General features: G+C 62.9%; 87 protein-coding genes and 6 pseudogenes (1 of these 93 cut by a window edge). 40 read left to right on the top strand and 53 right to left on the bottom strand.

Annotated elements, in window-relative coordinates; genetic code table 11:
- Positions 1 to 108: 108 nt before the first annotated feature.
- Both V1289_RS38885 and V1289_RS38880 read left to right on the top strand, forming a co-directional pair.
- Entirely contained in the window at positions 109 to 750 is a 642-nt protein-coding gene (locus tag V1289_RS38885) for a hypothetical protein (protein ID WP_334404272.1), read from the top strand.
- Between the two features lie 116 nt (positions 751 to 866).
- A complete protein-coding gene (locus tag V1289_RS38880) occupies positions 867 to 1,646 on the top strand; it encodes an enoyl-CoA hydratase (protein ID WP_309183784.1) in 780 nt (259 codons plus the stop codon).
- A 106-nt stretch (positions 1,647 to 1,752) separates the two neighbouring features.
- Here V1289_RS38880 and V1289_RS38875 read toward each other — a convergent pair whose 3' ends face one another.
- Positions 1,753 to 3,615 (bottom strand): acetyl-CoA hydrolase/transferase C-terminal domain-containing protein, encoded by a 1,863-nt coding sequence (locus tag V1289_RS38875; RefSeq protein ID WP_334404270.1) that lies wholly within the window; start codon positions 3,613 to 3,615, stop codon positions 1,753 to 1,755.
- A gap of 238 nt (positions 3,616 to 3,853) precedes the next feature.
- Here V1289_RS38875 and V1289_RS38870 point away from each other — a divergent pair, with 238 nt between their 5' ends.
- Positions 3,854 to 5,296: a TolC family outer membrane protein gene (locus V1289_RS38870; RefSeq protein WP_334404268.1), complete on the top strand. Its 1,443-nt coding sequence runs from the start codon at positions 3,854 to 3,856 to the stop codon at positions 5,294 to 5,296.
- 272 nt (positions 5,297 to 5,568) lie between these two features.
- Here V1289_RS38870 and V1289_RS38865 read toward each other — a convergent pair whose 3' ends face one another.
- Both V1289_RS38865 and V1289_RS38860 read right to left on the bottom strand, forming a co-directional pair.
- Positions 5,569 to 6,240 (bottom strand): DUF7303 family protein, encoded by a 672-nt coding sequence (locus V1289_RS38865; protein ID WP_334404266.1) that lies wholly within the window; start codon positions 6,238 to 6,240, stop codon positions 5,569 to 5,571.
- A 26-nt stretch (positions 6,241 to 6,266) separates the two neighbouring features.
- Positions 6,267 to 7,253 (bottom strand): FAD-binding oxidoreductase, encoded by a 987-nt coding sequence (locus V1289_RS38860; protein ID WP_334404264.1) that lies wholly within the window; start codon positions 7,251 to 7,253, stop codon positions 6,267 to 6,269.
- 119 nt (positions 7,254 to 7,372) lie between these two features.
- Between V1289_RS38860 and V1289_RS38855 the strand changes: the two are divergent.
- Positions 7,373 to 8,285: pseudogene (locus V1289_RS38855) on the top strand (amidohydrolase family protein).
- A 22-nt stretch (positions 8,286 to 8,307) separates the two neighbouring features.
- Here V1289_RS38855 and V1289_RS38850 read toward each other — a convergent pair.
- The 3 genes and pseudogenes from V1289_RS38850 to V1289_RS38840 form a co-directional block, all read right to left on the bottom strand.
- Complete coding sequence (locus tag V1289_RS38850; RefSeq protein WP_334404262.1) at positions 8,308 to 11,430, bottom strand: efflux RND transporter permease subunit; 3,123 nt, start codon at positions 11,428 to 11,430, stop codon at positions 8,308 to 8,310.
- A gap of 30 nt (positions 11,431 to 11,460) precedes the next feature.
- Positions 11,461 to 12,706: pseudogene (locus V1289_RS38845) on the bottom strand (efflux RND transporter periplasmic adaptor subunit).
- A gap of 147 nt (positions 12,707 to 12,853) precedes the next feature.
- Positions 12,854 to 14,287: a CoA transferase gene (locus V1289_RS38840; RefSeq protein WP_334404260.1), complete on the bottom strand. Its 1,434-nt coding sequence runs from the start codon at positions 14,285 to 14,287 to the stop codon at positions 12,854 to 12,856.
- Between the two features lie 57 nt (positions 14,288 to 14,344).
- Between V1289_RS38840 and V1289_RS38835 the strand changes: the two genes are divergently transcribed.
- Positions 14,345 to 14,632, top strand: a complete 288-nt coding sequence (locus tag V1289_RS38835) for a hypothetical protein (RefSeq protein ID WP_334404258.1) — start codon at positions 14,345 to 14,347, stop codon at positions 14,630 to 14,632.
- A gap of 1,018 nt (positions 14,633 to 15,650) precedes the next feature.
- A complete protein-coding gene (locus V1289_RS38830; RefSeq protein ID WP_334404257.1) occupies positions 15,651 to 16,694 on the top strand; it encodes an LLM class flavin-dependent oxidoreductase in 1,044 nt (347 codons plus the stop codon).
- Positions 16,695 to 16,722: 28 nt separating this feature from the next.
- Here V1289_RS38830 and V1289_RS38825 read toward each other — a convergent pair whose 3' ends face one another.
- Entirely contained in the window at positions 16,723 to 17,646 is a 924-nt protein-coding gene (locus tag V1289_RS38825; protein ID WP_334404255.1) for an NADP-dependent oxidoreductase, read from the bottom strand.
- A gap of 258 nt (positions 17,647 to 17,904) precedes the next feature.
- Between V1289_RS38825 and V1289_RS38820 the strand changes: the two genes are divergently transcribed.
- Both V1289_RS38820 and V1289_RS38815 read left to right on the top strand, forming a co-directional pair.
- Entirely contained in the window at positions 17,905 to 18,513 is a 609-nt protein-coding gene (locus V1289_RS38820) for a tetratricopeptide repeat protein (protein WP_334404253.1), read from the top strand.
- A 228-nt stretch (positions 18,514 to 18,741) separates the two neighbouring features.
- Positions 18,742 to 19,599, top strand: coding sequence for a dienelactone hydrolase family protein (locus tag V1289_RS38815; RefSeq protein ID WP_334404251.1), 858 nt, complete (start codon positions 18,742 to 18,744; stop codon positions 19,597 to 19,599).
- A gap of 87 nt (positions 19,600 to 19,686) precedes the next feature.
- On the opposite strand, the gene V1289_RS38810 is transcribed toward V1289_RS38815, so the two are convergent.
- Positions 19,687 to 19,983, bottom strand: a complete 297-nt coding sequence (locus V1289_RS38810) for a hypothetical protein (protein ID WP_334404249.1) — start codon at positions 19,981 to 19,983, stop codon at positions 19,687 to 19,689.
- An 88-nt stretch (positions 19,984 to 20,071) separates the two neighbouring features.
- Positions 20,072 to 20,572 carry a peptidoglycan-binding domain-containing protein gene (locus V1289_RS38805; RefSeq protein ID WP_334404247.1) on the bottom strand — a complete coding sequence of 167 codons (501 nt, stop codon included), beginning with the start codon at positions 20,570 to 20,572 and terminating at the stop codon, positions 20,072 to 20,074.
- 305 nt (positions 20,573 to 20,877) lie between these two features.
- On the opposite strand from V1289_RS38805, the gene V1289_RS38800 reads away from it, so the two are divergent.
- From V1289_RS38800 to V1289_RS38790, 3 genes are all read left to right on the top strand, one after another.
- Positions 20,878 to 21,648 carry an SDR family NAD(P)-dependent oxidoreductase gene (locus V1289_RS38800; protein WP_334404245.1) on the top strand — a complete coding sequence of 257 codons (771 nt, stop codon included), beginning with the start codon at positions 20,878 to 20,880 and terminating at the stop codon, positions 21,646 to 21,648.
- 116 nt (positions 21,649 to 21,764) lie between these two features.
- Entirely contained in the window at positions 21,765 to 22,742 is a 978-nt protein-coding gene (locus tag V1289_RS38795; protein WP_334404243.1) for an ABC transporter substrate-binding protein, read from the top strand.
- 267 nt (positions 22,743 to 23,009) lie between these two features.
- Positions 23,010 to 23,846 (top strand): metal-dependent phosphohydrolase, encoded by an 837-nt coding sequence (locus V1289_RS38790; protein WP_334404241.1) that lies wholly within the window; start codon positions 23,010 to 23,012, stop codon positions 23,844 to 23,846.
- Between the two features lie 162 nt (positions 23,847 to 24,008).
- Here V1289_RS38790 and V1289_RS38785 read toward each other — a convergent pair whose 3' ends face one another.
- The 4 genes from V1289_RS38785 to V1289_RS38770 form a co-directional block, all read right to left on the bottom strand.
- The gene (locus V1289_RS38785) at positions 24,009 to 24,221 is read right to left on the bottom strand and encodes a hypothetical protein (RefSeq protein WP_334404239.1); all 213 of its coding nucleotides are present in this window, start codon (positions 24,219 to 24,221) and stop codon (positions 24,009 to 24,011) included.
- Between the two features lie 92 nt (positions 24,222 to 24,313).
- Entirely contained in the window at positions 24,314 to 27,859 is a 3,546-nt protein-coding gene (locus V1289_RS38780; RefSeq protein ID WP_334404237.1) for an error-prone DNA polymerase, read from the bottom strand.
- Positions 27,856 to 29,448: a Y-family DNA polymerase gene (locus V1289_RS38775; RefSeq protein ID WP_334404235.1), complete on the bottom strand. Its 1,593-nt coding sequence runs from the start codon at positions 29,446 to 29,448 to the stop codon at positions 27,856 to 27,858. Before V1289_RS38775 ends, V1289_RS38780 begins: the two co-directional genes overlap by 4 nt.
- A complete protein-coding gene (locus tag V1289_RS38770; protein ID WP_334404233.1) occupies positions 29,339 to 30,133 on the bottom strand; it encodes an ImuA family protein in 795 nt (264 codons plus the stop codon). The genes V1289_RS38775 and V1289_RS38770 overlap by 110 nt, the downstream gene beginning before the upstream one ends.
- 348 nt (positions 30,134 to 30,481) lie before the next feature.
- On the opposite strand from V1289_RS38770, the pseudogene V1289_RS38765 reads away from it, so the two are divergent.
- Positions 30,482 to 31,117: pseudogene (locus V1289_RS38765) on the top strand (TIGR03915 family putative DNA repair protein); the annotation flags it as partial.
- A 511-nt stretch (positions 31,118 to 31,628) separates the two neighbouring features.
- Positions 31,629 to 33,251, top strand: coding sequence for an inorganic phosphate transporter (locus tag V1289_RS38760; protein ID WP_334404231.1), 1,623 nt, complete (start codon positions 31,629 to 31,631; stop codon positions 33,249 to 33,251).
- A 228-nt stretch (positions 33,252 to 33,479) separates the two neighbouring features.
- Here the strand turns inward: V1289_RS38760 and V1289_RS38755 are convergent, their stop codons facing one another.
- The gene (locus tag V1289_RS38755; RefSeq protein ID WP_334404229.1) at positions 33,480 to 34,652 is read right to left on the bottom strand and encodes a M20 aminoacylase family protein; all 1,173 of its coding nucleotides are present in this window, start codon (positions 34,650 to 34,652) and stop codon (positions 33,480 to 33,482) included.
- Between the two features lie 258 nt (positions 34,653 to 34,910).
- Here V1289_RS38755 and V1289_RS38750 point away from each other — a divergent pair, with 258 nt between their 5' ends.
- The 6 genes from V1289_RS38750 to V1289_RS38725 all read left to right on the top strand — a co-directional run bounded on the left by V1289_RS38750 (position 34,911) and on the right by V1289_RS38725 (position 39,862).
- A complete protein-coding gene (locus tag V1289_RS38750; protein WP_334404227.1) occupies positions 34,911 to 36,530 on the top strand; it encodes a GMC family oxidoreductase in 1,620 nt (539 codons plus the stop codon).
- A 9-nt stretch (positions 36,531 to 36,539) separates the two neighbouring features.
- Positions 36,540 to 36,839, top strand: a complete 300-nt coding sequence (locus tag V1289_RS38745; RefSeq protein ID WP_334404225.1) for a hypothetical protein — start codon at positions 36,540 to 36,542, stop codon at positions 36,837 to 36,839.
- A gap of 213 nt (positions 36,840 to 37,052) precedes the next feature.
- Complete coding sequence (locus V1289_RS38740; protein WP_334404223.1) at positions 37,053 to 38,000, top strand: metallophosphoesterase family protein; 948 nt, start codon at positions 37,053 to 37,055, stop codon at positions 37,998 to 38,000.
- Between the two features lie 26 nt (positions 38,001 to 38,026).
- On the top strand, positions 38,027 to 38,440 hold the full coding sequence (locus tag V1289_RS38735; protein WP_334404221.1) for a cupredoxin domain-containing protein: 414 nt from the start codon (positions 38,027 to 38,029) through the stop codon (positions 38,438 to 38,440).
- Positions 38,441 to 38,531: 91 nt separating this feature from the next.
- On the top strand, positions 38,532 to 39,092 hold the full coding sequence (locus V1289_RS38730; RefSeq protein WP_309183746.1) for a sigma-70 family RNA polymerase sigma factor: 561 nt from the start codon (positions 38,532 to 38,534) through the stop codon (positions 39,090 to 39,092).
- Entirely contained in the window at positions 39,089 to 39,862 is a 774-nt protein-coding gene (locus tag V1289_RS38725; protein ID WP_334404220.1) for an anti-sigma factor family protein, read from the top strand. Before V1289_RS38730 ends, V1289_RS38725 begins: the two co-directional genes overlap by 4 nt.
- 33 nt (positions 39,863 to 39,895) lie before the next feature.
- On the opposite strand, the gene hpnO is transcribed toward V1289_RS38725, so the two are convergent.
- Positions 39,896 to 41,287, bottom strand: a complete 1,392-nt coding sequence (gene hpnO, locus V1289_RS38720) for an aminobacteriohopanetriol synthase HpnO (protein ID WP_334404219.1) — start codon at positions 41,285 to 41,287, stop codon at positions 39,896 to 39,898.
- Positions 41,288 to 41,387: 100 nt separating this feature from the next.
- On the opposite strand from hpnO, the gene V1289_RS38715 reads away from it, so the two are divergent.
- Positions 41,388 to 42,035 (top strand): DUF2147 domain-containing protein, encoded by a 648-nt coding sequence (locus V1289_RS38715; protein ID WP_334404218.1) that lies wholly within the window; start codon positions 41,388 to 41,390, stop codon positions 42,033 to 42,035.
- Here V1289_RS38715 and V1289_RS38710 read toward each other — a convergent pair.
- The gene (locus tag V1289_RS38710; protein WP_334404216.1) at positions 41,976 to 44,591 is read right to left on the bottom strand and encodes an MMPL family transporter; all 2,616 of its coding nucleotides are present in this window, start codon (positions 44,589 to 44,591) and stop codon (positions 41,976 to 41,978) included. The genes V1289_RS38715 and V1289_RS38710 overlap by 60 nt on opposite strands.
- A gap of 452 nt (positions 44,592 to 45,043) precedes the next feature.
- Here V1289_RS38710 and ispH point away from each other — a divergent pair, with 452 nt between their 5' ends.
- Positions 45,044 to 45,970: a 4-hydroxy-3-methylbut-2-enyl diphosphate reductase gene (ispH, locus tag V1289_RS38705; RefSeq protein ID WP_309183740.1), complete on the top strand. Its 927-nt coding sequence runs from the start codon at positions 45,044 to 45,046 to the stop codon at positions 45,968 to 45,970.
- Positions 45,971 to 46,010: 40 nt separating this feature from the next.
- Complete coding sequence (gene hpnH / locus V1289_RS38700; RefSeq protein WP_334404213.1) at positions 46,011 to 47,171, top strand: adenosyl-hopene transferase HpnH; 1,161 nt, start codon at positions 46,011 to 46,013, stop codon at positions 47,169 to 47,171.
- Between the two features lie 133 nt (positions 47,172 to 47,304).
- Here hpnH and V1289_RS38695 read toward each other — a convergent pair whose 3' ends face one another.
- The 6 genes from V1289_RS38695 to V1289_RS38670 form a co-directional block, all read right to left on the bottom strand.
- Positions 47,305 to 48,015: a phosphorylase gene (locus V1289_RS38695; RefSeq protein WP_334404211.1), complete on the bottom strand. Its 711-nt coding sequence runs from the start codon at positions 48,013 to 48,015 to the stop codon at positions 47,305 to 47,307.
- A 17-nt stretch (positions 48,016 to 48,032) separates the two neighbouring features.
- A complete protein-coding gene (gene shc, locus V1289_RS38690) occupies positions 48,033 to 50,003 on the bottom strand; it encodes a squalene--hopene cyclase (protein WP_334404209.1) in 1,971 nt (656 codons plus the stop codon).
- Between the two features lie 42 nt (positions 50,004 to 50,045).
- The gene (hpnE, locus tag V1289_RS38685) at positions 50,046 to 51,311 is read right to left on the bottom strand and encodes a hydroxysqualene dehydroxylase HpnE (protein WP_334404207.1); all 1,266 of its coding nucleotides are present in this window, start codon (positions 51,309 to 51,311) and stop codon (positions 50,046 to 50,048) included.
- Positions 51,311 to 52,147: a presqualene diphosphate synthase HpnD gene (gene hpnD, locus V1289_RS38680; protein ID WP_334404206.1), complete on the bottom strand. Its 837-nt coding sequence runs from the start codon at positions 52,145 to 52,147 to the stop codon at positions 51,311 to 51,313. The genes hpnE and hpnD overlap by 1 nt, the downstream gene beginning before the upstream one ends.
- Positions 52,144 to 53,022 (bottom strand): squalene synthase HpnC, encoded by an 879-nt coding sequence (gene hpnC / locus V1289_RS38675; protein ID WP_334404204.1) that lies wholly within the window; start codon positions 53,020 to 53,022, stop codon positions 52,144 to 52,146. The genes hpnD and hpnC overlap by 4 nt, the downstream gene beginning before the upstream one ends.
- Before the next feature lie 189 nt (positions 53,023 to 53,211).
- Positions 53,212 to 53,448 (bottom strand): hypothetical protein, encoded by a 237-nt coding sequence (locus V1289_RS38670; RefSeq protein WP_309183733.1) that lies wholly within the window; start codon positions 53,446 to 53,448, stop codon positions 53,212 to 53,214.
- Between the two features lie 429 nt (positions 53,449 to 53,877).
- Between V1289_RS38670 and V1289_RS38665 the strand changes: the two genes are divergently transcribed.
- The gene (locus V1289_RS38665; RefSeq protein WP_334404201.1) at positions 53,878 to 54,381 is read left to right on the top strand and encodes a hypothetical protein; all 504 of its coding nucleotides are present in this window, start codon (positions 53,878 to 53,880) and stop codon (positions 54,379 to 54,381) included.
- Positions 54,382 to 54,420: 39 nt separating this feature from the next.
- On the opposite strand, the gene V1289_RS38660 is transcribed toward V1289_RS38665, so the two are convergent.
- The 4 genes from V1289_RS38660 to V1289_RS38645 form a co-directional block, all read right to left on the bottom strand.
- Positions 54,421 to 56,799 carry an efflux RND transporter permease subunit gene (locus tag V1289_RS38660; protein WP_334404199.1) on the bottom strand — a complete coding sequence of 793 codons (2,379 nt, stop codon included), beginning with the start codon at positions 56,797 to 56,799 and terminating at the stop codon, positions 54,421 to 54,423.
- 331 nt (positions 56,800 to 57,130) lie between these two features.
- Positions 57,131 to 57,910 carry an ethanolamine ammonia-lyase subunit EutC gene (gene eutC, locus V1289_RS38655; protein ID WP_334404197.1) on the bottom strand — a complete coding sequence of 260 codons (780 nt, stop codon included), beginning with the start codon at positions 57,908 to 57,910 and terminating at the stop codon, positions 57,131 to 57,133.
- A 7-nt stretch (positions 57,911 to 57,917) separates the two neighbouring features.
- A complete protein-coding gene (locus V1289_RS38650) occupies positions 57,918 to 59,507 on the bottom strand; it encodes a B12-binding domain-containing radical SAM protein (protein WP_334404195.1) in 1,590 nt (529 codons plus the stop codon).
- A gap of 135 nt (positions 59,508 to 59,642) precedes the next feature.
- Positions 59,643 to 61,025, bottom strand: a complete 1,383-nt coding sequence (locus tag V1289_RS38645) for an ethanolamine ammonia-lyase subunit EutB (RefSeq protein ID WP_334404193.1) — start codon at positions 61,023 to 61,025, stop codon at positions 59,643 to 59,645.
- Positions 61,026 to 61,338: 313 nt separating this feature from the next.
- Between V1289_RS38645 and V1289_RS38640 the strand changes: the two genes are divergently transcribed.
- On the top strand, positions 61,339 to 63,090 hold the full coding sequence (locus V1289_RS38640) for a methyl-accepting chemotaxis protein (RefSeq protein ID WP_334404192.1): 1,752 nt from the start codon (positions 61,339 to 61,341) through the stop codon (positions 63,088 to 63,090).
- A gap of 157 nt (positions 63,091 to 63,247) precedes the next feature.
- Here the strand turns inward: V1289_RS38640 and V1289_RS38635 are convergent, their stop codons facing one another.
- From V1289_RS38635 to hpaR, 11 genes are all read right to left on the bottom strand, one after another.
- Positions 63,248 to 64,126, bottom strand: a complete 879-nt coding sequence (locus tag V1289_RS38635; protein WP_334404191.1) for a transglutaminase family protein — start codon at positions 64,124 to 64,126, stop codon at positions 63,248 to 63,250.
- Positions 64,123 to 66,645, bottom strand: coding sequence for a circularly permuted type 2 ATP-grasp protein (locus V1289_RS38630; RefSeq protein WP_334404190.1), 2,523 nt, complete (start codon positions 66,643 to 66,645; stop codon positions 64,123 to 64,125). Before V1289_RS38630 ends, V1289_RS38635 begins: the two co-directional genes overlap by 4 nt.
- Positions 66,646 to 66,665: 20 nt before the next feature.
- On the bottom strand, positions 66,666 to 69,941 hold the full coding sequence (locus tag V1289_RS38625) for a transglutaminase family protein (protein ID WP_334404189.1): 3,276 nt from the start codon (positions 69,939 to 69,941) through the stop codon (positions 66,666 to 66,668).
- A gap of 243 nt (positions 69,942 to 70,184) precedes the next feature.
- On the bottom strand, positions 70,185 to 71,708 hold the full coding sequence (locus V1289_RS38620; protein ID WP_334404187.1) for a UxaA family hydrolase: 1,524 nt from the start codon (positions 71,706 to 71,708) through the stop codon (positions 70,185 to 70,187).
- Positions 71,709 to 71,821: 113 nt separating this feature from the next.
- On the bottom strand, positions 71,822 to 72,598 hold the full coding sequence (locus V1289_RS38615; protein WP_334404185.1) for an HpcH/HpaI aldolase family protein: 777 nt from the start codon (positions 72,596 to 72,598) through the stop codon (positions 71,822 to 71,824).
- Positions 72,599 to 72,675: 77 nt separating this feature from the next.
- On the bottom strand, positions 72,676 to 73,761 hold the full coding sequence (locus V1289_RS38610; protein WP_309183717.1) for a malate/lactate/ureidoglycolate dehydrogenase: 1,086 nt from the start codon (positions 73,759 to 73,761) through the stop codon (positions 72,676 to 72,678).
- A gap of 74 nt (positions 73,762 to 73,835) precedes the next feature.
- A complete protein-coding gene (locus V1289_RS38605) occupies positions 73,836 to 74,564 on the bottom strand; it encodes an ABC transporter ATP-binding protein (protein ID WP_334404183.1) in 729 nt (242 codons plus the stop codon).
- A complete protein-coding gene (locus tag V1289_RS38600) occupies positions 74,564 to 76,345 on the bottom strand; it encodes a branched-chain amino acid ABC transporter ATP-binding protein/permease (RefSeq protein WP_334404181.1) in 1,782 nt (593 codons plus the stop codon). Before V1289_RS38600 ends, V1289_RS38605 begins: the two co-directional genes overlap by 1 nt.
- Entirely contained in the window at positions 76,342 to 77,217 is an 876-nt protein-coding gene (locus V1289_RS38595) for a branched-chain amino acid ABC transporter permease (RefSeq protein ID WP_334404180.1), read from the bottom strand. The genes V1289_RS38600 and V1289_RS38595 overlap by 4 nt, the downstream gene beginning before the upstream one ends.
- Before the next feature lie 112 nt (positions 77,218 to 77,329).
- Positions 77,330 to 78,475, bottom strand: coding sequence for an ABC transporter substrate-binding protein (locus tag V1289_RS38590; protein WP_334404179.1), 1,146 nt, complete (start codon positions 78,473 to 78,475; stop codon positions 77,330 to 77,332).
- Between the two features lie 298 nt (positions 78,476 to 78,773).
- A complete protein-coding gene (hpaR, locus tag V1289_RS38585; RefSeq protein ID WP_334404178.1) occupies positions 78,774 to 79,310 on the bottom strand; it encodes a homoprotocatechuate degradation operon regulator HpaR in 537 nt (178 codons plus the stop codon).
- A 134-nt stretch (positions 79,311 to 79,444) separates the two neighbouring features.
- Between hpaR and hpaH the strand changes: the two genes are divergently transcribed.
- The 7 genes and pseudogenes from hpaH (at position 79,445) to V1289_RS38550 (ending at position 86,061) form a co-directional block, all read left to right on the top strand.
- The gene (hpaH, locus tag V1289_RS38580) at positions 79,445 to 80,251 is read left to right on the top strand and encodes a 2-oxo-hept-4-ene-1,7-dioate hydratase (RefSeq protein ID WP_334404176.1); all 807 of its coding nucleotides are present in this window, start codon (positions 79,445 to 79,447) and stop codon (positions 80,249 to 80,251) included.
- Positions 80,252 to 80,284: 33 nt separating this feature from the next.
- Positions 80,285 to 80,683 (top strand): 5-carboxymethyl-2-hydroxymuconate Delta-isomerase, encoded by a 399-nt coding sequence (locus V1289_RS38575; RefSeq protein ID WP_334404174.1) that lies wholly within the window; start codon positions 80,285 to 80,287, stop codon positions 80,681 to 80,683.
- Positions 80,684 to 80,912: 229 nt separating this feature from the next.
- A pseudogene (locus V1289_RS38570) lies at positions 80,913 to 81,638 on the top strand (aldehyde dehydrogenase family protein); the annotation flags it as partial.
- A gap of 120 nt (positions 81,639 to 81,758) precedes the next feature.
- Positions 81,759 to 82,742 (top strand): 3,4-dihydroxyphenylacetate 2,3-dioxygenase, encoded by a 984-nt coding sequence (hpaD, locus tag V1289_RS38565; RefSeq protein WP_334404170.1) that lies wholly within the window; start codon positions 81,759 to 81,761, stop codon positions 82,740 to 82,742.
- 32 nt (positions 82,743 to 82,774) lie between these two features.
- Positions 82,775 to 83,524 carry a molybdate ABC transporter substrate-binding protein gene (locus V1289_RS38560; protein WP_334404169.1) on the top strand — a complete coding sequence of 250 codons (750 nt, stop codon included), beginning with the start codon at positions 82,775 to 82,777 and terminating at the stop codon, positions 83,522 to 83,524.
- An 11-nt stretch (positions 83,525 to 83,535) separates the two neighbouring features.
- The gene (locus V1289_RS38555; protein WP_334404168.1) at positions 83,536 to 84,405 is read left to right on the top strand and encodes a fumarylacetoacetate hydrolase family protein; all 870 of its coding nucleotides are present in this window, start codon (positions 83,536 to 83,538) and stop codon (positions 84,403 to 84,405) included.
- A gap of 28 nt (positions 84,406 to 84,433) precedes the next feature.
- Positions 84,434 to 86,061, top strand: a pseudogene (locus V1289_RS38550) (thiamine pyrophosphate-dependent enzyme).
- Between the two features lie 304 nt (positions 86,062 to 86,365).
- Here V1289_RS38550 and alkB read toward each other — a convergent pair.
- Both alkB and V1289_RS38540 read right to left on the bottom strand, forming a co-directional pair.
- Positions 86,366 to 87,018: pseudogene (gene alkB, locus V1289_RS38545) on the bottom strand (DNA oxidative demethylase AlkB).
- Between the two features lie 12 nt (positions 87,019 to 87,030).
- The gene (locus tag V1289_RS38540) at positions 87,031 to 87,762 is read right to left on the bottom strand and encodes a 2OG-Fe(II) oxygenase (protein ID WP_334404166.1); all 732 of its coding nucleotides are present in this window, start codon (positions 87,760 to 87,762) and stop codon (positions 87,031 to 87,033) included.
- A gap of 310 nt (positions 87,763 to 88,072) precedes the next feature.
- Between V1289_RS38540 and V1289_RS38535 the strand changes: the two genes are divergently transcribed.
- Positions 88,073 to 88,699: a hypothetical protein gene (locus V1289_RS38535; protein WP_334404164.1), complete on the top strand. Its 627-nt coding sequence runs from the start codon at positions 88,073 to 88,075 to the stop codon at positions 88,697 to 88,699.
- A gap of 101 nt (positions 88,700 to 88,800) precedes the next feature.
- Here the strand turns inward: V1289_RS38535 and V1289_RS38530 are convergent, their stop codons facing one another.
- Positions 88,801 to 89,157, bottom strand: a complete 357-nt coding sequence (locus V1289_RS38530) for a hypothetical protein (protein ID WP_442896119.1) — start codon at positions 89,155 to 89,157, stop codon at positions 88,801 to 88,803.
- 473 nt (positions 89,158 to 89,630) lie between these two features.
- Between V1289_RS38530 and V1289_RS38525 the strand changes: the two genes are divergently transcribed.
- Both V1289_RS38525 and V1289_RS38520 read left to right on the top strand, forming a co-directional pair.
- Positions 89,631 to 92,957 carry an adenylate/guanylate cyclase domain-containing protein gene (locus V1289_RS38525; RefSeq protein ID WP_334404162.1) on the top strand — a complete coding sequence of 1,109 codons (3,327 nt, stop codon included), beginning with the start codon at positions 89,631 to 89,633 and terminating at the stop codon, positions 92,955 to 92,957.
- Positions 92,958 to 93,345: 388 nt separating this feature from the next.
- Positions 93,346 to 93,513, top strand: coding sequence for a hypothetical protein (locus tag V1289_RS38520; RefSeq protein ID WP_334404160.1), 168 nt, complete (start codon positions 93,346 to 93,348; stop codon positions 93,511 to 93,513).
- A gap of 350 nt (positions 93,514 to 93,863) precedes the next feature.
- Here V1289_RS38520 and V1289_RS38515 read toward each other — a convergent pair whose 3' ends face one another.
- The 10 genes from V1289_RS38515 to V1289_RS38470 all read right to left on the bottom strand — a co-directional run bounded on the left by V1289_RS38515 (position 93,864) and on the right by V1289_RS38470 (position 103,258).
- Entirely contained in the window at positions 93,864 to 94,520 is a 657-nt protein-coding gene (locus tag V1289_RS38515) for a hypothetical protein (protein WP_334404158.1), read from the bottom strand.
- Positions 94,521 to 94,978: 458 nt separating this feature from the next.
- Positions 94,979 to 95,665, bottom strand: coding sequence for a DUF2848 domain-containing protein (locus V1289_RS38510; RefSeq protein ID WP_334404156.1), 687 nt, complete (start codon positions 95,663 to 95,665; stop codon positions 94,979 to 94,981).
- Positions 95,658 to 97,010 (bottom strand): amidase, encoded by a 1,353-nt coding sequence (locus V1289_RS38505; RefSeq protein WP_334404154.1) that lies wholly within the window; start codon positions 97,008 to 97,010, stop codon positions 95,658 to 95,660. Before V1289_RS38505 ends, V1289_RS38510 begins: the two co-directional genes overlap by 8 nt.
- A 25-nt stretch (positions 97,011 to 97,035) precedes the next feature.
- On the bottom strand, positions 97,036 to 97,356 hold the full coding sequence (locus tag V1289_RS38500; protein WP_334404153.1) for an AtuA-related protein: 321 nt from the start codon (positions 97,354 to 97,356) through the stop codon (positions 97,036 to 97,038).
- 1 nt (position 97,357) lies between these two features.
- On the bottom strand, positions 97,358 to 98,698 hold the full coding sequence (locus V1289_RS38495) for an acyclic terpene utilization AtuA family protein (protein ID WP_334407834.1): 1,341 nt from the start codon (positions 98,696 to 98,698) through the stop codon (positions 97,358 to 97,360).
- Entirely contained in the window at positions 98,698 to 99,417 is a 720-nt protein-coding gene (locus V1289_RS38490) for an ABC transporter ATP-binding protein (RefSeq protein ID WP_334404151.1), read from the bottom strand. The genes V1289_RS38495 and V1289_RS38490 overlap by 1 nt, the downstream gene beginning before the upstream one ends.
- Entirely contained in the window at positions 99,407 to 100,138 is a 732-nt protein-coding gene (locus V1289_RS38485) for an ABC transporter ATP-binding protein (RefSeq protein ID WP_334404149.1), read from the bottom strand. The genes V1289_RS38490 and V1289_RS38485 overlap by 11 nt, the downstream gene beginning before the upstream one ends.
- Positions 100,128 to 101,048 carry a branched-chain amino acid ABC transporter permease gene (locus V1289_RS38480; protein ID WP_309183688.1) on the bottom strand — a complete coding sequence of 307 codons (921 nt, stop codon included), beginning with the start codon at positions 101,046 to 101,048 and terminating at the stop codon, positions 100,128 to 100,130. Before V1289_RS38480 ends, V1289_RS38485 begins: the two co-directional genes overlap by 11 nt.
- Complete coding sequence (locus V1289_RS38475; RefSeq protein ID WP_334404146.1) at positions 101,041 to 101,967, bottom strand: branched-chain amino acid ABC transporter permease; 927 nt, start codon at positions 101,965 to 101,967, stop codon at positions 101,041 to 101,043. Before V1289_RS38475 ends, V1289_RS38480 begins: the two co-directional genes overlap by 8 nt.
- A 43-nt stretch (positions 101,968 to 102,010) precedes the next feature.
- Positions 102,011 to 103,258 carry an ABC transporter substrate-binding protein gene (locus tag V1289_RS38470; protein ID WP_334404144.1) on the bottom strand — a complete coding sequence of 416 codons (1,248 nt, stop codon included), beginning with the start codon at positions 103,256 to 103,258 and terminating at the stop codon, positions 102,011 to 102,013.
- Between the two features lie 206 nt (positions 103,259 to 103,464).
- On the opposite strand from V1289_RS38470, the gene V1289_RS38465 reads away from it, so the two are divergent.
- From V1289_RS38465 to V1289_RS38450, 4 genes are all read left to right on the top strand, one after another.
- Positions 103,465 to 103,878, top strand: coding sequence for a Zn-ribbon domain-containing OB-fold protein (locus tag V1289_RS38465; protein WP_309183685.1), 414 nt, complete (start codon positions 103,465 to 103,467; stop codon positions 103,876 to 103,878).
- 5 nt (positions 103,879 to 103,883) lie between these two features.
- A complete protein-coding gene (locus tag V1289_RS38460) occupies positions 103,884 to 105,023 on the top strand; it encodes a thiolase C-terminal domain-containing protein (protein WP_334404142.1) in 1,140 nt (379 codons plus the stop codon).
- A gap of 144 nt (positions 105,024 to 105,167) precedes the next feature.
- On the top strand, positions 105,168 to 106,082 hold the full coding sequence (locus tag V1289_RS38455) for an SDR family oxidoreductase (protein WP_074280730.1): 915 nt from the start codon (positions 105,168 to 105,170) through the stop codon (positions 106,080 to 106,082).
- A 217-nt stretch (positions 106,083 to 106,299) separates the two neighbouring features.
- A complete protein-coding gene (locus tag V1289_RS38450; RefSeq protein WP_334407832.1) occupies positions 106,300 to 107,451 on the top strand; it encodes an SMP-30/gluconolactonase/LRE family protein in 1,152 nt (383 codons plus the stop codon).
- Positions 107,452 to 107,531: 80 nt separating this feature from the next.
- Here the strand turns inward: V1289_RS38450 and ppc are convergent, their stop codons facing one another.
- From ppc to V1289_RS38435, 3 genes are all read right to left on the bottom strand, one after another.
- Positions 107,532 to 110,330, bottom strand: coding sequence for a phosphoenolpyruvate carboxylase (gene ppc, locus V1289_RS38445; RefSeq protein ID WP_334404139.1), 2,799 nt, complete (start codon positions 110,328 to 110,330; stop codon positions 107,532 to 107,534).
- 245 nt (positions 110,331 to 110,575) lie between these two features.
- The gene (locus V1289_RS38440) at positions 110,576 to 112,117 is read right to left on the bottom strand and encodes an acyl-CoA synthetase (RefSeq protein ID WP_334404137.1); all 1,542 of its coding nucleotides are present in this window, start codon (positions 112,115 to 112,117) and stop codon (positions 110,576 to 110,578) included.
- 89 nt (positions 112,118 to 112,206) lie between these two features.
- On the bottom strand, positions 112,207 to 113,022 hold the full coding sequence (locus V1289_RS38435) for a crotonase/enoyl-CoA hydratase family protein (RefSeq protein WP_334404135.1): 816 nt from the start codon (positions 113,020 to 113,022) through the stop codon (positions 112,207 to 112,209).
- 105 nt (positions 113,023 to 113,127) lie between these two features.
- On the opposite strand from V1289_RS38435, the gene V1289_RS38430 reads away from it, so the two are divergent.
- On the top strand, positions 113,128 to 114,000 hold the full coding sequence (locus tag V1289_RS38430; protein WP_309183680.1) for an SDR family oxidoreductase: 873 nt from the start codon (positions 113,128 to 113,130) through the stop codon (positions 113,998 to 114,000).
- A gap of 189 nt (positions 114,001 to 114,189) precedes the next feature.
- Positions 114,190 to 115,343, top strand: partial view of a fatty acid--CoA ligase gene (locus V1289_RS38425; RefSeq protein ID WP_334404133.1) — the 5' portion only. The gene runs 427 nt beyond the window's last position; the window shows 1,154 of its 1,581 coding nt (coding positions 1–1,154); the start codon lies at positions 114,190 to 114,192; its stop codon lies beyond the right edge, outside the window.

The following is a 115,343-nucleotide window of genomic DNA, read 5'->3' as shown; positions in this document are numbered from 1 at the left end:
CCTGCTTTCGCCCGGTCCAGCCCGAAGATTCCCTTTTTTTGCCCCGCTGTGGACACGCAGCGGGGTCTCATTTCGCCTTCGGGGGCGGGCAAATGGGGAGATTGCCACATGATGATCAAAGCCAGCGGGTGCTCGGCGTTGATACTGGCGACAGGACTGTTCGTGTGTTTGGCAGGGCCGTCGCCGACAATGGCAGCCAGCGCAGACAGCACGGCCACGATTTTGAAATCGGACGGCGCAACGGCCGGCAATGCCGTCAAACCGAGCACGCGGCACTGGAAACGGTCCGCGCATCGCAAGGCCCCCTCGAAATCCGAGGAGACCAGGAAGGCCGATGTCGCCGACGCCGCCGGCAATACGCCCGCCGCGATCCCGGCCTCGGTCGCCAACGCCAACGCCCAATTGACGTCCGCTGACGCCCCCGCCGACAGCGCCTGGGCGATGTCGGCGAAGGCCAGCACGATGCTGGTAGCCGCAACCGACAAGCCGGCCGACGTTCAGGCCGCACCCGACGCTGAGCTGGTCTCCTCCGATCAGCTCAACGATGTCGATCGGGCGCTGCAACAGAGCCCGCCGCCGTCAACGCAGACGGTTGCGATGTCCACTGCGAAGGCTGCGCCCGCGGCACCGGCTTTGGCCTCCGGCAGCGACAGCTCGACCTGGGATCAGACCTCGCTGATCGGGAAGATCTTCATCGCCTTCGGGGCCTTGCTGACGATGGCCTCCGCCGCACGCATGTTCATGGCGTGATGCCTGATCCATTCTTGGAGATCGCGCCCGATCGGGCGCGTCTCCGGATCCATCCCACTTGAAGCCCATCCCGGCAGCGGGCACATTGCCCGCGAAATCAGGCACCGGGGTGGAACATGGCTACATTCGAATACATCATCGTCGAGAGCAAAGGCGCGGTCGGCGTTATCACGCTGAACCGCCCGAAAATGCTCAACGCGCTGTCGTTCGGCGTGTTTCGCGAGATCGCCGCCGCCGTCGATGACCTCGAGGCCGACGACAAGATCGGTTGCATCCTGCTCACCGGCAACGAAAAGGCCTTTGCCGCCGGCGCCGACATCAAGGAGATGCAGCCGAAGACCTTCATCGACATGTTTTCCAGCGATTTCGCCGCCATCGGCGGCGACCGCGTCGCGCGATGCCGCAAGCCGACGATTGCGGCCGTCAGCGGCTACGCGCTCGGCGGCGGCTGCGAACTTGCCATGATGTGCGACATCATCATCGCATCCGACACCGCGAAATTCGGCCAGCCGGAAATCACCCTCGGCACCATCCCCGGCATCGGCGGCACCCAGCGGCTGACGCGCGCGATCGGCAAATCCAAGGCGATGGATCTGTGCCTCACCGGACGGATGATGGATGCCGCGGAAGCCGAACGCTCCGGCCTCGTCAGCCGCGTCGTGCCGGCGGACAAGTTGATGGAGGAGGCGCTGTCGGCGGCGGAAAAGATCGCCTCGATGTCGCAGCCGGCCGCCGCGATGGCCAAGCAGGCCATCAACCGCGCGTTCGAGACGCCGCTGTCGGAGGGCATGAACGTCGAGCGCAATTTGTTTCATTCGACATTCGCGCTGGAAGATCGCTCCGAAGGCATGGCGGCGTTCATCGAAAAGCGCAAGCCGGTGAACAAGAACAGGTAGGATTGTTCCTTTTCGTCATTGCGAGCGAAGCGAAGCAATCCATAGCGCCGCAAAGAAAGTGTGGATTGCTTCGTCGCTGCGCTCCTCGCAATGACGGTATTCCCCGTCAGTCCTTGCGGCTCCGCACCAGCGCCGCACTCACCAGCGCGCGATAGGCGCGCTCGACCAACGTCACAGGCTTGTCGAGTCCGAGCCGCGTCAGGCATTCGCTATCTGCCGCATCCGGCTGCCGGAAAAGCCCCTGCCACAGCAATCCCGGCAGCCGCAGCGGCGTGCGTTGCGCGTCCTGCAGCACCTGCAAGGCCGGGATCAGCCGCTGCTCGGGTTCGGTGAAATCGCTGCCGAACGGGAACGACGGCAGCAGGCCGGCTTCGCGCGCGGGCTTGAGGGCGTCGGCGATCCGCTCGGGAAAATTCTCGCGATGCGCGGCCGGAATTTCAAAATTCTTCGGCAGCTTGCCGGCATCCTTGGCCACCCGCGCAAGTTCGGCCTGGAAGCGGGAATCCGTCACCTGCAGCATCGCCGCGATCACGTCGGCGTCGGATTTTCCTTTTGTATCGGCAACACCGTATTCGGTGACGAAGACGTCGCGCAGATGCCGCGGGATGGTCTCGTGGCCGTAGTTCCAGCGGATATTCGATTGCGTCCTGGCGCCCGCCGGCCTCGTCGCCTCCAGCGCCAGCAGCGAACGCGCGCCGGCAAGCGCGAATGCTTGCGCCACGAAATTATACTGGCCGCCGACGCCGCTCACCACCTGACCGTCGTCAAGGCCGTCGGAAATCGCAGCCCCCATCAAGGTCGCCATCATCGCATTGTTGACGAAGCGGGCGTCGACGCGCGCGCGACGCTTGGCGGCCTCGTCACCGTAGAGCTCGTTGGTGAACGACACCGGCATCATCTGGATTCGTGCGAGCTGGTCGGGCGGCATCTCGCGCAACGCGCGATAGAACGATTTCGGCCCAAGGAAGAACGCGCCGTGCAGCATCACGCCGTCAACGTCGCGCTTGATAATGCCGGCGTCGATCAGGCCCAGAAACGCCTCGAACAGCATTTCGCTGACGCCATAGAGGCCCTTCTCGAACGGTCCGGTCTCCAGCGCCGAGAGCTGTTCGTTTCCCCGCGCAAGCCGCTTCATGATGGCGTGGAATTGCGTGTTGTCGCGATGGCGGACCACCAGCCCCTGCGCCAGCGCGTCGCCGACCTGCCCGATGCCGATCTGCAGCGTGCCGCCATCGCGCACGAGGCCCGCGGCATGAAGCCCGATGGCGTATTTGGTGTCGCTGATCGGCTCGGCGGGCGGCGCGAACAGCGGAAAGTCGGTCTCGGGGCTGTCGAGTACCGCGGAAAACTCTTGCCCCGGCAGGTCGCCCAGGCCCGGCATGAACGGCAGTTCGGAATTGACCTGGCCGATCAGTTTGAACGACGCCCGGCCTTCGGCACGGGCGCGCAATATATCCAGGGTGGTATCGGTGTTGCAGCTCAGGCTATAGCGCGCCGCGCCATCGACGACGCGCCTGGCCACCAGCTGGGTGACGACATTGAGCCCGCGCGCCAGCAAATAGGACGAGGCGTGGGTATAGTTCGCGGAGATGTAATGCTGCTGCGCGAACGGCACATGCAGCCACCGGCCCGCCAGGAAGAAAAACTCGATGATCTTGACGTTGGGCGGCAATGCGCCGGCATGCAGCGCGTCGGCGTAGGCGAGATCCGGATAGCTTCCGAACAGCCGGTCGATCACGGGCCCGATAAAACGCCGTTCCAGCAGGTTGTTCGGTTTCGGCTTTTCCAGCGTCAGCGCGGAAAAGAACGTCAGATTGATGGAGCGGTCGGCGGCGGCCCGGGCGTAGAGCGCATTGATGATGTGATTGGCTTTGCCGAGACCGAGCGGCAAGCCGACCACGAGGTTGGTTCCGACATCGCGGATGATGTCTTCCGCGATCGCTTCGGGGTCGGAAAACAGCTTTGGCATCAAATGCGGACCCGGGGCACGACTGCATGGCCATCCGCCCTGGAATCGGACGCAGCCGCTTGGGAGCTATAGCGCATTTATGACGGCTGTTCGTCTGTGACGAACCGGCAACAGCCAAGCACTGAATTGATGTGCGGATGTGGCGTGACCGTTTGCCTGTGGCGGCACCGCCCCCTAAACAGGTAAATGTGTCGAGGTTGTCGGCGGGGGCGGACGGCCAGGGTTGTTACGGGATCACATGGTTGGGCGTGCCGCTAGAATTGGCCACGTTGGAAGGCGCGTGCTTCGATCGGGCATTTGCCTTGGCGTACTGATTTGCGCCGCGTTTGCCGCGCCTGCGCCTTTAAGCTTTGCCCCTACCGCGGCTTGGGCCGAGAACCTCCCGGAAGCGCTGGCCAAGGCCTATCAGACCAACCCACAGCTCAATGCCGAACGGGCGCGCCAGCGCGGCACCGACGAAAACGTGCCGCAGGCGCTGGCGGGTTATCGACCCCAGATCGTCGCCAGCCTGAGCGCCGGCTTGCAGGCGGTGCGCAACCTTCTGCCCGACAATACGTTCCAATCGGCGACCCTGAAACCCTGGACGATCGGGGTGACCGTGACGCAGACGCTGTTCAACGGCTTCAAGACCGCCAACAGCGTGCGGGTGGCGGAATTGCAGGTGCAGTCCGGCCGCGAGGCGCTGCGCAATGTCGGTCAGGGCGTGCTGCTCGACGCCGTCACCGCCTATACCAATGTGCTGGCCAACCAGTCGCTGGTCGAGGCGCAGCGCGCCAATGTGGCGTTCCTGCAGGAAACCCTCGGCATTACCCAAAAACGCCTCAACGCCGGCGACGTGACCCCGACCGATACCGCCCAGGCCGAGGCGCGCCTCAACCGGGGCCTCGCCGATCTCAACGCCGCCGAGGTCAGCCTCGCCATCAGCCAGGCGACCTATACCCAGGTGATCGGCAACCCGCCCGCCCAGCTGCGCCCCGCCGAAACCGTGGACCGTTCTCTGCCGCGCAGCCGCGACGATGCCACCGGCCTTGCCTTCAAGGAGCATCCGGCGGTGATGGCGGCGGGTTTTGACGTCGATGTCGCCTCGACGAGCATTCATGTTGCCGAAAGCAGCCTGATGCCGACCATCACCCTGCAGGGCAGCGCCAGCCACAGCAGTGATTCCGACCCGACACTGAGCACGTTCAGAACGGACCAGGCCTCCGTGGTCGGTACGCTCACGCAGCCGATCTACGATGGCGGCACCGCGGCCTCGCAGACCCGGCAGGCCAAGGAAGTCGCCGCCCAAAGCCGGCAGGTGCTCGAGCAGGTCCGCAACCAGGCCCGCACTGCGGCGGTCGGCGCCTGGGTCGCAAATGAAGGCGCCAAGATCGCGGTAGCGGCGTCCGAATCCGAAGTTCGCGCCGCAGGCGTCGCGCTGGCGGGAGTGCAGAAGGAAGCCGCCGGCGGCCAGCGCACCACCGTCGACGTGCTGAACTCGCAGCAGGACCTGATCTCGGCCAAGGCGCGGCTGATCGGCGCGCTGCGCGACCGCGTCATCGCCTCCTATACGCTGCTCAGCGCCATCGGCCGGCTCGACGTCAAGACGCTCGCGCTCAATACGCCCGACTACCTGCCGGAGGTGCACTACCATCAGGTGCGCGACGCCTGGCACGGCCTGCGCACGCCGTCGGGGCAGTAGGTCGGGTATTTTCCGCCATCATTAACGCGCACTGATCATGTCGGGTGTTGGTATCGCTGAGGCGGCCGGGTCGTAGCCATAGCTCACCACCGGCACCAGCGAGGGCGGCGTCTTCGTCTTCGCCAACTACGGTTCGTGCCTTTTTCTGTCAATCGGGCTGTCCTCAAAGACACCCTGTCACAGAAATTGCCCTGTCTCACTCATGGGGTGCACAGCAAAAAGGCCGAGCCTAGCATCAGGTCCGATCTTGCACTGGTATTCACGATTTGAGGCTATTCGATCCGCCACACCCCGATGCCCAGTTTGCCGTCGTTCTTGACCAACTGGGTCGCAAATTTTCGGTCTCGTCGTCTGCCCCAACCGGCGGCGGCCGAGGACATTTTGTTCTGCGCCGCCGTATGGTCTTCCGCTTCGGCGATGGGTACAAACATCATATCCCCGACCTCTAGGTCCTCGAAATTGTACTTCTTCTTCGGGCCCTTGGGCATCGGGAGCCCCTTGAATACCTCGAAGCCCATCGCGGCCTCTTGTCTTGATGGCTCTTCCGTCGCCTTCTTCATCCGCCGGTTGCCTTCCTCGTCGGTGCTCTGGTTGATGTACAGCACCAGCGAAAACGCCGGCTCCGGCGAATAGGTCAGGAAGTTTCCTTCCTGATGCACGATGCGCACCGACGCATTCAGCAAATTGGTCTTGTTATCGGTCAGCACCTTGCGCATGCCGTCGACGAACGAGACGAACTGGCTGCGCGGGATGAAATATTCGTGCAGGATATCGGTGTCGTTGGGCAGCGAGTTGCGCAAATACGGCACGGAATCGTGCATCGGGTCGTTGCGGCTGACGAGGCAGGCTTCCGCCGAGCCGATCGCCTGCGCGCGGGTGACGGTGCAGGTTTCCATCCGGTGCTCGATGTGTTTTTCGGACAGCCATTTCATTTCCTGAAACAACGGACCCTGCTTGGACAGGTTGATCGTCAGGCGCCGCAGCTTGGTACCGCTGACTTCGCCAAGCGGCTCGCGTTTGAAATCGGTGCGTCGACGTTGGTATAGGTGTAGAGCAGCAGTTCCCTCAGGAAGGAGCTCGGCGCAGTCGAGAGGTGGCCGTACATCAGGCCGATATTGGGGTCTTTCTCGATTTCGTTGGCGAACAACGCCGGAAATTCCGTGTAATCCATCATGCGCCGCCCGGTCTGATAGACGAGGTTATCGGCGATATCGAGTTCGGCCTCGACGATGACGCCGAACAGGCCGTAGCCGCCGACCACCAGATCGAACAAATCCTTGTTCTCGGTCTGCGAAACGTTGCGCAGCGAACCGTCCGCCAGCATCACGTCCATCGATTTGATCGACCTGGCGAGCGCGCCGGCCTGGTGGTCCATGCCGTGGGCATTGACCGAGATCGAACCGCCGACGCTGAAGATGTCGGTCGATTGCATGGCGCGCACCGCAAAGCGCGGATGCAGCACGTTCTGGATCTCGTGCCAGGTCGCGCCCGGCTGGACCGTGACCGAGCGCGTATTCTCGTTGAGCACGATCTTGTTGAAGCCGCGCATATCCAGCACGATGCCGCCCTTGCGAAAAGCCTGCCCGCCCATGCTGTGGCGCACGCCGGCAGTCGTGATCGACAGTTTGTTGTCGCGCGCAAAGGCCAGTGTTTTGGCGATGTCGTCGACGCTGTGCACCTCGACGACGCCGTAGATTTCAGTCTTGTTGAGGCAGCTCGCATCGTTTAGGCTGCCGCCGATCTGCGACCACTTTACGCCGGCAAGCGGCGCGATCGCCTTGATCCGCTCCAGATCGACCTTGCCCTGGTCGGCGCCGACAGGTAGCCCACAATCCTTTTCACCGGCGGGATCGGCGGCCAAGGCTTGCAGCTTGCGATAGCCGTAAACGCCGAACAGCACGACAACCACGGCGGCGACGGACACGCCGGTTTTGAATTTTTGAGAGAATTTTCGCATGATTGATTCCAAGTGATGCCGGAGTGTCCGGGGGCGGCAAGGATTAGTCAAATCCGGAAGGCGGCTGGTTCGATTAGCTGGTGCATGTTACCGAAGCAAAAGATCAGGGCCGGAGCCGAATGACCATGAACGACAGATCCGCGCTTTCGAAAGCCGCGCAGCCCTCAACGCCGGTGAATTTCGACATTCCCGCCGGCGCCTGCGACTGCCATACCCATATCCACGGCGATGAGATTCCCGTTCTTCGCGGGCCGCGTCTATACGCCGGAGCTGGCGTCGCCCGAAGAGATGTCGGCGCTGCACAAGGCGCTGAATATCGAGCGCGTGGCGATCGTGACGCCCAGCGTCTACGGCCCGGATAATTCCTCCACGCTGTACGGCATGAAGGCGCGCGGGGCGACCGCGCGCGGGGTTGCCGTGATCGACGACAACACGCCGGAAAGCGATCTCGACGCCATGAACAAGCAGGGTTTTCGCGGCATCCGGCTCAATCTCGCCACCGGCGGCGTCAACGATCCGACCGTCGGCCGGCCGCGCTTCTCGGCCGCGGTCGAACGGGTGAAAGCGCGCGGCTGGCATGTGCAGCTGTTCACGAGTCTTGCGATGATTTCCGCGATCAAGGATTTGGTCGCCACCTCGCCGGTGCCGGTCGTGTTCGATCATTTCGGCGGTGCAGAGGCCGCCCGCGGCATCGACCAGCCGGGGTTTGCCGACCTGCTGGAGCTGGTGAAGTCGGGCAAGGCCTATGTAAAGATTTCCGGCGCCTACCGGGCCTCGAAACTCGGCCCCGATTATGCCGACGCGGCGCCGCTGGCCAAGGCGCTGATCGCGGCCAATGTCGACCGCATCGTCTGGGGCACCGACTGGCCGCATCCGGATTCCGTCCCCGGCCGGAAAGTCACGGATGTCACGCCGCTGCTCCAGATCGACGATGGCCGCCTGCTCAACCAACTCCCGGTCTGGGCGCCGGATGCCGCGATCCGCAAGAAGATCCTGGTCGACAACCCGGCGCGGCTTTACGGGTTCGGATGACCGGTACCAGAACCGAGAGGGATCATCGCGCCCGGCGCGAGAACACCGAGATCAGGACCGGCAGCGTCACCAGGATGACGAGCGGCGCCAGCATCATGCCGGTGACGACCACCACCGCGAGAGGCTTTTGCACCTGCGATCCGATCCCCGTCGACAGCGCGGCCGGCAACAGCCCGACGCCCGCCACCACGCAGGTCATCAACACCGGCCGCAATTGCAATTCACCGGTGCGGATCACCGCGCGCACCCGGTCAAAACCCTCGTCGATCAGCTGATTGTACTGCGACAGGATGATGATGCCGTCCATCACGGCGATGCCGAACAGCGCGATGAAGCCGATCGCGGCCGACACGCTGAAGGGAATGCCCGTTATCAACAGTCCCAACACGCCGCCGAAGATCGCCATCGGGATCACGCTCATGGCCAGCATGGTGTCGACCATCGAGCCGAAATTGAGAAACAGCAGCACCGCGATCAGCGCGAGGCTGATCGGCACCACGATCGACAGGCGCTTGATGGCGTCCTGCAGATTGCCGAACTCGCCGACCCACTCGACATGCGATCCCGGCGGCAGCTGGACCTGTTCCGCAACCTTTGCCTGCGCTTCCTGGATCGCGCTGCCGAGGTCGCGCTCGCGCACCGAAAACTTGATCGGCAGATAGCGCTCCTGCTGTTCGCGATAGATATAGGCCGCGCCCGAGACCAGGTTGATCGAAGCGACTTCGCTCAGGGGTATCTGCGTGATTCCGCCGTTCGGACCCGCCACGCCGATCCTTAAGTTCTGGATCGCTTCGGCGCTTTTGCGGTATTCCGGCGCCAGGCGGATGATGATCGGAAAATGCCGGTCGCTGCCGGGCTCATAGAGGTCGCCGGCGCTGTCGCCGCCGACCGCGACCTTGATGGTGGCGTTGATATCGCCCGGCGCCAGGCCGTAGCGGGCGGCGCGCGCACGATCGATATCGATCTGGATGGTGGGCTGGCCGAGCGAGGTAAACACCGCCAGGTCGGTGATGCCTTGTACCGTCGAGAGGACGGATTTGATCTTGTTGGCGGTGTCGCTCACCGCCTGCAGATCGTTGCCATACAGCTTGATCGAGTTCTCGCCCTTGACGCCCGAGACCGCCTCCGAGACGTTGTCCTGCAGATATTGCGAGAAGTTGAATTCGACGCCGGGAAACTTGTCCTGCAACTGGGCCAGCAACTGGCCGGTCAATTCTTCCTTGTCATGGGTACCCGGCCATTCGCTTACCGGCTTCAGCGGTGCGAAGAATTCGGCGTTGAACAGACCGGCGGCGTCGGTGCCGTCATCCGGGCGTCCGTGCTGCGAGACCACGGATTCCACCTCGGGCCGGGCACGGATCGTCTTCCGCATCTCGTTGACGTAAGCGTTGCCTTCCTGCAGCGAAATCGTCGGCGGCAGCGTGGCGCGAATCCATAGATTACCCTCTTCCAGCTTGGGCAGGAATTCGAGGCCGAGCAGCCGCGAGAACACGATGGTCATGACCACGAGACCCGCGGCGCCGGCCATGATGATCGTTCGGTTCGCGATTGCCCAATTCAGGACCGGTACGTAAAGCTGATCCAGCTTCCTCACGATCCAGGTTTCGGTTTCAGCCAAATGCGACGGCAGGATGATCGCGCTCAGCGCGGGCGTGACGGTAAACGTCGCCAGCATCCCGCCCGCCAGCGCGTACGCATAGGTCCGCGCCATCGGCCCGAAGATGTTGCCTTCGACGCCGCTCAGCGTGAACAGCGGCAGGAAGGCGGCGATGATGATGGCGGCGGCAAAGAAGATCGAGCGCGACACGTCGGCGGCCGCCGAGAGGATCGCGTGGCTCTTCATCCCCATCGAGGTCTCGCGAGAGATGTGGCTCTCCTCGGCCTCCGACAGCGCGGTCGTTTGCGACAACCGGCGGAAAATCGCTTCCACCATGATGACGGTGGCGTCGACGATCAGTCCGAAATCGATGGCGCCGACCGACAGCAGGTTGGCGGATTCGCCGCGCAGCACCAGGATGATCACGGCAAAAAACAGCGCGAACGGGATCGTCGCGCCGACGATCAGCGCGCTGCGCAGATCGCCCAGGAAAATCCATTGCAGAAGCACGATCAGGAGGATCCCGACCACCATGTTGTGCAGCACGGTTGCGGTGGTGAGATCGATCAGGTCCTTGCGGTCGTAAATGCGCTCGATCTGTACGCCCGGCGGCAGGATGGTGGAATTGTTGATGGAGGCGACGACCTGTTCGACTCGTGTGATGGTCGGCGAACTCTGCTCGCCGCGCCGCATCAGCACGATGCCCTGCACGATGTCGTCGTCGTCGTCGATTCCGGCGATGCCAAGCCGCGGTTTCTCACCGACAGTCACAGTTGCGATGTCCTTGACCAGCACCGGATTGCCACCGCTTTGCGACACCATGGTACTGTTGAGATCGTCGATCGAGCGGATCAGGCCGACGCCGCGGACCACGGCGGATTGCGCGCCGATATTGACGGTATTGCCGCCGACATTGATGTTGGCATTGCTGACGGCCTGCAGCACCTGCGGCAGCGTCAGTCCGTTGGCGACCAGCTTGTTGAAATCGACCTGGAGCTCATAGGTCTTGGTCTTGCCGCCCCAGCCGGTGACGTCGATCACGCCGGGCACGGCGCGGAAACGGCGCTGCAAGACCCAGTCCTGCAGCGTCTTCAGGTCGAGCACGCTGTAGTTTGGCGGCCCCTTCAACCGGTAGCGGTAGATTTCGCCGATCGCGCTGAGCGGCGAAATTCCCGGCTGCACGTTGCCCGGCAGCGGCGCAAGCTGCGACAGCCGGTTCAACACCTGCTGCAGCGCTTCGTCATACGTATAGTCGAACGAGAACTGCAGTTTGACGTCGGACAAGCCGTACAGCGAGATGGTGCGGATGGTGCGAAGGTTCTTGATGCCCGCGACCTGGGTCTCGATCGGGATCGTAATGTAGCGCTCGATCTCCTCCGACGACAGCCCCGGACTTTGCGTAACGATGTCGACCATCGGCGGGGTCGGGTCGGGATAGGCCTCGATGTTGAGCTGCTTGAACGCGATCAGGCCGCCGACGAACACCGCGACGAACATGCCGACCATCAAATAGCGGCGGCTGACTGCAAGGGCGACAAGGCGATCCATTCAGACCGGAGCTTTCAAAGGCTTAAGGGGTTACGTACCGGATGCAGCGCGGTCGATGAACAGGCTGCCCCTTGTAACGATCTGTTCGCCGGGCTTCAAATTGTCCATCACCTCGACAAGATCGCCGTTGGTGAGGCCGGGGTTTGATGTTGCGCAGTTCGATCGACTTGTCGTCGTGCGCGACCCAGACCCGGACCTTGTCGCCCTCATAGATCAACGCCTGCTTTGGCACGCCAACGGCCGGATGATCACTGGCGGAGTAGAGCGTGACATTGGCGAACATTTCCGGCTTCAACTGACCGTCCTTGTTATCGATCGTGGCGCGGACCAGGAGCCGGCGCGTCGCAGGATCGATCGCCGTGGCAACATAGTTGATGCGTGCCGACAAAGGTCGCCCCGGCAGCGCCATGACATTGAAATTGAGGTCCTGCCCGACCGAGACCTTCGCAGCGTCGGTCTCTCGGACGAAGGCGACCAGCCAGACCGTGGAGAGATCGCCAATGACATAGACCGGGTCGCTGGCGCCGGTAGAGACATATTGTCCGGGGCCGACCTTGCGCTGAACCACGGTGCCCGCGATCGGCGCAAAAACCGTGGTCTCCGGATTGATGCGGCCCTTTTGCCGAAAGGTGGCGATGTCCTCGTCGCTGAAGCCGAGAATGTGCAGTTTGTTGGTTGAGGCTTCCAGCGCCGTTTGCGAAGAGCGCAAATCGTTCTGCGCCTGAATCAGCGTCGCCTGGCTCTGCTGGTAGTCCTTCAGCGGAACGGCCTTGCCTTCGAACAGGTCCTTGGCGCGCGTGTCCTGGATCTTCGCGAGATCGACCGCGGACTGCGCCTTGTTGAGGCTGGTCATGGCCGCGATGTAATCGTTTTGCGCCTGCACCGTGTCGGCGGCTTCGATCACGAACAGCGGCTGGCCCTTTACGACGCTGTCGCCCGGCCGCACCAGCAATTTGGTGACCCGGCCGGTATAGGGCGAGAACACCGGCGTCGAGCGATCCTCATCGATCGCGATCTTGCCCTCGGTGACGTATTCGGCGCGGAAGGCCCGCTCGGCGACCGGCTGAAAGCTCAGGCTGGCCCATTCGGCCGGCGTCGGCGTATAGCGCTGCAATCCCTTGCGGGACTGGCTCGACACCTCCGAATGCGCCTGCTTGGCGCCGTTGAGATGCACGAACCCGTAAATGGCCGCGGCGGCAAACGCCAGCAACGCCAGGGCCGCCGCCTGTCGTTTCCCGCTAAGCGCCTGCAATTGCTTGTTAAATTCGTTTAGCATGCGGTCCGGATCAGATCGGCGATGTTTCCGGCAAGGACTGCCCCTGCGGTGCGCTAATAGTGCCCAATTGATGTTTCAAACAACCTAAAAAACGCGATTAGCCTTAGCGTTTGTCGTTAAAGTTTCGAGAGACAAGCCCCGAGGACTTCAACCGCGCGCCGGCCATTGCGGCGGATGACTGCCGAGCGGCATCGCCGGCCGGGCCCAGAAGGCGGGCGTTTTCGACAAAACCGCCGAATGCCTGACCGACCGCAGCGGTCCGAAGCCCGACGCGACTTCCTCGATAAAGGGCATCACCATTTCTCCCTTCAAATCCTCGGTCATAAAACCGTCGGCGACGCGGCCGAGATTCCACAGCCACCGCCCGGTTTGCGCCAGCGACACCCGGACATGCCAGCTGCCGCCTTCGCGAGCCTGACGCGCTTTGGCCATCATGCCGCCGAACGCCATGAAGTAGCCGGTGGCGTGGTCGAGCATCTGCGCCGGCAATTCCTTCGGCCCGTCGACGCCCGCGGCCTGGCCTTCGGCATGGTTGAAACCGGTCGCGGTCTGCACCAGCGAGTCAAAGCCGCGGCGCTCCGCCCAGGGACCGGCGTGGCCATAGGCCGACAGCGTCACATAGACGATACCGGGATTGATGCTGGCCGCCTCGTCCGGCGAGAAGCCGAGCCTGGCGATCGCGTGCGGCCGATAACCCTGAGAGAAGATATCTGCCTCTGCCAACAGATCGCGCAATGCGTCGCGGCCCTGCTCGCTCCTCAATTCGACAAAGCTCGTGAGCTTGCCGCGGCCGGTGTCGATGGTGAGCCAGGGAATCGCCGGCAAATCCGGACCGGAGATCAACAGCACATCGGCGCCATGGGCCGCGAGGGTACGGCCCGCGACCGGCCCCGCGATCACGCGCGACAGATCGAGCACGCGAATGCCGGCCAGCGGCCGATCGCCGGTGGGCCAGGGTTTTGGCGCCGCGTCGCCGATCTTCTCAATGCTGATCAGCGGCAATTCCGCCAGCGTTTTTGCGTGCGGCGTTGCCGACCACTCCTCATGCGAGCGCATCAACGCAACCACGCAACCGCCGGCATAGGCCGCTGTCTCGAACGCCTCGCCGTCCCACTGCATCAGCGCCGCCTGCACCTCGTCGCGCTCAGGCTTGCAGTTCAACACCTTGCAGACGGCGTCGCGGTGATGCCTGAAATTGGTATGCAGACGGACGAAGCGCTGATCCACAGTGTTGTAGATTCCAGCGATCGCATCCCATGCCGGCGGCGGCGGCTTGCCATCGACCCGCAGATAGCGCTCGCTTCGGCATTCGACCACGGCATGGCGCATATCGACCGCGACATCCTGGCCTTGCCCGCTGCGCAGCTTCCAGATCTGCGCCGCCGCCAATCCGGTCGCGGCCACGCTGGTCTGCGCCGCGGCAGCGACGCGAAATGACGACGGCAATTGCGCTTCGTCACCGGTCAGCTTGACTGCGTCGAGCGCGGCCGGATCGCCGCCGGCCGATGTCCAGATATCGGAGAGGATTTCCTTGGGGCTTTCCTTGCGGCTTTCCTTGGGGCTTTCCTTGGGGCTTTGCATCACCGTCCCTCTTCTCTAGCTTTCGACAAGCTCTGCCTCACCCTGGAAGGAACTGCAATGGCCGCCATCGATCCCCTCACTGCCGGTGCCGTCATGCTTGCAACCGCCGCAACGGACGCAGTCTATGTCATGTTCACCTCGGCCGTGGTGGCGCGCAAGCGGGTGCCGGCCGCGACCTGGAGCAGCGTCTGGTATCTGCTCTCGTCCTATGCCGTCATCAGCTACACCGAAAACTGGGTCTATGTCGGGTTTGCGGCGGTCGGTTCGTGGATCGGAGCCTTTGCGTCGATCACATTTTTGCACCGGCCGCCGGGTGGGCCGCCAGTAGGTGCGGCGCCGGAGTAGCGCAGCATTGGCTGTCATTCCCCGCGCATGCGGGGAATCCAGTACGCTGCGTCCTCTCGGTTCAATCATTGGCGTCTCTGGAATACTGGATCGCCCGCTTTCGCGGGCGACGACGAATGGGATGGCACCGACTTGTCCGTCATTGCGAGCGCAGCGAAGCAATCCATTCTTTCTTTGCGCGGCGAAATGGATTGCTTCGCGGAGCCTGTCATCGGGCGCGCATTCGCGCGACCCGTTGGCTCGCAATGACGGTGCCAAATACGAATCCGCATTCTCGCGACGCCACGCGCCCGAGCTTTGATCTCAACTCCCGCCCTCTCCAATCAGAGGGCGCAGGGAAAGCCGGGTGCGCGCTGCACCCGCGGTCTCGTGTGCAAGCTGCACAAGAAAATGCGCACACGAGCATACAGGTTCAGCGGAGAGCATCCGGCCTTCCCTGCGCAATGGTTTTACGGCTTATAGCGCGCTCTCCCCGGTGACCGGCTTTCTTGCCACCGTCGCGCCGCGAATAAATCCGCGACACTTGACGCCAGCATCGGGGCGTCAGGACCACGCGACTTCGCCGTCCGCATCAGCCACGCTCGTCAGTCGCAGCTTTCGCGTCCATCGCATCCCACCGCGCGTTTCGTGACGATCGCGAGCCGCCCCTCTTGTCGGGTGAGACGGGCGGAGTCAAATCACTGATTTGCCCGACGCGACAAGAGGAATATTTTCTTGGAATGGGCTTGACAGAAAATCACTGATTTGCCCGTCGGGCAATTTGCGGGGCAAATCACTGGATTGAACCGCTCCAAATCATGCGGTCTTATTGCGTCGCCTGCGGAAACCCTGTGTTTCCCAGCGCAGTCTTGCCAGACAACGAGCGACTATTAGCTCGTAACCAAATAAGAACGCGGCGTCCTTCGTCCGGGTCGAGGATTTGGCGTCGCAGCCCGCTCCTCCCGTTCACGCATATTGAAAACTCACGGCCCGATGCGCTAACGCATGCCAAAAGGCATGCCACAACCGGATACGACAGATGACCACCCCGCTCGAATTTGGGCTCGATACCTTTGGCGACGTCACCAATGATGCGCTCGGCTCGCCGCTGCCGCCTGCGCAGGTGATCCGCAACGTCATCGAGGAGGCGGTGCTGGCCGACCAGCTCGGGATCGACTTTATCGGCCTTGGCGAGCACCACCGGGCCGACTTCGCGATCTCTTCGCCCGAAACGGTGCTGGCGGCGATCGCCGCGCGGACCCGTCGCATCCGGCTCGGCTCGGCCGTGACGGTGCTGAGTTCGGACGATCCGATCCGCGTGTTCCAGCGGTTTGCGACCGTCGATGCGGTGTCAGGCGGACGCGCCGAGGTGATCCTCGGCCGCGGCTCGTTCACCGAATCCTTTCCGCTGTTCGGCTTCGACCTGGGCCAGTATGAAGCGCTGTTCGAGGAGAAGCTCGATCTGTTCACCGAGCTCTTGAAGCAGGAGGCGGTGAACTGGCAGGGCAAGCTGCGCCCACCGCTCAATAACCAGCATGTGTTTCCGCCGATCGAACACGGCACGCTCAAGACCTGGATCGGCGTCGGCGGCAGCCCGGAGTCGGTGGTGCGCGCGGCGCATTATGACCTGCCGCTGATGCTGGCCATCATCGGCGGCGATCCGAAGCGGTTCGCACCCTATGTTGACCTCTACCACCGCGCCTTCAGGCAGTTCGGCCGCCCCGTCAAGCCGATCGGCGTGCATTCGCCGGGTTATGTCGCCGATAGCGACACGCAGGCGCGCGAGGAGCTCTGGCCCGATTACAAGATGATGCGCGATCGCATCGGCAAGGAGCGCGGCTGGCCGCCGATGGGCCGGGACGAGTTCGTGCAGGAGGCAGATCACGGCTCGCTCTATGTCGGTTCGCCGGAGACGGTGGCGCGAAAGATCGCGGCCACCGTGAAGGCGCTCGGCATCGCGCGCTTTCAGTTGAAGTATTCGGCCGGCCCGCTGCCGCATGAGAAGCTGATGCGCAGCATCGAACTGTACGGCCGCAAGGTCGTGCCGCTGGTCCGGGACATGCTCGCGCAGGAAGCTGCTTGATCGATCCAGCCGGGCGAGCGAGGCCGTTTCAGCGGACCAGAAAAACCAGCTTGCCGCGAAAGTGGCGGGATTCGCTTACCCTGTGCGCGGCCACGGCGTCGCTGAGCTGATAGCGTGTCACTTCCGGAGGACGGACGGCCCCTGCCGCCACCAGCGCCACGATGCGCTCGAGATGCGGCCGATCGCGTCCGACGCTGGGCCGCAAGGCAACGACGTCGCTGCGGTCCGGCTTTGGCGCCTGTGCGCCCGAGGCAATAAAGGCCGCCCGGCCGCCCGGTTTCAGCACGCTGAACGACCGCTGCGCGACATCGCCGCCGACGGTATCGAATACGGCGTCGCAGCCGCTCACGGTTTTGGTAAAATCCACCGCATTGTAGTCGATGATCTCGTCGGCGCCGATTTGGCGGAGATAATCTTGGTTCGCAGCGCTTGCGGTCGTGATCACGCGCGCCCCCAGATGTTTTGCCAGCTGGATGGCAAAGCTCGCAACCCCGCCCGCGCCGCCCTGAATCAGGATCGTCTCGCCCGCCTTCAGTTTCAATGTGTCTTCGACGGTGCAAATCGCCGTCAACCCGGCAAGCGCCAGTGCTGCGGCATCGACATGCGACAGGCGATCGGTTTTCTTGGCGACGATGGCCGCCTTGATCGCAATCTTCTCGGCATAGGCGCCTTCCTGGCCAACGTCGCAGACGCCGAAGACTTCGTCGCCGACACGCAGGTCGCTGACACCCTCCCCAACCGCTGAAACGACCCCGGAGAAATCCCGTCCAAGAATGTAAGGGAATCGAGAAAGCTGGTTCGACACACCCTCACGCACCTTCCAGTCCGCGCCATTGACGCTGGCGGCGACAATATCAACCACGACCTCGCCGGATGCGGCCACGGGATCGGGCATCTCGCCGAATTGCAGAACTTCCGGTTCGCCGTGCCGTTCGATGAAGGCCGCTTTCATTGGTGCTCCTCGCTTTGGTGGAACCAACGTCGCATGTTTGATTGACGCAATCAAATTCGATGACCGGTCTCACCCTGCCGGCTCAACCGATCGACGCGTGCGATGACCCAGCGGCCTCAAGCATGAGACAGAATCACTGTCACATACCAAGCTCAAATTTGCCTAAGCAAAAATCTTTCCGAGTGGAATGTTTCAACCGAAGCGGAGTTAACAGGTGCAGCTGGAGGTATGGCCCGAACAAGAAAACGGGAGGCACGAATGATCAAATCAGTAATCAGGTTGACGACGTTGGCAACGTTTCTGATGGCGCTAAGTACTCCAGCCTCGTTCACGCCAGCTTTTGGGGCTGGAGGAGGAGGTGGTGGTGGAGACGGTACTGACGCGAAGGACCAAGGCTCCACTTATTATCCCCGTTCGTCTTACCCGCAGCCGTCGCGCACCAAAGCCACCCATAGGGTTAAGAAGACCACCAAGCAATCTGCCTTCGAAGACCCCGTTTTTGCCAAGGGTTACCGCGAAGCCTATGCGACGATCTATGACCGCAACGACTATTCCGCGGCCATCGAGCAGCTAAAGGCGCTCGGCCACGACGATCATCCGAATGTGGCCAATCTGATCGGCTATTCCTACCGCAAGCTCGGCGACTACAAGCTCGCGCAAGTCTGGTACGAGCGCGCACTGAAATCGGATCCGAACCATGTGCTGACCTGGCAGTATTACGGCCTGTGGCAGATCGAACAGGGTAACCGCGATCAGGCGCAGTACCATCTAAGCCGTATCGCCGCGATTTGCGGCACCGATTGCGCGGAGTATCGGTCGTTGGCGGATGCGCTCGAAAAACCGCCCGGCACCGGTCTCGTTTATTGAGTATTGAGCTCTGCGACGCAATTCAGCGGGCGGATCAGTCGCGCCTTGGAAGCGGCTCGTGGTGCGCGAACGGAACGCTTTCAGGCGTCGCCGCGTGGGCTGAGGCACGGGCATGTTGTATTGGAAGGGAGACTTGAGCAACATCATTGCTGAAGCGCCGCGGACGTGGAGACTGGAAGGCTTCGCACCCGCACGACGACTTCGGGCGAAGGTTCGAGGGAGACGTCATTGCCTAGAACAGTCACTTTCCAAGCCGCGGTAGTGCTGATGCTTTGGTGCGTCGTACGTGCGCTGATGGCTGATGCATGGGCCACACCTCTGGAGCGCGTAGAGTTTGAAAGCGCCTCTCAACGGCGCATGGGCGCGCTCATTCCGGGCGACCGCATTCAGGGCGATCTGGCCAAGCCCGATGGCGCAGGCCCTTATCCCGCCGTCATCGGACTGCACGGCTGTGCCGGGATGCATGACACGACAAAGCAAAGGTTGGCCGATGCACTCGTCGCCTGGGGCTATGTCGTCCTGCTCGTCGACAGCTATGCAACGCGTGGTATAGATCACGCGTGCACATCAAGCGCGCTTGTCACCTTCTTCAAGCGCAGGCCGGATGCCTACGGGGCTCTCGTCTTCCTTGGCCAAACCTTCGTCGATCCACACCGTGTGGCTGCGGTCGGCTTCTCGGCAGGCGGTTGGGTTACCCTCTCTGCGGCGGAACCCAATTCGTTCGAACACTTCGCCCCTCCAAGCAACTTGCGGTTCCGGGCGGCGGCTGCGTTCAATCCTCCATGTAAGCAGGCCATGGCGCGTCCGGAGATACCCACGCTCATCTTCATTGGGGCCCTCGACGATTGGACGCCGGCGGCGGACTGCTCCAATAAAATCGCCAGCTGGGGCAACGACGGGCCGCCAGTCGAGCTCGTTGTCTATCCCGGCGCGCACCACGGATTCTATTACCCGCACCTCCAGCCCGGCATGACCTTGTTTGATCACTGGGTGGAATACAACGGCGAGGCAGCGGACAATGCAAGTCACCGCCTGCACCAGTTTCTCGATCGCCACCTCAAGGCCGATAGCGGCAACAGAAATTGACTTCTTTTGCTGGTCAAAACCGGATCTCGGCGTGTGCAACCGCGATGTCCGCTTTACCGCGATGTGCCGAAATTGTCGGCCGGTACTTCAGAGCTGGCAGGTAATCAGCTTCATCTCTTTGTCGCCTGCCTGGTAATCGGGACGGGGAGCAAGAGACTTTTGATCTGTGACGACGGCATCATTGGCTTCGTCAACCCGCAAAAGCTTCCATCCGATTGGTTCTTTGTCGTCGGCGCCGCCTCGAATTTGCCAGGCTCGCATGATGGGGTTGTCTTCCCGGGTGAAACCGACGGCATGAACTTCGACCAATCGAGAATAGCCATCGTATTGGAGTTCAAGAACGTGCCCTGAGCGAAGGGCTTCACACGCCGTTTGCACCAACATTCCAGTCTCCTGTATGGACCAGTCCTTGAGCGCAGAACACAGTCTGCTCTTCCCTGACCCGACGGCCTTGATCCAGCTCAAATGCGGGTCACCTGCGTCCGAACAGTCCACCCACCACGCCGCCAATCAGTCCGCCTGGACCGCCACTGCGGTGGTGGCGAGCACCGCCCCCGCCGTGACGACGGGCCGGAAGAAGGTCGTCATCGGATGTGTCGCTGCCGCTGACGCTGGCGTGTGCCGCCGAGACGGACTCGGTCAGCAGCGCCTGATGCTGCAGCGTGTTGAGGAAGCCCGTCCTGGGATAGCCGCGTGCCGCCTGCCAGCGTGTGATGACCGTGCGGGCCTGCTCGTCGAACCGTCCGTTGACCCTGGTGTCGAAACCGATACCGGTCAACCGGCGCTGCACGTCGCGACGCTTTGCCTTGTTCAGGCCAATCTGATCTTCGGTTTCCTGAGTTGCCTCGTCGGCGGAGGTCACCGAATCAACGGATGCCACCAACTCGCGGTCGGTCGTGCTCGGACCGGCTTTGGCAGCATTTGCGCTGACGAGAATTCCCAGGATCGACAATGCGAGGATGAAGACACGCAATGGCTTGTTCTTCCCTGATCTTGAAGTCTCTCGATGATTCGCTTTGAAAACCTATGTCGGTTCAAATACACCGCCGTAAAACCAAAACTTCCGGCAGCGCTAAATCAAAGGTCAACTCCGGCTTCGCAGCTGGCAACTGTTATCCGGATGACTTGTTCCTTGGGGCGCGTCGATTGTTACACTGCATCGCACTGAGGCTGCCCGACAAAAGAAACGGCACGGTAAGGACCGTCTGTGTGTGACGGCCGCTTTGCCCGCCCCGCGGTTCTGGTACAGTCGCGCGGGTCAACAAAAGGAAGAACAAAATGGATTTGGGCTTGAAGGGACGAAACGCGGTCGTGCTCGGGGGCACGCGCGGCATTGGACGCGCGATTGCGGGCACGCTGGCTGCCGAAGGCGCCGGCGTCGCGGTCTGCGCCCGCAACGCGGATCAGGTCGGAAGCACGGTTGCCGAGTTGAAAGCCCAGGGCGTGCGGGCGACCGGCGCGCCGGTCGATATCACCGACGCCGCCGGGCTCAAATCATGGATATCGGGCGTGGCGCAGGAGTTCGGCAGCATCGACATGCTGTTTTCCAATGCCGGCGCGATGGCGCAAGGCGGCGACGCCGCGTCGTGGGAGCAGAATTTCCGGCTCGATGTGCTGGGCGCCGTCCATGCGTTCGAGGCCGCGCGTCCGTTCCTCGAGGCCAGCGGCGAGCAGCGCGGCGACGCGGCGTTTCTCATCATTTCATCGGTTTCGGCGGCGCAGGCGGAAAACGCCAGTTCGTACGGTCCAATCAAGGCGGCGCTGGTGCACATGGCGAAGGGATTGGCGCGGCAATACGCGCCTAAGAAAATCCGCGTCAATGTGGTGTCGCCGGGCACGGTGTATTTCAAGGGCGGCGTCTGGAACATGGTCGAGCAGAACGCGCCCAAGCGCTATCACGATACGCTGGCGCGTAATCCAACCGGCCGCATGGCCACCCCGCAGGAGATAGCCAACGCGGCCGTGTTCCTGGCGAGCCCGGCTTCCTCCTACACCACGGGTTCAAATCTGATCGTCGACGGTGCGATCTCGAACCGCGTGAATTTCTGAGCGGCGAAAAGGCGAAGGGCGGCCTCCCGACATGAAGCCGGGGAGTTTGGGAGTCCGCCCTTATCACGAAATGTGATATGTTTCTCCGAGATGATCTTGATGCTCGGGGAACCGACATGAAGCGCCGCGATTTCATCAAGGTGCTGAGCGGCGTTTTGATTTGGCCGCTCGCTGCTTCTGCACAACAAGGCAAGATATGGCGTATCGGCGTGCTGGAAACGTCCGCCCTCGCCTTGAACACTGCCAATATGGAAGCCTTTCTGGAGGGCCTGCGGGCATTGGGTTATGTCGAGGGACGCAATCTCATGATCGACTACCGGTCGGCGGATGGAGTTGCGGAGAGGTTTCACGATCTGGCCACCGAGCTCGTCAAGGAGAACTGTGACCTCATCCTGACGAGAGGCACACCGGCCGTGCTTGCTGCCAAAAATGCGACGGCAGCGATTCCGATCGTCATGGCGGCCAGTGGCGCCCCGGTCGGCGTCGGCGTGGTCGCCAGCCTCGCGCAGCCGGGAAAAAATGTCACTGGCCTGAGCGCCTTCACAACGGAGCTGGAAGCGAAGCGGGTCGAAATCCTGCGTGAGATCCTGCCGGAACTGAAGCGATTGGCCGCGCTGTACAATATGTCCAATCCGATTTCGCAAGCCCGATGGGAATCCCTGGAGGTATCTGCCCGGAGCCTTCGGATAGAGCCGCAACTTCTTGACGTGCGAAAAATGGAAGATCTGGAATCCGCGTTTGCTCGGGCGATCGAGCGGCACGCCGATGCCCTCATCGTCGAAAACGACGGGCTGATTCATGCGAACCGTCGATTGATCACCGGTCTGGCGAGCAGGCACAAGCTCCCGGCCATGTACGCAACGCGTGAGCTTGTCGATGAAGGCGGCCTGCTCTCGTACAGCGTCGACTATGCCTACCTCTATTTCAGAGCAGCGACCTTTGTGGACAAGATATTGAAGGGAGCGAAGCCCTCCGATCTGCCGGTCGAACAGCCCACAAAATTCGAGCTGGTGGCAAATCTGAATGCCGCCAGGAGTATCGGTCTCACGCTGTCCGAATCTTTTCTGCTCCGGGCCGATAAGGTCATTGAATAGGCGAAAGCTGCATCGTCCCGTAGTCGGCTGCGCGCCGTCGGACATTTTCCAGTACGTCGGCGCGGACACAGGGCGGAAGCCGTATTCGCGCCGACTGCCGTCCTGTTCGATCAAGCTGACCCAGCCGCACCGCAATATAAATCCGCTTACCCCGGGGTTCGACATCAGGTGCCAGCGGGTCGAAGATGCGCTATGCTTGATGTCTTCGGCAATGCGATGGGACGTCACGAATTGACTTGAGAGGGCTACTGAAGCGGGGCAGCACCAATGATGACATTACCGGAGCTGGCGGCGAATGCCCTGGAGGAATTTCTCCGTTCCTTCATGCGGCGTGCCTTCGGGTCTTCAGAGGTGCAGTTCGCGGAGATCGTGCCGAACGCCGCCCGCGTCGCGCTGGAATGCATCGGAAACAGCGACGCGCTGTACCACAATGTCGAGCACACGCTGCTCGTCACGCTGGCGGGACACGAGATCTTCTGCGGCCGAGTGTTGCATACCCAGCTGACGGCGAACGATTACGCCCATATCATCATCGCCTGCCTTGCGCACGATATCGGTTATGTGCGCGGCCTTTTCAAGGACGACGACGCAGACGGCTTCGTGATCGATTCGACAGGCCGGAAGGTGATGCTGCCGCGCGGTTCGTCGGACGCCAGCCTGATGCCTTACCATGTCGACCGGTCGAAGCTCTATGTGATGGAGAGGCTCCAACCCATCGCTCCGCTCGACACGCAGCGAATTGCCATGGCGATCGAAGGAACCCGATTTCCTCCCGTCGAAGGCCAGCAACATGGCGAGGAGGCCTCGATCGTTCGCGCAGCGGATTTCATCGGCCAACTCGGCGATCCGAATTACATCAGGAAGGCCAACGCGCTCTACCATGAATTCGAGGAAGTCGGCATGAATCGCCAGCTTGGCTATGATTCTCCCGCCGACATCGTCAATCGCTATCCGCAATTCTACTGGAACAGCGTGGCGCCGTATATCCAGACTGAAATAGGCTACCTCAACAAGACGACGCGCGGACGGCAGTGGATCGCCAATCTCTATGGCAACGTGTTCCGCGCCGAACGCGACATCGCGCTGTCGGGGCCACAGCGGTAGCGCGGGGATCGCGACCGTGTCGCCCGCGGCCTCATGGTTCGAGACGCGCGGCGTTGCCGCGCTCATGGCAAGGTCAGCTTTCACCGTCATTGCGTTGAACGCCGCATCCGGTTGGCGCCGTCTGGATACAAGCGCTTCTCGAGGCGACGAATGCAGGCCCGATCAGGCGGGCGAGCAATTTGAGGTGGAGCCGCCACCGGTCTTGCCGATCGTCCCGTCGGGATAGGCGATCGTGGTCGGCGGGGCCTGCGTGCTGCCGCCGCAGAAAAGAACACCATAGAAAGCGTTCAGTGCGGCTTTAACGCCGGGAAGGTCAGCGTTCTTCATCCCGCCGCTTACGAGGGAAAGTTCGTCGTCATTGAGAGAACTAACCATGAGATATCTCCATCGCTGAATGTTGGCTCGCGCGGATACCTTATTCCCGCGGCATGGGTTCCTCCGTGCTTCAGATCACGCTGCCATGGGGTCTAATGAAAATCCCGCGACGGCGGCAGGATGCGGACGTTGCGCGGGTGGCGGATTTTTTGCGCCGGCGTGTCGGGATGGTCGCGGCGGTCGTCGTTGAGCGGCTCGATCAGCGCGGGCCCCGCCGGCACCGGAGGCTTGCGGCTGAGCGCGTCGTTGGCAAGCCCGATCAGATCGTGCGAGCGATCGAACATCCGCTGCGCGACGAGATGGGTCACCTGCTCCGGACTGCTCTGGATATAGCCCTCGACCAGGATCAGGCGCGCGCCCATCACTTCCTTGCGGTATTGCTCCATCACCTTCGGCCACACCACGATATTGGCGATGCCGGTTTCATCCTCCAGCGTCATGAACACGACGCCCTTGGCGCTCCCCGGACGCTGCCGCACCAGCACCACGCCGGCGCAGCGGACGCGGCGTTTGTCGTTGCGATGACTGATTTCGTTGCAGGGAACAACGCGCTCCCTGGTGAACATCTCCCGCAAAAACTCCATCGGATGGCCTTTTAGCGACAGCCGCACGGTCTGATAGTCGGCGACCACCTGCTCCGGCAGCGGCATCTCGGGCAACGGCTTTGCATTCTCGTCCGGCTGCTCGCGCGCGGTGGCGACTTCGAACAGCGGCAGCGGCAAATCGTCGGGCAGCCGCCGCACCGCCCAGAGTGCCGCGCGGCGATCCAGCCCGATGGAGCGGAACGCATCGGCATCCGCGAGCAGGATCAGCGCGCGCTTGGGCAAACCGGTGTCGCGGGCAAATTCCTCCAGCGAGGTGAAGGGGCGGCGTTGTCGCGCGTCGACGATGCGGTCGGCCCAGTCGATCTTCACCTCTCCCGCTTGCGGGGGAGGTCGGATCGCATCGCAAGATGCGATCCGGGTGGGGGAAACTCTCTCCACACGACCAGTGTGACTCGCGGAGAGACCCCCACCCCAACCCTCCCCCGCAAGCGGGAGAGGGAGCGCAGTCCCTTTGCGGTGGAAGTGCGACCTAATTTCTGGACCCCCGAATGACGACTGGATATTTTTCAACCCTTCCTCATCCGGATCGACCCAGTGAAACCCGTCGATCTGGCGAAAGCCGAGCCGCACCGCGCAATACTTGCCCTCGCCCTGCTCCAGCGTGTTCTGCGCGTGACTGAAAGACACATCGATCTCGCGCACCTCGACGCCGTTCTTGCGGGCATCGCCGACAATCTGCGCCGGGGCATAAAAGCCCATCGGCTGCGAATTCAATAGCCCGCAGCAGAACGCATCGGGGTGGTAATGCTTGAGCCATGACGAGATGTAGACGAGCTGCGCAAAGCTCGCGGCGTGGCTTTCCGGAAAGCCGTAAGAGCCAAACCCCTTGATCTGCTCGAAACAGTTCTTGGCGAATGCGGGATCGTAGCCGCGGGCGATCATGTTGCCGATCATCTTGTCTTCGAATTTGCCGATGGTGCCGACATTGCGGAAGGTCGCCATCGAACGGCGCAGCCCGTTGGCTTCCTCGGAGGTGAATTTGGCCGCCTCGATCGCGATCCGCATCGCCTGCTCCTGGAACAGAGGCACGCCGAGGGTCTTGTGCAGCACCCGGCGCAATTCGTCCTTGTCGCCATGCTGAGGCGACGGCGACGGGTAGCTCACCTTGTCGATGCCATTCCGCCGGCGCAGATAGGGATGCACCATGTCGCCCTGGATCGGGCCGGGCCGCACGATCGCGACCTCGATGACGAGATCGTAAAATACCCGCGGTTTCAGCCGCGGCAGCATGTTCATCTGCGCGCGGCTTTCGACCTGGAACACGCCGAGCGATTCACCGCGGCACAGCATGTCGTAGACCGGCTTGTCGTCCTGCGGGACCGTCGCCAGCTCCCAGCGCCGGCCCTTGTGATCGGCGATCAGATCAAAACATTTGCGGATGCAGGTCAGCATGCCCAGCGCCAGCACGTCGACCTTCATCATGTTCAGCGCGTCGACGTCGTCCTTGTCCCATTCGATGAAGGTGCGGTCGTCCATCGCGGCATTGCCGATCGGCACATAGCTGTCGAGCCTATCTTGCGTCAGCACGTAGCCGCCGACATGCTGCGACAGATGCCGGGGGAATTCGATCAGCTCGGTGGCCAATTCGACCGCGAGTTCGATCATCGAATTTTTGGGATCCAGCCCGGCCTGCCTGACCTGCATCTCGTTGAGGCCCTTGCCCCAGCTTCCCCACACCGTATCGGCCAGTGCTGCGGTAACGTCTTCCGTCAGCCCCAGCGCCTTGCCGACATCGCGGATCGCGCTGCGCGGACGATAGTGGATGACGGTGGCGATGATCGCGGCGCGGTGGCGGCCATAGCGGCGGTAGACATATTGCATCACCTCCTCGCGCCGCGAATGTTCGAAATCGACGTCGATGTCGGGCGGCTCCAGCCGTTCCTTGGAAATGAAACGCTCGAACAGCAAATCGACCTTGGTCGGATCGACCGAGGTGATGCCGAGCACGTAGCAGACGGCGGAATTGGCCGCCGATCCCCGGCCCTGGCAGAGGATGTTCTGGCTGCGCGCATAATGCACGATGTCGTGCACGGTAAGAAAATAATGCGCGTATTTGAGCTCGGCGATGAGGTCGAGTTCCTTGCGCAGGGTGGCGCGGAGCTTTTCGTCGATCTGGCCGGAAAAATACCGCTTCACGCCCTGCCATGTCAGGTCTTCCAGATGCTGCTGCGCGGTCTTGCCCGGCGGCACCGGCTCGTCCGGATACTGGTATTTGAGCTGATCGAGCGAAAAATTGATGCGGCCGGCGAAGCGCGTGGTTTCCGCGATCGCGTCCGGGAGATCGCGAAACAGCCGCGCCATTTCGTGGCCCGGCTTGAGATAACGCTCGGCATTGGCTTCAAGCCGCTTGCCGATCGCCTCGATCGTCGTCTTCTCGCGGATGCAGGTGAGTACATCCTGCAGCGGGCGGCGCGCGGGGTGGTGATACAGCACCTCGTTGGTCGCGAGCAGCGGCACTTTTGCTTTTATCGCGATGTGATGCAGCCGCGCCAAACGGCGCTTGTCGTCGCCGCGATAGAGCAGGCTCGCGGCCAGCCACACGCCGTCGGCGCGGCCAGCCTTCAAACGGTCCAGAACCTTCAGGACTTCAGCCGCGTCGAAACGATGCGGCAGGGTCAAAACCAGAAGCTGGCCTGCGGCGAATTCCAGGAGGTCATCGAGTCTCAGATGGCATTCGCCCTTCTCGATTCGCTGGATGTCGTCGCCGCGCTTGCCGCGGGTGAGCAGCTGGCACAGCAGGCCGTAAGCTGTGCGGTCGCGCGGATAGACCAGGATGTCAGGGGTGCCGTCGATAAAGACGAGGCGCGAACCGATCAGCAGTTTTGGCTTGTATTCGACCGCGGGGTTGTCGAGCTCCTTCCAGGCGCGCACCACGCCGGCCAGCGTGTTGTGATCGGCGATGCCGATCGCGGCAATGCGCAGCTTGCCTGCCTGATGCACATAGGCGCGCGGATCCGAGCCGCCGCGCAGGAACGAGAAATTCGTGGTGATCCCGATTTCGGCATAGCCAGGCGCTGGTTCAACGCCGGTCATGCGAACAGCCCGTGCACGAACCAGTTGACCGGAACCGGCTTTTCCTCCGCACCGCGAGTTTCGCTTTCATAGAGCCCGTCGCGAAAGATCCAGAAGCGCAGGCCCGCTTCGTCCTCGACGCGAAAATAATCCCGCGTCAGCGCCTTGCCGTCCTGTTTCCACCATTCCATGGCGATGCGCTCGGGCCCCTCCACCCGCACCACCGCATGCGTGACCCGCCGCCAGGTGAAATGGTGCGGCGGCCCATCCGGCACCGTCGCGAACGGCACCTTGATCGGCTCCGGCTTTTCGAACAGCCGCAATGGCCGCAGCGGCGGCTCGCTTTCGGTGCGCTCAGGCCATGCGGCCTGCGCCGCGGCGGCCAGATGATGCTGCGCCGGCACCGCCATCACCGCGCGCTCCGGAATATGGGTGTCCTGCGGCAAATGCACGACCACGCGTTTTCCACCGATGCGCGCGGCGATGCGGTCGATCAGCGCGGCCAGTTCGTCATTGTCATGGACATTGGCATCGAGATCGCGCTGCTGCTGCACCACGATTTCGGTGCGGCTGGCGGACAGCCTGACGAGATCGAAGCCGAAACCGGGATCGAGGGGATCGTTGAGCGCATCGAGCCGTTCGCGAAACAGGCGGTCGATCATTTCGGCCTTCGTCACCGGACGCCCGGTATCGACCATGATCGTGCGCACCGCGCCGTCGGTGCGGAAGAAACTCGCTTCCAGCCGCCGCGCGCCCTTGCCCTGCCTGTCCATCGCCGTGACCAGCATCGCGGCCAGCCGGGACAGCGTCGCCGATATCACGCCTTCGGTGGCGACCGGTTCGGGGAAGCGTTTTTCCACGATGTAATCCGGCAGCGGTTTGCGCGGACTGATCGGCGCATCGCCCTGCCCCAGCGCCTGCTCCAGAAGGGTCGTGAAGCCTGCGCCGAACCGGGCCGATAGCTCGTGGCGCGCGCGCGCGGCGACATCGCCGATGGTCTTCAGGCCGGCGCGGCGCAGGCCGCTTGTGATGGCCGCATCGGCGCCGAGCGCAAACACCGGCAATGGACTGACCGCATCGGCCTCCTCGCCGTCGGCGATGATTTTTCCCGACACATGGCGCGTCATCGTGCGCGCGCAGACCGATGTTCCGGCGATGCCCGCGCTGACGGCAAAGCCGCGCCGCGTCAGCGCGCCGGATACGATCTGCAGCAGCGCGCGTTCGCCGCCGAACAGATGGGCGCAGCCGGTGATGTCCAGAAACAGGCCATAGGGCGGATCGAGCGCCACCAGCGGCGTAAAACGATCGCACCAGTCGGCGATGTCACCCAGCGTTTTGGCATCCGCCACCGCATCGGCATCGAACACCGTCAGCTCCGGACAGATGGCGCGGGCATTGGCGAGCGGCAGCCCGACCTCGAGGCCGCAACGCACTGCTGCGTCATCGAGCGCATGGATCTGCAGCGCGTTGTTCTGCTTGGCGACGACGACGCTGGGCGTTTTATCCAGCTCGGCGTTGTTCTGGCCGAATTGACGCTTGATGCGGTCGATGGGCAGGCGCGGCAGCCACAGGCTGAGGATACGCCGACGGTTCAGAGAAAAGGCACTCATCACATTTCCATTCCATGATCCACCGCCCAACCGGGCCATGACGGTTACGAACGAGTTGCGCGTCAAACACCGGCGCGCCCCATGCGTGCCAGGGATTGCCCGGCGGCGAATGCGCCGCGCGCACGATCCATCGCGTCTCCGCGGTTGAAGGCTGAGGGGTTGCCGCCAGGCGCAGCAGCAGCGCGGTGACGCCGGAGGCCTGCGCCGCCAGGGTCAGCTTGCGGCTGGCGACGAGATCGAGCTGCCGCGCCTCGCCCCAGACTTCCAGCACGACGAGGCCCAGCGCATCGCAGGCCAGCGCATCGGCCGCCGTCCGCAACGCGCTGTCGGCGTCGGCCGCGCGCACGGTCACGAGCAGGCGCGGATCGAGACCGAGTTCGGAAAACCCGCTCATCGACGGCGCGCCGGATTCGATGTCGGAAAAATCCTGCCGCACCCAGACCAGCGGCCGGCGCGCGGTGATGCGCCCCGCAAGGCCTGCGATGAACCCGGTTGCCGCAGCGCTCTGATGTCCCTCGGCAAACACTTCATGCACCGCGGCCATGGCGAGGCCGCCGCGCAGCGTCGCATCGGCGCCGGCATGGCCGAGCGGCACCTTGTTGGGGGCGTATGCATCGCCATGCGCTTCGATGCGCTCGATGCGTCCTCGCAAAGTCGCAAGCGTGTTTATGCGTGCGCCGCTCATGCGCCGCTCCCTTAAGATTTTGAGCCGTTGCGGGTTGGTTGAATGAACCCGCTGCTGGCTCATTTGTTCATGATATGTTCTAATATAAAGCTAACTGGACCGGCGGAGTCAATCGGGATTAGCGGACAGAAGATTCGTGAATAGAATCAGGTAATTAGGGCTTTGGTTTTAAACAAGCCGTCATGGCCGGGCATAGCCGTCCAAAGGACGGCGTCGCTTCCACTCGCCTATGCCCGGCCATCCACGTCCTTTCGCCCGCAAAAAAAGAGGACGTGGATGCCCGGGACATCTAGCGCGAAGACGCGCTTCGCGCTTTTGCCCGGGCATGACGAGAAGCGAGCGAGTGTCATGCACCACATCACCCTCGGCAGCGAAACCGATTTCGACGGCTGGCGGAAAGCGGCACGGACGCTGGCGCGGCATGAAGTGCAGCCGTCGGCGGTGACATGGCGCGTTGGCAGGCCCGAACTGGTCGAACCGTCCGCCGCGCCACTCGAAACACCGAACAATGCCATCAGCGTACCCGCAAAGTTCGTCGTGCTGGCGCAATCGGCGATCCTGCACCGCGATCCCCTGCGCTTTGCCATTCTGTATCGGCTGCTGTGGCGGCTGCGCGGCCATCGCGATCTGCTCGGCGTCGCTGATGATCCCGATGTCTCGCGCGTTCTTGCAATGGTGAAAGCCGTGCATCGCGACCAGCACAGGATGCGTGCCTCGGTCCGTTTCCGCGAAATCGGCCGCGAGCAAAAATTGCATTACGTCGCCTGGTTCGAGCCGGAGCATCACATCGTCGAAGCGACCGCGCCATTTTTCGCCAGCCGTTTCGCCGACATGCCGTGGTCGATCCTGACCCCGGATCTCTGCGCGCATTGGGATGGCCACGCCGTCGCGATCACGCCGGGGATCGAGGCGCCGGGCGAAGACCGGCTGGAACAAACCTGGCGGCGCATTTACGCCAACATCTTCAACCCGGCGCGGCTGAAAACGGCACTGCCGCGATAATCGCCGCGCGCGGCATAAGCATCCCAAATGGCTCGGGGAACCACAAATTGTCGTGACAAGCGGTGATAAAATGACAAATAAATGTACAACCTTTAATTGATAGATGATATTATCGCATTGTCGGCAGGAAATTGGGGCGTCCTGTTCACGCCATGACGTTCCCATGAGGTCGGCGCGCTGCACGGTACGAACAGCCCCAGTGCTGTGCAGCGCGCGACCTACCCACCTTCCAAAATCTTTGGCGTTTGCATCGCTACCAGCGAAGGCCTGCGCAGCGTCGCGCCCATGGCGGCTGTCAGCGCCGCATTCATTTTCCGAGCATCGCGGTTCGACATTGTGGTCCGCAGCAGCTGGCCGCCAACTGCATCGCACCAGGAACTGGCGTTCCCGCCCGCATTTCCGTCCGCGGCAACGATGGGAACAGCCGATCCGCATTTCAATCAACTGTCACAAGCATCGGCCAAAATCAGAGGCATTGGGACAGGAGATTGCAATGAGCGATATGACATTACCCGGTTCGATCGAACCCGCATTGCGGAAGGGTCCGGATCTCGACAAAGGCTTTCATCCACTGACCGGCATTATCTACATGGGGGTGGTCGCTGCCGCCCTGCTGTTCGTTGCCTACAGCATCTATTCCGACATCGATGCGACCGGCACGCGCGTCACCTCCTACATGCCCTATATCCTGCTCTTCGTCGCCTTGCTGATCGCGCTCGGCTTCGAATTCGTCAACGGCTTTCACGACACCGCCAATGCGGTCGCCACCGTCATCTATACCCGCTCGCTGCCGGCGCACATTGCCGTGGTCTGGTCGGGCATGTTCAATCTGTTCGGCGTGCTGCTTTCCAGCGGCGCCGTCGCCTTCGGCATCGTGTCGTTGCTCCCGGTCGAACTGATCCTGCAGGTCGGCAGCAGCGCGGGTTTCGCCATGGTGTCCGCGCTGCTGATCTCCGCCATCATCTGGAACGTGGGCACCTGGTATCTCGGGCTGCCGGCATCGAGTTCGCACACCCTGATCGGATCGATCATGGGTGTCGGCATCACCAACGCGCTGTTGCGCGGCCGCGACGGCACTTCCGGCGTCGACTGGTCGCAGGCCGGCAATATCGCCAAGGCGCTGCTGCTGTCGCCGCTGTTCGGCTTCGCGCTGGCCGCGATCCTGCTCTATGTCCTCAAGCTCATCTTGCAGCGCGCGACGCCTGCGCTGTTCGGCGAGCCGAAGGGCGACCAGCCGCCGCCGTGGTGGATCCGGGGCGTCCTGATCCTCACCTGTACGCTGGTCAGCTTCTTCCACGGCTCCAATGACGGCCAGAAGGGCATGGGTCTCATCATGCTCATCCTGATCGGTACGGTGCCGACCGCCTATGCGCTCAACCGCGCGCTGCCTGCCAGCCAGATCGAACAGTTCACGGCGAATTCGATGACCGCAAGCAGGGTGATCGAGGGCAAGGCCGCCGGTTACAACGTCATCGGCAACCCGCGGCCGGCCGTGACCAACTATGTCGCGCAGCACCAGATCAACGAAGGCACCTATCCGTCGCTGGCGGTGCTGGTGCGCGACATCGGCACCCAGGTCACCCAGTATGGATCGCTGGCGAAATTCCCGGCGGAGACCGTCGGCAACACCCGCAACGACATGTACCTGGTCTCCGAGGCCATCCGCTTCCTGATGAAGGACAAGGAAGCCGAACTCTCCAGCGCCGATGTTGCCACGCTCAACAGCTACAAAGGCTCGCTCGACGCTGCTACGAAGTTCATTCCGGGCTGGGTGAAGTTCGTCGTCGCCATCGCGCTCGGCCTCGGCACCATGGTCGGCTGGAAGCGCATCGTCGTCACCGTCGGCGAGAAGATCGGCAAGACCCACCTGACCTACGCGCAGGGCGCCTGCGCCGAAATCACGGCGGCCGCGACCATCGCAGCGGCCGACGGCTACGGACTGCCGGTTTCAACCACGCATGTGCTGTCGTCCGGCATCGCCGGCACGATGGCGGCCAACGGATCCGGGCTGCAATGGTCGACGATCCGCAACATCGCCATGGCGTGGGTACTGACCCTGCCGGCCGCGATGATCATCTCGGGCGCGCTGTACTTCGTGTTCTACCATCTGTTCTGAGAAAAGCGCCTGCGGCGCGCCCTGTTGCGCAATACGAAAAAGGCCCGCGCCATCAGCGCGGGCCTTTTTCTTCTCGAAAGCGACTCCGGATCACCTCCTCGTCATTGCGAGCGAAGCGAAGCAATCCATCTCGCAGCGGAAAGAAAGAATGGATTGCTTCGTCGCGGAGCCTGTCATCGGGCGCGCGTTCGCGCGACCCGTTGGCTCCTCGCAATGACGCCTGCCAAATCACGCCGCCAGCGTGTTCTCGACCAGCTTGATCCAGTACGAGGTGCCGTACACGATCGCATCGTCGTTGAAATTATAGGCGGGGTGATGCAATCCGGCGGTGTCGCCATTGCCGCAGAAGATGAACGCACCCGGCCGCGCCTGCAGCATATAGGAGAAATCTTCCGCGCCCATCATCGGCGGCGCTTCCATGACATTGGCGTCGCCGGCGATTTCCTTCGCCACCTGGATCGCGATATCGGTCTGCGAGGCGTGATTTTTCGTCACGGGATAGCCGCGCTCATAAACCAGATCGATCTTGGCGCCGGTCATCTGCGCGACACCGGCCACGACTTCGCGAACGCGCTTCTCGACCAATTCCCGGACTTCCTGGGTCAGGGTGCGCACGGTGCCCCGCAACTCGGCGGTCTGCGGGATCACGTTGCGGGCATTGCCGGCGTGAAACTCGCAGATCGAGATCACCGCCGAATCCAGGGGATCGACGGTGCGCGCGACGATCGATTGCAGTGCGGTGATCAGCTGCGAGCCGACCAGCACGGAGTCGATGCATTTGTGCGGCCGGGCGGCGTGACCGCCAAGGCCTTCGATCCTGATGTCGATCGAATCGGTTGCGGCCATGATCGGACCTGGCCGGATCGCGAACGAGCCGACCGGAATTCCCGGACCATTATGCATGCCGTAAACCTGCTCGATGCCAAAACGGTCCATCAACCCATCCTTGATCATCGCGTCCGCGCCGGCGCCGCCTTCTTCCGCCGGCTGGAAGATCACGACCGCGTCGCCGGCAAAGTTCCGGGTCTCGGCGAGGTAGCGGGCGGCGCCGAGCAGCATCGCGGTGTGGCCGTCATGGCCGCAGGCATGCATCAAACCCGGCGTCTTCGAGGCGTAAGGAAGGTTGGTTTCTTCTTCGATCGGCAGCGCATCCATGTCGGCCCGCAGCCCGATCACCCTGATGTCGCCGTTGCCGGCGGGCTTCTTGCCCTTGATGACGCCGACCACGCCGGTGCGGCCGAGACCGGTGGCGACCTCATCGCAGCCGAATTCGCGCAGGCGATCCGCCACGAATGCCGCAGTGCGGTGCACCTCGTACAGCAATTCGGGGTTTTCATGGATATCGCGGCGCCAGGCCTGGATATCGGATTGCAGATCGGCGACGCGGTTGACGATGGGCATGAGGGGTTCTCGACTTCGGGTTGGAGTATTTGGCCCTCTGTAGCACGCGAGGGGCGGTCCACCCAACACTATGGCGCAGAGCCCCATCTACCGGGGCACCTACCAAAGTCGTCATGGCCGGGCATAGTCGTCCGAAGGACGGCGTCGCTTCCGCTTGCCTTTGCCCGGCCATCCACGTCTGACTATTAGCACCAAAAGGACGTGGATGCCTGGGACAAGCCCGGGCATGACGGCCGCGAGGGGGCGGAAGCAAGGGAAATGCCGCGCAGGCTTGAAGGTGATTTCGACTATATCGTCGTCGGCGCGGGCACGGCCGGCTGCATCATGGCCAACCGGCTGTCGGCCGACGCCAACAACCGCGTGCTGATCCTGGAGGCCGGCGGCAACGACAACTGGATCTGGTTTCACATCCCGGTCGGCTATCTCTTTGCGATCGGCAACCCCCGTTCGGACTGGATGTTCAAGACCGAGCCCGAACCCGGCCTCAATGGCCGCGCGCTGGCCTATCCCCGCGGCAAGGTGATCGGCGGCTCCTCGGCCATCAACGCCATGATCTCGATGCGCGGACAGGCCGCCGATTACGATCACTGGCGTCAGCTCGGCCTCACCGGCTGGGGCTATGACGACGTGCTGCCGCACTTCCGGCGGCTGGAAGATCACTTTCTCGGCGAGAGCGAACATCATGGCACCGGCGGCGGCTGGCGCATCGAGGCGCCGCGGCTGTCCTGGGACATTCTAGATGCGGTCGGCGATGCCGCGGTGGAAATGGGCGTCCCGCGGATTGCCGATTTCAACACCGGCGACAATGAGGGCGTCAGCTATTTCCATGTCAACCAGAAGCGCGGACGGCGCTGGTCCTCGGCACGCGGTTTTCTCAAGCCGGTGCTGAACCGCGCCAATCTGCGGCTGGAGAAGAACGTGCTGGTCGATCGCCTGATCGTCGAGCACGGCCGCGCCGTCGGCGTGCGGTTCATGCAAGGCGGCGAGGTCGTCGAGGCCCGCACCAAAGGCGAGGTGATCCTCTGCGCCGGTTCGATCGGATCGACGCAGGTGCTGCACCGCTCCGGCATCGGCCCTGCGGACTGGCTCAGCCCGCTCGGCATCGACGTCGTGCTCGACAAGCCCGGCGTCGGGCGCAATCTGCAGGACCATCTGCAGCAGCGCGCGATCTACAAGGTGCAAGGCGTCCGCACGCTGAACGAGACCTACTACAATTTGTTCCGCCGCGGCCTGATGGGCCTCGACTATGCCTTCCGCCGCCGTGGGCCGTTGACCATGGCGCCGTCGCAGCTCGGCATTTTCACCCGCTCCGACGCTACCCGCGAGCGCGCCAACATCCAGTTCCACGTGCAGCCGCTGTCGCTCGACAAGTTCGGCGATCCCCTGCACCGTTTTCCCGCGATCACGGTCAGCGCCTGCAACCTGCAGCCGACCTCGCGCGGCACCGTGCGCATCCGCTCGGCGCAGCCCGACGAAAAGCCCGCGATCGCGCCAAATTATCTCTCGACCGACGACGACCGCCAGGTTGCCGCCGACGCCATCCGCACCACGCGGCGGCTGATGAAGCAGAAGACGCTTTCGAAATATCACCCGCAGGAATTTTTGCCGGGCCCTGCCGTCGGCGACGACGATGCCTCGCTGGCGAAAGCCGCCGGCGACATCGGCACCACGATCTTCCATCCCGTCGGCACCGCGAAGATGGGCGCGGCGTCCGACCCGGCGGCCGTCGTCGATGAACGGCTGCGTTTTTACGGCATCGCGGGCCTTCGCATAGCCGATGCTTCGGTGATGCCGACGATCACCTCGGGCAATACCAACACGCCGACGGCGATGATTGCGGAAAAGGGTGCGGCGATGATCCTTGGGGATTCGCGATAGCGCAAAAAAATGCCGTCCCTTGTGACAGGGACGGCCACACGCGACGCTACGCGGTACCAGACCGAATTAGTGCTGGCCGTGGTGCTCGGCGTGGTGACGGCTGGCCTCGGCATGATGTTCCTCGGCATGGCTGGCATGGCCATGGGCGCTGTAGGCGTGGTGCGCGACCTTCTCGTGATCGCCGGCCTCGTGGTGCTTGGCGGCTTCGCGGTGATGCCTGGCGGCGTGTTCGTGGTGCTCGGCAGCCTTGTGATGGTGCTCGATGCCTGCGTGGTCGCTCATGTCTGGCTCTCCCGGTCTGGCGATTGAGGTCCGGCTGGTTTACGCAGGTCACCTGACACGGTGCTGACGGCGGCAAGACAGCATTGTTGCAGCCGGGCCGGCCGGACGCCCTCCCCGTTCACGGAAACGTTACCACCGTCCCGCTGGTTCCGGCGGGAGGGCCGGGAAGCCCGGGAATAAACCCCGCCCCGGCCCGATCCCGTCCCCGGAAGCCCAATCAAGGGCTCTGGGAGATTTGTCATGAGCCACCACGACCATCACGACGACGAAAACCCGGGCGTCAGCCGCCGCCGCGTCCTGGAATGCATGACCTGGGCGGGCACCGGCGTGCTCTGGACGGTTACGGGCGGCGTGCCCCGATCGCTCGGACTTGTCGACTCCGCGGAGGCCGCCGAACCGGCCGGAATGACCTTCCTGCAGATCAGCGACAGCCATGTCGGCTTCGATAAGCCGGCCAATCCGAACGCGCTCGGCACGCTGGAAGAAGCCATCAACAAGGTCAAGGCGATCCCGACCAAGCCATCGTTCATGATCCACACCGGCGACATCACGCATCTGTCGAAGGCCGCCGAATTCGACAACGCCGAACGCATCATCTCGCAGGCCAAGCTCGACGTGCATTACGTGCCCGGCGAGCACGATTTCATCGACGAAGAGGTCAAGCTCTACAAGGAGCGTTACGGCAAGGGCACCAAGGGCGCTGGCTGGTATTCGTTCGACGCCGGCGGCGTGCATTTCGTCGGCCTCGTCAACGTGGTCGACCTCAAGGCCGGTGGCCTCGGCAATCTCGGCAACGAACAGCTCGAATGGCTTGAGGACGACCTCAAGGGGAAATCGAAATCGACCCCGGTCGTGCTGTTTGCCCATATCCCGCTCTGGACCGTGTATCCGCAGTGGGGCTGGGGCACCGAGGACGGCGCCCGCGCGCTGGAATACGTCAAGGGTTTCGGCTCGGTGACGGTGCTCAACGGCCATATCCACCAGGTGATGCAGAAGGTCGAAGGCAACGTCACCTTCCACACCGCGCGCTCGACCGCCTTCCCGCAGCCGGTGCCGGGCACCGCCCCGTCACCCGGACCGATGAAGGTCGAAGACGCCAAGCTTCGCGGCCTGCTCGGCGTCGCCACCATCAACTTCAAGCAGAACAACCAGCCCCTCGCGATCATCGACACCCCGCTGCAGGGCTGAGAACCAGAGACCAGAGGAACTTGAAAATGATATCGGCAACTCTCTGCAGCCTTGGTCGTCAAAGGCTTGGCATTCGAAGCCTTGGCATTCGAAGCCTTGGCCTCGCCATCGCTGCGGCCATGCTCCTGCATGTCAATTTCGCCAGTGCTGAAGACGCCAAGGTCGAAACTACCAAGGTCGAAACCGCCAAGGTCGAAGACACCAAGGTGATGATCGACAATTTCACCTTCGAGCCGGCACAGCTCACGGTGAAGGTCGGCACGACCGTGACCTGGACCAACCGCGACGACATTCCGCATACGATTGTCTCCGCGGGCAAGTTCAGATCGAAGACCATGGATACCGACGGCACCTTCTCGTTCACGTTCACGACGGCCGGCGAATACAAGTATTTTTGTTCGCTGCATCCGCATATGACAGGGACAGTCAAGGTTGAATAGCCTGCAAAACCAAGGCAACACTGCGGTGTCCGGCGGCTGGATCGAACCCGGCCGGGCACCGTTGTTGTCTGTAGCAGCCGGACGAGAGGCGATGCCCGTCAAAGCATCCGACGACAATCCAGAAAAGGCGCGGCGGTTTCGCGAAGCCGCACTGCCGTATCTGGATGACGCCTATACGCTGGCGCGCTATCTGCTTCGCAACGCCGCCGACGCCGAGGACGCGGTGCAGGAATGTTACCTGCGCGCGTTCAAGCATTTCGACAGCTATCGCGGGCCGGCGATGAAGCCGTGGCTGTTCGCGATCCTGCGCAATGTCTGCCGCGCCGAATATGCACGCCGGGCAACCACGCCGACCAGCGCGATCGAGGACGTGCCCGAGAGCGCCGAACAGGCGCCGCTGTGGCACGAAACCCAGGAAACGCCGGAGGCGCAGGTGTTGCGCCGCTGGGATTCGGACACCATCCGCCGGCTGGTGGCTGCGCTCGCCGAACCGTTCCGGGAGACTTTTGTGCTGCGGGAAATCCAGAATCTTTCATACCGCGAGATCGCCGATGTCGCCGAGGTGCCGGTCGGCACCGTGATGTCCCGGCTCGCGCGCGCCCGCGCCATGCTGCGATCGGCATGGATGGCGGAACAGGAGCAAGTGAAATGACCTGCGACGAAGCCGAAGTTCTTCTTCACGCGCTGATCGACGGCGAACTCGACGCCGGACATGCGCGCGACGTCGAAACCCATATTGCAGGCTGCCAGCACTGTGCGGCGGCGCTGAGCGACTTTCGCGAAATGAGCAAGGCGGTGGCGGACGCCGATCTGCGCTACAAGGCCCCGCCTGAATTGCGCCGGCGCATCGAGGCCGCGCTGCCGCAACCCCAGGCGCAGGTGGTGCCGATGCCGAGCCGGCGCGCGGTGCTGCGCGGCTTTGCGATGGGATCGGCGGTGTCAGCGCTGGCCGCGACCGGTCTCGTCGCCATCGTGCTGCGCAACGACGACATGGAGCGGATCCAGTCCGAGGTGGTGTCGGCGCATCTGCGCTCGCTGCAGGCAGGACATCTCATCGACGTGATCTCCACCGACCAGCACACGGTAAAGCCGTGGTTCAATGGCAAGCTCGACGTGTCGCCGCCGGTGATCGACCTGACCGCGCAGGGCTTTACGCTGATCGGCGGCCGGCTCGATTACGTCGACGCCCGCGCCATCGGCGCGGTGGTCTATCGAAGGCGCCAGCACGTGATCAATCTGTTCGTGGCGCAGACCGCCAGCACCGAACGCCGCTCGGCGAAAATCGAAACGGTGCAGGGTTTCAACATCCGGCACTGGAGCAATCGGGGATTGAACTACTGGGCGGTCAGCGATCTCGCCAAGGACGAACTCGCCGAATTCGGCGACAAGTTCGAGGCCGCGATGGGAAGCAATACCGGCTAACAGCAGGACGGCATTGACGGCTGGAATTGTTGCCTACGCCGACTTCCGCACCGCGTTGTCGACCAGCGTCTTGCCGAGCGACCAGATCGCGCCGGGGACCTTGTGGCTGGAGGCGATCACGGTGTCGAACGCCTTTTCGATCCAGCTGCAATCCTCGTCGGTGATGACGAGCGGCGGCAGCAGCTTGATGGTGTGGCTGCCATGGCCGGAGACCTGCGTCAGGATCTTGTGATCCTTGAACAGCGGCACGGTGATGAGCTGGCAGAACAGGCCCTTGTTGGCGGTTTCCAGCACATTCCAGGATGCCTTGAGCCGCAGCGATTTCGGCGGACCGAACTCGACCCCGATCATCAAGCCTTTGCCGCGCACTTCCTTCAGCAATTCGTAGCCCGGGACCATTCGGGTCAGCGCCAGCCGGAGTTCGGCGCCGCGCTTGGCCGCCTGTTCGACCAGTTTTTCGGCCTTCATCACTTCGAGCGTGGCGATACCGGCCGCCATCGCCAAGTCATTTTTCGCAAAGGTCGAGCCGTGCACGACGGCGCGGTCCATTTGATTGAAGATCTTGTCGAAGATGCTCTTGCGGGTCAGAAGCGCGCCGACCGGGACGTGTCCGCCGGACAGCGCCTTCGCCAGCAGCACCATGTCGGGTTCGACATTCCAGTGCTCGACCGCGAGGAATTTTCCGGTGCGGCCGATGCCGGTCTGGATCTCATCGGCGATGAACAACGATCCGTATTTGCGGCAGAGTGCGGCCGCCCCCGGCAGGAATTCATCGGAGGGCATGTTGACGCCCTTGCCCTGGATCGGCTCGACGATGAAGGCGGCGACCTGTCGCGACGACAGGGCCTGCTCGAGCGCTGCGAGATCGTTAAAAGGGATGGCGGTGCACCCCGGCAGCAGCGGCTCGAAGCCGCCGCGAAAATTCGGATCGTCGGTCAGCGACAGCGCGCCGTAGGACAGCCCGTGGAAAGAATGGGCGCAGTAGACGATGCCGGGCCGGCCGGTCGCGCCGCGCGCGAACTTGATCGCGGCTTCGACGGTTTCCGCGCCGGAATTGGCAAAGAACACCTTGTCCAGATATGGGACATGTTCGAGCAAGCGCTCGGCGAGCACGCCCGCCAGCGTTGAAACGTCAAGCTGCACCAGATTGGGCAAATCGCTGTCGAGCACGCTCTTGAGCGCGTGGCGCAGCGCCGGATGATTGCGGCCAATCGCAAAAACGCCAAAACCGCTCAGTAGATCGAGATACTTGGCCCCTTCGCGATCGAAGAGATATTGACCTTGCCCCTTCTGAAAGCCGACATCATAGCCGATCGTCTTGAGCACGCGAACGAGTTGCTCGTTCAAATAGCGCGCATGCATGGAACTGCGCTGCGCCTGCCGCTCCACAAACATCTCGGAAACGTCTAGATTTGAACTTAGCATCCGCTACATACTTCGCTTGATGGCCATTTCGTCAACTGAAAACGCTCATTGCGGCGCGTTTGCCCCCCACTGGATCATTAATTAAGCATAGGTTCAAACCATGTTGCACTGCCCAAGAACGATCGCGCGCACAATAGCCTATTCCGGACTTTTTTTGGCCACCGGTCTTGGCTCGGCGCTGGCGGCCGACCCGACCGGCGACTGGAAGGTGGCCGATGGTGTCGCCAACATCCGAGTCGCACAATGCAATGGCAGCATGTGGGGTGCCGTTGCCTGGGAGCAAACGCCGGGTGGCAAGGATATTCACAATCCGGATGCCTCAAGGCAGACAAGGCCGACGCTCGGCATGCCGATCCTGATCGACATGAAGAAAAAGGCCGGCGTCGATGCGTGGGAAGGCCAAGTCTATAACGCCAAGGACGGACAGTTCTACAGCTCGACCATCAGGCCAATTGGTACCGACCAGCTCGAGATTCAAGGCTGCGTGCTGGGCTTTCTTTGCGGCGGCGAGACCTGGACCCGCGTCGCGCCCCCGATCCCCTCAAGTCCGGCCAACAGCATGGCCAAGGGTGCGGTGAAGGGCACGACGCCTGCTCAGGCGAAGGCTGGAGCACCGGTCAGCCCGAAGACCACCGGTTCAGTGAACCCCGCTCCCAAGCCTGCCGGACAAAAGCAGGCCGCCGCGCCGTCAGGTGACGTCGTTGGCGATATCTGTCTCCTTCCCGATATTGCGCGGTTTGCCCATTAGCGCGGGCTGGAACAGCAGCACCGCGGCAAGGGTGGTGACGAGCGACAGCGCCAGCAGCTTGCCCATGCTGGCTGTACCCGGATGGCTCGACAGCCACAGGCTGCCGAACGCCGTGGCCGTCGTCATCGCGCTGAAAAAGATCGCGCGCGTCAGGCTGGTCTGCAGCAGGTTCGTTCTGCCCGAGCGCCACGCCGTCACATAATAAATCTTGAACGCGACGCCGACGCCGAGCAGCAGCGGCAATGCTACGATATTGGCGAAATTGAGCGGCAGCCCGATCAACACGCAGATCTCCAGCGTCACGATGCCGGCCACCAGCAGCGGGATCAGCGTCATCAGCACGTCGGTGATCCGCTGCAGCGTCAGCCAGAGCAACAGGCCGATCACGACCAGCGCGTAGATACCGGCGTGGATGAACGCGCTCACGACGACGTCGCCGGATTTGAGAATCGAGACCGGTCCCCCGATCGCGGTCGGCTCGGCGACCAGAACGGCATCGGCGAACCGGCGCAGATTGTCATTGTCGTTGGGATCGCCCTTCGGCAAGGCCTCGACGCGCATCAGGCCGTCCTTGGTCTTCCAGCCGTTGACGAGATCGGCCGGCAGCGTCTTCAGGCTGACCGGCTGCGCCTGCAGCGTGTTCTTCAACTGGTCGAACACGATCTTGAGCGGGGCGACGAAAACATCCTGGGTCTTTTCGCGCGTGGCCTGACTGGATTCGGCAAGCTTTGACAGCGCGTCAGCCAGCCGTCGCGCGGCGTTGGCGCCCGCACTCTTGTTGTCGCCGGCGGTTTTGCGCAGGCTCTCAACCGAGCTCTTCAGCGCGTCCACATTCTCCGCGTCAGAGGGCGCCGCATCGATGGAATCGGGATTCAGCGCCGGACCAACCACCTTGGCGGCCTGCGCGATCAGCTTCAGCTTGGCCGGCTGGTCCTCCGGAACGAAGCTGTCGAGCGACATGACGCGAAGCACTTCCGGCAGCTTCTCCAGCTTTGCTTCGATCTTCTTCGCGTCGGCCTCCGAATTCGTCATCACATTGATGGCATTGGCGCCGGTGTTCGGATCCTTTCTCAGATCGAGGAAGGTCGCGATCGACTCGGCGTTCTTGTTGCGAAGATTGATCGGATTGAAGTCGAACTTCATGAAATAGAGCAGCGGCAGACCCGCCACCGCCACCAGCAGCGTGCCGACGATGATGATGACGCGATGCTTTTCGAGGAAGTGGTCAACCGGCGCCAGGAACGCATAGCCGACGGGGTCCTTTTCCCCGGGAGGATTGAGCAGGTCCAACAGCGCCGGCAACGTCGTGATGCTGGTCAGGAACGCAACCAGCATGCCGGCGCCGGCGATCTTGCCGAGCTCCGAGATGCCCTTGTAGTCGGTCGGCAGGAAGCACAGGAAACCCGCCGCCGTCGCCATCGCCGCAAGCGAGAGCGGCACCGCGGCGCGACGCGCCGCATTCTCCAGCGCCAGCGGCAAATTGTCGTTCTTGAACCGCTCCGAGCGGTAGCGGACGCTGTACTGGATGCCGAAGTCGACGCCGAGGCCGACAAACAACACCGCGAATGCGATCGACAGCAGGTTCAGCGAGCCCACCATCATCAGGCCGACCGCGGTGGTGACCGAAAGACCGACGAACAGATTGACGAACACGGCGAAGATGATCTTCGCCGAGTGCAGCGCCAGCCAGAGAATCACAAGCACGATCACGACGGTGCCGATGCCATTGGTGATCGCGCCGTCCTGCACCGTGGCGTATTCTTCATTGGCCATCGGAACCGGTCCGGTCAGCCGGACCCGCGCGCCGTATTCGCTGGCGAAATTGAGATCCTTGGCCGCCTGCCTGATCGCGTCGGTGGCGTCCTTGCCGGGCTGCAGCGCGTTGTAATCGAGAATCGGCTTGAATTCGATGAAGGAACGCCGGTCGGCGTCGGTCAACGGCTTGTCGCTGGTGAGCTCGCGCCAGGAGAACGTGCCGGTTCCCTTGCTCACCACGTTCTCGACGGTCTGGGCGATCAGGTTGAAGGGCCGCTCGGCATTTTCCAGCTTGGCCTGCCCGCGCTTGATGCCGGCGAGGCCAGTTTCCAGCGCGCCGGTCAAACCACGGATCGAGGGATCGCCGGCCATGATCTCGATCAGGGGCGCTGCGGATTCGAGCTGGCCGGTGACCTGGCCGACCTCTTCCACCGGCAAGAACAACAGCCCGTTCTTTTCAAAGAACTCGCCCGAACCGAGCGGCGTCACCGACTCGAAATTCCTGGTGTCGCCGGAAAGCTTCCGCGTCAGCGCCTTGGTCGCGGCACTGGAGAGTTCAGGCGTCGGCGCCTCGACCACGGCCAGAATCAGCCGCTCCCGGTCGAACGCCTCCTCGAACTGATTGTCGCGCTTGCGCCAGTCGAGCTCGGGCGAAATCAGCTTGTTGATGTCGGTGTTGATGGAGAAGTTCCGGGCGGTATAGAAGCCCGCGCCGATCGCGAGGACCAGCGAGACAATCACAACAGGAATGGCAAACCGCGTACACGTTCTAACAATCGAGACAACAGTACTTGTCAGCACATCGATTCTTTCTCAGGCTTAAGGAGCTTGGGCTTAAGGAGCTTGCCGAAAACGCCCGCTGTCTAGCGGAGTTCCAGGGACCGATCTAATGTTGTTTTGGTTACCGTCTTCGGGGTTCAAGAACGGGCAACAAAACAGTGCAAAACGGCGTTGAAGGCTCGGTATAGACCGCCACGAAGGGCGATAAAGTGGCGGCCAGCGAAGGCAAGAGGGTCGCAGGGGACGAGCGGGGCGTATCATATTACCGTAGCCCGGGATGGCGGGGCGCGAGCTTTCGCGTTGCACCTTTTCTAAGCGCTGATTTTTTGACACAAAGCCCTGTGCTTCCATGCGCTTGGGCCGGGATTTAAGCGCCGGAACCGGTCATGGTGCGAATATTGCAGATATCGGGCATATCCGACGGCACGGGGGCTTTTGAATGATTTTGGTGCAACTTGCGTAGTGGACGTCCCATGGAAGTGTATTTGGCTCAACCGCGCGGGTTTTGCGCGGGCGTCGTGCGTGCCATCGAGATCGTCGAGCGTGCGCTCGAGAAGTATGGCCCGCCGGTCTATGTGCGCCACGAGATCGTCCACAATAAATACGTGGTCGAAAGCCTGAAGAACAAAGGCGCTATTTTCGTCGAGGATTTGTCGGAGGTACCGCCGCTCGCCGTGACCGTGTTCAGCGCCCATGGCGTGGCACGGAGCGTCGAGGAGGAGGCTGCGGTCCGCGGCCTGCCGGTCCTCAATGCCACCTGCCCGCTGGTCACCAAGGTCCATAATCAGGGCAAGCGCTATATGTCGAAAGGCCGGGCCCTGATCCTGATCGGCCATGCCGGCCATCCCGAGGTCGAGGGGACCATGGGCCAGGTTCCAGGCCCGGTTCTGCTGGTCCAGAACGTCGACGACGTGGCGGCCCTGACGCTGCCGGCCGACACCCCGGTGGCCTATATCACCCAGACCACCCTGAGCGTGGACGACACAAAAGACATAATTGCCGCCCTTCAGGCCCGATTTACGGATATTCAAGGCCCGGACATCCGGGATATCTGCTATGCGACACAGAACCGCCAATCTGCGGTAAGGGATCTGAGCAAACTGGTGGACGTCATTTTGGTGGTGGGGGCCGCCAATAGTTCCAACTCAAACAGGCTGCGGGAAATCGGCACCGAAGTCGGCGTCGCGAGTTATCTCATTGCCGATGGCAGCGAGCTCAACCCCGATTGGCTGAAGGATGCGAAAGCCGTCGGCATTACGGCGGGCGCCTCGGCGCCCGAAGTTTTGGTCGACGACGTGATCGAGGCTTTGAGGCGCATCGGACCCGTCAAGGTCTCGGTGCTTTCCGGCCGGGAAGAAAATATCGAATTCCGGCTCCCAGCCGAACTGACTGCGGGCTGATCCACTTCACGACTTGTTAGGTCCAGAAAGAAAACTTGTGATGGCAATACCGTTCTTCAAGGAAATGCGTATCGGCGGCTACCTCATCAAGCAGAGGCTGCTTGGCCGGAAACGCTATCCGCTGGTGCTGATGCTGGAACCGTTGTTCCGCTGCAATCTCGCATGCGTCGGCTGCGGCAAGATCGACTATCCCGATGCGATCCTCAATCGCCGCATGTCGGCGCAGGAATGCTGGGACGCGGCCGATGAATGCGGCGCGCCGATGGTGGCGATCCCCGGCGGCGAACCGTTGATCCACAAGGAGATCGGCGAGATCGTGCGCGGCCTCGTCGCCCGCAAGAAGTTCGTCTCGCTGTGCACCAACGCGCTGCTGCTCGAGAAGAAGCTCGACCTGTTCGAGCCGTCGCCCTACCTGTTCTTCTCGGTGCATCTCGACGGCCTGAAGGAGCACCACGACAAGGCGGTGTCGCAGAAGGGCGTGTTCGACCGCGCGGTGTCGGCGATCAAGGCGGCGAAAGCCCGCGGCTTCACCGTCAACGTCAACGCCACCATCTTCGACGGCCATCCGGCGGAAGAGATCGCCAAATTCCTCGACTTCACCACCGAGCTTGGCGTCGGCGTCTCGATGTCGCCCGGCTACGCCTATGAGCGCGCGCCCGACCAGGAGCACTTCCTCAACCGCACCAAGACCAAGAAACTGTTCCGCGACGTGTTTGCGCTCGGCAAGGGCAAGAAGTGGAACTTCATGCATTCCGGCCTGTTCCTCGACTTCCTCGCCGGCAACCAGGAATACGAATGCACGCCTTGGGGCATGCCCGCGCGCAACATCTTCGGCTGGCAAAAGCCCTGCTATCTGCTCGGCGAGGGCTACACCAAGACCTTCAAGGAATTGATGGAGACCACCGACTGGGAGACCTACGGCACCGGCAAGTACGAGAAGTGCGCGGACTGCATGGCGCATTGCGGCTACGAGCCGACGGCGGCGAACGCGGCGCTGGCCAATCCGTTGAAGGCAATGTGGGTGGCGCTGCGCGGCGTCAGGACCACGGGTCCGATGGCGCCCGAGATCAATCTCGATAAGCAGCGTCCGGCGCAGTACATCTTCTCGGCCGAGGTGCAGAAGCGGCTGTCGGAGATCCGCAAGGATGAGGCGGCTGCCGCCGCGGCGAAGCAGCAGCAAAAGGCGTCCACCGCCGCCTGAGCGCGGCCGGAGGCACAACGGGTTGTCTTTCGTTGCGCTTTTAGGGCTGATCGGAAAGTTACCGCCAAAACGCGAAAACGCCGCTCTCTGGGAGCGGCGTTTTTTATTCAAGCCGGCTTGACGCCAGCGCCTGTCAGATATCCGCGGTGACGAGCCCCTCGCCGCCGAGCAGAAAGCCCCGGCAGCCGCGCAGGGAACGCAGCGCGCGATTGAAATCGATCCCGGTCGAGACCAGCGCGCGCAGCGTTGTCGGGTTGCGCGCAACCCCGCGCAGCACCTTGCGCAGGTCGATATCGCCGTTCGGCTTGACCGCGCTCATGGCGAGCGCCGGCAGCGCGCGGCTGGCCGGATCGCTGATGACCCGCAAGGCTGCGAACGGAAGGCCAGCCTCGGCCGCATAGGCCGCCGCAATATGGCTCTCCATGTCGACGGCAGCAGCTCCCGTCTCGGAGTGCAGCGCCGCCTTGCAGGCCGTCGCCGCGATCACCTGTTCCACCCCCGCCAGAACGCCCCGGACCACGCGCCGGCGGCGCAGCGCGGCGCTGGCGATCATTTCCTCGTTGAGCGCAAGACCGGCCAGAAAGCGGGTGTCGCCGGCATACACTTCGGTCGCCACCACCACGTCGCCGGACTTCAGCGACGGATCGAGCCCGCCGGCGACGCCGAACGAGATGACGCCCCTGAATGTGGATGAATCCAGCGTCGCGAGCAGCGCGCGCAATTGCTGCGGATCGCTCGAACTGCAGATTACGATCATGCCGGGCCCGGCCGCTATGCGGGCCTCCTGCACCAAACCTGTCACGATCAAAACCGGCCGTGGATCAATCGCATTGCCCACGGTCACGGCGGCCCCCGCCAAAATCACATCCCGACCCCTACCACCCTGCTGTTGGTGCTGCTCAAATTTCGATACCGCGCCAGCGCCCAGAGCGGAAAGAACTTCGAGTAGCCATGATAACGCAAGTAAAACACCCTCGGAAAGCCTGTTGCCGTGTAACGGGCCTCGTCCCACAGCCCTTTTTCGGTCTGTGTGGTTTTTAGGTACTCCACGCCACGGGCGACAGCCGGGTTTTCGACCTCGCCCGCCGCCATCAGTCCAAGCAAGGCCCATGCCGTTTGCGAGGAGGTCGACGACGCGCCCTCAAATCCCTTGTAGTCGAGTCGGTAGCTGACCGCATCCTCGCCCCAGCCGCCATCCCGGTTCTGGATCGAAATCAGCCAGTCCACCGCCTTGCGCATCATCGGGTCCTGGTGGTCGATTCCGGCGGCATTGAGCGCGCACAGCACCGACCAGGTTCCATAGACGTAGTTCAGCCCCCAGCGGCCGTACCACGATCCCTCCGCCAACTGGGTCCGGCGCAGATAGGCGACCCCGTCCGCCACCGCCTTGCTGGTCTGGGCGGTCTCGCCGAGTTGCGTCAGCATCGAGATGCAGCGCGCGGTGACGTCCTCGGTCGGCGGATCGAGCAGCGCGCCATGGTCGGAGAACGGGATGTTGTTGAGGTAGTATTCGAGGTTGTCCACGTCGAAGGCGGCCCAGCCGCCGTTGCGGCTCTGCATGCCCTCGATCCACTCGCGGCCGCGCGCGATCGCAACGTCGTATTCGCCGCTGCCGGATTGCCGCCGTACGCGATCCATCGCCATCACCACCACGGCGGTGTCGTCGAGATCGGGATAATAGTCATTGTTGTACTGGAACGCCCAACCGCCCGGCCGCACGTCGGGGCGTTTCACGGCCCAGTCGCCCTTGAGGTCCAGCACCTGCTTCGGCTTCAGCCAATCCAGGCCCTGCTTGGCCGGCAGCATCGCCTCACCACCGGCTTCGATCATCGCGTGGCAGGCGAGCGCGGTGTCCCACACCGGCGAAACGCAGGGCTGGCAATAGGCTTCGTGCTCGCCGATCACGAGCAGCTTGTCGAGAGCCCGCCTTGTGACGGCGCGCGGTGGATAATCCGCGGGCCTGCCGAACGCCTCATACATCATCACGGCGTTGGCCATCGGCGGATAGATCGCGCCAAGCCCGTCTTCGCCGTTCAGCCGCACTTCGATAAATTCAACGGCGCGCTCGATCGCCCTCGCGCGGAGCTTCTTGGGAAACATCGGTTCGAGAAACCGCAGCACGATGTCCAGCGCGCGGAACAGCGCGAACCAGCCCCAGCTTTGATGCGGCGCCTTGGCGGTCATGCCGATCGAACGCGGATCCTGCAGGAACAACTCGTCGATGCCGACGCCTTTCGGGTTTTTCGCGCGCGGCTTCAGCGCCGCTAGCACCATCAGCGGCACCATCGTGGTGCGCGCCCAGTACGAGATCTTGTTGATGTGGAACGGCGACCACATCGGCAGCAGCATGATCTCGATCGGCAGCACCGGCACGCTGCGCCAGGTCAGCACCTCGAACATCGCCAGCATGAACCGGGTGAAAACGTTGCTGTGGATGCCGCCGCCGCGCGACAGGATCGCCTGGCGCGCCCGCACCATATGCGGCGCGTCGACGGAATCGCCGATCATCTTCAGCGCAAAATAGCATTTGACGCTGGCGCTCATGTCGAACGCGCCGTCCTGCACCAGCGGCCAGCCGCCATGATCGCCCTGGACGCGGCGCAGATAGTTCGCGATCTTGGCCTCCAGGACGCTGTCGACGGGCTCGCCGAGATAGTGGCGCAGCAGCACATATTCCGCCGGGATCGTGCTGTCGGGTTCCAGTTCGAAGACCCAGTGCCCGTCGGATTGGCGATAGCCGAGCAGCGCCTGCGTCGCCCGGGAGATGCTCTTCTCCAGCGCGGCTTGATCGACTGCGGCGGTGTGATGGCCGGAAAGCATTTCGCTCGACATCCCCTGTTTGCGCGACCGGCGGACCGGCGGCGCTGTGTCCGATCAGCCCGGCGGCCTCGCCAGAACCAGATCGGCAGCACGATCCCCGGACCGCACCGAACCCTCGATGGTTGCCGGCAACCCCGTATCAGTCCAGTCGCCGGCGAGAAACAGGTTTTTAAGGGCCGTGACCGGGCCCGGCCGCAGCGCATTCTGCTCCGGCGTCGCCTCGAACGTCGCACGGCGTTCGCGCACGATCTGCCAAGGAGGTAATGGCGGCGGCAATTCGCCCTGCACACCCGCGGCCTTGCAGACGTCCCGCCAGATCGCCTGCGCGAGTTCCTCGCGCGGCATATCGACCAGCCGGTCGCCATTGCTGATGGTGACCGACAACCGCTGCGGAAACGCAAACAGCCACTCCACCAGTCCGCCGACGACGCCGAGGATGGCCGGCGCATCCTTTGGCGGATCGAAGCGGAAATGCGCATTGACGATGGCGCGGAATTTCGACGGCGTTTTCAGGCCCGGCAGCAGCGAAGCCGCCGGGCGCGGCGGAACGGCGAGCACCACGGCATCGTCGGCTCCGAGGGCGATCGTGTCGTCGCCAAATTTCAAGCCGCCGACCTTGTCGCCCGTCATCACGAACTCGCGCAGCTCATGCCCGAACTGGATGGTGGCGCCTTTTTCCTGCAACAGCTTGACCGCGGGCTCGATCAGCACCGAACTCAAACCGTCGCGCGCGATCAGCGGCCGGCAGGCCTGGCCGCCGGCCAGCAGGGTTTCCCGCACAATCGCGCCGGCAAGGCCCGCCGAGCCCTCGGGCGGGTCGACGTTGAGCGCGGCCAACAACAGCGGCTGCACCAGCCGCTGGTACAGCGTGCCGTCGCAAGGGATCGCGTTGCCGACCAGCTTGTCCGTCCCTGCCCAGATCAGAGGCATCAGCGCGAGATAATCCAGCAGGCCGGTGTCGGGCACGCGGCGCGCCGCATCGAACACCCAGAGCGGCAATTTGGAGTCGCCGAGATCGAGCTGCCAGCGCTTGCCGCTGGTCAGGTCGACGAACGGAAATTGCGCCCGCTTCGGTCCGACCAGCCCGGCCTCGGTGCCGATCGATCTGGCGTAGGCCAACGCGTGGCGGTTGCCCGACAGCAGCAAATGATTGCCGTTGTCGATCATGAGATTGGTCGCGGCATCAAAATAGGATCGACAGCGGCCGCCGGCCGTTTGCGTCGCCTCGTGGACGTGCACCCTGTAATTGGCGTTGGCCAGCCGGACGGCCGCCGAGAGGCCGGAAATGCCGGCGCCGATGATATGAACGGTTTTCTGCATCAGATGATCGCGTAACGGAGCAGGATGGCGAGCTTGGCCATCTTGTTGACGCGAACCGGCGCGCGCGGGGATGCGAATCCCCGTGCAACCAATAGCTCCAGTATCGCGCGATAATATTTCGACATGATCCTTGGCGCGCGCACCGCGCGCCGCGAATTGCGCTTCATGATCTCGTCGGACTTTTCGAAATGCGCCCTCGCCCGCTCGACCAGCGGCAGGCATACTTTCGGCAACGCCCGGTCGGCCGACACCTTGAGCGGATCGTCGCTGGTGATCCCGGCATGCAGCAGGCCTTCGCGCGGCAGGTACAGACGGCCAAAGCCCGCGTCCTCGTCGATGTCGCGCAGGATGTTGGTCAATTGCAGCGCGCGGCCGAGGTGATGGGCGAGCAGGATGCCGTCATTCTCGGGCAAACCGAACACCCGCACCGACAGACGTCCGACGGCGCTGGCGACGCGGTCGCAGTACAGATCGAGCGTGGCCAGATCCGGCGCGCGGATGTCCTGCGGCACGTCCATCTCCATGCCATCGACGATGGCCAGGAAGTCCTCGCGCTTGAGACCGAACCTTCGAACCGACGCCACGTAATCCTGCAGCCGCGCCGGCGGGCGGCCCTGATAAAGCGCGTCGATATCATCGCGCCACTGCTGCAGCGCGGCCAGCCGTTGGGGCCGCGGGCCGTCGGAATCCGCGATGTCGTCGACCTGACGGCAAAAACTGTAGATCTGGAACATCGCCTCGCGCTGTTCGCGCGGCAGGATGCGCATCGCCGCGTAGAACGAACTGCCGGACGCGGTCGTATCGTAATTTGCGTTGGCCGCCGCCTCGAGCGTCATGCGCCGGCCGCCGGTTTCGACACGGGCCGGCGTCCGACCGCACGGCGCGCGATCTCGCTGGCGATGCCACCGACGCTCTGACCGAGCAGTTCGAGCGGACCAAGATGCACGCGCTCGCTGAGGGGATCGCGCACTTTCAGCATGCCGACAATCCTGTCGGCGAAGGCCTGGATCACCGAAATCTCGAGCCCGAGCCGGAAATCCCTCACCTCGGCGGCGAGCGATTTGCTTTCGTCGAGCAGCGTTGCGGTCCGCACCGCCAGCGCCTGCAGGCATTGCAGCAGCGCCGTGGGCGACTTCGGCGCTCCCAGCATTTCGACGGTCGCCCCCGAGGCCGCCAGCGCGTCGCGCGGCAGGTAGACGCGGTTGAGATCCCGGTAATCCTTGGCGCAATCCTGCAGATGGTTGTTGATTTGCAAGGCTGCGCACAGCGCGTCCGACGCGGCCCAGGTCGAGGTGCTCTCGCCATGCACGTCGAGCATGAAGCGCCCGACCGGCATCGCCGAGTAGCGGCAATAATGAATGACGTCGTCCCAATTCTCGTAGCGAAGTTTCGTCACGTCCATCCGGAACGCGATCAGGACATCGAGCGCATGACGCGGCGGCATCGCGCGCTCGGCCAGCGCGATCCGCAGATTGACCGCCTCCTTCTGCGTGTCGCCCTTGCCCAGCAATTCGGCTTCGAGCAGATCGAGGTAGCCGAGCTTTTCCTCGGCACTCAGCGTCGCGTGATCGGCAATATCGTCGGCGGTCCTGACGAAATTGTAGAACGCCAGGATCAGCGCCCGGTGACGCGGATGAATGATCCACGACGCGACCGGAAAATTCTCGTCGCGGTGGGTCTTTCCGGATCGCAGATCGCTCGCGCTGGTCATCAGGAACTGGCTACATTCATCTGGGCATGGCGCATACGCCGATGCTCAGCGCATGCGAGGGATCGCGTGCCCCATATAGGGGAATACGCCGCCAAAACCAATGCTATCTCAGCCAGCCATGCATGCCTGCGTGCCGGATCTCACACGCCGGTCACGCGCCTTGCGGCGACTTTTGGATGCGCGCGCGGTCTATTGCCCGTGGCTTTTCAGCACCTGATCGCACGCCACGGATATCTTGGGGCGATTGGTCTGGAGGCAAGCGAGGATGGTGAAGTCGCCCTGATCGATCACCGGGCGGCAGTAGCGCTGCACGTCACGGGCGCAGGCCTTTTGCTCCTCGGGCGTGCCGCTGCGTTGCTGCTGGGCAAAGGCATCCGACGAAACCGATGTCGACATAAGGGCGAGAACCAGGAGAAATTTACGCATCGTATTCCTTCATTTAGGCAGCAAAAACCCGTTCCCGAATTGCGTTTCGGCATGGCCGGGACGGATTTGTTGGGATTGCAGACGCCGCGTACCGCAGCAACGAAAAAAGAACAAGCACTGGTAAATGCGGCCAAATTTGCAGTGGGGCCCGCCTCCCGGACAACCATTTGATATATAGAGTGTATTTTTAAGGCTAGTTTTGTTCGAAAATGGCTGTTGCAGACGATGGCGGCGGAAAGTTAGATGCGTGCCCGCGACGCCTGGATCATCGGATGGTTTGATTCCGCTGAGTGAAATGCTATTTGCGCGGCGATTGCCGCAACCGGCATTTTGTCATTTTGAACCTAACATACTGCGGGGACACTAAATCTTCGATGCGGCGAGACGGGTCTTTTCGAAAGAACGTCTATTTTGATGGGAAAATTCGCTATGAAAATGTTTGGTTCCAGCTTGTTCGGTCAGGCGGTCAAGGCTGCAGGCGTCGGCGCCGCGCTCATGCTGTCGGTCTCGGCAGGTCACGCCCAGGCGTCAGGGCCGTTTGCCGGTTTTGACGGTTCCTGGAGCGGCACGGGCACGGTTGCGCTGTCCAACGGCACCACCGAGCACATCCGCTGCAAGGCCGACTACAAGGTCAACGCCTCCGGGCTCGGCCTGAAGCAGAACCTGCATTGCGCCAGCGACAGCTACAAGTTCGATCTCAGTAGCGACGTCACCAGCCAGGGCGACCGCATCTCCGGCAACTGGAGCGAGAAGAGCCGCAACATCTTCGGCAATCTGCAGGGCACCGCGGGCGGCGGCCAGATCGACGTGTTCGTCGAGGCTTCCGGCTTTGCCGCCAATCTGAACCTGCGCACCAACGGCAGCAAGCAGATCGTCCAGATCGACTCCAAGGGCGAAATCCGCGGCGTCTCGATCACGATGACGAAGGGCTGATCTAAGCCCTTCGTCCGGTACCCCAACTCAACACCAGACCTACTCTGCCGGCTTCGCGTGACCTGCGGTCCCGCGAAGCTTATCCGACAAATTGATCAGGAACATCGACGTCGGCCGCAGGATGAAGAGGTCGGCGACGAGGGCTGCGATCATCGAGAACGCGCTGAGCCAGCCGAACAGGCGCAGCGACGGCAGGTCGGAAAACACCGTTACGACCAGGCCGCAAGCCAGCACCACCGTGGTCAGGATCAGTGCCGGACCGACTAGCACGGTGGCGCGCTCCACCGCCAGTTCCGCGCTGATGCCCGGCTTTCTTTCGAGTCGCAGGCGGTTGAGGAAGTGGATCGTCGCGCTGAGGCCGAGGCCAAACGACACGGTGAGCGCCACGACGCTGGCGAATTGCAGCCCTTCGCCGAGCAGCCACAGCACCGTGCCCGACATCACGACCGGGAAAATGCCGGGCAGGATGCAGGAGAACATCACCACGACAGAGCGGAACGCCAGACCGATGAAGATCGCAACCAGCAGGAATTCGACGGTCAGGCCGCGGTTGAGTTTTTCAATCATGTTGGCGCTGTTGCGCGCGGCGATCACCGACAGACCGGTGACCGCGATCTCGTAACCGGGATGCTCGGCGCGCACCTTGTCGAGCGCGGAATCGAGTTTATTCACCACGGGAAGCAGCTCGCTCGAATCCAGATCGGGTACCCGGCCCGACACCACCACCGCATCCTGATCGGCCGAGATAAAGCGCCGAACCAGATGTTCGGGAATCACGCCGACATATTCCTTCAGCGTCGCGACATCCGAACTGCCGGCCTTTTCAGCGAGCCAGCGGCGCAAGGTTTCCAGCGACCAGACGTTGCCGACGCCGGCTGCGGTTTCGACCATCGAATGGACATCGGCGATCGTCTTCAGGGTTTCCGGCGCGTAGAGCGAGGCGCCCTTGGGGAATTCGATCAGCACATCGACCGGATTGGCGCCCGTGAGCTTGGCATCCAGGCGGCTTGAAGCCGCCACCGCCTGCCGCTTGTCCGGCACCTGATCGGCGAGCCGATAGCGCGGCTCCAGATTGGCGTAGACGATGCCGAGACCGCCGACGACGATCACCGCGATCAGGCTGAACAGACCGGGGCGGCTAACCATGCGCACCGCGATCCAGTAGCAGAAATTGCGCAGCGCCTGAACGCCGGCGTCGGCGCTCTGGAATTTCACCGCAAAGACTTTTTCGTTGCGCACCAGAAGCACGCCGAAAACCGGCACCAGCGACAGCACGGCGATCAGCGCGATGATGGTGGCGGCTAGTCCCGCCTCGCCGAATTTGCGAATCAGCTCGGAATTCGAAAATTGCAGGGCGATGAACGAGATGCCGGCGGTGCCATGGGTCAGCACGCAGGCCGGCCCCACCACCATCACGGCGTTCCTGAACGCGGTGTATTTGTCCTGGCCCGCGATCAGCCGGTCGCGCGCCGCAAACGTCAGCTGCATCGAGTCCGAGAAACTGATTACCATGATCAGCGGCGTCATCACGTTCAGGAACATGTTGAGATTGAAACCGGCCCAGCCGAGGCCGCCGAGCGCGAGCAGGATCGCGATGATCGGCGGAAACGCCGCAACGACCATGAACGATATCTTGCGGAAGAAGATGATCGCGATGATGCAGCCGGCCAGAATGCCGAGAATGTTGTAGGTCAGCCCGTCGCGCTTGACCGCGTTGCGGATCTCGAGCTGCATGACGGGGACGCCGGACAGCTGCGCGTTGAGCCCGCTGCCCGAGAGATCGTCGGCCATGATCTTCCTGATATCGCCGACGGCCTTCGTAAGGCTGTTGCTGGCGACGATATTCGGCTCGAGCGAGAGCACGACCAGCGCCAGCGTGCCGTCTTCGGACAACAGTTTGCCGCGGATGATCTCGTTGGACTTAACGGTCTCGACGAACTTGTCGTAAGCAGCCCCCTCCGGCAGCTCCGGCGGAAACAGCGCCGCGGGCAGCTTGCCGGGCGCCGGGGCCTGGCGCGCCGAAAACAGCGAGACCAGACCGCGCACGCCGTCGACCAGTTGCAGGTCGGTCACCATGTCACGCAACTTCTCGAGGTTATCGCGCGCCAGCAGCGTCTTGCCTTCGACCACGACCAGCACGTCGAATTCGGTCGCCGGGAAGCGCTTGGTCACGGCCTCGTATTGCTTGTAGTCCTTGGAATTGGAGCGGAACAACTGGCTCAGCGAATCGTCGATCTTGATGCGATCGATGCCGAAAAGGGCCGCGATGATCAGCGCCACCAGAATGATGCAGGACAGGACCGGCTTCTGAACCGCGATCAGCCCGATACGCTCGAGCCCGAAGGCGATGCTGGCGCCGGCCGGCCGCTCCTCCGTCGCTGCGACGTGGACCTGACTTTCGGAGTTCTTTTCGAGCATACCCTGTCCAGTTCTCACATCGGCTTAAATTGTCTAGCTTGGGTTCCGGGCGCGAATGAGGCTTTGTCAGCTCTGACCGATCGGCGCTAGCCCTTGAAAACACGCGGTAAATTAACCGCCGCCGTTTTACAGGGCCGAACCGCATCCGGCAAGCGCAGGGGCTATGTCAAATCCGTACGCCGATGCCGATAACCGTCATTAAGTATCTGATTTGTCACACGAGAGTGTGATCCTTCCGTGCTGGACCACCCGCGTCCCGCATTTGTGCACTTCAAGATGGCTTGTTCCGGAAACCTTCTTCCGATTTGCGCCGGCGGGCCGGGATCGTGCCCTAGCCTTGGCCGGTCGCGATTCGCTGAGCCGTTCCACTGGCGCTCTCATCTTTGAGCGCGACACCGGTGATCCGCCGCGCCAGGCCCTCGCGCACCAGCCACGCGATCTTGGCGGCGGCTTCATCGTAACTCAGCCCAGCGCCGTGGATATTGGAGACGCAATTGCGCTCGGCGTCGGTGAGGCCAATCCGCGGTGCATGGGTCAGATAGGCCCCGAGACTGTCGGGCGCGGACAGGCCCGGCCGCTCGCCGATCAGCATCACTATCATGCTTGCGCCGAGAATGGCGCCGATCTCGTCGCCCAGCGCCACGCGCGCGCCCGACGCGACCACGGCATGGCCGATCGGAATGCCGGCCGCGGCCAACCGTGGCGCGAGATGGCGAACCAGTTCGACCGCGTGAATATTGACGGCGGCGGGCGACAGGCCGTCACCGATGACGATCGCAAGCTGATCGGTCTTGCCGCGGCGGTCGGCAAGCTCGCTCCGGGAGGCCGTGTCGAGCATGCGTCCGAGGTCGGGACGGCGGAGATAATCGCGCCGGTTGCGCGCCTGGCTGGCAAGCTGCACCGGCTGCAGGCCGAGGCCGCTCAATCCGGCGACGATCCCTGCATGATCGAAGGCGGCGTGAACGGCGTCGCGCGCCCGCGCGTGGTCGAGGGTAAAGCCGAGCAGCGCTGCGGTCGGCAGGCTCGCGCCGGTGCGGCCGAGCCCGACCCGGGCCGGCGTCAACTCGCGCAGAAGTTCGAGCGAACCGGACGATGGCGCCGGCGGCTTCATGTTCGCATCATTCGGCCGGAACCGAGGCCTCGCGCAGCCGGATCGAATAGTTCGAGGCGCTCTGCTGGCCGCTGGTAGCTGCGCGCGCAAACACGATCAGATGATGCGCAATCATCGACGATCCGATCAGGCCTTCGATGTCGCCGCGCCGCAGCCGACCAAACGCAAACTTCCAGAACACCTTCTTGTAATCGCCGAGCACGCCGACTTTCCAGGCGATGTTGCGCAGCATGATCAGGCCGCGCCGGATGTTGCGCCAACTTTTCATTTCCGGGCTGACAGGCACTTTCAGCCGGTTTGTATAGGTGTAGTTGCACTGGTACTCGTAGCGCGCGAACAGCTTTGCCGGCTCGTAGGCGGTCTCCATGCACCTTTTCCAGGAGCTGACGACATCCTCATAGGGTAGCAGGAAGTCGACATTGGAATCGCGGTCTTCATCTTCCGAGATCAGACGGCCCTCTCGCTCGAGTCGGTCCCACAACGGCGTCTTCGGCAGCGCCTGCAGCAGATTGATCGTTAGCAGCGGAATCCGGGATTCATCGACAAAGGCGAGCAGCGCATCGCCGGTCTCCGGCTTGTCGGTGTCGAGCCCCATGATGATGCCGGAGACGACTTCCATGCCGTAGGAGTTGATGGTGTGGATGCCCTCGAGGATCGGGACCATCATGTTGTGGTCCTTGTGCATCGCCTTCAGCGCGTCGGGATCCGGGGTCTCGATGCCGCAGAACACCGTGACGAAGAAGGCCTCGCGCATCTTCTCGAGGATTTCCGGCCGCTTGGCGATGTTGAGGGTCGCCTCGCAGGCAAGCCGCGTGATGTAACCGGTTTTCTTCTGCCATTCGATGAGGTGCGGCAGCAGATCCAGCGCCGCCTTGCGGTTGCCGATGAAATTGTCGTCGACGAAATACACCGTGTCGGTCATGCCGCATTCGCGCAGCTTGTCGAGCTCGGCGATGATCTGTTGCGGCGTCTTGAGGCGCGGATTGCGGCCGTAGAGACCGGGGATGTCGCAGAATTCGCACTGGTAGGGACAGCCGCTCGAATACTGAATGCTGCCGAGGAGATATTTCCTGGTCTCCGCCAGCTCATAGGCCGGAATCGGAAAGTCGCTCATGTCGACGCGATCGGCGGTCTTCAGCACCACCTGCTGCTCCGGACGCGACGTGTCACGCGCCAGCCGCGCGATCAGCTCATTGGTCGCGTCGCCGAGTTCGCCGACATGGAGATAGTCGAACGACGGATAGTAATCCGGGCATGCGCTGACCGACGGCCCGCCGATCGCAACCGCGAGATCGAACGCATGCGCGCGGCGGCAGATATCGTTCATCTGCTGGCGCTGGATGTGCATGCCGCTGACGAACACCGCTTCGGCCCATTCGAAGTCTTCACTGGTCGCGGGGCGGATGTTCTCGTCAATGAAACGGACCGGCCAGTTGGCCGGGAGGTAGGCTGCGATCAGCAGCAACCCCTGCGGCGGCATGAAAGCCTGAACGCCGTCGGTCAGGGGATAGGCGTGTTCGAAAGTACCAAAAGAAGACGTATAGCGCGGGAAGACACACAGAATGCGCCGTACCGTCTCAATGCCCTCAGCTCTCATTCAAACGTCCTCGGACGAAACTAACAAATTTAACCACGGGTTGACAGGCTGGGCCAGAAATTCTTCAACATTATGACGCGGGCTAACGTCCGGATGGTTCAATGGTTGCGCGGAAAAACCCGCCACGGACCGCGCTTACGCGATCAATCTCGAGGCAAATTCGGGCAGCAGGCCTGCATCGGAGGCAAGGCGAAAGTCTTTGCCAGCGAGGCCGGTGCGGAGCAGCCAATCGTCGAACTCGGGCGCTCGCTTCAGGCCAAAGAGGTCGCGGACGTAAAGCGCATCGTGAAACGAGGTGGATTGATAGTTCAGCATGACGTCGTCGGCGCCCGGCACCCCCATGATGAAGGTCACGCCGGCGGCGGCCAGCAGCGTCAGGAGATTGTCCATGTCGTCCTGGTCGGCTTCGGCGTGGTTGGTGTAGCAAACGTCGACGCCGAGCGGCAGGCCGAGCAGCTTGCCGCAAAAGTGATCCTCCAGCCCGGCGCGGATGATCTCCTTGCCGTCATAGAGATATTCCGGCCCGATGAAGCCGACCACGCTGTTGACCAGCAGCGGATCGAACGCGCGCGCCACTGCGTAGGCCCGGGCCTCCACGGTCTGCTGATCGACATTGTGATGGGCGTTGGCCGAGAGCGCCGAGCCCTGCCCGGTCTCGAAATACATCACATTGTCGCCGACGGTGCCGCGGCGCAGCGCCAGCCCCGCCTCCCGCGCTTCACGCAGCAGCGCCAGGTCGACCCCGAAACTTCGGTTGGCCACTTCCGTCCCGGCAAGCGACTGGAACACCAGATCGACCGGCACGCCCTGCCCGATCAATCCGAGCGTGGTGGTGACATGGGTCAGCACGCAGCCCTGGGTCGGCACCTCCAGCCGCGCGATGATGCCGTCGAGCAGCCGCAGCAACTCGCCGATCACCCTGGGATCGTCGCTCGCCGGGTTGATGCCGATACAGGCGTCGCCCGACCCGAGCAGGATGCCGTCGAGGATGGAGGCGGTAATGCCCTTGACGTCGTCGAAGGGATGATTGGGCTGCAGCCGCACGCTCATCCGCCCGGGGAGGCCGATGGTGTTGCGAAAGCGGGTCGTCACCTGGCATTTTTTCGCGATCAGGATCAGATCCTGATTGCGCATCAATTTTGAAACCGCCGCCGCCATTTCCGGCGTGATCGCGCGCGACAGTTCGCGCAGCACCTCCGTGGTCGCGGCATCGGACAACAGCCAATCGCGGAAAGCGCCCACGGTCAGCGACGATATCGCCGCAAAGCTCGCGGCATCGTGGGTATCGACGATCAGGCGGGTGACTTCGTCGTCCTCGTAGGGCACGACCGTTTCACTCAGGAACTGCTTGAGCGGGACATCGGCGAGCGCCATCCGCGCCGCGATCATCTGCTCGGCGCTGTCGGCGGCGATCCCGGCCAGGCGATCGCCGGAACGCGGCGGCGTGGCCTTGGCGAGCAAATCGCGCAGGTCATTGAACAGGTAACTCGTGGCATCGATGGCTTGGCGATAGACCATGGCGGCTCCGGGCCCATCTGCGTCGAAATGGGCATCGCCAAGCTATCATTTCACGATGGCCCTCGCCGACTGGAAGCGAAGAAATCGCCATCAGGTCATTGGCGACGCTGACCGCAGAAGGTGCGCCCTCTCGCCACAGCAGACCAATTATTTTGTATACCAATAGTTTTCAACAGCGCAACTATTTGATTTTACTATATATTTATTCCATGGTTGCAGTGCAACGAACTTCGCGCGTTAAGAAATAATCCATTCAAGTTCAGCATAGTTTTTAGCGGCCGACGGAACTCACCGGCCTCTTAGGAGAGCCGTTATGGCCGAACTCATGAAATCTGCCGGTCCCAACTCTGTCGCCGCCGCGGCGTCCCGGTTTTCGCTCGCGGTCAGGCTGTATTCGATCTTTGCGCTGTTCGCGGTGCTGACCGCCGCGATCACCGCCCTGTCCGACTACAACACGCGCCGCAACGCAGAACTCATGGAGGCGGTCGATACCGCCAGCCGCGCGGCGCTGAACGTCGAACGCATCAATTCGCTGGTCTATGCCGTCGTGATGGAATCTCGCGGCGTCTACATGTCGACCGACCCCGCCGTCGTGAAGAAATACGGCGAAGGGCTACTCAAGTTCAACGAACGGATTCTCGCGGTCGTCACAAGCTGGCAATCACTCGTCCAGGCCGATGACGCCCAGCAGTTCGCCACCTTCAAGAAGCGGATCGAACAGTTCGTCGACTTCCGGAAAGAGCTGGTTCGCCGCGGAGTCGAGATCAGTGCTGCGGCCGGCCGCGAATGGGGTGACAATGACGCCAACCGTGAAGTGCGCTCGGCGCTGAACAAGGATCTCGAGGCGCTCTCCAAGGTCTACGCCGAACGCAGCAAGAAGCTGGCGCAGCAGACCGACACCAACCACACCATGGCCTTTGTGCTGACCTGTCTCGGCGTGCTGGCGATGGTCGTGGTCGTCATCGGCGTGCTGATCATCTTCCGTTCGGTCGCGCGCCCGTTGTCGGTCATCACCGCCACCATCAAGCGCGTCGCCGAAGGCGACGAAAACGTCGAGGTCCCCCACACCAGGCGTGCCGACGAGATCGGCGCGCTGGCGCGCGCGATTCAGATCTTCAAGGAAGCGATGGACCGTAACCGCAACCTCAATTCGCAGGTGGTCGAGGACTCCAAGGCCCGCGACGAGCGCGCCAAACACATCGAATCCTCGGTCGACGCGTTCCGGGAAGCGATCGGAGGCGTGCTGCGCGCAGTGACCGACAATGCAACGTCAATGCGGGCCACCGCCGAGACCATTGCCAGCGTCTCAGCCGACGCCAGCGGACGCGCCGTCGCCGCCTCCGGTGCGACCGAGCAAGCTGCCAGCAACGTTTCCGCCGTCGCCAGCGCCGCAGAAGAACTCTCCACCTCGGTTCAGGAAATCGGCCGGCAGGTCCGTCAATCCGCCGGCGCCGTCGAGCAGGCGGGCCAGCGCACCGACAAATCGATCGCCGAAATCGAGGGCCTTGCCGCGGCCACCCAGCGCATCGACGGCGTGCTCAGCCTGATCCAGGCGATCGCCGAGCAAACCAACCTGCTGGCGCTGAACGCGACCATCGAAGCCGCGCGCGCCGGCGAAGCCGGGCGCGGTTTCGCGGTCGTGGCGCACGAGGTCAAGGCGCTGGCCGGACAGACCGCGAAAGCGACCGCCGAGATCGGCCAGAACGTCAACACGATCCAGGAATCGACCCGGACCTCGGTCGAGGCTGTCCGCGAGATCGGCAATGCCGTGCGCGAGATCAACGCGGTGACGTCGAATATTGCCGGCGCCGTGGGGCAGCAGGACGCCGCCACCCGCGAGATTTCGGTGAATGCGCAGATGGCCGCGCAGGGCAATGGCACCCTGGTCGTCAACATCGGCTCGCTCCGCGATGCCATGAGCCAGACCTCTACAGCTGCCGAATCCGTGCTGGCGGTATCGAGCGAATTGACCGCGACGGCGGCGACACTATCCCGCGAGGTCGAAAAATTCTTCGGCACGCTGCGCGCCGACCCGCTTCAAGGCGCAAGGCGGACGGGGAGCTAAACTAGGCCGCGCCGCTCGGACCTTCCTCGTCATTGCGAGGAGCGATAGCGACGAAGCAATCCATGCTTCAGCAAGCGGATAGATGAGATGGATTGCTTCGCTACGCACGCAATGACGTCGGGAGAGCTGCGGACTCTTCAGCTCAACTCACACTCTCCTACTCCACCAGCATCACGTCGACCGCGACGCTGAGCTTCTGCTTGCGTGAGCCCACGATGATGCCGTCGACCGGCGAGACGTCGGAAAAATCCCGCCCCACCGCTAGAATGATGTGATCGTTCTCCACCAGGAGATCGTTGGTTGGATCGAACCCGATCCAACCGGTCTCGGCGCCGCACCACACCGAAGCCCAGGCGTGGGTGGCGTCCGCGCCCTGCAGGCGCGGTTTGCCCGGCGGCGGGATGGTGCGCAGATAGCCGCTGACATAGGCCGCCGGCAGCCCGAGCCCGCGCAGGCCTGCGATCATCACATGGGCAAAGTCCTGGCAGACGCCGTGGCGCTTCTCGAACACTTCCTTGAGCGGCGTCGAGATCACGGTGGCCTTCGGGTCGTACTTAAACTCGGTCCGTATCCGGTGCATCAGGTCGACCGCACCGGCGATGATGCCGCCGCCCGGCGGAAAGCTTGCCGCGGCATAGGCGGTGACCGGCGCCTGCACCGGCACCAGCGAGCTTGCAAACACATAGCCGACGGGCGACGAGGGCCCGAGACTGGTGGCTTCGAACGCCACGTCGCGGACGCTCTCCCACGACGGGCTTGGCGCGGCGCGGCCGGGCGCGCGGCGGGACAACGAAACCCGCGACCTCGAATCGATGCGGAGATTGCGGTGCGCGGTCTCGATCAGGACGCTCTCGGTGTGGGTACCGAAAAAATCCCGCCTGACCGTACGCTCCGCCGGCCGCGGCCGGATCTCGACGCTGTGGGAGACCAGTTGCTGCCCGTCGCCGCTGCGCGGCTCCAGCCGCAGCGAGCACCGCGCAAAACTCACCGGGCTCTCGTAACTGTAACTGGTGACGTGACGGATGTCGTAGATCACGCGAGGCCCGTCAGCTTCTCCGGCCGGCTCGCATTGGGTCCGTGCGGGAAATAGTGCAATCCGATCGCGTCGGCGAGATTGAGCAGATCCTGCTCCAGCGCGAACGTGGTTTTTGCGTCCAGCGCCGCGGCCTCCGCGGTCGTCAGCGTCGCCTGCAGCGCGACCGCCAGACGCTGCGGCCGCTCGATCAGGCCGTGCTCCTTGAGGCTCGGAAGGCTCGCGATGTGCTCGTTGAGCGCGGCAACCTGAAACGCGACGGAACGCGGATTGTAGGGGTCCAGCACCGCGAGATCGCGCACCGGCGCCAGCGAGGGGCCGACGAGATAGCGCGAACGATAGGTGATCTGGCAGTCCACCAGCGTCAGCAGCACGTCGAGATCCTCGTCGCCGGCTTCGTCATAGGCAAACTGCCGCGCGAACCTCGCGGTGTTGATGGCGCGCTCGGCGCGGCGGCCCATCTCGAGGAAGCGCCAGCCGGCGGCGCGGTTCATGTTCTCCTGCGCCAGGCCGGCGAAGCTCGCCAGTTCCTGCAGCGTCAGTTCGGCAGCGCTGACGACGCCGTCGTCGTCTTCGACTTCATGGGCCAGCCGTTCCGCCATCTCGGTAATGACCTGCCAGGCATCCGGCGACAGCCGTTCACGCAGCGAGGTCGCGGTCCGCTGCGCCGATCGCACCAGCGACAGCGCCGAGCCGAATTTCTCGGTGCTCTGCAGCGCTTCCGCGGCGACCTTGCCGGGGTTCGCCCGCGTCGCCTGCGAGGCCGCGCCCCAGGTCACGAGCAGCCGCTGGATCCGCTCGACCGAGGGAAGCCCCGTCGTCGATGCCCCCTTGGCGGGGTCGCGCGTCGGCGTGCCGAGCGCGCGGATCAGCCGCAGCGTCGCCTCGGCGCGTTCGAGATAGCGGCCGAGCCAGAACAGATTGTCGGCGGCGCGGCTCGGGACCACGCCGGCGATACGCCTGATCCGCACCGTGTCGGCCGCCGGCAGCAGCGTCGAGGCCGATACCGCCTTGTCGGATACCACCCAGACATCCGCGGCCCGCGCGCCATCGCCCATCGACACGGCGCGAGCATCGGGTTGCTCGGCGATCCGGCAGAAGCCGCCGGGCAGGATGGTCCAGCCATTCGGGGTCGCGGCGGCAAACACCCGGAGCACGAACGGGCGCGGCGTGATCCGGCCGTTTTCCCACACCGGGGTGGTCGACAGCCGCACCAGTTCCTGGCCGACATAATCGATGCCGCGGTCGGAGATTGCGGCCCGGAGCCGCTCGCGCTCGGCGGGCGACAACTGACCGGGTAGCACCGGGCCGTTGCCCGGAAACCCCGGGACGCCCCGGCCATAGGCGCCCTCGATCGCGAACTCGTCGAGCCGCGACAGCACTTCCTCGCGCGCGCGTTTCTGGCCGCACCACCAGGTCGCAATGTGCGGCATCATCAGTTCTTCACCGAGCAAACGCCGGCAAAGACTGGGCAGGAACCCGAGCAACGCCCGCGCCTCCAGCACGCCCGAACCCGGCATATTGGCGACGACGACGCCATTTTTGCGCAGCACGTCGATCAGCCCGGGTACGCCGAGATGCGACGAAGCATCCAGTTCCAGCGGATCGAGAAAATTGGAGTCGACCCGGCGCAGCAGCACGTCGAGCCGCTTCAGGCCGGCGACGGTGCGGATATGAATGCGGTCGCCGCTGACGGCGAGATCGTCGCCCTCGACCAGGAGAAAGCCGAGATAGCGCGCGAGCGTCGCATGCTCGAAATAGGTCTCGTTGAAGGTGCCCGGCGTCAGCAATCCGATCCGCGGCTCGTCACGGTCGGCACTGGCGCGCAGGGAGTCGCGGAAGGCCTCGAAGAACGGCGCGACGCGCTCGACGTTCATCGATTTGTAGAGATTGGAAAAGGCGCGTGACAGCACCAGGCGATTTTCCAGCGCGTAGCCGGCGCCTGATGGCGCCTGGGTGCGGTCGCCCAGCACCCACCAGCGCCCGTCGGGCCCGCGGCCGACGTCGGCGGCGTAGAGATGAAGGTAGCGCCCGCCCGGCGGTTTGACGCCGCAAACCGAGCGGAGATATTCGTTCGAGCCGGCGATGGCGGCCGCCGGCACTGCGCCGTCCGCGACCAGACGGCCCTCGCCATAGAGGTCGCGCAGAACCATTTCGAGCAGTTGCGCGCGTTGCTGGATACCGGCGGTGAGTTGCTGCCAGTCGGTCTCGTCAATGATCAGCGGCAAATGGCTCAGCGGCCAGAGCCGGTCGGCGGTCTCGCCGGGCGCACGATAGGTGACGCCGGCTTCGCGCAGATGCCGGTCGGCGGACGCGAATCGGCGGTCGATATCGGCCGGCGCCAGCGCCGCAAAGGCATCGAAGAACCGGGTCCAGGCTGCCCGCGGTGCGCCGTCCTGGCCGATATATTCATCGGGAATTCCGGGCAGCCGCGCGTAGTCGCGCGTCCATTGCGCCATCCGGCGCTGGCCCGGACGGGCCTTGTTTTCCTGACTACTGCCTTGGCCGCCGTGTCCCGCCATTCCGACTCCAGAGAGCAAAATTAATGCAGGAGCGGCGTCCTCAAGTCGAGGGTCAAAGGGAATTCAATTGTGCGTTCTTCGGGCGGCGGATCGATCTTGCCGGGAGTGTGGCCGTGATCCTGGAAGCGGGCCAGCCGCCTGGCCTCGGCCTCATAGGAATTGACCGGCTTGGTCTCGTAGCTGCGGCCACCGGGATGGGCGACATGGTAGACGCAGCCGCCGAGCGAGCGGCCATTCCAGGTATCAATTAAGTCAAATGTCAGCGGCGCGTGGACCGGAATCGTCGGATGCAGCCCGGAGGCCGGCTGCCAGGCCTTGAAGCGGACGGCGGCGACCGCCTCGCCGGAGCGGCCGGTTTCCGTCATCGGCATCCGCCTGCCATTGCAGGTGACGACGTGGCGGCCTTCGACAAAGCCCGTCGCCTTGATCTGCAGCCGTTCGACCGACGAATCGACGTAGCGCACGGTGCCGCCCGCCGACCCCTCCTCGCCCATCACATGCCAGGGCTCCAGCGCCTGCCGCAATTCCAGCGCGACGCCGCCATGATGGACGCGGCCAAAGGCGGGAAAGCGGAATTCGAGCTGGGCGGCGTACCATTCCGGCGAAAATTCGTAGCCGGACTGCCTCAGTTCATCGAGCACGCCCAGAAAATCTTCCCAGAGGAAATGCGGCAGCATGAACCGATCATGCAGCGTGGTGCCCCAGCGCACGAACTTGCCCTGCTGTGGCTCGCGCCAGAGCTTTGCGATCAGCGCCCGGATCAGCAATTGCTGCGCCAGCGACATCCGCGGATCGGGCGGCATTTCCAACGCGCGGAATTCGACCAGGCCGAGCCGGCCGGTCGGACTATCCGGCGAATACAGCTTGTCGATGCAGATTTCGGCGCGATGGGTATTGCCGGTGATATCGACCAGGATGTGCCGGAACAGCCGGTCGACGAGCCAGAGCGGCGCTTCGATGCCGGGCGGCGGCACGTGCGCCAGCGCGATCTCCAGTTCATACATGCCGTCGTGCCGCGCCTCATCGATGCGCGGCGCCTGGCTGGTCGGGCCGATGAACATGCCCGAGAACAGATAGGACAGCGATGGATGACGCTGCCAGTACAGCACCAGGCTCTTGAGCAGATCGGGCCGGCGCAGGAACGGCGAATCCTGCGGCGTAGAGCCACCGACCACGACATGATTGCCGCCGCCGGTGCCGGTGTGGCGGCCGTCGACCAGAAAACGGTTGGCGCCGAGACGGGTTTTTGCGGCGTCTTCGTAGAGTCCGAAGGTGATGTCGACCGCCTCGCGCCAGGTCTGCGCCGGCTGGATGTTGATTTCGATCACGCCGGGATCGGGCGTCACCTTGATGACTTCGACCCGCGGGTCGTAAGGCGGCGAATAGCCTTCGACATGGACCTCTATCTGCATGTCTTCGGCGGTCGCCTCGACCGCATTGATCAGTTCCAGATAATCTTCGATCTTCTCGACCGGCGGCATGAAGGCACACAAAATGCCGTCACGGATTTCGATCGACATCGCGGTACGCACGGGTTCCAGTTTGGGTTTTGGCTTCTCCTTGGTCACCGAGCCGTCCGCTTTGGAATCGGAGGCCGCAAGCTCGTCGCGCGGCTCCATCGGATCCTGCTCGACGATGTAGGGAAATTCCTCGGGTGGAATGTGCTCCAGCGACGCGATCGGCAACCGCAGGCCAAGCGGCGAATCGCCGGGCGTCAGGAACAGATGGCCTCGCCGCACTTTCCAGTGCTCGCTGCGCCAGCGTCCGCGATACGGTTCTGCGGCGGCGCTCCAGCGCTGGATCGGCAGCACAAATCCCTTCGGCGTGTTCAGCCCGTGATCGAACACCCGCGCCATCCGCAAGCGTTCTTCCGGATCGGACAATCTGGAATCGCCGGGATCGACATTGTGCGGCAGGCTGGCTTCCTTCTGGATCCAGTGCGCGGGATCTTCGAACGCCGGCAGGACGTAGTCCGTATCGAGCCCGAGTCTTTTCGCGGTGCCTTGCGCAAAACGCTCGGCGTCCCTGATCTCCGCCTTGCGCGGGTTCTCGATGGTTGCAATCAGATCGGAATTCTTCCAGATCGGCGCGCCGTCCTTGCGCCAATAGAGCCCGAACGCCCAGCGCGGCAGGCTTTCGCCCGGATACCATTTGCCCTGCCCGTAATGCAGCAGCCCACCGGGCGCGAAACGGGCGCGCAATTTGCGGATCAAATCATCGGCCAGCGCGCGTTTGGTCGGACCGACGGCGGCGATATTCCATTCCGGCGATTCCAGATCGTCGATCGAGACGAAGGTCGGCTCGCCGCCCATCGTCAGCCGCACGTCGCCCTGTTTGAGATCGGCATCGACCTGTTCGCCGAGCCGGTCGAGCCGCGCCCAGGATTCATCCGAGAACGGCTTTGTGATCCGCGGAGCCTCGCGGATTCGCTTGACGCTCATGTCGAAGGCGAATTCGGTGTTGGCGAAGCCCGCGGTGCCCGAGATCGGCGCGGCCGAGCGGTAATGCGGCGTAGCGGCGACGGGAATATGCCCCTCGCCTGTCAGCATGCCCGAGGTGACGTCGAAGCCGATCCAGCCGGCGCCGGGAAGATAGACCTCGGCCCAGGCATGCAAGTCGGTGAAATCGTTCTCGACCTCGCGCGGTCCTTCGACCGGATCGATGTCGGGGCGCAATTGAATGAGATAGCCGGAGACGAATCGCGCGGCGAGCCCGAGGTGGCGGAAGATCTGGATCAGCAGCCACGCCGAGTCGCGGCACGAGCCGGAGCCGCTGCCAAGCGTCTCCTCCGGCGTCTGGATTCCCGGCTCCATGCGGATGACGTAGCGAATTTTCTTCTGCAGTTGCGCGTTGAGGTCGACCAGGAAATTGACCGTGCTGTCGGCTTCGCGCGGAATCTCATTTAGGTACGCGGCCAACAGCGGCCCCTGCTCCGACGTCGCGAGATAAGGCGCAAGTTCGGTCTTGAGGTCGTTGGTGTACTGAAACGGAAAACTGGTGGCGTAGGGCTCGACGAAGAAATCGAAGGGATTGACCACGGTCATCTGCGCCGTGAAGTCGACCTCGACTTTCAGCTCGGTGGCCTTCTCCGGAAACACAAAGCGCGCCAGCCAGTTGCCCTGCGGATCCTGCTGCCAGTTCACGAAATGATTGGAAGGCGTAACTTTAAGCGAATAGCTCAGGATCGGCGTGCGCGTATGTGGCGCCGGACGCAGGCGAATGGTCTGGGGGCCGAGGTCGATCGGTCGGTCGTATTTGTAGTGCGTGACGTGATGTAGTGCGACGAAGATCGACACAGGCTGATAACTCCAGCAGCTTTTTTAAGCAGAACACTGGTTCCGGTGTGGATCAAGCACTAACAACGGGCACGGGGTGCCTAGGAACTATCCGCGCGTCGTCCCGGCCTAGTGCGCAATTGCGCACGGGGGGCCGGGACCCATACCGCGTGATTTATCAGTGAGGCAGTGTGGCAGTCGTCGTGCCGCAAAACTAAGGCCGGTGGTTATGGGGCCCGGCCTTCACCGGGACGACCCAAGGAACTACATCGTTGCCCCAAGCACCCACGGCGCGAACTCGGCGCCGCCGAAATCAAAGCTCTCGCTCTTGGTCGGCTGGCCGGAGGCGGTCTTCAGCATCAGATCGAAGATGCGCTGGCCGCATTGCTGCACGGTCTCCTCGCCGTCGAGGATGGTGCCGCAATTGACGTCCATGTCGTCTTCCATGCGCTTGTACATCGGCGTGTTGGTCGCGAGCTTGATCGACGGTGCCGGCTTGCAGCCGAACACGCTGCCGCGGCCGGTGGTGAAGCAGACGAGATTGGCGCCGCCGGCCACCTGCCCGGTCGCCGCGACCGGGTCGTAGCCGGGCGTGTCCATGAAGACAAAACCCTTCTTGGTGACGGTTTCGGCGTAGTTGAGAACATCGACGAGATTGGTGCTGCCGGCTTTCGCCATCGCTCCGAGCGATTTCTCCAGAATCGTGGTGAGGCCGCCGGCCTTGTTGCCGGGGCTCGGGTTGGCGTTCATCTCGGCACCCTCGCGCGCCGTGTATTCCTCCCACCAGCGCATCAGCCCGACCAGCTTTTCGCCGACTTCGCGGCTGACCGCGCGGCGCGTCAACAGATGTTCGGCGCCGTAGGTTTCGGGCGTCTCTGACAGGATCACGGTGCCGCCATGGCGCACCAACAGATCGCTCGCCGCGCCCAGCGCCGGATTGGCGGAGACGCCGGAATAGCCGTCGGAGCCGCCGCATTGCAGCGCCACCGTCAATTCGCTGGCCGGGACCTTCTCGCGCTTCACCTTGTTGGCATCCGTCAGCGCCTCGCGCACAAAGGCGACGCCGGCTTCGACGGTCTTGCGGGTGCCGCCGACTTCCTGGATGTCCATCGCGCGCAAACGTCCGGCGAGCTTCTGTTCCTGCATCAGGCCGCCGATCTGGTTGACCTCGCAGCCCAACCCCAGCACGACCACCGCGGAGAAATTCGCATGCCGCGCGTAGCCGCCGAGCGTGCGCCGGAGCAACGCCAGCGGCTCGTCCTGCGTCATGCCGCAGCCGGTCTTGTGAGTCAGCGCGACCACGCCGTCGACGTTGGGGAAATCGGCCAGCGGATTGTCGCCGGTGAACGGATTCTTCTTGAAGATATCGGCCACCATGCCGGCGACATGCGCACTGCAATTCACCGAGGTTAGAATGCCGATATAGTTGCGGGTCGCGACCCGGCCGTCGGCGCGGCGGATGCCGTCGAAGGTCGCGGGCAGATCGAAATTCGGCACCGGCTTGACGTCGACGCCATAGGCATAGTCCTTGGCGAAATCGCCCATGCCGCAGTTTTGTGTATGCACGTGCTGGCCGGGCGAAATCGGGATGGTCGCAAAGCCGATGATCTGGCCATAGCGGCGGATCGGCTCACCGACAGCTATCGGCCTGATCGCCACCTTGTGGCCCGCGGGAATCCGCTCGACCGTGGTGACGCCGTCGGCCACCACCAAGCCCGCCGGCAGGCTCGAGCGTGCAATCAGAACGCCGTCGTCGGGATGCAAGCGGATGACGGGTGCTGGGGCCATGGTGGATCTCCTTTAAAGGGGCGAATAGCGAATGGCGAGTAGCGAATGGTGTTGCTCCGCTCGCTATTCTCTCCAAGCCCTATTCGCCATTCGCTACTCGCTATTCGCGTGTCCTAAGCTTTGCCGGCGGAATCCTTCCGGGTCTGGTTCACCTGCATCTTGGCGTAGGTCATCATCAACCCGCTCTCGTTCGACAGCGTCACGAGCTTGAAGCCCATGTTGATGGCGCGCACCGCGCCCTCGGCACCTGAGCAGTGGATGCCGGGATAGAGGCCGCGCTTGCCGCATTCCTTGACGATCTTCTCATAGATCTTGAGGATCTCCGGCTCGTCGCGGTCGAGCTTCGGCACCAGGCCGTAGGAGAAGCCGAGGTCGGACGGGCCGATATAGACGCCGTTGATGCCTTCGACGTCGAGGATCGCTTCCATGTTCTCGACCGCCGTCTTGGTCTCCATCATCGGCAGCAGCACGATCTCGTCGTTGGCGGTCTGCTGATAGGTGCCGGCCGAGCCGTACATGCCGGAGCGGATCGGGCCGTTCGAGCGGGTGCCCTTCGGCGGATATTTGGAATAGGCAACCAGGTTCTTGGCTTCCTGCGGCGTGTTGATCATCGGGCAGATCACGCCATAGGCGCCGCCGTCGAGCACTTTTCCGATGACGCCGGGCTCGTTCCAGGGCACGCGGACCATTGGCGTCACCGGATGGCCGTTCATCGCCTGGAAGCACTGCACCATCGACAGGTAATCCTGCACGCCATGCTGCATGTCCACGGTGACGCTGTCGAACCCGCATTGCGCGATCACCTCGGCGGAGAAGCCCGACGGGATCGCAAGCCAGGCGTTCACCACAGCCTTGCCCGAGGCCCATACTTTCTTGACGTTATTTGCCACTTTGGATTCCTTCCCTGTTGTCCAAATTTTGCGTCATTGCGAGGAACGCTTCGCTGCGCTCGCAATGACGGTGCGAATTATGCCGTTGCCCGCTGAATGCTGACCTCGCTGACGCCGACCTCGCGCGCGGTATTCACTATCGCCGCCCAGGTGTCGTCAGGCAAGGGTACCCCGTTTTTGGTGCGCTCGGCGCGCATTTTCCGCTCGGGATCGCCGGGGATCAGCACCGCATCGACGCCCGCGACCGGCTTGGTGGCCCGGATGAAATCGACATAGCGCGAGATTTCGCCGTCGAAGAAATGGCTGGTGTCGATCACCTTGGGATCGACATAGAACGCCAGCATGCCGTTGGCGAAACGGCGGTCCGGTGCGGTGGCGCCGGTGCCGGTCAATGCGCCGCCGAGCAGTTCGCAGATGAAGGCCAGGCCTGAGCCCTTGTGCTCACCGAAGGCGCGGATCGCGCCTGACCCATTGGTATGGTCGCGCGGACCTTCCGCGGTGTGCGGGCCGTACAGCACCGCCGGGTCCTCGCTCAACGTGCCGTCGGCGTCGATCAGCGCCCCCTTCGGCAATTTCTTGCCGCCGCGGCTGGCGACCAGCACCTTGCCTTCGGCGACGATCGAGGTCGCGAAATCCAGCACGATCGGATCCTGGCCCTGGCGCGGAATACCGACGCAATAGGGCGCGGTCGACAGCCGCTTCTGCACGCCGCCGAACGGCGCGACCAAAAGCGAGCCCGCGGCGTTGACGAAGTGGACCGACACCAGCCCTTCGGCGGCGGCCATCTCCGCCCAGTCGCCGACGCGGCCGATGTGGCCGGCATTGCGCAGCGCAATGGCGGCAAGGCCCGCCTTCTTGCACTTCTCGATGCCGATCCTGACCGCCTGCGGCGTCACCGTCTGTCCATAGCCGAACTTGCCATCGACCACCGCCAATGACGGCGTATCGACCACGACCTCCGCGGTCTGATTGGGAACCACCGAACCCATCTTCTTCCACCTGACATAAACGGGCACGCGGATCACGCCGTGGCTGTCATGGCCGGTCAGGTTCGCGGTTGTAAGATACGTCGCGATCCGCCGGGCTTCCTCGGGCGAGGATTCCGAATGCGAAAATACCTCAGCAACGAAATTGATGAGGTTTTCGACTTTGATAGTGACCATGAATTGTTAGCTCGTTACTTTGGTTTGAGCATGATCTTTTCGGAAAACCGGTGCCCACTTTTCCAGATCATGCTCTAGGCGCTGACTTTGGCGTGACCACCGAGATAGGCGGCGGCGATGGCTTCGTTGCCCCACAATTCGTCGGGCTTGCCGCCCAGCACGATCCGTCCGGTTTCCAGGACGAAGCCGTGGTCGGCAACTGAAAGTCCCATGCGCGCATTTTGCTCGACGAGCAAGACCGTGGTGTCTTGTCTGATCTGCGAAATAATGCGGAACACCGCCTGCACGATCACCGGCGCGAGCCCCAGCGACGGCTCGTCCAGCAGCAACAGCCGCGGCTTCGCCATCAGCCCGCGCGCGACCGCGACCATCTGCAACTGGCCGCCGGACAAGGTCCAGCCCAGCGCATTGGAGAACGCGCGGATGTCCGGAAACAGGTCGAACATCGCGTCCGCTTCGCGCGACAATTGCGACGTTGCGACCCGGCGATTGGACGCGCCGAGCATGATGTTTTCCTTCACGGTCAGGCCCGGGAACACCCGCCGCCCTTCCGGCACGTGCGAGATGCCCATGCGCACGATCGCTTCCGGTCCGAGACCGGCGATCGACTTGCCGTCGCAAAGGATGTCGCCGGATGCAGGCTTGGCCAGACCTGAGATCGCGCGCAACGTGGTCGACTTGCCGGCGCCGTTGGCGCCGAGCAGAGTCACCACCTGGCCCTCTTCGACATTGAGTGAGATACCGCGCAGCGCTTCGATTTCGCCGTAGCGGACCACCAGATCGTGGATTTCGAGCAGCGCCATTATTCGGTTCCGAGATAGGCGGAGACGACGTCGGGATGGCGCAGCACCGCCATCGATTCGCCGTCCGCGATGCGGCGTCCGAAATTGAGCACGGTGATGTGCTGGGCGGCTTCCGAGACCAGCGTCATGTCGTGATCGATGATCAGAATGGTCAGGCCCTGCGCGGCGATGCGCTTGAGCAGCTCATGCAGTTCGAGTTTTTCGGTCGAGTTGAGACCGGCCGCGGGCTCGTCGAGCAGCAACAGCGTCGGATTGGCAGCGAGCGCACGTGCGATCTCGATCAGCCGCTGATGGCCGTAGGAGAAGCCCGAGATCAGTTCGTTGGCGCGACCGCCCAGACCGACGAAGGTCAGCGCCTCCATCGCTCGTTCGGTCAGTGCGGCGTCACCGCCCTCGCCGATCATTTTGTTGCCGGGACGCTCGGCGCCGATCTCGACGTTTTCCAGCGCGGTCATCGAGCGGAACAGACGGATGTTCTGGAACGTACGCCCGAGGCCCGCGGCCGTGCGCTGATGCGGCGGCATATTGGTGATGTCGGTGCCGTCGAGCAATATTTTGCCCGCGGTTGCCTTGTAGAGGCCGGAGAGCACGTTGAGCGTCGTGGTCTTGCCGGAACCGTTCGGCCCGATCAGCGCATGCACGCCGCCGCGCTTGACCGCGATATCGACGCCGTCGACCGCTTTGAGGCCGCCGAAATATTTCGAGAGCCCGGTGACTTCGAGCACGATATCGCCGCCGACGGTCGCGGGCTTCAGTTGCAACGCGGCCGCCGCCGGCGGCGTCTTGAGTTGCGCGCGCCAGCGCTCGAAGGCAGCGGCGACAAAGCCCCAGATACCATCAGGCATGAAGCGGATGATCAGGATCACGGACAGGCCGTAGATCGCCAGATAAAGTCCGGGAACGCTTTTGAGGAAGCGCAGCCATTCCGGGATCAGGATCAGCAACCCCGTGCCGATCGCCGAGCCGATTGGAGAGGCCACGCCGCCGAGCAAGGACATCGTGAGGAACACGATCGATTCCGCGAACGAGAACTGGTCCGGGCTGACATAGGCAAATCCGCCGGCGAACAGTCCGCCGGCCAGCCCGCCCAGCACCGCGCACAGCGCGAACGCGTAGACCTTGGTGCGGAACACGTCGATGCCGACGACGCCGGCCGCAAGCTCGTTGTCGCGGACCGCGCGCATCGCGCGTCCAAGCCGCGTATCCGGCAGATGCCAGACGAAATAGCCGACCAGCGCCAGCATGCCGACGCAGAACGCGAGATAGGATTGCGAACTCTGGAACAGATCAGGCCGGCCGATCCGCGACACGCCGTCCGGACCATGGGTGAGCCAGATCGCGTTGATCATGACCAGCGTGACGATCTGCTGGAACGAGATCGTCACCATGGCGAGGTAATGCCCGCCCAGCCGCAGCGTCGACATGCCCAGCACCGCGCCGGCCACCAGCGCCATCAGGCATCCCGCCAACAGGCAGAACCAGTAGCTGATGTGATAGTCCGACGTGCCGATGCCGACGGCATAGGCGCCGAAACCGAAGAACGCCGCCTGCGCCAGATTGATCTGGCCGCAGAGGCCGAGCACCACCGAAAGGCCGAACACCGCGATCGCAAACGTGGTCGCCTGCATCAGGATGTTGAGGATGTAACCATCGAACTGCATCGTTGCGGCGAGCGCGACGAGCGCAGCCACGCCGACGAAATATGGCAGATGCCGAAGCAGCAGCGGCTTCGAACGCGGCACGGACACGGTAACCGGCATATTTTCGCTGGGGGAGCTCATGCTTTCTCCGCCACGCGTTCGCCAAAAATACCTTGCGGCCGGAAGATCAGGAACGCCACCAGCACCAGGAAGGCAAAGCCGTCCTTGTAGGGTACGGAGATATAGGCTGCGCCAAAGGTCTCGATCACGCCGAGCGCCAGTCCGCCGATGATCGCGCCCGCGACATCGCCGAAGCCGCCGATGATGGTGGCGGCAAAGGCTTTCAGCGCAATCGTCGAGCCCATCTGGATCGACACGAACAGCACGGGTGCGACGAGGATGCCGGCGAGACCGCCGAGCACGGCCGAATAGATGAAGGTGATCATGATCATCGTGGAAACGGAAATGCCGAGCAGCGAGGCCATTTCCTTGTCCTGCGAGGTCGCCTGCAGCTTCTTGCCGAGCAGCGTCTTCTCGAAGAACCAGTAATTGAAGATCACCAGCGCGAACGTCACGGCGATGATCAGGAGATACTGGCTATCGAGATAAACGGGGCCGAGTTGGATGCCGGGGGTTTCGAACCAGCCCTGCAGCACCTGCGGCTGCGGGCCGTAGATCGCAAGCACGGAATTGGCGAGCAGGATCGAGGCGCCGATGGTCGCGATGATGACCGGCAGGAAGGTGCGGTGACGCAGCGGGTAATAGACGCCGAGATTGAAGATCACGCCCAGCAGCGCCATGCCGACGAGCGCGAGCAGGAACGACAGCCAATAGGGCCAGCCGAGATCGACGGCGAACACCACCATCAGATAGGCCGCAACCATCGAGAATTCGCCTTGCGCGAAATTCACCACATTGGTGGCGCGGAAGATCAGCACGAAGCCGAGCGCGACCAGCGCGTACACGGCGCCGATGCCGATGCCGGTAAAGAGTAGTTGTAGTGCAAGATCCATGACAACACTCGGTGGGAGAATTCGCTCGCGGCCATGTGACGCCCGGCAGCAACGCGAAGCCGGTCATAAAGGCCCGCGGGCTCCCTTCACGCGAAGAGAGCCCGCGACGCGCTCAGTCGTTGAAGTCGATGTGTTTGTCGTAAACGATGGTCCCCTTGTCGTTCTTCACAACATTGTAGCCGTGCAGGCCATCGCCGTTCTGGTCGAAATTGTATTCGCCTTCGGCGCCAGCGGTTTTCTTGATAGCAAGCAGCGCCTCGCGGATTTTTCCGGGATCGGTCGAGCCGGCCTTGTTGATCGCCGCCGACAGGATGGTGACGGCATCGTAGGGCCATGCGCTTTGATTGTCCGGCGCGGTCTTGTACGCGTCGCGATAGGCCTTGCCGAAGGTCTTCGAAGCGTCGCTGGATTCTTCCGCGTAATCGGCCACGCCATAGGTACCAAACAGCGCCGGGCCGGCCAGCTTGGTCGACGAAACCGCCACCACCGAGGGTGACCCCACCCAGGGAATGTTGACGCCGAGCTGACGGAGCTGACGGGCGAAAATCCCGAGATCGTTTTCGAAGGTAAAATACGTGCCGAGAACGTCGGCGCCGGACTGCTTCACCGCCAGCACGACCGGCGTGAAATCCTGGCTCTGGTTGGCATAGCCCTGGTCGAGCACCGCCGGGGTGCCGAGCTTTTCGAGCGCCGAGGCCAGGGCCTTTCCGCCTGCGGTTCCGAAGGCGTCGGTCGAATGAACGATCGCCCATTTTTTCTTGCCGAGCGTGTTGACGCCGTAGTCGGCGATGACGCGGCCCGAATAGCTGTCATTGGGCCGGAAGCGGAACAGCCATTGATTGCCCATATGGGTGAGCGCGGGATCGGTTCCGCCGATCATGACGGGTTTGCCGAGCTTGAGAACGTCGGGGGCCATCGCATGCACCTGGGTCGAGCGGATCGAACCGAGGAAAGCGACGATGTCGTTCTGCGCGGCCAGTTTCGAAAACGCCAGAACGATGCCGGGATTGGTGGTTTGGTCGTCTTCGATGACGAGTTCGACCTGTTTGCCGAGCACGCCGCCGGCCTTGTTGACGGCTGCGAGCGCCAGCTTTGCACCGTTCTGCGCCCAAAGCCCCTGTTCAGCCGCGGGCCCCGTCGCCGGCACGCACATGCCGATCTTGATGGTGGCGCCTTGCGCCCTTGCGCTGGTGATGATGTGGGGTGCAGCAATACCGGCTACCATACCGGCCGCGAAATCGCGTCTCGTAAGCTTCATCCATTCCTCCCTGAGGCCGGGCTTCTTCGTCGGCCTTTCTCGGTTTTGGCGGTCCTTGACCGGACGCGTAACCGGATGCGTCTTAAGGACTCTCGCGCCCTTAGTAAATTGATATCGCGGGGAGTTCGACTAACGGTGCAGATATGTCGCCGAATGCGACGGCCAGAGAATATTAACGCCTGACTGCCCGGCCTATTCCCGGCCGTTTCGTGCGATCGGCAATCGCTTTGGCTGCTCAAACAACGTGCAGCGAACCCAAGCTATGCGTCCCGTTACGCATTATCATGCAAATTTGCGCTCACTCGTCCGCCTCGGCATCGCCGGCGCCAGCGACTTCCAGTCCCGAAAGGCTGTCCTCCAGCGCGCTGAGCATGTCCTGCAATTCGCTGAGTTTGCGGGCGCCATAAAGTTTGGTGATAGCGGCATAAATAGATTCTGACGTCGGCGCGACCGCCTCGATCAGCTTCAATCCCTTTGCCGAGATCGACACCATACCGCGGCGCAGATCGGCTTTCGCCGCGCGTCGCTCGATCAAATGGCGCGCCTCGAGGTCGCGCAGGATTCGCGACAGGCTCGGGCCGAGCAGGAAGGCGACCCGCGCCAGTTCCGTCACCTCGATCGCGTCCACTGCGGTCAGCGCGCGCAGGATCCGCCATTGCTGTTCGGTCAGGCCGTGATTGCGCAGCGACGGACGGAACTGGCGCATGACCGCCTCGCGCGCGCGCAACAATGACATCGGCAGCGAACGCGAGAATTCGCGCATCGGTGTCCGCCGAACCCTGGACATCTCTGCGGCGGTCGAACCGGGACCGTTCGGGAATTTCTTACCTGCCATCGTCAATCTTCCGCGATCAGGAAACGCCGGTTTCAACGGGCCGCAATTTTGCAGTGCAACAACGTCAATTCGATTTGATCTGATAAACTTAACATGTTAATCATCTCCCCGCATCCACTTTTTGCGTGTCGCCCATGGCCCTCTCCAAAGCAGAAATCCGCAGCGCCGCCGAACGGCTCGATCATGCGGAGAAAACCCGGACACAGATCCGGCAGATTTCGCTGGAGCATCCCGGCATCGATATCGCCGACGCCTACGCGATCCAGAAGGCGTGGATCGAGATGAAGGTGGCGCAGAGCCGCGTCGTCAAAGGCCACAAGATCGGCCTGACCTCGAAGGCGATGCAGAGCGCGCTCAATATCGACGAGCCGGATTCCGGCATCCTGCTCGACGACATGTTCTTTGCCGATGGCGGCCTGGTGCCGACCGATCGCTTTATCGCGACGCGCGTCGAAGCGGAGCTTGCCTTCGTCATGAAGACGCGGCTGGCGGGGCCGGACTCCACCATGTTCGACGTCCTCAACGCCACCGACTTCGTGGTGCCCGCGCTGGAAATCCTCGACACGCGGATCGAGCGGGTCGACCGAGAGACCAAAGCAACCCGAAAGATCTTCGACACCATCGCCGACAACGCGGCGAATGCCGGCATCGTGCTCGGCGGCCGCCCGATACGCCCCATGGACGCCGATCTGCGCTGGATCGGCGCGCTCTGTTTCCGCAACGGCCAGTTGGAAGAAACCGGGCTTGCCGCCGGCGTGCTCAATCATCCCGCGACCAGCGTAGCCTGGCTTGCCAACAAGATCGCGCCGAACGGACTGGCGCTCGAAGCGGGTCAGGTGGTGCTGGCGGGATCCTTCATCCGCCCGATCGAGACCCGCAAAGGCGACACGATCCAGGCCGATTATGGTCCCTACGGCTCGGTGAGCTGTTACTTCGCTTGATGCTTTCAGACCAATTGCAGGAGTGATCCGGCCATGCCCCATTTTTCGATCGAATATTCAGCTAATCTCGATGCTCTCGTCGATATGGGCAACGTCGTCGAACTGGTGCGCAAGGCCGCGGTCGAAACCGGCATCTTCCCGCTCGGCGGCATCCGCGTGCGTGCTGTCAAATGCGAACATTATGCGATCGCCGATGGCCAGAAAAACCTGGGCTTTCTCGACATGGTACTGCGGCTTGGCGAGGGGCGCGATCTCGCGACCCGCAAGAAGGCCGGCGAGCATATCTTCAAGGCGCTGTCGGCCCATCTTGATCCAGTCTTTGCCAACAGCAAATTCGCGCTGTCGTTCGACATGCAGATCAACGACAAGGAAACGAGCTGGAAGCGCAACAACATCCACGAAGCCCTGAAAGTGGAGAAAGTCCATGGATAAGATCGCGCCGAAAGATGTGTTTCAGGCCAACCGCGATCGCGCAGCCCCGCTACTCGCCAAATTGAAGGCCGAGGGCATCGGGCACATGATCGACGGCAAGATCGTGCCGTCGATCTCCGGCCAGACCTTTGAGACCAAATCGCCGGTCGATGGCGCGGTGCTGGCCTCCGTCGCCCGCGGCAATGCCGAAGACATCGACCGCGCCGCCACGGCGGCGGCGCTGGCCTTCGGCGGCAAGAACCCGGTGATCGTGTTCGACGACGCCGATCTGGATCGCGCGCTCGATGCGGTCGTGTTCATGATTTACTCGCTCAATGGCGAGCGCTGCACCTCGTCGAGCCGGCTGCTGGTCCAGCAAGGCATCGCCGAAAAGTTCATCGAAAAACTCACCGTGCGGGTGAAGGCGCTCAAGGTGGGGCATCCGCTCGATCCCGTCACCGAGATCGGCCCCCTGATCCACGAGCGGCATCTGGCAAAGGTCTGCAGCTATTTCGACGTCGCTCGCAAGGACGGCGCCACCATTGCGGTCGGCGGCCAACCGCATGACGGGCCCGGCGGCGGACATTATGTGCAGCCGACGCTGGTCACGTCAGCGCATTCGAAAATGCGGGTGGCGCAGGAGGAAGTGTTCGGGCCGTTCCTGACCGTGATCCCCTTCCGCGACGAAAACGACGCCATCGAGATCGCCAACGGCGTGCAATATGGCCTGACCGGCTACGTCTGGACCGGCGACATGGGCCGCGCGCTGCGCGTCGCGGATGCGCTGGAGGCCGGCATGATCTGGCTCAATTCCGAAAACGTCCGCCATCTGCCGACCCCGTTCGGCGGCATGAAATCATCCGGCATCGGCCGCGACGGCGGCGACTATTCGTTCGACTTCTACATGGAAACCAAACACGTCTCGCTCGCGCGCGGGACGCACAAGATTCAGAAACTGGGCCTGCCCTCATCCTGAGGAGCGGGCGCAAGCCCGCGTCTCGAAGGATGGGCCGCGGGCTTCATGGTTCGAGACGGCGCCGAAGGGGCGCCTCCTCACCATGAGGATAGACAGAATTGATAACGGGAAGAACGCCATATGCCTGTGCCAACACACATCTTCGATCCGCCCTTCAACATCATCCGCTGCAGCCACACCGTGCTCGACGTGACCGATTTGAACGCCAGCCGCGCCTTCTATGAAAACACCGTCGGTCTCCATGTCGAGGACAGCGATGACAAGGCAGTCTATTTGCGCGGCAGCGAGGAGCATCAGCATCACTCGCTCGTCTTACGCAAAGCGCCCGTGGCGGCCTGCAATCGCCTGGGCTTCAAGGTCGGCAATGACGGCGATCTCGACAAGGCAGCCAGCTTCTTTTCCGAGAACGGCATCGCCTATGCCTTCACCGAGCAGCCATTCCAGGGCCGCACGCTGCAATTCACCGATCCCTTCGGCTTCCAGATCGAGTTGTATGCATCGATGGACAAGCGCCCGCATCTGCTCAGGCGCTACGACCTCTACAAGGGCTGCCACCCGCAGCGGCTCGACCATTTCAACGTCTTCGCCGCCGAGGTTCAGAACACCGTCGACTTCTACGCGCGGCTGGGTTTTCGGCTGACCGAATATGGCGAGGAAGACGGGCCGAACGGGCGCATTGCGGCGGCCTGGATGCACCGCAAGGGCAATGTGCATGATTTCGCCATCACCAACGGCAAGGGCCCTCGCCTGCACCATTTTGCGTACTGGGTGCCGACGGCGATGAACATCCTGCATCTCTGCGACGTGATGGCCTCGAGCGGCTTCCTCAAGAACATCGAGCGCGGGCCCGGCCGTCATGGCATCTCGAATGCATTCTTCCTGTATGTCAGGGATCCCGACGGCCATCGTCTCGAACTTTACACCAGCGATTACTTCACCGGGGATCACGACCATGAGCCGCTGCGCTGGTCGCTGAAGGACCCGCGGCGGCAGACGCTGTGGGGGGCGCCGGCGCCGCGCTCCTGGTTCGAGCAGGGCTCGCCCTTCGCGGGGCAAAAGGTGCGCGAGCCGGCCTTTGTCGCCGACGTCACGATCGGGGACTAGGGTGCGCCGGATCCGGTCGGAACGAGGATATCATGAGCAAGCCGCTGACTATCGCCGTCGCATTGGGCTTGACGCTGCTGTTGGCGGACGCCATGGCCAGTGAACTCAAAATCATCGCCGGCGGCTCTATCACCAGCCTGCTGAATGAGCTCGGCCCGCCCTTCGAGAAGGCCAGCGGGCACAAGCTTTCGATCCACTTCGACTCCACGCCCAACATCATCACCCGGATCAACTCGGGAACGCCGTTCGATCTCGTTGTGGTACCGATCGACGTGTTCAAGAATGCTGAAACGAAAACCCATTTCGCGGCCGGACCGAGCATCGACATCGCACGCGTCGGTTACGGCGTCGCCGTCCGCGCCGGCGTACCAAAACCTGACGTCTCCACACCCGATGCGTTGAAAAAGACTCTGCTCAGCGCGTCATCGATCGCGTTCGTGCCGGCCAGCGCCGCCGGCGCGTACGTGACAAAAGTGTTCGAGCGCCTCGGCATCGGCGAGGAGATGAAAGCCAGGACCAGGGCGCAGGCCGGGCCGCCGCAAATCGCGCCGGCCGTCGCCAAAGGCGAGGCCGAGTTTGGCGTGTTCCTCACCAATGTGTTGATCGCGCCCGGCGTCGAGCTCGCCGGCCCCTTCCCGGCCGAACTGCAGCAGGAACTGGTGTTCACCGCCGCCATCGCTGCCGACAGCAAGGAAGCTGACGCGGCCAGGGCGCTGATCGACTACTTACGCACCCCCGCATCGGCGGCCGCGATCAAGGCCGCCGGAATGAATCCGGGTTGACAGGAACTTTCATGACCGCACATCGTCTCGCAACCTACACCGTCGGCGGCGTCACCCGATATGGCGCGGTGACCGACAACGGCATCGTCGATCTCTCCGCGCGCTTCGGAAACGACTATCCGACGCTGCGCGAAGCCATCGCCGCCGGTGCGCTTTCGAAACTGGCCGAGGATGCCGCGCGGCATTCGCCGGACCATGCGCTCGACGCGATGGTCTGGCAGCCGCCAATCCCCGCGCCGGAAAAGATCATCTGCATCGGCGTCAATTATCCCGACCGTAACGCCGAGTATAAGGACGGCACGGACGCCCCGAAATATCCGAGCATGTTCCTGCGCACGCCGCGCTCCTTTGTCGGGCACGACACGCCGCTGGTCCGGCCGCGCGCGTCGCCGCAGCTCGATTACGAGGGCGAACTGGTGCTGGTCATAGGCAAGGCCGGCCGTCACATTCAGGAGAGCGCGGCACTGGATCACATCGCCGCGGTCACGCTGTGCAATGAAGGCACCATCCGCGACTGGGTGCGGCACGCGAAATTCAACGTCACGCAGGGCAAGAACTTTGATTCCACCGGCAGCCTCGGGCCCTGGCTTGTCCCCTACACCAATGAGTCGCAGATCGCGGATGTTCGCCTGACCACGCGCGTCAATGGCGAGACACGGCAAGATGACCGCACCAACCGGCTGATCTTCGGCTTCCGCTATCTCATCAACTACATCTCGACCTTCACGACGCTGGCGCCCGGCGACGTCATCGTTACGGGAACACCGACCGGCGCCGGCGCGCGGTTCGACCCGCCGCGCTACCTCAAGCCCGGCGACGTCGTCGAGGTCGAAGCCGAAGGCGTCGGCACCTTACGCAACGGCGTCGCCGACGAAGCCTGAAAAGTCTCTCGAACGAGTGGACAGTAACATGACTTCAACTTCCGGCGGCGAAGCGATCGTCAATGGCCTCGTCGCGCATGGCGTCGACACCGTGTTCGGCCTGCCCGGCGCGCAAATCTACGGCCTGTTCGACGCCTTCCATCAGGCGCAGCTGAAGGTGATCGGCGCACGGCATGAGCAGGCCTGCGGCTACATGGCCTATGGTTACGCGCGATCTTCCGGCAAGCCCGGCGTGTTCAGCGTGGTGCCCGGCCCCGGCGTGCTCAACGCCGGTGCCGCGCTGCTCACCGCATTCGGATCGAACGAGCCGGTGCTGTGCCTGACCGGCCAGGTGCCGACGCAATTTCTGGGCAAGGGCCGCGGCCATCTGCACGAGATGCCGGATCAGCTGGCGACGCTGCGCACGTTTGTGAAATGGGCCGACCGCATCGAATATCCGGATATCGCGCCCGCCATGGTCTCGCGCGCGTTCCAGGAGATGCTGTCGGGCCGGCGCGGTCCGGTGTCGCTGGAAATGCCCTGGGACGTGTTCACCCAGCGCGCGCAAGTCGGCCCCGCAAAAGTGTTCGATCCGTTGCCCGCCCCGCAGCCCGATCCGGACCGGATCAAGGCGGCTGCCGCGCTGATCAAGAGCAGCAAGACGCCGATGATCTTCGTCGGCAGCGCGGCGCCATCCACGCGCGTGAGGAAATTCTCGAACTGGCCGAGATGATCGACGCGCCTGTGGTCGCGTTCCGCAGCGGCCGCGGCATTGTCAGTAACGCCCATGAACTCGGGTTGACGATGGCGGCGGCCTACAAGCTCTGGCCGAAAACCGATCTCATGATCGGGATCGGCACCCGGCTGGAATTGCCGACAATGACGCGCTGGCCGTTCCGACCCGAGGGGCTGAAATCCGTTCGAATCGATATCGATCCCGTGGAGATGCGGCGGTTCACGCCGGATACCGCCGTGATCGCGGATTCCAGGGCAGGCACCAGCGACCTGGTCGCCGCGGTGAAAAAGACCGGCTACAGCAGGACCAACGGCCGGCGTGCGGCGATCCGTGAAGCCACAGCCGCGGCGCATCAGGAAATCCAGAAAGTCCAGCCGCAGATGGCTTACCTGAACATCCTGCGCGAGGTGCTGCCCGCGAACGCCATCGTTACCGATGAATTGTCGCAGGTAGGCTTCGCCTCCTGGTACGGTTTTCCGATCTACGAGCCGCGCACCTTCATCACCTCGGGCTATCAGGGCACGCTCGGTTCGGGCTTCCCCACGGCGTTGGGCGCCAAGGTCGCCAATCCGGACCGTCCGGTGGTCGCGATCACCGGCGACGGCGGCTTCATGTTCGGCGTGCAGGAACTCTCGACCGCCGCTCAGTTCAAGATCGGCGTGGTGACGCTGATCTTCAACAACAACGCCTATGGCAATGTGCGGCGCGACCAGCGCGAGCGCTTTGACGGCCGCGTGGTGGCGTCAGACCTCGTCAATCCGGATTTCGTCAAGCTTGCCGAATCCTTTGGCGTCGGCGCTGCCCGCGTCACCTCGCCGCATCATTTCCGCCCCGCTTTGGAAAAGGCGCTGGCCGACGGCGGGCCTTATGTGATCTCGGTTGAGGTGCCGACCGATTCCGAAGTCAGCCCGTGGGCGTTCATTCACCCGGCGAAGCCGTAGCTGTCTTCATGGTGAGGAAGCGCTTCTTCAGCGCCGTCTCGAACCATGAAGCACAGCCGCTATTTCCGTGGTGGTCATGTCGGGCTCCCGGCCAAGGCAGCATAGACCAGACGAAACTCGAATGGGAAGACGGCCTTCTACCCTCTCCCCTTGTGGGAGAGGGTGGACGCGATGCGAAGCAGCGCGGACGGGTGAGGGGTCTGTCTCCGCGAACACCAAATGCGCGGTGAGAGACCCCTCATCCGATCCTCGCTTCGCGAGGATCACCTTCTCCCACAAGGGGAGAAGGAAAAAAGCGCGCACGTTAGCGCGCCCGGCGAAAAGTCAGATTGACGCGCTGGCGGCCCAGCGCGGCGTGCTCGCCGTCGGCCAGCGGCGCGACGCCGTGGAATAACAGCCGCGACGGCCCGCCCCATACTGCGATGTCGCCATGTTCCAGCCGAAACCGACGCGGTTTGTCGCTGCGCTTGATGCCGCCGAACAGGAAGATCGCGGGCAGGCCCAGCGACACCGAGACGATCGGCGCGCCGAAATCGTTTTCGTCCTTGTCCTGATGCAGGGACATCCGCGCGCCGGGCTCGTAGCGGTTGATCAGGCAGGCATCCGGCGTAAAGCCATCGAAACCCCAGCGGCCGCCGCCCGCAACGCCAGCTCGCGAAAGGCCGGCGGCATCGACGGCCATGGTTTTCCGGAATCGGGATCGATACCGTCATATCGGTAGCCGCTGCGATCGGTGACCCAGCCAAAATTGCCGCAATTGGTCATCGCCACCGACATCTGATGGCCGCCGGGCGTGAACATATGCCGGAACGGCGCCTGGGCGACGATCTCGCGCAACGCCGCTAGCAGATCGGCTTCGATGGGCTTGGCGAAGCCGCGCAGCAGCACGGCGCCATCCGCCATCGCTTCCCGCGACGGGCGCACATCCGGCACAGCTTCGAACAGGTCCGCAGTCAAATTGGATCGCACTCACTTCGCATCATGAAAGATCACGCCGACGGTATGACGGTGGCCAGAGCGGATTTGGCTGACGCCATGGCGCAGATTAACCCGGTAGAAGCCGCGCGTCCCCTGCACCGGCCGGTGGTGCACAGCAAATGCCACCGCGTCGCCCTGCGTCAATGGCACCACTTCGGGCCGCGACTGCATCCGCGGCCGCTGTTCCGTCAGCACGAATTCGCCGCCGCTAAAATCGCGGCCCGGTTCCGACAACAGGATCGCCACCTGCAACGGGAATACGTGCTCGCCATAGAGATCCTGATGCAGGCAATTATAGTCTCCGGCGCCGTACTGCAGCAGCAGCGGCGTCGGCCGGACCTGACCGGCGTCATGGCAGCGCTGCAGGAACGCCTCGTGCCGGTCGGGATAGCGGATATCGATTCCCATGGTCTCGTTCCAGCGATTGGCGATCCCGATGAGTTGCGCATATAGCGCCGGCCGCAGCTCCGCGATCAGATCGGGCAGCGGATACGAAAAATATTTGTATTCGCCGCGCCCAAAGCCATGCCGGCCCATCACGATCCGGCTGCGGAAGTGTTTGTCATCGGGATAGAGCGATGCGAGGGCGTCGCATTCCTCAGGCGAGAGCAACCCCTTGAGGACGGCGCAACCCTGCGCGTCGAGATCGGCGGTCGCCTGCGCCCAATCGAGGGCCTCGACGCGGGCGGCGATGTCGGGTGCCGGCGGTATCTGGTTTTTCATGTTCACTTTCATGGGCGGCAGCTTCGCAAGCTTGTCTGCAACAGGCCACCCGATTTCCGATCGTTCCAGCGTGAGTTGGCTCTATCCGGCCAACCGCGCTCCGGCGCTCGCATCTATCAACACAGTTCCGCATTCCCGCGGCCCGTTTCGCACTGGACAGGGCAAACGTTGAGAGATCTCGGGAAATTCGCCGCAGCCCGCAGGATGGGTAGAGCGCAGCGAGGCGTTGGCTAAGGTCCGCTTTGGTTCGCATAACCTGTAACTTTAGGTATACTCCGGTTAAATTAACAATCTTGGCCACGGAGCAGCCATGAGTATCGCACAAATTTTGAAAATTATCCGGGACCACACCGGGAGCCATGCAAGTGATACGGTAAAAATAACTCACCAGGAAGTTGTCGATATGATCGCCGCGGCCGACGAGAACGGCTTCATCCCGATTAGAGCGCGTTCGCTGCTGTTGGAAGCGTTGACCACCTTTGGAGGAAACGAAATTCATCCCGACATTTTTTCCAGCCCGGAAGATAAGGCTGCGATCGGTGCCGCCGCGATCAAGGGTATCGAGACCGCGGACAAGTTTGCGAAGTTGCCGCCGAAAAGCCAGCTCAAGTTCATCAAATCGACCCTCGCCTTGTTTGAAGGTGGCTCCGTGGGATTTAGCTCGTCGGTCCTGCGTGCGGTACCCGCGGATGTCCAGACGAAGATAGATGCTGTCCTGCGGTCCGTCGAACGACGTGCCGGTCAGTCTATTTCGGGTACCCCTCACACAACGGTCCGGGCCTTTGTGCGAAACGCACAACCATACGGATATGAAGGAACGGCATTTTGGGAATCGACGGTTGAAGCCGGGGGCACTTTTTTCGCTACCTTTTATTTGGGTCCATCCGGCGACTTACTCCAGGTTTCGACTGATGAGGAACCGCCAGACGACGGTTGAGGCTGACGCAAATCGCGTTCTTCGTCGCGCATCGGCCGGCGCGATCTTCCCCGGCGAACATGGCTTCGGCTTTGGCACGCTTGCCCGCACGAGCCAATACGTCAAATCCGTTTCATCGTGCTGTCACCAACTACTCGAAGGTCGATCCTGCCGATCAATTCTGAACGGAGCACCTCGGCGGCGGTCATGGCGGCCATCGTCTGTCGCAACGTACTGACATTCGATCCGAGCGACACGGTTCCGCCCAGCACCATGGCAATCGATCCGATCGCGGTGACCTGATTGGATCCGACCAGGCCGAGCATCACAACGAGCAGCAATGCGACGCCGCCGGCGATGGCCGCCTTGGAAACCAGAATGATCTTCCGGCATCGCTCGGCGACGTCGGCAAGCTCCTCGATCCGCGCTTCGATCCGTGAAATCTCGTCGATCGGGCTGTCCTCGTCCGTCAGATTCAAGATCGATCTCCGCTGGGTTTACTGTCAAAAGCGGCGGCACGGTCGCGGGCGGCCTTTTGAGCGCGTTTATCTTGGCATAAACGGCGCCCGGAAAGTGTTCAGTTTTTTGGCAATCAGACCGACTTTGACCCAAATTGGGCTATCCCCGCGATGTCCGGTTTACCTCCGTTAGCGATCGAAACTTCGGACCTCTCCGGAGGTCCGGTTGGTGCCATGAACGGACATTTCCGGGGAGCCACAGCTGGCGGTTCGAACTGGATGACAGGCGGACCTCTCGGCGACCCTGCTTCCGCTACCGCGATTGAGTGGTAGGTCGCAGCTTCACGGTGTCCGTTGGTCGCGCTGAGCCAACTCGGCTGCATCGAGGGGCCAACAGACGTCCCAACGACCGTACGTGCCATCCACAAAAGAAAGTGATAGTCTCCGTAGTCACCAAGGTTCGCTTAGGCCGCACAGAGACAGTGGGGGCCGCCATGCAGCAGATTGCGGACTGGCTCAACACACTTGGCCTCGGGCAATACGCGCAGCGCTTTGCCGAGAACGACATTGATCCAAGCGTTCTGCGCGATCTGACCGACCATGACCTCGAAAAAATCGGTGTATCGCTCGGCCATCGCAGGAAGATATTGCGCGCGATTGCGGAATTCGATGAGGCCGGACCGAGACTCGCGCCTGCTCCTCGGACCGCGGCCGAGAGACGTCATCTCACGCTGATGTTCGCTGATCTTGTTGGTTCGACAGCGCTCTCGACAAGGCTCGACCCTGAGGACTTGCAGGAAATCATGGGCGCGTACCATCGCTGCTGCGCCGAGCAAATCGAGAAATTTGGCGGGTTCGTTGCCAGATACATGGGCGACGGCGTGCTCGCATATTTCGGCTATCCGCGGGCGGATGAGGACGATGCTGAGCGCGCGGTATGCGCCGGGCTGGCATTGGTCGCGGCCGTGGCAGGACTCGATGTCGGTCCGGGGGCAAAATTGCGAGTGCGAGTTGGCATTGCCACCGGGTTGGTGATCGTCGGCGATCTCATCGGGGATGGCGCGTCCCAGCAGCACGAGGTGGTCGGTGAGACCCCCAATCTGGCCTCGCGGCTTCAGGCCCTGGCCGAGCCGGACACGGTGGTCATCGACGGCAGCACCCGCCGCCTCGTCGCGGGACTCTTTGAGTATCTCGCTCTCGGGACCGTGTCCATCAGAGGCTTCAGCGACCCGGTGCCGGTCTGGCGAGTCTTGGGCGCGAGCGCGGTCGATAGCCGCTTCGAGGCCTTGCGCGTAGCCAGAACGCCACTGCTTGGCCGCGATGAGGAAATCGAGCTGCTGATGTGCCGCTGGCAGCAGATAAAACGCGGCGATGGCTCGGTCGTGCTGATATCGGGTGAGCCCGGCATCGGCAAATCGCGCCTCGCCGAGACCGCGGTGGAGCGGCTGAGCGATGATCCACACATCCGCTTGCGCCGTTTCTGCTCGCCGCACCATCAGGACAGCGCGCTTTTCCCGACCATCTCACAGCTCGAGCGGGCAGCGGGATTCCGGCGTGACGATACGGACCAGCAGCGGTTGGACAAGCTCGAGGCGTTGCTCGTGGAGGCAAACGTTGACCTCAGCGAGGCCGTCCCTCTGATCGCGGACCTGCTGTCCGTGCCGATCGGCAATCGCTATCCACCACTCAGCCTCACACCACAGAAGCGCAAGGAGAATACGCTTCGGGCCCTCCTGGCCCAGCTCGAGGGACTGGCGGCGCGTCGGCCCGTACTGATGGTATTCGAGGATGTGCACTGGATCGACCCCTCCTCGCTCGACCTGTTGGACCTCATCGTCGACCGGGTGGCCACCCTCCGGGCCATGCTGGTCATCACCTTCCGGCCAGAGTTCGCGCCGGCCTGGATCGGGCGCTCGCACGTGACACAGATCAGCCTCGGTCGTCTGCCGCGTCGACAGCGCGCCGAGATGGTCATGCGGGTGACCGGCGGCAAAGCGTTGCCCCAGGAAATCGCCGAACATATCATCGATCGGACCGATGGCGTACCGCTGTTCATCGAGGAATTGACCAAGGCGGTGATCGAGAGCGGCATGCTGACCGACGCGGGCGACCGCTTTGATGCGCGAGGGCCCGTGCTTCGGCTTGCCATCCCTACCTCGCTCCAAGCCTCGCTCCTGGCACGGCTCGATCGCCTGGCACCCGTGCGCGAGATGGCGCAGATCGGTGCGGCCCTCGGACGGTCGTTCTCGCATGAGCTGATCAGCGCCGTCGCGGCTGTGCCGCAGCACCAGGTGGACGGGGCCTTGGCGCAGCTCGTATGCGCCGAATTGATCTTCCAGCGGGGCACCCCACCCGATGCAGAGTACACCTTCAAGCACGCGCTGGTGCAGGACGCGGCCTATAGCACCATGCTGCGCGGTCGACGCCAGCAGATCCATGCCCGCGTTGCGACGACGCTGGAGAGCCAGTTCCCTGAAATCGTGGCCGCTCAGCCGCAACTCATGGCCCACCATTGTGCCGAGGCCGGTTTCAACGAGAAGGCGGTCGGCTACCGGCTCAAGGCCGGCCAGCAGGCGGTCGCGCGGTCGGCGATGACAGAAGCGGTGGCACAGTTGCAGAAGGGCCTGGAATTGCTGGCGAACATGCCCGAGGAGTCCCGGCCCGTGCAGCACGAACTCGACCTGCAAATTGCCCTCGGGCGGGCGCTGATGGCAGCTCGAGGGTATTCGGCGCCGGTGGTGGGCGATACGCTTGTCAGGGCGAGAGCGCTTGCTGAGCGGTTCGATCGGCCGGATCGTCTCGTTCCGCTGCTCTATTCCCAATGGGGTTTCCATATGGTTCGGTCCGAGCACGAACTGGCGGTGTCCCTTGCCGAGCAGATGGAGAAATTTGGCGAGACCAGAAAAGATCAGGTCGCTCTGCTGCTGGGTCACTATATCCACGGCGCCAGTTGCTACTTTCGCGGGGAGTTTGTGACAGCGCGCGCCCTTCTCGAGCTGTGTGATGGTCTGAGAGATCCGGCCGCTCGCGCGATTTGCGCCGCCATAGCGGTGGCCGATCCGTACGCAGCGAGCCTGGGTCACTTGGCGTTGACATTGGCGCTTCTGGGCCACATCGATCAGGGACGCGCGCGCGTGGACGAGGCGTTGTCGGAAGCCCGCGGGCTCGACCATCCGTTTACGGTGGCCTTTGTGTTGAGCAAGGTATGTGCGGTGGAGGCGGCCGCCGGCTTGCCGCAGGACGCACGGCGGCACGCGGAAGAGCTGGTCGCTCTCTCGAACGAGCACGGTTTTCCGCTCTGGTTGGGCCTCGGACTTCTCCAGCATGGTCGCTCATTGACAGCACTTGGACAGGCGCAGGATAGCCTCGCGATGCTCGCGAGGGGGCTCTCGGTGCTTCGTGGTGCCGGAGCCGTCGTGCACACGCCACGCGCGCTCTGCTTTCTCGCCGAGGCTCACGCCAAGGTCGGGCATCTTCAGGAGGGACAGAATTGCCTCGTCGAGGCTGCGCAGCTCATCGAGACGACCCACGAGCGGTCCGGTGAGGTCGAGCTGCATCGACTTCGAGGCGATATGATGAATGCGCGAGGCGACCAAGCCGCTGCGGAGCAGAATTATCATCGAGCGCTCGCTGTGGCGGAGCGCCAGAGCGCGAAGACGTTTGGGCTGCGCGCTGCGACCAACCTCGCCCGCCTGTGGCGCGATCAAGGCAAGTGCACGGAAGCTCGTGACCTCCTCGCGCTGGGGTATGGCTCGTTCACCGAAGGCTTCGACACGCCGGTCCTGCGGGACGCCAGGGCGCTGCTCGAAGAGCTGGCCTGATGCAGTTCACCTCTTGCGTGGCGGGATAGCTGCACTCCAGGGCTTTATGCACTTTGGTCGATGATCTCATCAAGTGTCATTTGCAGCTCGTCGCCGCCGGCGCGCAGAGTGTGAGGATGAATGCGATTGTCACCGCATGAATGTCCGCAGGGTAATCGCGTCCTTCTGACCGCGCGCCTGCGGCTTCCGATCTAACCCGGCACTCCGTTAGCGATCGAACTTCGGACATCTCTGGAGGTCCGGTTGGTGCCAATAGCCGACATCGGGCAGGGCACCGAAAAAAACGAACATTTCGTTCGTGACGGCGATCACAGACCGTGACGCTTCGTTGCGCGACTGATGCGCGATCGGCCGCGCATGGCCGGATCAGCAACAGGAGGTAATGACCATGCCTACGGATACCGAGCTGGAAGTGCGCCCGTTGGAGGACAACGAGTTGGAGGCGGTGAGCGCTGGCTTCAGCAGGGGGTTCTTCTATGGTGAAAATATCACATACACCGTGCAGGACACGCTGCACGCGTGGAACACGGCTCTTCAGCTGACTGACAGGAAATGATGCCCTGCGCGGGAGGGCACAGCCGGTCGCGCTGTGCCCTCCCAGCGAAGTGCGTCTATCATTCGCGTCGTTGTTGCCATGCCTGCAACATGCCCGCTATCCGGCCCATTCCAGTTCGCAGGGCGCAATAGCGTCAGCGTATTGCTCCGAAAGGCAAGTGAATCGGCGGAATACGCTGACGCTATTCCGCCCGGCGAGCTACGAGCTCTGCCACATCCGGTTTACCCCAAACAACGGACATTATCAGACCGGCCGGGCTGGTCCGTTTGGTGCCAGAACCGGAAGTACGATCATTGTAGCCAAGGTGCGAACGCGTCCTCAAATGGTCCCAGGTGAATGCCGCACGACCATCAGCCGGTTTGTCTTGAAGAAGTTTTCCGCAACCATGCAGCGCGTTGCACGAATGCGGCAAGACATAACAATGGTCCGACGACGGAAAGAGCGGCAAAAGGCAAGTATCCTACCAAGTACTTGAAACTGCCAAATTGCGGGTATCCCAAAAAATCCGTCGCAAAAGCATAGGCTATGTAATTGAGCCCGACCACGCGTAAGAACCACCAGCCCTTTGACCCCAGCGCTTTCTGCAGACGAGGGATCGAGAACAACGCAAGAAGGTAGGTCCACAGGGCGGCGACTCCAAAAAAGAGAAATACCCCGCGAGCTGGCGCGTGGCCAATGTAAGTGAGCCACGCGACAAGCCCGAGGTGCACCAGGTGCGCTGAAGCAAAGGCGAGGCCAAACTCACGCCCGCGCCGTTTAAGGGGCTCGAAAGCTGGTCCGAATAAAGTCGTCATCGCTCCGGCGGCATAAGCCAGCCAAAACAACAGGAACGAGAACCGCGCGGTTGCCTTTAGTGCCACGATGGTGCCGTGCTCTCCCGGTCCCAGTGTTGCAAGCGCCAGAGCCGCCAGACCGAGCGCCGCGCAGAAGGCCGAGCCCATCCACGCAGCGGCAACAGGTAAGGCAAAGCCAATAAGGTTCAGAGAGTGTCTCTCCTGCTGACCCATCGCTCTTACTGCCGATCCGTCGGAGCTTGGTCATTTAATGATGCCACATCCGGCTCCCTGCTGGAAACGGAAATGCAAACATCGCACGCGGATAGGACGGCCATTTAATTGTTCTGCGCCCGACGGCTAATGTCCGAAGTGGGTCAAAAGCGTCGTTTTGATCGAGCACCGGCGACTTCCGGTCTACCCCGGTGAACGGATATTTTCAGGACAGGCGGGCATAATTCAAAGGTGCCAACAAGTGACATGAGCGGACCAACGCTCCATCACCCTGCCCGTGCTACGTACGCCGACCATCGTATGATCGTCCTCCAGCGATGCGAAACGCCCGCTGTCTGCGACGTTCCGACAAGTTTTTCTACGCTGTCCCTTAAAGCGAGTTGAGGCCCCAGGATCGGTATACCCATCGTTTGCGGTTGGGGACATCATGGTTTCGCAAGCTCAACCCATGCTGCCTGCTAACCCAGCACCGGCAGCGTGATCACGTCATAGCCATGGCGGATCGTCCGCTTCAGCACGGGATCCTCCAGTTCGAACTCGAACCGGCTCGCGGGGCGGATGCCGCCCTTGGCGGCAAAGGTGCCGCCGAACATCGCGCAGCCGTCGGGCAATCCTTTGCCGCCGAAGCCGCCCGCGATCAGGTCTTTTACGGGAAGCATGCCGTCGAGCGTGCCTTCCTGGTACAGCACCTTTGCGCCGTCGATGAAGGCATAGGAGCGCAGGATCATCTGGTCCCAGTGGCCGATCACGTCTTCCAGCTCCCACAGTTCGGACGCGATCGGCTTGTCGCACATCTGCTTCGAGACCGTGACGCTGTAGGCTTCGACCTTGCGGTCGGTATGGTCGGAGCCGCAGCCGACGAAGATGCGGCCCTGCCAGCCGATCAGCACGAACTCGACCTCGCCGCTGGAATTTTCGCCGCAGACCTCGATCGCGTCGGCCATGGTCAGCCGCCGCGCCGAGACGCGATAATAGATCGGTGTCGAAGCCGGCCGCGCGATGCCGATCGCTTCCAGCTCGGCAATGTGCTTGTCGCGCGCCACCGGATCGCGCCCGGTCCAGCCCGCGATCACGGCGCGATCGATCGGCAGCGTGAGGTAGGTGGCCGCGCCGTTGTCGTCGACGGTAAAGGTGAGATCAAACACGGATGAGGTCCTCCATTCCGGCCGCGAGTTCGAAGATACGGCGGTCCGATCCGCCGGACGATGCAAGCATCAGGCCGACCGGCACCTCGCCTTCGCGATGCGCCGGCAGCGAGATCGCGCAGCCATCGAGCATGTTGATCAGCGTGCAATTGCGCAGTGCGCGCAAATTTTCTACAGCAAACGCCGTGTCGTCGGCGAGATCGGCGATTTTCGGCGGCGTGTTGGCCGTGGTCGGCAACACCAGCGCGTCATAGGGCGCGATGCGCGCTTCGGTCCGCGCGATGAAGGATTTCCGCGCATTGAGGAGATCGATATAGTCGGCCGCGCTGATGCCTTCGCCACGCAGGATACGCACGTGAACGCGGGGATCGTAGAAATCGCCCTTGCTCACGATCAGATAGCGATGCCAGGCATAGCTTTCCGCGGCAGCAAAACCGCCCTTGGAATTCATCACGCCGACGTCGAGGAATTCCGGCACCTCGATCCGCTCGATCAGCGCTCCCCGACGCGACAGCGTCTCCAGCGCGCGCTCAAAAGTCTTCGCCACCGCTTCGTCGAGATCGTCGAGCGCAACCGTGGTTGGTACCGCCAGCCGCATGCCCTTGACGGGATGCGGCTGCAAGGGCTGCTCGGGTTCGTCGGCGAGCACGGCATCCAGCACCGCACAGCATCCGACCGTCCGCGCCAGCGGCCCAAAACTGTCGAGCGAGAACGACAACGGTACGCCGCCGTCGAGCGGTATGCGGCGCTGCGTCGGCTTGAAGCCGACGATGCCGTTGAAGGCCGCCGGAATCCGGCACGAGCCGCCGGTATCGGTGCCGAGCCCGCCATGCGCCATACCATCGGCGATCGAGACCGCCGCGCCCGACGATGAGCCGCCCGGCACATGGCCGACGCTGCGGTTCCAAACACTTCTCGGCGTGCCGTAATGCGGATTGATGCCGATGCCGGAATATGCGAACTCGGTCATGTTGGTGCGGCCGATCACGATGAAACCGGCACGGCGCAGCCGCGCCACGACCGGCGCATCGGCGTCTGCCGGACAACAATCCTCCTCCAGCGCACGGGAACCGGCGCGGGTCACCTGCCCCTTGATGTCGAACAGGTCCTTGATCGAGACCGGAATGCCGGCATAGGGCGACGGCGCCGCCTGCGCCTTGCGCAGCCGGTCCATCGCGTCCGCCGCCTCGAGCGCAGCGTCCTTGTCGACATGGATGAACGCACGCGCGCCTTCGCCGTTGGGATCGGCGATTTTGGCGAGACATTCCTCAACCAGCTTGCGGGCGGAGGTCGCCCCGCTGTCGAGGTCGGTGGCGAGGGAGGCAAGTGTCGGATGGTTTGGCATGGTGTTCTCTTCGCTTCTTTGAGCGCTACTTGTCGTCCGAACCGGGCTCAATGTCGAGATCAAGTAGCGCCGAACTCAGCGATTTGCCGTGGGCGTCGAGCGCCAGCGAACGCGTCACGCCGCCGCCGAGCGCGCTGGCCATCACGAAATTCAGCGCGGACAGGTTGGGCAGTTCATAGCGAACCACCTCGCCTTCGACCACGCCGGCAAAATGCGCCTTCACCCGCGCGCTGGTGACCTGCGCCAGCAGCAGCGGATAGTGCCTCGCGTCATAGGCGATCACGGAGATATTGGAAGTGTTGCCCTTGTCGCCGGTGCGGGAATGGGCGATCTCGCGCAGCTTCATCTCACGCTCCCACGAAGCGGACTTGCGGCTTCGCCAACTCGCGCGGCAGCAGCACCGATGCCACCGCTACCACATCGCGCGCCGACTTCCATGCTCCGCCGCCGGCGGCCGGGCCGTTGGTGTAGAGCGTCTCGACCTCGTTGCCGATCCTGACGGCCTCGCGGAGGTTTTCGGTGCGCCCGGTGACGCGAACGCGAACCTCATAGGGTTCATTGGCGTGCGCGGAGATTTCTGCACCGTGTAGCGCGTCGACGCCCACCAGTTCAAACCGCAATTCGCTGGACGCGACGCCGATCAGCTTCAGCCGTTCGCGGACGATCTCCAGTGCCAGCCGCCCGCGCGCGAGCGCGCCGGGGCCGGCGTAGGAAATCTGGCCCTCGCCGATATAGCTGTCGACATAGCCGACCGAGACCTTCAGTGTATCGGTGCGCTTCGTTCCGCGACCGCCGCTGACGCGGACGCGATCCGGGCCGATCTCCTCGACCCTCACCTGCGAAAAATCCGCGACCACGTCTGGCTGGAAGTATTTGGCGGGATCATGCACCTCGTAGAGCAACTGCTCCTTGCAGGTTCGCGCCGTCACCGCGCCTCCCGAACCCTTGACCTTAGTGATGACAAGCGAGCCATCCTCGCCGACTTCACCGATGGGAAAGCCGAGCCGCGCCAGATCGGGCACATCCTTGTAGCCGGGATCGGCGAAATAGCCGCCGGTGATTTGGCCTGCGCATTCCAGCAAATGCCCGGCGACGGTGCCCTGCCCCAACAGATTCCAGTCGTCCATCGCCCAGCCGAAGGCGTGAATCATCGGCGCCAGGAACAGCGCCGGATCGGACGCGCGCCCGGTGATGACGATATCGGCGCCGGCGCTCAACGCTTCCGCCATCGGCGCGGCACCGAGATAGGCATTAGCCGACAAGAGGCGGTTGCCGAGCTGTGTGATCGTGCTCTCAAATTCCATGATCGGCAAATCGCCGTCCTTGCAGGCCTCGAGCACATCGTCGCCGACGATGGCCGCGATCTTCAGCGACGAAAGCCCTAGCGATCTGGCGATCTCAGCGGTCTTTTTCGCCGCGGCCTCCGGATTGGCCGCGCCCATATTGGTGACAATCTTGATACCCTTGGCGGCGCAAACCGCCAGCACCGCGCGCATCCGTTCTTCCAGCAGCGGGTCATAGCCGCCTTCCGGATTTTTCATCCGCGCCTGTTGCGCCAGCGCGACGGTGCGCTCGCCGAGACACTCGAATACGAGGTACTGGATGTCGCCATTTTCGGCGAGTTCGACCGCGGGCTCGATGCGATCGCCCGAATAGCCCGCCCCTGAGCCGATCCGGATCGTTCGCATCATTTCAATCCGAAATAGGCGCGCCGCAGCGCTTCATTGTCGGTCATTTCCGCAACCGTCCCGGAAAACTTGATACGGCCACCTTCGAGCACGAACACGCGGGTGGCGACTTCGAGAAATCCGATATTCTGTTCGGCGATCAGAAGTGCCAGCCCGCGCCCACGCAGTTCGCTGAGGATACGAATGACTTCCTTGACGAAAAGGGGTGACAGTCCGGCCGACGGCTCGTCCATCACCAAAAGCTTCGGCTCGGCGGCAAGCGCCTTGGCAATCCCGAGCATCTTGCGCTGGCCGCCGGAAAGACTGGATGCGGCGGCACGCCGCTTGTCGCGGAGCACGGGAAACAGACCATAGAGTTCCTCGACGCGCGCACCGGGATCGGCATGGCCGAGCGCCTGCGCGCCGACGCGGATGTTTTCCTCGATCGACAGATCGGGAAACACCGCAAGCTCGGACATGTAGGTCATGCCGCGCTTCATGCGATCGCTGGAGCGCGTCCGCGTCACATCCTCGCCGCCGAGCATGATGCTGCCGTGCCGCGCCTCGATCAATCCAACCAGCGATTTGAGGAAGGTGGTCTTGCCCGCCCCGTTGGCGCCGAGCAGCAGCACGGTTTCGCCGGCGCGGACGTCGAGATCGACGCCCCACAGCACCTGCATGGTGCCGTAGCCCGCATCGACGCCGGACGCTTCCAGAAGTGAAATCGTCTCAGGCGGCATGCTCGCCTCCCAGGAATACTTCGATCACCTGCGGCACCTTGACGGCAACCGCGAGCGTGCCTTCGAAAATCTCCTTGCCCGCATTGAGGACGATGACGCGATCGGTGATGTGTTCGATAAATCCCATCAGATGCTCGACCACGATGATCGCCATGCCCGTGCTGGCCAGTGCCTTGATCTTTTCGGCAATCCAGTCGAGTTCCGCCGGATTGAGGCCGGCAGCAAGCTCATCGAGCAGCAAAAGTCGCGGACCGGTGGCCAGCGCCCGGACCAGGTCCAGCATCTTCTGCTGCGCGCTGTTGAGGTCGGCGGCAGGACGGTCGGCGACTTCAGTCAACCGGTACTCTTCCAGTAGCGCCGCCATCGCCGGCGGCGCCACCCCGGCACGGCCATAGGCGAGTGCGACCTCGATATTCTGGCGCACCGTCAGCGACAGAAACGGTTTCGGAATCTGGAAGGTGCGGTTGATGCCACGATGAACCAGTTTGTGGGATGCAACGCCACCGATCGAATGACCATCGAGCGCCACCTCACCTCCGTCAGGCGCATAGAGACCGGAAATCACGTTGATCGCCGTGGTCTTGCCCGAGCCGTTCGGCCCGACCAACCCCAGGATCTCGCCAGACGTGACGTGGAAGCTCAGCCCGTCGAGCGCGTGAAAGCCGCCGAAGCGTTTGACGAGCGTGGTTACCTCGAGGATCGGCGCGCTGTCAGGGGACATGCCATCCCCTCCGCGTCGCCAGCGAAACCAGGCCGGCCGGCAAAAACAACACCAGCCCCATGATCAACAGCCCATAGATCAGCTGGAAATATTGCGGCGTGGTGAAGCCGATCAGATTGTAGACGCCATAGAGAATGATGACGCCGACGATCGGCCCGGTGATCGTGGCGACGCCGCCGAACAGCGCGAACACGATCGCAAAGATGCTGAAATCGCCGCTGAAGACATTGTCGGGATAGAACACCGACACATACCAGGCATAGACGCCGCCGGCGAGACCCGCGACCAGCGCCGAAGCCAGCCACGCGATCACGCGCATGTTGACGACGCTGACGCCTGCCATCGACGCGCTGACGGCATCTTCACGCACCGCCTGCAACGCCAGACCGAAGCTCGAGTTCTTCAGGTACACGACCGCAGCAAGCGTCAGCGTCAACACGACAAGTGCGGCGGTGTAAGCGTCATCGGGATTGAATGTGCCCGTCAGCGAAACACCGTACGGCCCGCGTGTGATATTTTCGAGCGCCGGATTGGCAACGAAGTGAAGCACGGCCAGCGACGCGGCCAGATTGGCGATCGCAAAATACGCGCCCGAAAGCCGCAACAGCGGCGTCAGCAACAGTCCCAGCGCGACGCCGACCAGCCCCCCGACCAGCACCGCGATCACGGCCGGCGATTGATAGTGCATCACCATGATCGCAAAACCGTAAGCGCCGGCGCCGAAGAAGCCGACATAGCCGAACGGTAGATAGCCGGTGAAGCCGTAGATGATGTTCACGCCCTGCGCCAAGGTCAGGAAAATGACGAAGTTGAACAGCAGCAGATGGTTTTGATAGACACCGGGAAGCACCGCAAACACAGCGATCAGCGGCACGACGATGAACAGCAGATGTCTGAGGATGCTAGGCAACGCGCACCCGCCTTCCGAGCAGACCGCTCGGACGCAACAGCAGGATGAAAATCAGCAGCACATAGGGCAGAAGATCCGACCAGGAACTGAGATAGGTCTGCACCAGCATGTAGCAGACACCATAGACGACGCCGCCAAGCGCGGTGCCCAGGGGGTTGCCGAGTGATCCCAGCACCACGATCGCGAATGAAGTGACGGTAGCATCCGCGCCGAAAGCCGGCGTCACCGAACCAAACATGAAAGGCGCGAACACGCCCGCCAGCGAGGCGAGCCCGAGGCCAATGCCGAAGGCCGCCGCCGAAACACGGTCAACGTCGATGCCGGTGGCCAGCGCTTCATCGCGACGCGACATCACCGCGCGGGTCAGCGTGCCCAGGCGTGTCCGGTACAAATAGACATAAACCAGCGCGATCGCGATCAGGCTGGTCACTGCCGCGATCACCCAGGGCGCCGGAAATCCCTGGCCAAAAATCTGGATCGGGCCGGAACCATCCGGTTTGCCGCCGAACAGCTTCACCTTGATGGTCTGAAGTACCGTGCCGAGCAAACGGCTCTGGATCGAGCGCTCGCTGGTGCCGAAGAAGATCGTCGCGACGGCCTCGATCACCTGCGACAGGCCGAAGAACAGGATAATCGACAGCATTTCGGGATTGACCGATCCCTGCAGCCGCGGCACCAGCACCCAATAGAGCAGCAGGCCGACGAGCAGGAAGATCACAAACGCCAGCGGCACCGCAAACAGCGGATCGATGCCGGCCAGCGTCACGACGCCGAACGCGACGAACGCGCCGAGCATCAGGAAGTCGCCATGCGCAAGATTGACGATGCGCATGACGCCGAACACCAGATTGAGGCCGATGCCGACCAGGCTGAAATACAGCCCGAACAGAACGCCGGCGACGAGCGCATAGACCAGCATCAGCGCGTCGCTCCGGTCGTCCGGTTCGTGATCGCAACCCGCGTCATGGACGCGGATAGACCGGCTTGCCGGTGGCGGTTTCGTGCGGATAGATCGAGATGAACTTGATGTGTTCGTGCTCGTTCAACTCGAGTTGGCCGAGCGGCGTCAGTTCGCCGATCTGGCCGCCCATTTCATCCAGTGCGAAGGTGCCGTCCAGCGTCTTGAGATTGCCCGACAGGCTGAACACCGCACGCCGCAGTTCAAGTTGATCGAGGCTGGTTGCAACCGACAGCGTCTTCTCGATCACGAGACCCGTGGTGTATCCGGCAACCGCATTGAAACCGAACTCGATCTTGCCGTCAGGATATTTCTTGTCCCACGCGGCCCGGTAATCCTTCATGCTCATCCCGAACTCGACGGGGTATTCGAGTTCTGAAGGCGGCACGTAGGTAAAGACGTGCTCAAGGCCCTTCTCGCCAACGTTCTTCTCCAGAAGCTCGGTCTCAAGACCGGGATAGATGCAGAACAGCATCTTGAACTTGACACCGACATCCTGAACATTGCGCAGGAACGCGATATCGTTCGGCGCGTAACCGAAGTGAATCACCGCGTCCGGATTGGTGTTGTTGATATTGTTGATGATCACGGTGTAGTTCGTGGTTTCCGTCGGGATGCCCTGATCGTAGACGATCTCGATCGGCGCGCCGGAGTCCTTGACGAATTTGCGGAATGCGTTGGCCTGCGTGCCGGTGAATTCGTTGGTGGAATAGAGGATCGCGACCTTCTTGATGCCGAGGCCCGGGCCGTCATGCGAAACGAAGTCCGCCACCGGCTTTGGCCATACGGTCGAAACCGGATCGGCCATCAGCGCGATGTAGGGATTGTCCTTGGAGAAAAAACTGGCGCCGGTACCGGTCTGGTCGAACAGGAACATCTTGCGGTCGCGCGCGATCGCCACCGCCGGCGCCGTCAGCACCGAACCAGAATCCGCGACCAGAAGGTCCACCTTGTCCTGCGTGATGAGCTGATTATAGAGCGTGGAAGCAGTCGCGGTATTGCTCTGGTCGTCATAGGCGACGAGCTTGATCGGGATTTTCTTGTCGAACGCCTTCACATAGGTGCCGCCGTCGGCATTCTTCTGATCGACCCAGAGCTTGAGAGCGCTGAAAACCGGCATCGAGATCGACGCATAGCGCCCCGACGAGGCATAGAGCGTGCCGATCTTGATCTCGGCCGGCGCATCGGCGGCAAAGGCTTGTGCGCCAAATGCCAACCCTGCGGCCAGCACTGTGCCCGTCAACTTGAACATGGAATCCTCCGGATTTTCTTCGATCTGGCCGCCCTTCTACCGCGCCGGCTTGGAGGGATACAAGCATTCCCGCATCATCCCCTATGCGCCTACTGGGACGCGGCATGCGGGAGTATGCGCTGGACCGTTGACGCCGAGCCGTCCAATGTCGCATCAAGATTGGAACAAACGGGCCAAACGGGCCGATCCAGGGAGGAATTGCCGACATGGCGGAGCCAGCGCGCGCTAAACCAAAGCCGACACCGGAAACCCAGCATTTCTGGGACGGCACGCAGGCCGGTGAGTTGCGCCTGCAGCGCTGCGACGCCTGCGCCAATGTGTATTTCCCGCCGCGCCCGTTCTGCCCGTCCTGCGCCTCGCGCAAGGTCAGCGTGTTCAAGGCCAGCGGCAAGGGCACGCTTTACAGCTACGTCATCAACCACCGCCCGGCCGCCCCCGGCTTCACGCCGCCTTACGCGATCGCGATCGTCGAACTCGACGAAGGTCCGCGCATGATGAGCAACATCATCGATTGTCCGCAGACGCCGGAGGCACTCGAGCTCGACATGAAGCTTGAAGTCGCGTTCGAAAAACTCGACGACAAGATCACCCTTCCCCTGTTCCGTCCGGCGAAGGGCTAAGCACCATGCGCAGAAATCAGGTCGCCGTTGTCGGCGCTGCCGAAACCACCGAGCTCGGCGTGATCCCGAACATGTCGCAGATCCAGTTGCACGCCGATGCGGCGCTCAACGCCATCGCCGATGCCGGACTGAAATTGTCCGACATCGACGGCATCGCCACCGCGGTGGAAACCCCGCAGCAGATCGCGCATTACCTCGGCATCACGCCGACCTGGGTCGATGGTACCTCGGTCGGCGGCTGCTCGTTCATGCTGCATGTCCGGCACGCTGCGGCGGCGATCGAGGCCGGTTTGTGCAAGACCGTGCTGATCACGCATGCCGAAAGCGGCAAATCGATGATCGGCAAGCAGCCGCGCTCGACGCCTGCGGACAGCCTCAACGGCCAGTTCGAACAGCCGTTCGGCGTTTACGGCCCGCCGAGCATGTTCCCGATTCCGGTGCTGCGCTACATGAAGACCCACGGCATCACCCACGAGCAGATCGCCTCGGTCGCGGTGGTGCAGCGCGAATGGGCCGCGAAGAATCCGCGCGCCACCATGAAGGACCCGATCACGGTTGCGGACGTCCTGAACTCGCGGATGATCGCGTACCCGTTCCGCATCCTGCAATGCTGCCTCGTCACCGACGGCGGCGGCGCGCTGATCCTGACCTCGGCCGACCGCGCCGAGGACTTTCCGCGGAAGCCGGTCTACATCCTCGGCACCGGCGAGAGCGTGGAAACGCCGATGGTCAGCCAGATGAAGACGTTTGACTCCTCCCGCGCCTTCAAGGTCGCGGGCCCCATGGCGTTCAAGGAGGCCGGCATCGCGCACAGGGATGTCGACCATCTGATGATCTACGACGCCTTTGCGCATCTGCCGCTATATGGTCTCGGCGATCTCGGCTTCATGCCGCATGAAGAGACCGGACAATTCATCGTCGACGGCAACACCCGCCCCGGCGGCAAATTGCCGCTCAACACTAATGGCGGCGGCCTGAGCTATATGCATTCGGGCATGTACGGCATGTACGCGCTGCAGGAAAGTGTGCGGCAAATGCGCGGCATCGCGCCGGCGCAGGTTCAGGGCGCCAAGATATCGGTCTGCCACGGCGTCGGCGGCATGTTCGCCGCGTCAGGCACGATCATTTTTACGAACGAGAAGTAATCACGCCCGTCATTCCGGGGCGGCGCGTAGCGACGAGCCCGGAATCCATAACCACGATCGGGAGTATGGATTCCGGGCCTGCGCCTTTCGGCGCATCCCGGAATGACGAGCCCCCAAATTCGAACCGACAACCGGAGAAACCCAATGGCCAAATCACTGCAGGACAAAGTCATCATCGTCACCGGCGCGGGCCGCGGCATCGGCAAGGAAATCGCGCTGCTCTGCGCGGCGGAAGGCGCCAAGGTAGTGGTCAACGATCCCGGCGTCGCCGCCGACGGCTCGGGAACCAGCGCAGCACCGGCCGAGGAAGTGGTCGAGGAGATCAAGAAGCGCGGCGGGACGGCGATCGCCAATTTCGAGACGGTCGCGGAAGCGATTCCCGCCAGCAAGATCGTCAAGATGGCGACCGATCATTTCGGCAAACTCGACGGCGTCGTCAACAATGCCGGCATTTTGCGCGACATGATCTTCCATCGCATGAGCGTGGAAGCCTTCGAATCCGTCATCAAGGTGCATCTGATGGGCTCATTCTATGTCGCGCATGCCGCGGCACGGTTGTTCCGCGAGCAGGAAAGCGGCTCGTTCGTGCACTTCACCTCGACCTCGGGCCTCGTCGGCAATTTCGGCCAGGCCAATTACGCCGCGGCCAAGCTCGGCATCGTCGGCCTGTCGAAATCGATCGCGCTCGACATGAACCGCTTCAACGTGCGTTCGAACTGCGTCTCGCCGTTCGCCTGGAGCCGCCTGATCGGAACCATCCCGACCGAGACCGAGGAAGAGAAGGCGCGCGTCGCAAAAATCCAGCAGATGGGACCGGAGAAGATCGCGCCGGTCTGCGCCTACCTGCTCAGCGACGCCGCCAAGGACGTCACCGGACAGATCTTCGCCGTGCGCATGAACGAGATCTTCCTGATGGGCCAGTCGCGCCCGCTGCGCTCGGTGCATCGGGGCGAAGGCTGGACACCGCAAACCGTCGCCGAACATGCGATGCCCGCGCTGAAGTCGTCGTTCTACAAGCTCGACCGCTCGGCGGACATCTTTAACTGGGACGCGATTTAGCCGTCATTCCGGGGCGACGCGAAGCGGAGAGCCCGGAATCCATAACCACCATCGTGAGTATGGATTCCGGGCCTGCGCCCCAGCGGCGCATCCCGGAATGACGAGAGTTGAGCGTGCGCGTCGTCCGGCCATCTCAGGTTGTTTTCCAAGACTTCGCCCGCTTTATGCCGGATTGCGGGCAGATGGTTCCCCTCCCAACAAAAAGCGGGAGGAAACCATGACTGCACCACTGACCTTTCCCGATAACCAATCTCTCAACCGCCGCAACCTGATCAGAGGCGCGGCGGCGCTCGCCGCAACGGCCGCCTCGATGAAAGCGGCCTCTGCGGCAACGGTGGCGCCACTCGGCCAAACCGGCGCTCCAACGCTGTCAACGGAACCGCTGCCCTTGGGCCCGCTCCCGGGAAGCCGCTATCCGGATTCCCATCTGGAGTCCGCCAATCCCAAGGTTTCGTTCGGGCCCACCGACTTCCCGGCCTTCGCCGGCACCATGGCGGTTGAGCGCGTCGCAACGGGGATGCGCTGGGCCGAGGGCCCGGTCTACTTCCCGGCTGGACGCTACGTGCTGTTCAGCGACATCCCCAACAACCGCATCATGCGGTTTTCGGAGGACGACGGTCACCTGAGCGTATACCGCCAGCCGTCGATGAACTCGAACGGCAATACCATTGATCGGGAAGGACGCCTGATCACTTGCGAACATAGTGGCCGACGGGTCACCCGGACCGAACTTGACGGCTCAATCACAGTCATCGCCGACAAGTACAACGGCAAGAAGCTGAACTCGCCGAACGACGCGGTTGTCACTTCCGATGGTGCGATCTGGTTCACCGATCCGGTCTACGGCATCGGCGGCTTCTATGAGGGCATCAAAGCCGAGCCTGAGCAGGAGAAGCACAACGTTTACCGGGTCGATCCTAAATCCGGTGACATCAAGGTTGTCGTCGATGACTTCGTGGAGCCTAACGGTATCGCATTGTCGCCCGACGAGAAGACGCTCTATGTCATCGACACCGGCTTCACGGACGGGCCGGACAATCCGTCGCATATCCGCGCGTTCAACCTGGATGTTGGGGCAGGAAAGGCATCGAACAGCAAAGTCTTTGCGGAAATGCCCAAGCCCAGCATTACCGACGGCGTCCGTTGCGACACCGAGGGGCGCGTTTGGTGCTCCGTAGGTTGGGGCGACCCCAAGGAGGACGGCGTGCGCTGCTACACCGCTGGCGGCGAACTGCTCGGCAAGATCCACATCCCGGAAACTGTCGCCAACCTGTGCTTCGGCGGCCAGCAACGAAATCGACTTTACATCTGCGGCTCGACGTCACTCTATGCCGTGTACACGAGTGTACAGGGCGCAATGAAGCCATGATCAGTTGGCGAATAGGGAGTGGCGAGTAGCGAATAGGAAATTTCATTCGCTACTCGCTATATTTGCTATTCACCTCTTGCCTACCCGCTATTGCGCAACCCCGCCGAGATCCCGTTGATGGTGATCTGGATGCCGCGCAGCACCGCTTCGTCGGGATTCTGCGCGCGATGCTCCTTCAGCAGCTCCACCTGCACGTGGTTGAGCGGATCGAGATAGGGAAAGCGGTTGCGGATCGAGCGCTCCAGCAGCGGGTTGCCCTGCAGCAGCCGCTCCTGCTCCATGATGTTCAAGAGGATGTCGATCGAGGTTTGCCATTCCTGCCGGATGCGCCCGAAAATCTTTTCCCGCAACACCTCGTCCGGCACCAGCTCGGCATAGCGCGAAGCGATCGCGATCGAGCTCTTCGCCAGCACCATGTCCATATTCGATAGCAGGGTGCGGAAGAACGGCCACTCGCGATAGAGTTCCTGCAGGAACGGCATGCCCTTGTCGGGATGCTCCTTGATCCAGGTCTCCACCGCGCTGCCAAAACCATACCAGCCCGGCAGCATCAGCCGGCATTGGGCCCAGCTGAACACCCAGGGAATGGCGCGGAGGTCCTCGATCTCGCGGGTTTTCTTGCGCGAGGCCGGGCGGCTGCCGATGTTCAGCGTGGCGATTTCGGTGATGACGGTGGAAGACCAGAAGTAATCGGCAAATCCTTCGGTTTCATAGACCAGCCCGCGATAGGCCTTGAAGGCCAGCGCCGACAATTGCTCCATCGCCTTGAGGTATTCCTCACGCGGCGCGCTGTGCTTTGGCTGCAGCAGGCTCGCTTCCAGCGTCGCCGCGGCGAGAATCTCCAGATTGTTGCGGCCGACTTCGGCGTTGGAATATTTGCTGGAGATGATTTCGCCCTGCTCGGTGATCCGGATCTGGCCGTTCACCGCGCCGCCCGGCTGCGCGATGATGGCCTCATAGCTCGGCCCGCCGCCGCGGCCGACCGAGCCGCCGCGGCCGTGGAACAGCCGCAACCGCACGTGATGGCGCTCGAACACCTCGATCAGGCCGATCTCGGCCTTGTAGAGTTCCCAGCCCGAGGTAACGAAGCCGCCATCCTTGTTGCTGTCGGAATAGCCGAGCATCACTTCCTGCACGCCGCCGCGGCTGTCCACCAGCTTGCGGTAATCATGCAGCGACAGCATCCGGTCCATGATGCCGGCGGATGCCTGCAGGTCCTCGATGGTCTCGAACAGCGGCACGATATTGATCGCGCTGCGGCCCGACGGGTCGACCAGACCGGCCTCCTTCAGCAGCAACGCGACCTCGAGCATGTCGGACATCCCCTTGCACATGGAGATGATGCATTGAGGGATCGCGTCGGCGCCGAATTTGGCGTGGGCTTCGGCCGCCGCATGGAAGACCGCAAGTTCGCCGACCGTTTCTTCGCTGTACTTCACGAAAGCCGACGTCAGCGGCCGTGCATTGCGCAGTTCGCTCGACAGCAGCGCGATCCGCGCCTCTTCGTTCAGCGCCAGATACGACATGCCGGGCATCGCGGCATCGACCAGCTCGGCGACCGTGCGCTCGTGCACGGCCGAATTCTGCCTGATGTCGAGACAGGCCAGGTGGAAACCGAAGCAATCCACCGCCTGGCGCAGGTGTCGCAGCCGTCCGCGCGCGATCACGCGCGAATTGTTCGATATCAGCGAGCGATAGAGCGTATCGAGATCGGCCTTGAACTCCCCGACATCGGCATAGGGCGCAGCGGCGCCGACCGGCGGTCGGGTGGTTTCCACGTCCAGCTTGAGCGCGGTGGCGGTGAGCCGCGCGTAGATGCCGGACACCGCCAGCCGATAGGGCTCACCGCTTCGATGCGGCGACGTGTCGGGCGAGCGCTCGGCGAGCGTCCGCAGATCCTTGGAGACATCGGCAAGATGCGCCGCGAGCGACAGCTCGGCGCCGAGCAGGTGCAGCTCTTCGAGATAGAAGCGCAGCACGCGGCTGCTCTGCAGGCGCAGCGTTCCGCGCATCACTTCCGCCGTCACGAACGGATTGCCGTCGCGGTCGCCGCCGATCCAGCTGCCCATTCTCAGGAACGACCCCACTTCGCCCTGCGCCGCGCTGTCGCCCTCGTTCAACCGGTCCTCCAGCGTGCAATGCAGCCGGGGCACTTCGTGCAGGAAAGTGTAATCGTAGAAAGAAAGCCCGTTGGCGACCTCGTCGAGCACGGTCAGCTTGGTGCGGCGCAACAGGTTGGTCTTCCACAATGTCAGCACCGCGCGGCGCAGCTGCTCGTCGCTCGCCTCGGCTTCTTCGGGCGTCAACTGGACCCGTTCGCGCCGGTCCAGCAGTGCCGCGATCTCCATCTCGCGGTCGATCGTGCTCTTGCGGCGCACTTCAGTCGGATGCGCGGTCAGAACCGGACTGACCAGCGCTTCGGCAAAGAATTTGCGCAACTCAGCCCCGCTGAAGCCGGCGGCGCGCGCATGCGACAGTGTCAGCGCCAGCGTTCCGGGCCTCGGCGTTCCAGCGGCGGATGAGCGGGCCCGCATCTGCCTGATGTTGTTCTGGTCTTCGGCGATGTTGGCGAGGTGTGAAAAATAGCTGAAGGCGCGCACGATGCGCACGGTTTGGCTGATCGACATGCTGTCGAGAATAAGCTCGAGCTCGCGGCGCGCCGGCTTGTCGTCATCGCGGTGGAACCGGATCGAGGTCTGCCGGATGCGCTCGACCAGGTCGAACACGTCGGCGCCCTCCTGATCGCGCACGGTGTCGCCGAGGATGCGTCCGAGCAGCCGAATGTCCTCGCGAAGCCGCGCGTCGGCCTCCAGTGCCTGCGCATCCTCCATGCGATTGGGACGGACTTCGGTCTCGGAAGGCATGGTCTGGGGTGACATGGCTGGCTACTCCAGAGGCTGCCCGGCAAGTTAGCAGTCTGCAACTTTTTTGCCGCAGTGCAAGATAAAGATGGAGGCGGCGCACACTTGATGTGTTCGTCGTCCCGGCAGCGCTCCGACCTCATCCCGAGGAGCCGCGCAGCGGCGTCACGAGGGATAGGCCACGGGCCTCATGGTTCGAGACGGCGCTAACGCGCCTCCTCACCATGAGGGTCTACCGGCTCACGAGCGGGACGACAGCTCTCCTAAATCCTTCGCCCTGCCCGCTCCCAATACGGGTCGCGCAGCCGGCGCTTGAAGATCTTGCCGGAATCCTCGCGCGGCAAATTGGCCTGGATTTCGACGTGTTTCGGCACCTTGTAATCGGCCAGCGACGTCCTGAGCTGGGCCCGGACCGAGGCGATGTCCAGCGTTACCCCCGGTTGCGGTTCCACCACCGCCATCAGCGCCTCGCCGAATTCCTCGTCGGGAATGCCGAACACCGCGCAATCGTGCACGCCGGGCACCGCATGCAGCGCCGCCTCGATTTCGGCCGGGTAGATATTGACGCCGCCCGAGATCACCATGTCGCGCTTGCGGTCGCAGATGAAGACATAGCCGTCTTCATCGATGTAGCCGACGTCGCCCGAGGTGATAAAACCCTCGCGCTCGATCTCGGCGCGCTTTTCCGGCTTGTTGTGATAGGTGAAATCCGGATTGCCGGATATCCGCGAATAGATTTCGCCGATCTGGCCCTGCGGCAACTCCTTGCCGTCGTCGCCGATGAAACGCAGTTCCGCGCCGGGCGACATCTTGCCGACGGTGCCGGGCTTCCTCAGCGCGTCCTCGGAACTGGCGAAGGTGACCGCGCCCGATTCGGTCGAGCCGTAGAATTCATAGATCACCGGCCCCCACCACTCGATCATCGCGCGCTTGACGTCGGCCGGACACGGTGCCGCGGCATGGATGATGTGGCGCAGCGATGACATGTCGTATTTGCGGCGGACCGCTTCCGGCAGCTTCATCAGCCGGATGAACATGGTCGGCACCATGAAGATGGTGTCGATCCGCTCGCGCTCGATCAGCGCCAAAAATTCTTCCGCGTCGAAGCGCGGCATCAGCACCAGCGCGCCGCCGAGACGCCCGGCGCGCAGGCCGAACGAGTTCGGCGCCGAATGATAGAGCGGCCCCGGCAGGATCGCCCGCGCGCCCGGCTTGAGGCCATAAATCATGCCGCGCATGGCTTCGGCGTTCGCGGTCTGCTCCGGCGTCGGCGCAAAGCGCCGCACGCCCTTGGGATGGCCCGTCGTGCCCGAGGTGTAGATCATGTTCTGCGGCTGCGGCACCGCCGGCCCGTCATAACGCGGCTGAAGTTTCAGCCATTGCTCAAAATCGATCGCGAAATCGGGCGTCGCGAGATGATCGGGATTGATCTTGTAGTTACCGAGGATTTCCGGCGGCGTCGGAACACTGAGCACGGTGACACCGGACGGAATCGCATCGCGTAGTTGATGCAGCATGTCGGCATGCGCGATCAGGACCGTCGAGCCGGAATCCTTCAGCACATAATTGATCTCTTCCGGCTTGAAGTGCCAGTTGATCGGCACGCCATAGGCGCCGAGCCGCATCGCGGCATAGGCGGCCTCCATGAAGGCGATATCGTTGCGCATCAGCATGCAGACGCTGTCGCCTTGGCTGACGCCGAGCTTCTGCAGTCCGGAGGCGATGCGGTCGGCGCGATCGGCGACCTCGGCGTGATCGCGCCTGCGCTGGCCGCTGATAATGCCGAGGAAGGGTGAAGATGACATTGTCGTTTTCCGATCTCTCGTCGGGTTAGGATGCCATGCCGTCATTCCGGGGCGATGCGAAGCATCGAACCCGGAATGACGAAGGTTGTTTATCCAGCCTCCGCAAACCGCGGCGCGCGCTTTTCCATGTTGGCGCGGACCGCCTCGGTCTGGTTCGGACTGCCCAGCAGCTTCTGCTGCTCCACTGACTCCGCGAGCAGCGCCGGGCCGGGATCGACCGACAGATTATTCAGCATCCGCTTGGCGGCGCGGATCGCGTCCGGACTCTTGCCCGCGATCTCGCGCGCAAGCTCGAAGGCGGCGGCGCGCGGATTGTCGCAGATCCGGGTCGCCAGGCCGTAGCTCATGGCTTCCTGGGCCGAAAAAATCCGTCCCGTATAGGTCAGCTCGCGCAAAATATCGTCGCGCACGAGGCTGGCCATGATCGGCGTGCCCGCCATGTCAGGCACCAGCCCCCATTTGATCTCCATGATCGACATCCGCGCGTCCGGCGTCAGGAACCGCATGTCAGCGCCGAGCGCGAGCTGAAAGCCGCCGCCGAACGCCACGCCGTGGATCGCGGCAATCACCGGTACCGGGAGCTGCCGCCAGCCCCACACTGCCTGCTGCGGAAAATTGGCTTGCCCATGGGTGCGCTCCGTCAGGTCGCGCTTCTCGCCGCCGGCTATCCCGTTACCGCCTTGATCCTTCATGGCGGCGAAGCGTCCCATGTCGAGGCCGGCACAGAACGCCCGTCCCTCGCCGGACAATACTACCGCTCGAACCCCTTTCTCATGGGCAAGCCGTCCGGTCGCGGCCACCAGTGCGTCGAACATCGCGGCATCGAGCGCGTTCATCTTGTCCGCCCGCACCAGCCGGACATCGGCGACACCGTCCGAAATCGATATCGAGACGCGTTGCTCCATGAGAATGTTCCTCCGCTGTTATTCTTTGTTTGCCGCTTTACAGAAAGGCCGTTGTCCGCTTTTAGTCAATCGACCAATTAACAACAATTCCTTTGGGTGGAAACGATGTTCAACGATCAGCTTCTCGCCGGACGGCGCATCCTCGTGACCGGAGGCGGAACCGGCCTCGGCAAATCCATGGCTTCGAAATTCCTCAGCCTCGGCGCCGAGGTCCATATCTGCGGCCGCCGCAAGAGCGTCTGCGACGAGACCGCAACCGAATTGATGGATTTGCACGGCGGACGTGTGGTGAGCCACGGCGTCGATATCCGAAATTCGCTCGCGGTCGACGAAATGATCCAGTCGATCTGGACCGGCGGGCCGCTCACCGACCTCATCAACAACGCCGCCGGCAATTTCATCTCGCGCTCGGAAGAACTCTCCCCGCGCGGCTTCGACGCGGTCGCCAACATCGTGATGCACGGCACCTTCTATGTGACGCATGCGGTGGGCCGGCGCTGGATCGCCGACAAGCAGCCCGGCAATGTGGTGTCGATCACGGTGACCTGGGTGCGCAACGGCTCGCCTTATGTGGTGCCGTCGGCGATGAGCAAATCGGCGATCCACGCCATGACGATGTCGCTGGCGGTCGAATGGGGCAAATACGGCATCCGTCTCAACACCATCGCGCCCGGCGAAATTCCGACCGAGGGCATGAGCAAGCGCATCAAGCCCGGCGACGAAGCCGGCGCGCGCACCAGGGCGCAGAACCCGATGGGCCGGGTCGGCACCATGGAGGAATTGCAGAACCTTGCCGTGTTCCTGATCTCCGGCGGCTGCGACTGGATCAACGGCGAGACCATCGCCATGGACGGCGCCCAGGCGCTCGCCATGGGCGGCAATTTCTATCAGCTGCGCGACTGGAGCGACGACGACTGGACCAAGGCCCGCGACTCGATCAAGGCGCAGAACGAAAAGGACCGCGCGGCACGGGGATAGTCTCTCCACGTCATTGCGAGCGAAGCGAAGCAATCCATCGCACCGCGAAGGAGGCATGGATTGCTTCGTCGCCGCGCTCCCTTGCGCAAACGCTTCGCGTTTGTCGCAGGCAATGACGAACGATTGCGTTGCGTGCTCCGAGCCAATATCATCCCGAAGATAAAACAACAAAAGACCTTCAGGAGAGACATGTCCGCTGCCCAGCAACTGACGAACCTTGCCGACATGGTGCGCGACCGCGCCAGAAGCCGCGGCAATGCGGTGGCCTATGAATTCGAGGGCCGCCAGACCAGTTTCGCCGAGTTCGACGTCAAGACCAACCGCGTTGCCAACGCGTTGACCGCGATGGGCGTCAGGCCCGGCGAGCGCATCGCCTATCTCGGCAAGAACAGCGACATCTATTTCGAGCTGCTGCTCGGCGCGATGAAGGCCAATGTGGTGATGGCGCCGGTGAACTGGCGCCTCGCCGGCCCCGAGATCGCCTTCATCGTCGCCGACTGCAAGGCGCCGGTGCTGTTCGTCGGCCCCGAATTCATCACGCAAGTCCGCAACATCAAGGCGCAACTGCCTGATGTGCGCACCGTGATCACGACCGACGGCGGCGCGGGCGAATGGCAGGATTTTACGGCCTGGCGCGACGCCCAGAGCGCCGACGACCCAAAAGTGCCGATCGGCCCGAAGGACATCGCGATCCAGCTCTACACCTCGGGCACCACTGGCAAACCGAAAGGTGCGATGCTGTCGCACGCCAATTTCCTCAATTTGGTTCAGACCGGCAACGAGGCCGAAAAGCCGGACTGGAACAAATGGTCGACCGATGACGTCTCGCTGGTGGCGATGCCGATCTTCCACATTGGCGGCTCCGGCTGGGGCGTGATGGGCCTCTATCACGGCGCCAAAGGCGTGATCGCGCGCGAGTTCGATCCGACAAAAGTGCTCGACTTCTTCGAGCAGTCCGGCATCACAAAACTGTTCATGGTGCCGGCCGCGATGCAGTTCGTGGTGCGGCAGCCCCGCGCCCGCCAGGTCGACTTCTCGCGGCTGAAATACATGCTCTACGGCGCCTCGCCGATTCCGGCAGCGCTGCTGAAGGAGTGCATCGAGGTCTTCAAATGTGGCTTTGTGCAGATGTACGGCATGACCGAAACGACCGGCACCATCGTCGCATTGCCGCCCGAGGATCACGTCGAGGGACTGGACCGCATGCGTTCGGCCGGCAAGGCCCTGCCCGGCATTGAACTTGCGATCCTCGACGCCGACGGCAAGCGATTGCCGCCGGGCGAAGTCGGCGAGATCGCCACACGGTCCGGCTCCAACATGGTCGGCTACTGGAACCTGCCGGA

The organism is Bradyrhizobium sp. AZCC 2289 (genome assembly GCF_036924615.1).
Lineage (GTDB): Bacteria > Pseudomonadota > Alphaproteobacteria > Rhizobiales > Xanthobacteraceae > Bradyrhizobium.
This window is presented reverse-complemented; position numbering and strand designations above follow the sequence as displayed.

What these genes read in the sequence shown, in the direction of transcription:
- V1289_RS38820 (WP_334404253.1), top strand. Translation starts at nt 17,905, where the DNA reads ATGATCAAATCAGTAATCAGGTTGACGACGTTGGCAACGTTTCTGATG.
- V1289_RS38650 (WP_334404195.1), bottom strand. Translation starts at nt 59,507, where the DNA reads ATGAGAGCTGAGGGCATTGAGACGGTACGGCGCATTCTGTGTGTCTTC.
- V1289_RS38665 (WP_334404201.1), top strand. Translation starts at nt 53,878, where the DNA reads ATGAAAATGTTTGGTTCCAGCTTGTTCGGTCAGGCGGTCAAGGCTGCA.
- hpnO (WP_334404219.1), bottom strand. Translation starts at nt 41,287, where the DNA reads ATGCTAAGTTCAAATCTAGACGTTTCCGAGATGTTTGTGGAGCGGCAG.
- V1289_RS38535 (WP_334404164.1), top strand. Translation starts at nt 88,073, where the DNA reads ATGAGTATCGCACAAATTTTGAAAATTATCCGGGACCACACCGGGAGC.
- V1289_RS38880 (WP_309183784.1), top strand. Translation starts at nt 867, where the DNA reads ATGGCTACATTCGAATACATCATCGTCGAGAGCAAAGGCGCGGTCGGC.
- shc (WP_334404209.1), bottom strand. Translation starts at nt 50,003, where the DNA reads ATGTCGAGCGAAATGCTTTCCGGCCATCACACCGCCGCAGTCGATCAA.
- V1289_RS38485 (WP_334404149.1), bottom strand. Translation starts at nt 100,138, where the DNA reads ATGTCCCCTGACAGCGCGCCGATCCTCGAGGTAACCACGCTCGTCAAA.
- V1289_RS38515 (WP_334404158.1), bottom strand. Translation starts at nt 94,520, where the DNA reads ATGGGTCAGCAGGAGAGACACTCTCTGAACCTTATTGGCTTTGCCTTA.
- V1289_RS38605 (WP_334404183.1), bottom strand. Translation starts at nt 74,564, where the DNA reads ATGGCGCTGCTCGAAATCCACGATCTGGTGGTCCGCTACGGCGAAATC.
- V1289_RS38500 (WP_334404153.1), bottom strand. Translation starts at nt 97,356, where the DNA reads ATGAAGCTGCGCGAGATCGCCCATTCCCGCACCGGCGACAAGGGCAAC.
- hpnH (WP_334404213.1), top strand. Translation starts at nt 46,011, where the DNA reads ATGGCAATACCGTTCTTCAAGGAAATGCGTATCGGCGGCTACCTCATC.
- V1289_RS38760 (WP_334404231.1), top strand. Translation starts at nt 31,629, where the DNA reads ATGAGCGATATGACATTACCCGGTTCGATCGAACCCGCATTGCGGAAG.
- V1289_RS38440 (WP_334404137.1), bottom strand. Translation starts at nt 112,117, where the DNA reads ATGTCATCTTCACCCTTCCTCGGCATTATCAGCGGCCAGCGCAGGCGC.
- V1289_RS38825 (WP_334404255.1), bottom strand. Translation starts at nt 17,646, where the DNA reads ATGAAAGCGGCCTTCATCGAACGGCACGGCGAACCGGAAGTTCTGCAA.
- V1289_RS38875 (WP_334404270.1), bottom strand. Translation starts at nt 3,615, where the DNA reads ATGCCAAAGCTGTTTTCCGACCCCGAAGCGATCGCGGAAGACATCATC.
- V1289_RS38750 (WP_334404227.1), top strand. Translation starts at nt 34,911, where the DNA reads ATGCCGCGCAGGCTTGAAGGTGATTTCGACTATATCGTCGTCGGCGCG.
- V1289_RS38645 (WP_334404193.1), bottom strand. Translation starts at nt 61,025, where the DNA reads ATGGTCTATCGCCAAGCCATCGATGCCACGAGTTACCTGTTCAATGAC.
- hpaR (WP_334404178.1), bottom strand. Translation starts at nt 79,310, where the DNA reads ATGGCAGGTAAGAAATTCCCGAACGGTCCCGGTTCGACCGCCGCAGAG.
- V1289_RS38430 (WP_309183680.1), top strand. Translation starts at nt 113,128, where the DNA reads ATGTTCAACGATCAGCTTCTCGCCGGACGGCGCATCCTCGTGACCGGA.
- ppc (WP_334404139.1), bottom strand. Translation starts at nt 110,330, where the DNA reads ATGTCACCCCAGACCATGCCTTCCGAGACCGAAGTCCGTCCCAATCGC.
- V1289_RS38770 (WP_334404233.1), bottom strand. Translation starts at nt 30,133, where the DNA reads ATGAGCGGCGCACGCATAAACACGCTTGCGACTTTGCGAGGACGCATC.
- V1289_RS38780 (WP_334404237.1), bottom strand. Translation starts at nt 27,859, where the DNA reads ATGACCGGCGTTGAACCAGCGCCTGGCTATGCCGAAATCGGGATCACC.
- V1289_RS38850 (WP_334404262.1), bottom strand. Translation starts at nt 11,430, where the DNA reads ATGGATCGCCTTGTCGCCCTTGCAGTCAGCCGCCGCTATTTGATGGTC.
- V1289_RS38460 (WP_334404142.1), top strand. Translation starts at nt 103,884, where the DNA reads ATGCGCAGAAATCAGGTCGCCGTTGTCGGCGCTGCCGAAACCACCGAG.
- V1289_RS38840 (WP_334404260.1), bottom strand. Translation starts at nt 14,287, where the DNA reads ATGCAAAGCCCCAAGGAAAGCCCCAAGGAAAGCCGCAAGGAAAGCCCC.
- V1289_RS38590 (WP_334404179.1), bottom strand. Translation starts at nt 78,475, where the DNA reads ATGAAGCTTACGAGACGCGATTTCGCGGCCGGTATGGTAGCCGGTATT.
- V1289_RS38830 (WP_334404257.1), top strand. Translation starts at nt 15,651, where the DNA reads ATGACCACCCCGCTCGAATTTGGGCTCGATACCTTTGGCGACGTCACC.
- V1289_RS38575 (WP_334404174.1), top strand. Translation starts at nt 80,285, where the DNA reads ATGCCCCATTTTTCGATCGAATATTCAGCTAATCTCGATGCTCTCGTC.
- V1289_RS38560 (WP_334404169.1), top strand. Translation starts at nt 82,775, where the DNA reads ATGAGCAAGCCGCTGACTATCGCCGTCGCATTGGGCTTGACGCTGCTG.
- V1289_RS38540 (WP_334404166.1), bottom strand. Translation starts at nt 87,762, where the DNA reads ATGAAAAACCAGATACCGCCGGCACCCGACATCGCCGCCCGCGTCGAG.
- V1289_RS38835 (WP_334404258.1), top strand. Translation starts at nt 14,345, where the DNA reads ATGGCCGCCATCGATCCCCTCACTGCCGGTGCCGTCATGCTTGCAACC.
- hpaD (WP_334404170.1), top strand. Translation starts at nt 81,759, where the DNA reads ATGCCTGTGCCAACACACATCTTCGATCCGCCCTTCAACATCATCCGC.
- V1289_RS38730 (WP_309183746.1), top strand. Translation starts at nt 38,532, where the DNA reads ATGCCCGTCAAAGCATCCGACGACAATCCAGAAAAGGCGCGGCGGTTT.
- V1289_RS38465 (WP_309183685.1), top strand. Translation starts at nt 103,465, where the DNA reads ATGGCGGAGCCAGCGCGCGCTAAACCAAAGCCGACACCGGAAACCCAG.
- V1289_RS38715 (WP_334404218.1), top strand. Translation starts at nt 41,388, where the DNA reads ATGTTGCACTGCCCAAGAACGATCGCGCGCACAATAGCCTATTCCGGA.
- V1289_RS38885 (WP_334404272.1), top strand. Translation starts at nt 109, where the DNA reads ATGATGATCAAAGCCAGCGGGTGCTCGGCGTTGATACTGGCGACAGGA.
- V1289_RS38455 (WP_074280730.1), top strand. Translation starts at nt 105,168, where the DNA reads ATGGCCAAATCACTGCAGGACAAAGTCATCATCGTCACCGGCGCGGGC.
- V1289_RS38660 (WP_334404199.1), bottom strand. Translation starts at nt 56,799, where the DNA reads ATGCTCGAAAAGAACTCCGAAAGTCAGGTCCACGTCGCAGCGACGGAG.
- ispH (WP_309183740.1), top strand. Translation starts at nt 45,044, where the DNA reads ATGGAAGTGTATTTGGCTCAACCGCGCGGGTTTTGCGCGGGCGTCGTG.
- V1289_RS38870 (WP_334404268.1), top strand. Translation starts at nt 3,854, where the DNA reads ATGGTTGGGCGTGCCGCTAGAATTGGCCACGTTGGAAGGCGCGTGCTT.
- V1289_RS38640 (WP_334404192.1), top strand. Translation starts at nt 61,339, where the DNA reads ATGGCCGAACTCATGAAATCTGCCGGTCCCAACTCTGTCGCCGCCGCG.
- V1289_RS38475 (WP_334404146.1), bottom strand. Translation starts at nt 101,967, where the DNA reads ATGCTGGTCTATGCGCTCGTCGCCGGCGTTCTGTTCGGGCTGTATTTC.
- eutC (WP_334404197.1), bottom strand. Translation starts at nt 57,910, where the DNA reads ATGAAGCCGCCGGCGCCATCGTCCGGTTCGCTCGAACTTCTGCGCGAG.
- V1289_RS38595 (WP_334404180.1), bottom strand. Translation starts at nt 77,217, where the DNA reads ATGGATCTTGCACTACAACTACTCTTTACCGGCATCGGCATCGGCGCC.
- V1289_RS38555 (WP_334404168.1), top strand. Translation starts at nt 83,536, where the DNA reads ATGACCGCACATCGTCTCGCAACCTACACCGTCGGCGGCGTCACCCGA.
- V1289_RS38600 (WP_334404181.1), bottom strand. Translation starts at nt 76,345, where the DNA reads ATGAGCTCCCCCAGCGAAAATATGCCGGTTACCGTGTCCGTGCCGCGT.
- V1289_RS38775 (WP_334404235.1), bottom strand. Translation starts at nt 29,448, where the DNA reads ATGAGTGCCTTTTCTCTGAACCGTCGGCGTATCCTCAGCCTGTGGCTG.
- V1289_RS38435 (WP_334404135.1), bottom strand. Translation starts at nt 113,022, where the DNA reads ATGGAGCAACGCGTCTCGATATCGATTTCGGACGGTGTCGCCGATGTC.
- V1289_RS38520 (WP_334404160.1), top strand. Translation starts at nt 93,346, where the DNA reads ATGCCTACGGATACCGAGCTGGAAGTGCGCCCGTTGGAGGACAACGAG.
- V1289_RS38490 (WP_334404151.1), bottom strand. Translation starts at nt 99,417, where the DNA reads ATGCCGCCTGAGACGATTTCACTTCTGGAAGCGTCCGGCGTCGATGCG.
- V1289_RS38800 (WP_334404245.1), top strand. Translation starts at nt 20,878, where the DNA reads ATGGATTTGGGCTTGAAGGGACGAAACGCGGTCGTGCTCGGGGGCACG.
- V1289_RS38860 (WP_334404264.1), bottom strand. Translation starts at nt 7,253, where the DNA reads ATGCGAAAATTCTCTCAAAAATTCAAAACCGGCGTGTCCGTCGCCGCC.
- V1289_RS38525 (WP_334404162.1), top strand. Translation starts at nt 89,631, where the DNA reads ATGCAGCAGATTGCGGACTGGCTCAACACACTTGGCCTCGGGCAATAC.
- hpnD (WP_334404206.1), bottom strand. Translation starts at nt 52,147, where the DNA reads ATGACGCTCGAGGCGGCGGCCAACGCAAATTACGATACGACCGCGTCC.
- V1289_RS38495 (WP_334407834.1), bottom strand. Translation starts at nt 98,698, where the DNA reads ATGCGAACGATCCGGATCGGCTCAGGGGCGGGCTATTCGGGCGATCGC.
- V1289_RS38790 (WP_334404241.1), top strand. Translation starts at nt 23,010, where the DNA reads ATGATGACATTACCGGAGCTGGCGGCGAATGCCCTGGAGGAATTTCTC.
- V1289_RS38735 (WP_334404221.1), top strand. Translation starts at nt 38,027, where the DNA reads ATGATATCGGCAACTCTCTGCAGCCTTGGTCGTCAAAGGCTTGGCATT.
- V1289_RS38450 (WP_334407832.1), top strand. Translation starts at nt 106,300, where the DNA reads ATGACTGCACCACTGACCTTTCCCGATAACCAATCTCTCAACCGCCGC.
- V1289_RS38745 (WP_334404225.1), top strand. Translation starts at nt 36,540, where the DNA reads ATGCCGTCCCTTGTGACAGGGACGGCCACACGCGACGCTACGCGGTAC.
- V1289_RS38630 (WP_334404190.1), bottom strand. Translation starts at nt 66,645, where the DNA reads ATGGCGGGACACGGCGGCCAAGGCAGTAGTCAGGAAAACAAGGCCCGT.
- V1289_RS38740 (WP_334404223.1), top strand. Translation starts at nt 37,053, where the DNA reads ATGAGCCACCACGACCATCACGACGACGAAAACCCGGGCGTCAGCCGC.
- V1289_RS38670 (WP_309183733.1), bottom strand. Translation starts at nt 53,448, where the DNA reads ATGCGTAAATTTCTCCTGGTTCTCGCCCTTATGTCGACATCGGTTTCG.
- hpnC (WP_334404204.1), bottom strand. Translation starts at nt 53,022, where the DNA reads ATGACCAGCGCGAGCGATCTGCGATCCGGAAAGACCCACCGCGACGAG.
- V1289_RS38505 (WP_334404154.1), bottom strand. Translation starts at nt 97,010, where the DNA reads ATGCCAAACCATCCGACACTTGCCTCCCTCGCCACCGACCTCGACAGC.
- V1289_RS38810 (WP_334404249.1), bottom strand. Translation starts at nt 19,983, where the DNA reads ATGTTGGTGCAAACGGCGTGTGAAGCCCTTCGCTCAGGGCACGTTCTT.
- V1289_RS38795 (WP_334404243.1), top strand. Translation starts at nt 21,765, where the DNA reads ATGAAGCGCCGCGATTTCATCAAGGTGCTGAGCGGCGTTTTGATTTGG.
- hpnE (WP_334404207.1), bottom strand. Translation starts at nt 51,311, where the DNA reads ATGCAGAAAACCGTTCATATCATCGGCGCCGGCATTTCCGGCCTCTCG.
- V1289_RS38610 (WP_309183717.1), bottom strand. Translation starts at nt 73,761, where the DNA reads ATGGTCACTATCAAAGTCGAAAACCTCATCAATTTCGTTGCTGAGGTA.
- V1289_RS38755 (WP_334404229.1), bottom strand. Translation starts at nt 34,652, where the DNA reads ATGCCCATCGTCAACCGCGTCGCCGATCTGCAATCCGATATCCAGGCC.
- V1289_RS38725 (WP_334404220.1), top strand. Translation starts at nt 39,089, where the DNA reads ATGACCTGCGACGAAGCCGAAGTTCTTCTTCACGCGCTGATCGACGGC.
- hpaH (WP_334404176.1), top strand. Translation starts at nt 79,445, where the DNA reads ATGGCCCTCTCCAAAGCAGAAATCCGCAGCGCCGCCGAACGGCTCGAT.
- V1289_RS38785 (WP_334404239.1), bottom strand. Translation starts at nt 24,221, where the DNA reads ATGGTTAGTTCTCTCAATGACGACGAACTTTCCCTCGTAAGCGGCGGG.
- V1289_RS38470 (WP_334404144.1), bottom strand. Translation starts at nt 103,258, where the DNA reads ATGTTCAAGTTGACGGGCACAGTGCTGGCCGCAGGGTTGGCATTTGGC.
- V1289_RS38620 (WP_334404187.1), bottom strand. Translation starts at nt 71,708, where the DNA reads ATGGCCCCAGCACCCGTCATCCGCTTGCATCCCGACGACGGCGTTCTG.